This window comes from Streptomyces sp. NPDC006332, assembly GCF_040612855.1.
In the GTDB taxonomy this organism is placed as follows: domain Bacteria; phylum Actinomycetota; class Actinomycetes; order Streptomycetales; family Streptomycetaceae; genus Streptomyces.
The window spans coordinates 1-113094 of record NZ_JBEXRA010000012.1; the positions used below are offsets into that span (position 1 = coordinate 1).

The 113094-nt window shown below is 70.4% G+C and carries 107 protein-coding genes, 1 tRNA gene, 4 pseudogenes and 1 riboswitch (1 of these 113 only partly in view); of the genes and pseudogenes, 57 read left to right on the forward strand and 55 right to left on the reverse strand.

Going from position 1 to position 113094, the window contains the following annotated elements; all coding sequences use genetic code 11:
• Positions 1–182: 182 nt before the first annotated feature.
• The 7 genes and pseudogenes from ABZ027_RS13380 to ABZ027_RS13410 all read right to left on the reverse strand — a co-directional run.
• Entirely contained in the window at positions 183–1025 is an 843-nt protein-coding gene (locus tag ABZ027_RS13380; protein WP_356767560.1) for a hypothetical protein, read from the reverse strand.
• A 193-nt stretch (positions 1026–1218) separates the two neighbouring features.
• Positions 1219–2118 (reverse strand): hypothetical protein, encoded by a 900-nt coding sequence (locus tag ABZ027_RS13385; RefSeq protein ID WP_356767562.1) that lies wholly within the window; start codon positions 2116–2118, stop codon positions 1219–1221.
• 183 nt (positions 2119–2301) lie between these two features.
• Positions 2302–3180, reverse strand: a complete 879-nt coding sequence (locus ABZ027_RS13390) for a calcium-binding protein (RefSeq protein ID WP_356767564.1) — start codon at positions 3178–3180, stop codon at positions 2302–2304.
• Between the two features lie 46 nt (positions 3181–3226).
• Positions 3227–4006, reverse strand: a complete 780-nt coding sequence (locus tag ABZ027_RS13395) for a DUF5707 domain-containing protein (protein WP_356767566.1) — start codon at positions 4004–4006, stop codon at positions 3227–3229.
• Between the two features lie 248 nt (positions 4007–4254).
• A pseudogene (locus ABZ027_RS13400) lies at positions 4255–4725 on the reverse strand (molecular chaperone Hsp90); the annotation flags it as partial.
• Positions 4722–4865: pseudogene (locus tag ABZ027_RS13405) on the reverse strand (IS256 family transposase); the annotation flags it as partial. The pseudogenes ABZ027_RS13400 and ABZ027_RS13405, both read right to left, overlap by 4 nt.
• A gap of 31 nt (positions 4866–4896) precedes the next feature.
• Positions 4897–5359 (reverse strand): annotated as a pseudogene (locus ABZ027_RS13410) (transposase); the annotation flags it as partial.
• Between the two features lie 172 nt (positions 5360–5531).
• Here ABZ027_RS13410 and ABZ027_RS13415 point away from each other — a divergent pair.
• Positions 5532–6665: an amidohydrolase family protein gene (locus ABZ027_RS13415; protein WP_356767568.1), complete on the forward strand. Its 1134-nt coding sequence runs from the start codon at positions 5532–5534 to the stop codon at positions 6663–6665.
• A gap of 632 nt (positions 6666–7297) precedes the next feature.
• Entirely contained in the window at positions 7298–8560 is a 1263-nt protein-coding gene (locus ABZ027_RS13420) for a GAF domain-containing sensor histidine kinase (protein WP_356767570.1), read from the forward strand.
• 11 nt (positions 8561–8571) lie between these two features.
• Here the strand turns inward: ABZ027_RS13420 and ABZ027_RS13425 are convergent, their stop codons facing one another.
• From ABZ027_RS13425 to ABZ027_RS13435, 3 genes are all read right to left on the reverse strand, one after another.
• Complete coding sequence (locus ABZ027_RS13425; protein WP_356767572.1) at positions 8572–11703, reverse strand: molecular chaperone Hsp90; 3132 nt, start codon at positions 11701–11703, stop codon at positions 8572–8574.
• 76 nt (positions 11704–11779) lie between these two features.
• Positions 11780–12052, reverse strand: a complete 273-nt coding sequence (locus ABZ027_RS13430; RefSeq protein WP_356767574.1) for a DUF397 domain-containing protein — start codon at positions 12050–12052, stop codon at positions 11780–11782.
• Positions 12049–12924 carry a helix-turn-helix transcriptional regulator gene (locus tag ABZ027_RS13435; protein ID WP_356767576.1) on the reverse strand — a complete coding sequence of 292 codons (876 nt, stop codon included), beginning with the start codon at positions 12922–12924 and terminating at the stop codon, positions 12049–12051. Before ABZ027_RS13435 ends, ABZ027_RS13430 begins: the two co-directional genes overlap by 4 nt.
• Positions 12925–13077: 153 nt before the next feature.
• On the opposite strand from ABZ027_RS13435, the gene ABZ027_RS13440 reads away from it, so the two are divergent.
• The 3 genes from ABZ027_RS13440 to ABZ027_RS13450 all read left to right on the forward strand — a co-directional run bounded on the left by ABZ027_RS13440 (position 13078) and on the right by ABZ027_RS13450 (position 15598).
• Positions 13078–13548: an ATP-binding protein gene (locus tag ABZ027_RS13440; RefSeq protein ID WP_356767578.1), complete on the forward strand. Its 471-nt coding sequence runs from the start codon at positions 13078–13080 to the stop codon at positions 13546–13548.
• Positions 13549–13782: 234 nt separating this feature from the next.
• A complete protein-coding gene (locus tag ABZ027_RS13445; RefSeq protein ID WP_356767580.1) occupies positions 13783–14655 on the forward strand; it encodes a helix-turn-helix domain-containing protein in 873 nt (290 codons plus the stop codon).
• A gap of 25 nt (positions 14656–14680) precedes the next feature.
• Entirely contained in the window at positions 14681–15598 is a 918-nt protein-coding gene (locus ABZ027_RS13450) for a hypothetical protein (RefSeq protein ID WP_356767581.1), read from the forward strand.
• A gap of 60 nt (positions 15599–15658) precedes the next feature.
• Here the strand turns inward: ABZ027_RS13450 and ABZ027_RS13455 are convergent, their stop codons facing one another.
• A complete protein-coding gene (locus ABZ027_RS13455) occupies positions 15659–16585 on the reverse strand; it encodes a DUF3027 domain-containing protein (RefSeq protein WP_356767583.1) in 927 nt (308 codons plus the stop codon).
• 269 nt (positions 16586–16854) lie between these two features.
• Here ABZ027_RS13455 and ABZ027_RS13460 point away from each other — a divergent pair, with 269 nt between their 5' ends.
• From ABZ027_RS13460 to ABZ027_RS13475, 4 genes are all read left to right on the forward strand, one after another.
• Positions 16855–18288: an MFS transporter gene (locus ABZ027_RS13460; protein WP_356767585.1), complete on the forward strand. Its 1434-nt coding sequence runs from the start codon at positions 16855–16857 to the stop codon at positions 18286–18288.
• Between the two features lie 107 nt (positions 18289–18395).
• On the forward strand, positions 18396–18890 hold the full coding sequence (locus ABZ027_RS13465) for a hypothetical protein (RefSeq protein WP_356767587.1): 495 nt from the start codon (positions 18396–18398) through the stop codon (positions 18888–18890).
• 19 nt (positions 18891–18909) lie between these two features.
• Positions 18910–19623 (forward strand): futalosine hydrolase, encoded by a 714-nt coding sequence (locus ABZ027_RS13470; protein WP_356767589.1) that lies wholly within the window; start codon positions 18910–18912, stop codon positions 19621–19623.
• Positions 19607–20461 (forward strand): 1,4-dihydroxy-6-naphthoate synthase, encoded by an 855-nt coding sequence (locus tag ABZ027_RS13475; RefSeq protein ID WP_356767591.1) that lies wholly within the window; start codon positions 19607–19609, stop codon positions 20459–20461. Before ABZ027_RS13470 ends, ABZ027_RS13475 begins: the two co-directional genes overlap by 17 nt.
• A gap of 75 nt (positions 20462–20536) precedes the next feature.
• Here ABZ027_RS13475 and ABZ027_RS13480 read toward each other — a convergent pair whose 3' ends face one another.
• Positions 20537–20920, reverse strand: coding sequence for a cold-shock protein (locus ABZ027_RS13480; RefSeq protein WP_356767593.1), 384 nt, complete (start codon positions 20918–20920; stop codon positions 20537–20539).
• 161 nt (positions 20921–21081) lie between these two features.
• On the opposite strand from ABZ027_RS13480, the gene ABZ027_RS13485 reads away from it, so the two are divergent.
• Entirely contained in the window at positions 21082–21330 is a 249-nt protein-coding gene (locus tag ABZ027_RS13485) for a hypothetical protein (protein ID WP_356767595.1), read from the forward strand.
• Here ABZ027_RS13485 and ABZ027_RS13490 read toward each other — a convergent pair.
• Together ABZ027_RS13490 and ABZ027_RS13495 are read right to left on the reverse strand one after the other, a co-directional pair.
• Positions 21309–21995, reverse strand: a complete 687-nt coding sequence (locus tag ABZ027_RS13490) for an HAD family hydrolase (RefSeq protein ID WP_356767597.1) — start codon at positions 21993–21995, stop codon at positions 21309–21311. The genes ABZ027_RS13485 and ABZ027_RS13490 overlap by 22 nt on opposite strands.
• Positions 21996–22090: 95 nt before the next feature.
• A complete protein-coding gene (locus ABZ027_RS13495; RefSeq protein ID WP_356767599.1) occupies positions 22091–23236 on the reverse strand; it encodes a hypothetical protein in 1146 nt (381 codons plus the stop codon).
• A gap of 177 nt (positions 23237–23413) precedes the next feature.
• Here ABZ027_RS13495 and ABZ027_RS13500 point away from each other — a divergent pair, with 177 nt between their 5' ends.
• On the forward strand, positions 23414–26119 hold the full coding sequence (locus tag ABZ027_RS13500) for a helicase C-terminal domain-containing protein (RefSeq protein ID WP_356767601.1): 2706 nt from the start codon (positions 23414–23416) through the stop codon (positions 26117–26119).
• An 84-nt stretch (positions 26120–26203) separates the two neighbouring features.
• Positions 26204–27847, forward strand: a complete 1644-nt coding sequence (locus ABZ027_RS13505; protein ID WP_356767603.1) for a DNA repair helicase XPB — start codon at positions 26204–26206, stop codon at positions 27845–27847.
• Positions 27848–27881: 34 nt separating this feature from the next.
• On the opposite strand, the gene ABZ027_RS13510 is transcribed toward ABZ027_RS13505, so the two are convergent.
• Positions 27882–28067, reverse strand: a complete 186-nt coding sequence (locus ABZ027_RS13510; RefSeq protein ID WP_356767605.1) for a hypothetical protein — start codon at positions 28065–28067, stop codon at positions 27882–27884.
• A gap of 323 nt (positions 28068–28390) precedes the next feature.
• Between ABZ027_RS13510 and ABZ027_RS13515 the strand changes: the two genes are divergently transcribed.
• Complete coding sequence (locus ABZ027_RS13515) at positions 28391–30436, forward strand: UvrD-helicase domain-containing protein (protein WP_356767607.1); 2046 nt, start codon at positions 28391–28393, stop codon at positions 30434–30436.
• Positions 30437–30520: 84 nt separating this feature from the next.
• Here the strand turns inward: ABZ027_RS13515 and ABZ027_RS13520 are convergent, their stop codons facing one another.
• The 5 genes from ABZ027_RS13520 to ABZ027_RS13540 all read right to left on the reverse strand — a co-directional run bounded on the left by ABZ027_RS13520 (position 30521) and on the right by ABZ027_RS13540 (position 34839).
• Entirely contained in the window at positions 30521–31333 is an 813-nt protein-coding gene (locus tag ABZ027_RS13520; RefSeq protein WP_356767609.1) for an ABC transporter permease, read from the reverse strand.
• The gene (locus tag ABZ027_RS13525) at positions 31330–32376 is read right to left on the reverse strand and encodes an ATP-binding cassette domain-containing protein (RefSeq protein WP_356767611.1); all 1047 of its coding nucleotides are present in this window, start codon (positions 32374–32376) and stop codon (positions 31330–31332) included. Before ABZ027_RS13525 ends, ABZ027_RS13520 begins: the two co-directional genes overlap by 4 nt.
• Before the next feature lie 73 nt (positions 32377–32449).
• Positions 32450–33292, reverse strand: a complete 843-nt coding sequence (locus tag ABZ027_RS13530; protein ID WP_356767613.1) for a DUF4097 family beta strand repeat-containing protein — start codon at positions 33290–33292, stop codon at positions 32450–32452.
• A gap of 85 nt (positions 33293–33377) precedes the next feature.
• Complete coding sequence (locus ABZ027_RS13535) at positions 33378–33896, reverse strand: hypothetical protein (RefSeq protein ID WP_356767614.1); 519 nt, start codon at positions 33894–33896, stop codon at positions 33378–33380.
• Positions 33897–34137: 241 nt separating this feature from the next.
• Entirely contained in the window at positions 34138–34839 is a 702-nt protein-coding gene (locus tag ABZ027_RS13540; RefSeq protein WP_356767616.1) for a copper homeostasis protein CutC, read from the reverse strand.
• Between the two features lie 237 nt (positions 34840–35076).
• Here ABZ027_RS13540 and ABZ027_RS13545 point away from each other — a divergent pair, with 237 nt between their 5' ends.
• Positions 35077–35745, forward strand: coding sequence for a hypothetical protein (locus ABZ027_RS13545; RefSeq protein ID WP_356767618.1), 669 nt, complete (start codon positions 35077–35079; stop codon positions 35743–35745).
• A gap of 27 nt (positions 35746–35772) precedes the next feature.
• On the forward strand, positions 35773–36849 hold the full coding sequence (locus tag ABZ027_RS13550) for a GNAT family N-acetyltransferase (protein WP_356767620.1): 1077 nt from the start codon (positions 35773–35775) through the stop codon (positions 36847–36849).
• Between the two features lie 39 nt (positions 36850–36888).
• Here ABZ027_RS13550 and ABZ027_RS13555 read toward each other — a convergent pair whose 3' ends face one another.
• Both ABZ027_RS13555 and ABZ027_RS13560 read right to left on the reverse strand, forming a co-directional pair.
• Positions 36889–37167 carry a DUF4031 domain-containing protein gene (locus ABZ027_RS13555; RefSeq protein ID WP_356767621.1) on the reverse strand — a complete coding sequence of 93 codons (279 nt, stop codon included), beginning with the start codon at positions 37165–37167 and terminating at the stop codon, positions 36889–36891.
• Positions 37164–37619, reverse strand: coding sequence for a hypothetical protein (locus tag ABZ027_RS13560; protein WP_356767623.1), 456 nt, complete (start codon positions 37617–37619; stop codon positions 37164–37166). The genes ABZ027_RS13555 and ABZ027_RS13560 overlap by 4 nt, the downstream gene beginning before the upstream one ends.
• A 55-nt stretch (positions 37620–37674) precedes the next feature.
• Here ABZ027_RS13560 and ABZ027_RS13565 point away from each other — a divergent pair, with 55 nt between their 5' ends.
• Both ABZ027_RS13565 and murQ read left to right on the forward strand, forming a co-directional pair.
• Complete coding sequence (locus tag ABZ027_RS13565; protein ID WP_356767625.1) at positions 37675–38598, forward strand: MurR/RpiR family transcriptional regulator; 924 nt, start codon at positions 37675–37677, stop codon at positions 38596–38598.
• Positions 38599–38685: 87 nt separating this feature from the next.
• Positions 38686–39621 carry an N-acetylmuramic acid 6-phosphate etherase gene (murQ, locus tag ABZ027_RS13570; RefSeq protein WP_356767627.1) on the forward strand — a complete coding sequence of 312 codons (936 nt, stop codon included), beginning with the start codon at positions 38686–38688 and terminating at the stop codon, positions 39619–39621.
• Positions 39622–39623: 2 nt separating this feature from the next.
• Here murQ and ABZ027_RS13575 read toward each other — a convergent pair whose 3' ends face one another.
• Positions 39624–40055 (reverse strand): DUF3592 domain-containing protein, encoded by a 432-nt coding sequence (locus ABZ027_RS13575; protein ID WP_356767628.1) that lies wholly within the window; start codon positions 40053–40055, stop codon positions 39624–39626.
• A 49-nt stretch (positions 40056–40104) separates the two neighbouring features.
• Positions 40105–40497 carry a hypothetical protein gene (locus ABZ027_RS13580; RefSeq protein WP_356767882.1) on the reverse strand — a complete coding sequence of 131 codons (393 nt, stop codon included), beginning with the start codon at positions 40495–40497 and terminating at the stop codon, positions 40105–40107.
• A gap of 119 nt (positions 40498–40616) precedes the next feature.
• Here ABZ027_RS13580 and ABZ027_RS13585 point away from each other — a divergent pair, with 119 nt between their 5' ends.
• From ABZ027_RS13585 to ABZ027_RS13615, 7 genes and pseudogenes are all read left to right on the forward strand, one after another.
• Positions 40617–41456 carry a helix-turn-helix transcriptional regulator gene (locus ABZ027_RS13585; RefSeq protein ID WP_356767630.1) on the forward strand — a complete coding sequence of 280 codons (840 nt, stop codon included), beginning with the start codon at positions 40617–40619 and terminating at the stop codon, positions 41454–41456.
• Positions 41440–41646: a DUF397 domain-containing protein gene (locus ABZ027_RS13590; protein ID WP_356767632.1), complete on the forward strand. Its 207-nt coding sequence runs from the start codon at positions 41440–41442 to the stop codon at positions 41644–41646. The genes ABZ027_RS13585 and ABZ027_RS13590 overlap by 17 nt, the downstream gene beginning before the upstream one ends.
• An 85-nt stretch (positions 41647–41731) precedes the next feature.
• Positions 41732–42268, forward strand: a complete 537-nt coding sequence (locus tag ABZ027_RS13595) for a DinB family protein (protein WP_356767634.1) — start codon at positions 41732–41734, stop codon at positions 42266–42268.
• A gap of 235 nt (positions 42269–42503) precedes the next feature.
• Positions 42504–43277 (forward strand): annotated as a pseudogene (locus ABZ027_RS13600) (hypothetical protein); the annotation flags it as partial.
• Between the two features lie 154 nt (positions 43278–43431).
• A complete protein-coding gene (locus tag ABZ027_RS13605; protein ID WP_356767636.1) occupies positions 43432–44103 on the forward strand; it encodes a Uma2 family endonuclease in 672 nt (223 codons plus the stop codon).
• A gap of 30 nt (positions 44104–44133) precedes the next feature.
• Positions 44134–44298 (forward strand): hypothetical protein, encoded by a 165-nt coding sequence (locus ABZ027_RS13610; protein ID WP_356767638.1) that lies wholly within the window; start codon positions 44134–44136, stop codon positions 44296–44298.
• A 43-nt stretch (positions 44299–44341) separates the two neighbouring features.
• Entirely contained in the window at positions 44342–44908 is a 567-nt protein-coding gene (locus tag ABZ027_RS13615) for a hypothetical protein (RefSeq protein ID WP_356767640.1), read from the forward strand.
• A 7-nt stretch (positions 44909–44915) separates the two neighbouring features.
• Here ABZ027_RS13615 and ABZ027_RS13620 read toward each other — a convergent pair whose 3' ends face one another.
• The 6 genes from ABZ027_RS13620 to thrC all read right to left on the reverse strand — a co-directional run bounded on the left by ABZ027_RS13620 (position 44916) and on the right by thrC (position 52309).
• Positions 44916–46469 (reverse strand): carboxylesterase family protein, encoded by a 1554-nt coding sequence (locus ABZ027_RS13620; RefSeq protein WP_356767642.1) that lies wholly within the window; start codon positions 46467–46469, stop codon positions 44916–44918.
• A gap of 131 nt (positions 46470–46600) precedes the next feature.
• Complete coding sequence (locus ABZ027_RS13625) at positions 46601–47725, reverse strand: NADH:flavin oxidoreductase (RefSeq protein WP_356767644.1); 1125 nt, start codon at positions 47723–47725, stop codon at positions 46601–46603.
• A 195-nt stretch (positions 47726–47920) separates the two neighbouring features.
• The gene (groL, locus tag ABZ027_RS13630) at positions 47921–49546 is read right to left on the reverse strand and encodes a chaperonin GroEL (RefSeq protein ID WP_356767646.1); all 1626 of its coding nucleotides are present in this window, start codon (positions 49544–49546) and stop codon (positions 47921–47923) included.
• 450 nt (positions 49547–49996) lie between these two features.
• Entirely contained in the window at positions 49997–50203 is a 207-nt protein-coding gene (locus ABZ027_RS13635; protein ID WP_007493268.1) for a cold-shock protein, read from the reverse strand.
• 430 nt (positions 50204–50633) lie between these two features.
• On the reverse strand, positions 50634–50909 hold the full coding sequence (locus ABZ027_RS13640; protein WP_356767648.1) for a MoaD/ThiS family protein: 276 nt from the start codon (positions 50907–50909) through the stop codon (positions 50634–50636).
• A gap of 113 nt (positions 50910–51022) precedes the next feature.
• The gene (thrC, locus tag ABZ027_RS13645; RefSeq protein ID WP_356767650.1) at positions 51023–52309 is read right to left on the reverse strand and encodes a threonine synthase; all 1287 of its coding nucleotides are present in this window, start codon (positions 52307–52309) and stop codon (positions 51023–51025) included.
• A 17-nt stretch (positions 52310–52326) separates the two neighbouring features.
• A riboswitch (SAM riboswitch) is annotated at positions 52327–52467 on the reverse strand.
• 176 nt (positions 52468–52643) lie between these two features.
• On the opposite strand from thrC, the gene ABZ027_RS13650 reads away from it, so the two are divergent.
• Together ABZ027_RS13650 and ABZ027_RS13655 are read left to right on the forward strand one after the other, a co-directional pair.
• Positions 52644–53588: a glucosyl-3-phosphoglycerate synthase gene (locus ABZ027_RS13650; RefSeq protein ID WP_356767652.1), complete on the forward strand. Its 945-nt coding sequence runs from the start codon at positions 52644–52646 to the stop codon at positions 53586–53588.
• 119 nt (positions 53589–53707) lie between these two features.
• Entirely contained in the window at positions 53708–55096 is a 1389-nt protein-coding gene (locus ABZ027_RS13655) for a trehalose-6-phosphate synthase (RefSeq protein ID WP_356767654.1), read from the forward strand.
• 238 nt (positions 55097–55334) lie between these two features.
• Here ABZ027_RS13655 and otsB read toward each other — a convergent pair whose 3' ends face one another.
• The 3 genes from otsB to ABZ027_RS13670 all read right to left on the reverse strand — a co-directional run bounded on the left by otsB (position 55335) and on the right by ABZ027_RS13670 (position 57982).
• On the reverse strand, positions 55335–56219 hold the full coding sequence (gene otsB / locus ABZ027_RS13660) for a trehalose-phosphatase (RefSeq protein WP_356767656.1): 885 nt from the start codon (positions 56217–56219) through the stop codon (positions 55335–55337).
• Between the two features lie 206 nt (positions 56220–56425).
• Positions 56426–56665, reverse strand: a complete 240-nt coding sequence (locus ABZ027_RS13665; protein ID WP_356767658.1) for a DUF3263 domain-containing protein — start codon at positions 56663–56665, stop codon at positions 56426–56428.
• Positions 56666–56764: 99 nt separating this feature from the next.
• Positions 56765–57982 (reverse strand): extracellular solute-binding protein, encoded by a 1218-nt coding sequence (locus tag ABZ027_RS13670; protein ID WP_356767884.1) that lies wholly within the window; start codon positions 57980–57982, stop codon positions 56765–56767.
• Between the two features lie 146 nt (positions 57983–58128).
• Here ABZ027_RS13670 and ABZ027_RS13675 point away from each other — a divergent pair, with 146 nt between their 5' ends.
• From ABZ027_RS13675 to ABZ027_RS13690, 4 genes are all read left to right on the forward strand, one after another.
• Positions 58129–59100, forward strand: coding sequence for an ROK family protein (locus ABZ027_RS13675; RefSeq protein WP_356767660.1), 972 nt, complete (start codon positions 58129–58131; stop codon positions 59098–59100).
• Between the two features lie 104 nt (positions 59101–59204).
• The gene (nagA, locus tag ABZ027_RS13680; RefSeq protein ID WP_356767886.1) at positions 59205–60335 is read left to right on the forward strand and encodes an N-acetylglucosamine-6-phosphate deacetylase; all 1131 of its coding nucleotides are present in this window, start codon (positions 59205–59207) and stop codon (positions 60333–60335) included.
• A 113-nt stretch (positions 60336–60448) separates the two neighbouring features.
• Positions 60449–61378 (forward strand): 1-phosphofructokinase family hexose kinase, encoded by a 930-nt coding sequence (locus ABZ027_RS13685; protein WP_356767662.1) that lies wholly within the window; start codon positions 60449–60451, stop codon positions 61376–61378.
• Positions 61379–61490: 112 nt separating this feature from the next.
• Positions 61491–61874 carry a hypothetical protein gene (locus ABZ027_RS13690; RefSeq protein ID WP_356767664.1) on the forward strand — a complete coding sequence of 128 codons (384 nt, stop codon included), beginning with the start codon at positions 61491–61493 and terminating at the stop codon, positions 61872–61874.
• A 77-nt stretch (positions 61875–61951) separates the two neighbouring features.
• On the opposite strand, the gene ABZ027_RS13695 is transcribed toward ABZ027_RS13690, so the two are convergent.
• Both ABZ027_RS13695 and cdgB read right to left on the reverse strand, forming a co-directional pair.
• Positions 61952–62911: a CBM35 domain-containing protein gene (locus ABZ027_RS13695; RefSeq protein ID WP_356767665.1), complete on the reverse strand. Its 960-nt coding sequence runs from the start codon at positions 62909–62911 to the stop codon at positions 61952–61954.
• Positions 62912–63032: 121 nt separating this feature from the next.
• Positions 63033–64691 carry a diguanylate cyclase CdgB gene (cdgB, locus tag ABZ027_RS13700; RefSeq protein ID WP_356767667.1) on the reverse strand — a complete coding sequence of 553 codons (1659 nt, stop codon included), beginning with the start codon at positions 64689–64691 and terminating at the stop codon, positions 63033–63035.
• Positions 64692–65027: 336 nt separating this feature from the next.
• Here cdgB and ABZ027_RS13705 point away from each other — a divergent pair, with 336 nt between their 5' ends.
• Positions 65028–65612, forward strand: a complete 585-nt coding sequence (locus ABZ027_RS13705) for a flavin reductase family protein (protein ID WP_356767669.1) — start codon at positions 65028–65030, stop codon at positions 65610–65612.
• A 48-nt stretch (positions 65613–65660) separates the two neighbouring features.
• Positions 65661–66134: a GNAT family N-acetyltransferase gene (locus tag ABZ027_RS13710; RefSeq protein ID WP_356767671.1), complete on the forward strand. Its 474-nt coding sequence runs from the start codon at positions 65661–65663 to the stop codon at positions 66132–66134.
• Between the two features lie 25 nt (positions 66135–66159).
• On the opposite strand, the gene arfB is transcribed toward ABZ027_RS13710, so the two are convergent.
• On the reverse strand, positions 66160–66597 hold the full coding sequence (gene arfB, locus ABZ027_RS13715) for an alternative ribosome rescue aminoacyl-tRNA hydrolase ArfB (protein ID WP_356767672.1): 438 nt from the start codon (positions 66595–66597) through the stop codon (positions 66160–66162).
• Between the two features lie 147 nt (positions 66598–66744).
• On the opposite strand from arfB, the gene ABZ027_RS13720 reads away from it, so the two are divergent.
• Positions 66745–67320, forward strand: coding sequence for a TerD family protein (locus ABZ027_RS13720; protein WP_356767674.1), 576 nt, complete (start codon positions 66745–66747; stop codon positions 67318–67320).
• Positions 67321–67391: 71 nt separating this feature from the next.
• A complete protein-coding gene (locus ABZ027_RS13725) occupies positions 67392–67907 on the forward strand; it encodes a GNAT family N-acetyltransferase (protein ID WP_356767676.1) in 516 nt (171 codons plus the stop codon).
• Positions 67908–67938: 31 nt separating this feature from the next.
• Here ABZ027_RS13725 and ABZ027_RS13730 read toward each other — a convergent pair whose 3' ends face one another.
• Positions 67939–69369, reverse strand: coding sequence for a M1 family metallopeptidase (locus tag ABZ027_RS13730; protein ID WP_356767888.1), 1431 nt, complete (start codon positions 69367–69369; stop codon positions 67939–67941).
• Between the two features lie 7 nt (positions 69370–69376).
• Between ABZ027_RS13730 and ABZ027_RS13735 the strand changes: the two genes are divergently transcribed.
• Positions 69377–69877: a hypothetical protein gene (locus ABZ027_RS13735; protein ID WP_356767678.1), complete on the forward strand. Its 501-nt coding sequence runs from the start codon at positions 69377–69379 to the stop codon at positions 69875–69877.
• A 125-nt stretch (positions 69878–70002) separates the two neighbouring features.
• Here ABZ027_RS13735 and ABZ027_RS13740 read toward each other — a convergent pair whose 3' ends face one another.
• Positions 70003–70737, reverse strand: coding sequence for a pentapeptide repeat-containing protein (locus ABZ027_RS13740; RefSeq protein WP_356767680.1), 735 nt, complete (start codon positions 70735–70737; stop codon positions 70003–70005).
• A 140-nt stretch (positions 70738–70877) separates the two neighbouring features.
• Here ABZ027_RS13740 and ABZ027_RS13745 point away from each other — a divergent pair, with 140 nt between their 5' ends.
• The 3 genes from ABZ027_RS13745 to ABZ027_RS13755 all read left to right on the forward strand — a co-directional run bounded on the left by ABZ027_RS13745 (position 70878) and on the right by ABZ027_RS13755 (position 74668).
• Positions 70878–72038 carry an NAD(P)-binding protein gene (locus ABZ027_RS13745; protein ID WP_356767682.1) on the forward strand — a complete coding sequence of 387 codons (1161 nt, stop codon included), beginning with the start codon at positions 70878–70880 and terminating at the stop codon, positions 72036–72038.
• 84 nt (positions 72039–72122) lie between these two features.
• On the forward strand, positions 72123–73133 hold the full coding sequence (locus ABZ027_RS13750) for a zinc-binding dehydrogenase (protein WP_356767684.1): 1011 nt from the start codon (positions 72123–72125) through the stop codon (positions 73131–73133).
• A gap of 44 nt (positions 73134–73177) precedes the next feature.
• Positions 73178–74668 carry an MFS transporter gene (locus ABZ027_RS13755; protein ID WP_356767686.1) on the forward strand — a complete coding sequence of 497 codons (1491 nt, stop codon included), beginning with the start codon at positions 73178–73180 and terminating at the stop codon, positions 74666–74668.
• A 112-nt stretch (positions 74669–74780) separates the two neighbouring features.
• On the opposite strand, the gene ABZ027_RS13760 is transcribed toward ABZ027_RS13755, so the two are convergent.
• Together ABZ027_RS13760 and ABZ027_RS13765 are read right to left on the reverse strand one after the other, a co-directional pair.
• Positions 74781–78041 carry an IPT/TIG domain-containing protein gene (locus tag ABZ027_RS13760; RefSeq protein WP_356767687.1) on the reverse strand — a complete coding sequence of 1087 codons (3261 nt, stop codon included), beginning with the start codon at positions 78039–78041 and terminating at the stop codon, positions 74781–74783.
• A gap of 163 nt (positions 78042–78204) precedes the next feature.
• Positions 78205–78867 carry a rhomboid-like protein gene (locus tag ABZ027_RS13765; protein WP_356767689.1) on the reverse strand — a complete coding sequence of 221 codons (663 nt, stop codon included), beginning with the start codon at positions 78865–78867 and terminating at the stop codon, positions 78205–78207.
• Positions 78868–78901: 34 nt separating this feature from the next.
• Here ABZ027_RS13765 and ABZ027_RS13770 point away from each other — a divergent pair, with 34 nt between their 5' ends.
• Positions 78902–79789, forward strand: a complete 888-nt coding sequence (locus ABZ027_RS13770) for an aminoglycoside phosphotransferase family protein (protein WP_356767692.1) — start codon at positions 78902–78904, stop codon at positions 79787–79789.
• A 9-nt stretch (positions 79790–79798) separates the two neighbouring features.
• Complete coding sequence (locus tag ABZ027_RS13775) at positions 79799–80299, forward strand: GNAT family N-acetyltransferase (protein WP_356767694.1); 501 nt, start codon at positions 79799–79801, stop codon at positions 80297–80299.
• Positions 80300–80317: 18 nt separating this feature from the next.
• On the opposite strand, the gene ABZ027_RS13780 is transcribed toward ABZ027_RS13775, so the two are convergent.
• Positions 80318–80393: transfer RNA gene (locus tag ABZ027_RS13780), tRNA-Thr, on the reverse strand.
• 171 nt (positions 80394–80564) lie between these two features.
• Between ABZ027_RS13780 and ABZ027_RS13785 the strand changes: the two genes are divergently transcribed.
• The 4 genes from ABZ027_RS13785 to ABZ027_RS13800 all read left to right on the forward strand — a co-directional run bounded on the left by ABZ027_RS13785 (position 80565) and on the right by ABZ027_RS13800 (position 84882).
• On the forward strand, positions 80565–81890 hold the full coding sequence (locus ABZ027_RS13785) for an RNA-guided endonuclease TnpB family protein (RefSeq protein ID WP_356767696.1): 1326 nt from the start codon (positions 80565–80567) through the stop codon (positions 81888–81890).
• 343 nt (positions 81891–82233) lie between these two features.
• A complete protein-coding gene (ugpC, locus tag ABZ027_RS13790) occupies positions 82234–83370 on the forward strand; it encodes a sn-glycerol-3-phosphate ABC transporter ATP-binding protein UgpC (protein WP_356767698.1) in 1137 nt (378 codons plus the stop codon).
• A 215-nt stretch (positions 83371–83585) separates the two neighbouring features.
• Positions 83586–84038, forward strand: coding sequence for a hypothetical protein (locus ABZ027_RS13795; RefSeq protein WP_356767700.1), 453 nt, complete (start codon positions 83586–83588; stop codon positions 84036–84038).
• Between the two features lie 112 nt (positions 84039–84150).
• Positions 84151–84882: a nucleotidyltransferase family protein gene (locus ABZ027_RS13800; RefSeq protein WP_356767702.1), complete on the forward strand. Its 732-nt coding sequence runs from the start codon at positions 84151–84153 to the stop codon at positions 84880–84882.
• Positions 84883–85098: 216 nt separating this feature from the next.
• Here ABZ027_RS13800 and ABZ027_RS13805 read toward each other — a convergent pair whose 3' ends face one another.
• From ABZ027_RS13805 to ABZ027_RS13830, 6 genes are all read right to left on the reverse strand, one after another.
• The gene (locus tag ABZ027_RS13805; RefSeq protein ID WP_356767704.1) at positions 85099–86883 is read right to left on the reverse strand and encodes a DoxX family protein; all 1785 of its coding nucleotides are present in this window, start codon (positions 86881–86883) and stop codon (positions 85099–85101) included.
• Between the two features lie 119 nt (positions 86884–87002).
• Positions 87003–87944 carry a 23S rRNA (guanosine(2251)-2'-O)-methyltransferase RlmB gene (gene rlmB, locus ABZ027_RS13810; protein ID WP_356767705.1) on the reverse strand — a complete coding sequence of 314 codons (942 nt, stop codon included), beginning with the start codon at positions 87942–87944 and terminating at the stop codon, positions 87003–87005.
• A 111-nt stretch (positions 87945–88055) separates the two neighbouring features.
• Complete coding sequence (gene cysS, locus ABZ027_RS13815; protein ID WP_356767707.1) at positions 88056–89456, reverse strand: cysteine--tRNA ligase; 1401 nt, start codon at positions 89454–89456, stop codon at positions 88056–88058.
• 216 nt (positions 89457–89672) lie between these two features.
• Positions 89673–90176 carry a 2-C-methyl-D-erythritol 2,4-cyclodiphosphate synthase gene (ispF, locus tag ABZ027_RS13820; protein ID WP_356767709.1) on the reverse strand — a complete coding sequence of 168 codons (504 nt, stop codon included), beginning with the start codon at positions 90174–90176 and terminating at the stop codon, positions 89673–89675.
• Entirely contained in the window at positions 90166–90942 is a 777-nt protein-coding gene (ispD, locus tag ABZ027_RS13825) for a 2-C-methyl-D-erythritol 4-phosphate cytidylyltransferase (RefSeq protein WP_356767711.1), read from the reverse strand. The genes ispF and ispD overlap by 11 nt, the downstream gene beginning before the upstream one ends.
• Before the next feature lie 274 nt (positions 90943–91216).
• Positions 91217–91699, reverse strand: a complete 483-nt coding sequence (locus tag ABZ027_RS13830; RefSeq protein WP_003953493.1) for a CarD family transcriptional regulator — start codon at positions 91697–91699, stop codon at positions 91217–91219.
• A gap of 635 nt (positions 91700–92334) precedes the next feature.
• On the opposite strand from ABZ027_RS13830, the gene ABZ027_RS13835 reads away from it, so the two are divergent.
• Complete coding sequence (locus ABZ027_RS13835) at positions 92335–93027, forward strand: DUF461 domain-containing protein (protein ID WP_356767713.1); 693 nt, start codon at positions 92335–92337, stop codon at positions 93025–93027.
• 108 nt (positions 93028–93135) lie between these two features.
• On the opposite strand, the gene ABZ027_RS13840 is transcribed toward ABZ027_RS13835, so the two are convergent.
• Positions 93136–93816 (reverse strand): response regulator transcription factor, encoded by a 681-nt coding sequence (locus tag ABZ027_RS13840; protein ID WP_015659563.1) that lies wholly within the window; start codon positions 93814–93816, stop codon positions 93136–93138.
• Positions 93813–95123 (reverse strand): ATP-binding protein, encoded by a 1311-nt coding sequence (locus tag ABZ027_RS13845; protein ID WP_356767715.1) that lies wholly within the window; start codon positions 95121–95123, stop codon positions 93813–93815. The genes ABZ027_RS13840 and ABZ027_RS13845 overlap by 4 nt, the downstream gene beginning before the upstream one ends.
• A gap of 234 nt (positions 95124–95357) precedes the next feature.
• Here ABZ027_RS13845 and phoU point away from each other — a divergent pair, with 234 nt between their 5' ends.
• From phoU to ABZ027_RS13875, 6 genes are all read left to right on the forward strand, one after another.
• Entirely contained in the window at positions 95358–96059 is a 702-nt protein-coding gene (gene phoU / locus ABZ027_RS13850; RefSeq protein WP_356767890.1) for a phosphate signaling complex protein PhoU, read from the forward strand.
• Between the two features lie 449 nt (positions 96060–96508).
• Positions 96509–97516 (forward strand): hypothetical protein, encoded by a 1008-nt coding sequence (locus ABZ027_RS13855; RefSeq protein ID WP_356767717.1) that lies wholly within the window; start codon positions 96509–96511, stop codon positions 97514–97516.
• Positions 97517–97632: 116 nt separating this feature from the next.
• The gene (locus ABZ027_RS13860; RefSeq protein ID WP_356767719.1) at positions 97633–98964 is read left to right on the forward strand and encodes a serine hydrolase domain-containing protein; all 1332 of its coding nucleotides are present in this window, start codon (positions 97633–97635) and stop codon (positions 98962–98964) included.
• Positions 98965–99140: 176 nt separating this feature from the next.
• Positions 99141–101615, forward strand: coding sequence for a glycoside hydrolase domain-containing protein (locus ABZ027_RS13865; protein ID WP_356767720.1), 2475 nt, complete (start codon positions 99141–99143; stop codon positions 101613–101615).
• Positions 101616–101633: 18 nt separating this feature from the next.
• Positions 101634–102065, forward strand: a complete 432-nt coding sequence (locus ABZ027_RS13870) for a hypothetical protein (protein ID WP_356767722.1) — start codon at positions 101634–101636, stop codon at positions 102063–102065.
• Positions 102062–102751 carry a hypothetical protein gene (locus ABZ027_RS13875; RefSeq protein ID WP_356767724.1) on the forward strand — a complete coding sequence of 230 codons (690 nt, stop codon included), beginning with the start codon at positions 102062–102064 and terminating at the stop codon, positions 102749–102751. Before ABZ027_RS13870 ends, ABZ027_RS13875 begins: the two co-directional genes overlap by 4 nt.
• Positions 102752–102803: 52 nt before the next feature.
• Here the strand turns inward: ABZ027_RS13875 and ABZ027_RS13880 are convergent, their stop codons facing one another.
• Both ABZ027_RS13880 and ABZ027_RS13885 read right to left on the reverse strand, forming a co-directional pair.
• Complete coding sequence (locus ABZ027_RS13880) at positions 102804–103655, reverse strand: hypothetical protein (RefSeq protein ID WP_356767726.1); 852 nt, start codon at positions 103653–103655, stop codon at positions 102804–102806.
• Positions 103656–104040: 385 nt separating this feature from the next.
• Positions 104041–105264 carry an RNA-guided endonuclease TnpB family protein gene (locus tag ABZ027_RS13885; RefSeq protein WP_356767728.1) on the reverse strand — a complete coding sequence of 408 codons (1224 nt, stop codon included), beginning with the start codon at positions 105262–105264 and terminating at the stop codon, positions 104041–104043.
• Between the two features lie 69 nt (positions 105265–105333).
• On the opposite strand from ABZ027_RS13885, the gene tnpA reads away from it, so the two are divergent.
• Together tnpA and ABZ027_RS13895 are read left to right on the forward strand one after the other, a co-directional pair.
• Positions 105334–105705: an IS200/IS605 family transposase gene (gene tnpA, locus ABZ027_RS13890; RefSeq protein ID WP_356767730.1), complete on the forward strand. Its 372-nt coding sequence runs from the start codon at positions 105334–105336 to the stop codon at positions 105703–105705.
• 152 nt (positions 105706–105857) lie between these two features.
• Positions 105858–106439, forward strand: coding sequence for a PASTA domain-containing protein (locus tag ABZ027_RS13895; protein WP_356767732.1), 582 nt, complete (start codon positions 105858–105860; stop codon positions 106437–106439).
• Positions 106440–106521: 82 nt separating this feature from the next.
• On the opposite strand, the gene ABZ027_RS13900 is transcribed toward ABZ027_RS13895, so the two are convergent.
• On the reverse strand, positions 106522–107283 hold the full coding sequence (locus tag ABZ027_RS13900; protein ID WP_356767734.1) for a phosphoglyceromutase: 762 nt from the start codon (positions 107281–107283) through the stop codon (positions 106522–106524).
• Between the two features lie 163 nt (positions 107284–107446).
• Here ABZ027_RS13900 and ABZ027_RS13905 point away from each other — a divergent pair, with 163 nt between their 5' ends.
• A complete protein-coding gene (locus tag ABZ027_RS13905) occupies positions 107447–108841 on the forward strand; it encodes an MFS transporter (RefSeq protein ID WP_356767736.1) in 1395 nt (464 codons plus the stop codon).
• A gap of 13 nt (positions 108842–108854) precedes the next feature.
• Here ABZ027_RS13905 and ABZ027_RS13910 read toward each other — a convergent pair whose 3' ends face one another.
• The gene (locus ABZ027_RS13910) at positions 108855–109310 is read right to left on the reverse strand and encodes a DUF2000 domain-containing protein (protein WP_356767738.1); all 456 of its coding nucleotides are present in this window, start codon (positions 109308–109310) and stop codon (positions 108855–108857) included.
• Positions 109311–109359: 49 nt separating this feature from the next.
• Between ABZ027_RS13910 and ABZ027_RS13915 the strand changes: the two genes are divergently transcribed.
• Together ABZ027_RS13915 and ABZ027_RS13920 are read left to right on the forward strand one after the other, a co-directional pair.
• Positions 109360–110193, forward strand: coding sequence for an AraC family transcriptional regulator (locus tag ABZ027_RS13915; RefSeq protein ID WP_356767740.1), 834 nt, complete (start codon positions 109360–109362; stop codon positions 110191–110193).
• An 87-nt stretch (positions 110194–110280) separates the two neighbouring features.
• Positions 110281–110865, forward strand: coding sequence for a hypothetical protein (locus ABZ027_RS13920; RefSeq protein WP_356767742.1), 585 nt, complete (start codon positions 110281–110283; stop codon positions 110863–110865).
• Between the two features lie 15 nt (positions 110866–110880).
• Here the strand turns inward: ABZ027_RS13920 and ABZ027_RS13925 are convergent, their stop codons facing one another.
• Together ABZ027_RS13925 and mshA are read right to left on the reverse strand one after the other, a co-directional pair.
• Complete coding sequence (locus ABZ027_RS13925; protein WP_356767744.1) at positions 110881–111381, reverse strand: YbjN domain-containing protein; 501 nt, start codon at positions 111379–111381, stop codon at positions 110881–110883.
• Positions 111374–112714 (reverse strand): D-inositol-3-phosphate glycosyltransferase, encoded by a 1341-nt coding sequence (gene mshA, locus ABZ027_RS13930; RefSeq protein WP_356767746.1) that lies wholly within the window; start codon positions 112712–112714, stop codon positions 111374–111376. Before mshA ends, ABZ027_RS13925 begins: the two co-directional genes overlap by 8 nt.
• 284 nt (positions 112715–112998) lie before the next feature.
• Here mshA and ABZ027_RS13935 point away from each other — a divergent pair, with 284 nt between their 5' ends.
• Positions 112999–113094, forward strand: the beginning of a protein-coding gene (locus ABZ027_RS13935; protein WP_356767748.1) for a class I SAM-dependent methyltransferase. It continues 717 nt past the right edge of the window; the window shows 96 of its 813 coding nt (coding positions 1–96); its start codon is at positions 112999–113001; its stop codon lies beyond the right edge, outside the window.

Consider the following 113094-nt stretch of genomic DNA (forward strand, 5'->3'; position numbering starts at 1 on the left):
GAGGCCCTGCCTTCATGCGCGTACCGCCGAAAGATCACCCGACCAGGAACTCTGTTCGATCCACACGCTCCAAGATCGGTTGAGATACGGCTTCTAAGGCCGACGATGCTCCCGTTGTGTGTCGTCTGCGGGAGCATCGTGGCTTGTCGCGCAGTTCCCCGCGCCCCTATAAGGGGCGAGTTCTACTTGACGTCGACGTAGTCGCCCGTGGCGCTGACCGCCGGGGTGGTCGAGGTGCCCGCGAAGCTGAAGCGCCAGTAGCCGTCGTAGGCGGCGGTGGCGGTGGCCTTCACGTTGCCGGTCGAGTCCGAGGTCACCGTCTTGATCGTGGTGTACGTGGTGGTGCCGGCCTTGCGGAACTGGAGCTTGACGGGCTGGCCGGTGTAGCCGTGGTACTGGCCGTCATCCCAGTTGGCGCGGGACAGCTTGCCGGTGGAGGTGATGGTCTTGCCCTTGTAGACCGGCTCGGGACCGGCGTTCACGGTGAGCTTGGAGTAGCGCTGCACCAGGGTGGTGGCGAGGCCGCCCTGGTCCTTGTAGCCGACCTTGCTGTAGTCGATGCTGCTGGAGGACGGGTCCTGGCCGTTGAAGGCGGTCGCCTCCGCGGCGGCGTGCCAGGTACCGGCGTCCGTGCTGGCGAGGTCGCCCTCGGCGGGGTCGATGTCGACGGAGCCGGTGCAGGTGGCCGTGGTCGACGAGGTAGCCGTGCAGGTGGAGAAGTCGTGGTCGTAGATCTCGTTGGTCGAGTCGTCGTACGAACCGCGGTAGATGAAGGCGTCGGTGAAGAAGTCGTCCGCCGTGATGTCGACGTCCGAGCCGTGGGTCAGCGTGTAGGTGACCTTGGCGGAGACTTCGTTGGTGGTCCCGACCTTGATCGCCGAGGCGATCTTGAAGTTCGAGAAGCTGACGTCCAGCGTGTACGGCGTGCCGGAGTCGACCGCCTGTGCCGCCGGAGCGGCGAGGGCGGTGAGGGCCAGGGCGCCGGTCAGGGCGGAGACGGCGGCCAGCTTGGCTCTTGTGCGCATTGCGTTCCCCTGGGGGAGAAGTGATCGAGGAGTCTGTTGACTCACGCGATGAGATCCACGAGGGGCGGCGCGGGTTGTAGCCGCGCGATGTGATTTGGCCGTTGCATGGGCAACGTTTGGGTTCCCCATGACGAAAGCGGAACGCCGGCCTCAGAAGGTCATGGGGCCGGCGTCCTGTCGCTGTCGTCGCTGGTTACGACGTCACATCGACGTAGTCGCCCGCGGCGTTGACCGCCGGGGTCGTCGAGGTGCCCGCGAAGGCGTAACGGAAGTAACCGTCGACCGACGCCTTCACGGTCGTGCTCAGGTTGCCCGTGGAGTTCGTCTTGATGGTCTTGACGGTGCTGTAGGTGTTCTCGCCCGCCTTGCGGAACTGCAGCTTGACCGGCTGGCCGGTGTAGCCGTGGTACTTGCCGTCATCCCAGTTGGCCCGGGACAGCTTGCCCGTGACGGTGATGGTCTTGCCCTTCTTCACCGGCTCGGGCGAGGCGTTGACCGTCTGCTGGGAGGTCCGCTGGACGAGGATCTTGCCCAGGCCGCCCTGCATCTTGTCGAGGCGGGTGCTGTAGTTCATGGCCAGCCCGCCGCCCGACCAGGTGCCGGCGTCGGCGTTGGTCAGCCAGTCCTCGTCGCGGTCGATCTCGATCGTGCCCTTGCAGTCGGCGGTGGTCGCCGAGGTCGCGGTGCAGGTGGCCGGGTACTCGCCGAACAGCATGTTGGTGGCGTTCTCGATCGACGAACCCTTGTACATCGTGGGGCCGTTGGCGAAGTCGTCCGCGTTGATGTCGACGTCGGCGCCGTGGGTCAGCGTGTAGGTGGCCGTGACGGAGACACTGCCGGTCGTCCCGACCTTGACCGCCTTGGCGATCTTGAAGTTCGAGAAGCTGACATCGAGGGCGGGCGGAGCGGGGGCGCGAAGCGCGGTTCTGCCCGAGCCGGATTCAGTGGACGAGGTGAGGTGCGACAACGCCCGTTCGGCGTGCGCACGGTAGGTAGAGGCGGAAGAACCGTCGTCGGCCTGCGCGGCCGGGACGGCGAACGCGGACAGAGCGAGGGCGCCGGAGACGGCTGCCACGGTGGCGCGTATACGCATGCTGATCCCCCACGTGGAAAAGGGCCCCGGGGTGGTCGTCCCCATGAGCCTGTTGAGTCACGTAGTCAGATGCGCGACGGATGAAAAAGGTTCACCGCCGCGCCCACAGCCGCGAACGAGAAGGGCGCCGGCGGAAACCCCGCCGGCGCCCTCTCCTACGTCACGTCAGGTGTCGCAGATCGCCTATCGCACGTCGACGAAGTCACCCGTGGCGTTGACCGCCGGGGTCGTCGAGGTGCCAGCGAAGGCGTAACGGAAGTAACCGTCGACCGACGCCTTCACGGTGGTGCTCAGGTTGCCCGTGGAGTTCGTCTTGATGGTCTTGACGGTGCTGTAGGTGTTGGAGTTCTTCTTACGGAACTGCAGCTTCACCGGCTGGCCGGTGTAGCCGTGGTACTTGCCGTCCTCCCAGTTGGCCCGGGACAGCTTGCCCACGACGGTGATGGTCTTGCCCTTCTTCACCGGCTCGGGCGAGGCGTTGACCGTGAGCTTCGACAGCCTCTGGACCTTGTGGGTCTTGTAGAAGTCGTTCGAGTAGACCTCGCCGTCCTTGGACAGGGCGGCAGCGGTGACGTGCCAGGTACCGGCCAGCAGGTTGGCGTACAGATCGCCGATCCCGTCATCGCTGTGCAGTCCGGGCCTCACCGTGATGGTGAGCTTGCACTTCGACGTCGTGGCGCTGGTCGCCGTGCAGGAGGCGGTCTCCTCGTTCGGCGGGAGCCAGCCGTTGAGGTCGTCCTGGACGTCCGTGCCGTGCCAGAGGTCGATGTAGGCGTCCTCGATGCCGCTGGGGTGGCTGGCGGTCAAGGACACGTTGATGGTCTTGGCGACGGTGGTGCCGAGAACGATGTTCTTGCCGGCGTTCACCGTCACGTTGGAGACGGTGGGCGCGGCGGAGGCCACTCCGAACGCCGACCTGGCGGACGAGGTGCCGAAACGCTCCGCGACGCTCGGCCGGTCCAGGCTCGGCGCACCCTGCCCGGCGGCCTGCGCGGCCGGGACGACGAGGGCGGAGAGGGCCAGGGCGCCGGTGACGGCGGCCACGGTGGCACGTATACGCATGCGTTCCCCGATGGTTGGAGACGGATGAGAAGGACTGAGGGAGTGCTTAGTTCACGTCGACGTAGTCACCCGCGGCGTTGACCGCCGGGGTCGTCGAGGTGCCCGCGAAGCTGTAGCGGAAGTAGCCGTCGACCGACGCCTTCACGGTGGTGCTCAGGTTGCCCGTGGAGTTCGTCTTGATGGTCTTGACGGTGGTGTACGTGTTGGAGCCCGCCTTGCGGAACTGCAGCTTCACCGGCTGCGCGGTGTAACCGGAGTACTTGTTGGCGTCCCAGTTGGCCCGGGTCAGCTTGCCCGTGACGGTGATGGTCTTGCCCTTCTTCACCGGCTCGGGGGAGGCGTTGACCGTCAGCTTCGACAGGCGCTGCAGCTTGAAGGTCTTGGCGTTGTCCTTCTGGACGAAGTCGCCGTCCTTGCCGGAGGCGATGACCCAGACCTTCCAGGTGCCGGCGACCGCGTTGATGGCGTTGTAGCCCGGCTTGAGGTCGTAGGTCGCCTTGCAGGTCGAGGTGGTGGCGTTGACCTTGGTGCACTTGGCGTACGCGTCGCTGGAGTTGGCGGTGGCGGCGCTGTCGGCGTTGTCGAAGTCCGAGCCGTGCCAGAGCAGGGCCATGGCGTTCTTGACACCCGAGTCGTCCTTGACGGTGAACGAGACCGTGACGGTCTTCGTCGCCGTCGAGCCGACCACGACGGCCTTGCCCGCGTTCACCGAGATGCCCGAGACAGTCGTGTCGCCGTACGCGTCGTCGGCCTGAGCGGCCGGGACGGCGATCGCGGAGAGCGCGAGGGCGCCGGTGACGACGCCGAGGGTGGCACGCATGCGCATGTGTCTTCCCCGTGGAGAAAGGGGGCCCCGACGACCGTCGTTCCACACGGCTCGTGGTTTCGGACGGGGCCCAAGTGATCGTGGAGCCTGTTGGCTCACGGGATCAGATACGCGACACGAGGGAATGGTTGTACGAACGGTGAGAGTTTTGTGTGCGAGGTTTCAAGGCCGACCGCACGCGCCCGGTTGCTGTGCCGCCCCACCTGGTCCCCTCCGGCGAAGCGGCCGTCTGGCTCATTCGGCCAGGCTCAGCCGAACCAGCGGCCCCGAGCCAACTCCTCTGTCCGTGACGGGCCTTCCAGCAACGCCGCCACCTCGAACCGCCGGGGCCATTGACCCGCCGCCCAGGCGAGACCGACGGCCACGCCCTCCAGGGTCGCCGCGTGCAGGGTGCCGTCCGTCGTCAGGCGCCAGTCCAAGTCGACCCCGACCACGACGAGTTCCTCGTGCTCGGTGCCCTTGGAGTCGACCCCGCCCGTGACGGACTCGCTCAGGCGTCGCACCTGGAACAGCTCCGCCAACTCGGCGGCCCGTGCCGGGCGCACGGGAAGCAGGGGGACGCCGTCCGTGAAGGGCAGCAGGTCGGGTGAGTCGACGATCACGGCGTCGGCGGCGTCCACGACCTCGACCCGTCCGTCGATCACGGCCCGCAACTCGTCCGGGAGGGTCACCTGTTCGGGGTCGAGGTCGGCCAGGGCGCTGTAGAGGGCGTGCAGTTGCGGGAGTTGCCGCCGTCCTTGCCTGCCGGATCGTGCTTGTCATAGCCGAGATGGTCGGTGATCTCGCCCTTCAGGGCGGACTCCAGAAACCGCTTGGTCAACTGCTGCAGCAGCCCGCCTTGGCCGGTCAGCCGCAGGCCCTCGGCCTGGGCCCGGCTCTCCAGCTCGTCACCTCTCAACGACCCAGCGGTAGGTGCCCAGTCCGGTGCCGTGCAGGGTTCCGCGTCGGGCGATCGCGGGGACGATGCCGCGGGCGCGAACCTGATCGCGGTAGACGTCGTGGTCGTAGCCACGGTCGGCGAACAGCGAGTCCGGCTTGCGGCGGGGCCGGCCGGGACCAGTGCAGCCGTGAGGCCGCGTTCAGCTCGGCCAGCAGGACCTCGTGCAGCCGCTGCCAGACACCGGCCTCGTTCCAGTCCCGCAGCCGCCGCCAGCACGTCATGCCCGAGCCGAAACCGAGTCCCTGCGGCAGGTACTCCCGCTGGATCCCGGTGTGCAGCACATACAAGTTCCCGCACAGCACTTCCCGGTCCGGCAACGGCTTGCGGCCTGGGTACCGGAACCTGCGCTCACGCTGCGGCAGCAGCGGTTCAAGGCGGTTCCACAGTTCATCAGACACGATCCACGGCGGCATTCCCACACCAGACGGAACGCTCAACTCCTGCCCTGGACAAGGTCGTCAGCGCCGATCCACCTCTTTGTGTCAGCCGTTGTTAAGGACGGGTTCTAACGTTCGTCTCAGGTTCGCTCGGTAGGAAGTAGGCATCCAGATACCGCACCACACAAACACCTGAGGAGAGACTGACATGAAGCCCATGGGACGCCGCGGTTTTCTGACCGCCGCCACGGCACTTGGCATTGGTGCCGGCTTGTCCACGCATGCCATTGTCTCGGCAGCGGACGAGAACGAGACTTCGGGCAAGACTCCGGACAAGACTTCGGACATTTCGCTGCGGGACCAGGACCTGCCCTTCATCGGCACGGAAGAGACCTTTTCCACCCATGAGTTGATGGTGCTGAACGACAGGTTATTCCTCGAGGATACTGGTCTTGCCGAGCTCGGCCCGCGCCGCATCGGTGCAATGGATGAGGCGGGGATCAACGTTCAAATCCTCTCCGCACATACGCCAGGTGTGCAGAATGTCAAAGGTCAGAAGGGTATCGATTTTGCGTATCGTCTCAACAAGACGCTCGTCGATGGACCGATGGCCACCTATCCGGGGCGGTTCAAAGCATTTGCAACCTTGCCTCTGCAGAATCCGGAGGCCTCGGCAGACGAACTGGAACGCACAGTTCGAGAAGATGGCTTCCTGGGATGCTTGACCAATGGAATCATCGGGAAGAAATTCCTCGACCATCCCGACTTTGAGCCCCTGCTGGCGCGCGCCGAAGCCCTTGACGTGCCGATATACATCCATCCGGGCCTGCCGCCTGACGAGGTTTTCGAAATCTACTACAGCAACATGAGGCCGGAATATCAGAAGGAGTTCCAGGACCAGGTTCTCAGCATCTCTGCATATGGATGGCACCAGGAAGTCGTCACTCAGTGCCTCCGAATGATCACCTCAGGAGTATTCGACAGACATCCCAAACTCCAGATTATCATCGGCCACATGGGAGAGGGCCTTCCGTTCTTCTACAAACGCATCGTGGAGAAGATGAGCGAAGTGACCGAGAAAAGTCTGGACAAGCCGTTCGAGCAGTATTTCCATGACAATTTCTGGTTCACCACCAGCGCATTCCCCCAGACTGAACTGCTCGATCTCCTGCTGAAATACATAAGCGTGGATCGAGTGATGTTCGCAACCGACTACCCGTTTGCAAATATGAAAACTCAAACCGACTGGTTCCGGGGAGTCGATCTGCCGCGCGAAGCCAAGGAAAAAATTGCGTTCCGAAATGCGGAAAAAATTTTCGGAATGAAAGTGCCCGTGAATTGACGCGCCAGCGTCGGCAGAAGTGAAAAATGCTTTGGCTGCAACAACGGCTAACACAATGAGTCGAGTTGTCGGTGAGAGATAAGGCAGCAGGCGAGTTTGACGCAAAACTCCGCTCGATCACCCGGCATACAGGATCCCGCACAGCACCTCCCGGTCCGGCAAGGCCTTGCGGCCCGTATCTGGAGTAGTCGCCCGCAGTCGTAGGCGACAGGTAGCGCCCCGTCACTGCACGGCGTCGGGGCGCTACCCGGCGGAAGTCATTCTCGGAGAGGCCGTTGCACCGTGATTTTGAATGCAGTGATCCATGGCCGCTATCACTATGCAGAAAGCTGGCCGGAAAAGGCCAGGTTAGTCAATGAAATCATGGAGAATATGCGTTCAGAGCGCCGTGACGCGGCCAGGGCCAGCCGATGGTCCCCGCCGGCGAGGCATTGGGAGCCCGTGGGGCCCCGTAAGACGTCGAGCCGTCTTCCACATCTTCGGGCTCAGCAGCGGCCCGCCACAGCGACCGTCACCCACGCCAGGGCCGAATTTCTAGTCGGCCCGGGTGATCCGCAGGGTGACACCGTTGCTGCGGGCGTCGGATGGGGAACGATCTTTCGACACCGACCGGGCAGGAAGGGATGACCACCGTGGCCGCAGCATCGTTCCCGGTGACAGCTGATGAGCCCGAGCGGCTGCGTGTCCTTGAGCGGTACGGCATCCTGGCGGCGTCGGCTCCACCGGACCTGGCGTCACTCGTCGAACTCGCCGCCTATACCTGCCAGGTCCCCCACGCGGTGATCAACATCATCTCCGCCGAGCACGCCAACTTGGTCGCCTCCCTCGGTTTCGAACCGACGCAGTGCGCCCGAAGCGACTCCATGTGCGCGGTCACCATCGTGGAGCCGGAGCCGGTGTTCGTCCCGGACGCCAGAGTGGACCCTCGTTTCGCGGACAACCCCTACGTCAGCGGCGCCCTCGGCGACATCCGCTTCTACGCCGCCTCCCAGCTTCGGGCCCCCGAGGGACCAGTCCTGGGCACCCTCTGTGTCTTCGACACCCAGGTCCGTCGCCTGACCGTCTCGCAACGGGACGCGCTGGACAAGCTGGCCGCAATGGTCGTCGACGTCCTCGACCTGCACCGTCACCAGAGGCTGCTGCATCAAGCTCTGGAAGCCGCCGACGAAGCACGCGCGGAACTCGAACGCTCCAACTCCGCCCTGCAGCAGTTCGCCGGACAGGTCAGCCACGACCTGAGGAACCCGCTGACCGGCATCCTCGGTCACGCCGACAACCTCATCGACATCCCGGCGATCGCCGGCGACCCCGACGCCTCGTTCTGCGCCCAACGGGTCATCAGGTCCGCGAACCGCATGCGCACCATGATCGAGGACGTGCTCGCCCTGGCCAGCGCGGGCGGACAACTCCACCTCGAAACCGTCGACCTGAACGCCCTCGCCCACGCCGTCATCGAGGACCTCGACAGCCCCATCCGCACCCACAGCGCGTGCGTGACAGTCGAGAGACTGCCCACCCTGAGCGCCGACCCGACCCAACTGCGCGTGCTGTTGCAGAACCTCGTCAGCAACGCCCTCAAATTCCGCAGACCCGAACGACCATGCCAGATCGTCCTCGCCGCCGAACCTCACCCGCGCGGTTGGGACATCGCCGTCATCGACAACGGCCGCGGCATCCCGCCGCAGGACCGGCAGCGTGTGATGGACATGTTCACCCGCCTGGACAAAGACGTCGAAGGCTCCGGCATCGGGCTGGCCACCTGCCATCGGATCGCCACAGCCCACGGCGGCAGCCTCCGCCTCGAAGAGACACCCGGCGGCGGCACCACCGCCGTGCTCACCCTGCCCAGCGAGACCGCATCGAACCGACTTCGCCCGACGCGGCCGTCCCACTGAATCGGCCAAGCTCAGTCGAACCAGCGATCCCGCGCCAACTCCCCCGTCCGTGACGGGTCCTCCAGCAGTGCCGCCACCTCGAACCGCCGGGGCCACTGGCCCGCCGCCCAGGCGAGACCGGCGGCCACGCCCTCCAGGGTCGCCGCGTGCAGGGTGCCGTCCGTCGTCAGACGCCAGTCCAAGTCGACCCCGGCCACGACGAGTTCCTCGTGTTCGACGTACGTCGAGGGGGTGCGGGCGCCCAGCAGGACCCGTACCGGCTCCGGGACCTCGTGCTCAGTTCCCTTGGAGTCGACCTCACCCGTGACGGACTCGCTCAGCCGCCGTACCTGGAACAGCTCCGCCAACTCGGCGGCCCGCGCCGGGCGCACGGGCAGGAGCGGGACGCCGTCCGTGAAGGGCAGCAGGTCGGGTGAGTCGACGACCACGGCCTCGGCGGCGTCCACGACCTCGACCCGTCCGTCGATCACGGCCCGCAACTCGTCCGGGAGGGTCACCTGTTCGGGGTCCAGGTCGGCCAGGGCGCTGTAGAGGGCGTGCAGTTGGGCGCCGGTGACCTCCCGGCCCGGGTCGGCGAGGCGGTGCAGCAGTTCGGCGGCGCCGCCGGGCTCCTCAAGGAGGGCGGCGACCGACGTACGCACGCCCAGCGCCCGCAGTACCTGTTCGTCGTCAAAGCCGGTCGCGTCGGCTTCGTCGTAGAGCCCGCGCAGGAGGGCGTCACCCCCGGCGGCCAGCAGACCGGCGGGACGGCGGCCGTCGAGGACGGGGTTCCCGCGCAACCACCAGGCCGTGTACGGCCGTACGACCTCGTGGGTGCCGTCGGGAAGCAGGATCCGCACGGGCTGGACGAGGGCGTCACGCAGCGGGGGCTGCGACAGCAGAGCCAGCGCCTGGGGCCATTTGTCCTCGTCCACCAGATCCAGGTCCCGTACGGCGACCAGCTCCGTGGCGACCGGCGGTACGGGTGTGTCCGGGAACCGGTCGAGGATGTCCTCGCACCACACGTCCACGGCGTCCAGCAGACCGGGGTCGTCGGGTTCGGCGAAGTCCCCATCGCGGGGCTCCAGTTCGTCGGGATCCAGGACGACGTCGGTGGCGCGGACGAGGGCGAAGGTGGCGAGCACCCCGCACGCGGCCAAGGGCTGCTCCCCCCACTTGTCGGCCAACTCCGCTTCCACGGTGGCGAGTTCGTCCTCGCGCATGACCTGGTGGAAGGGGCTGCCGGGCAGTACGAGCTCGCCCGCGGGCGCGAGTTCGCCGTCCTCGTCCGGCAGCGCGAGGGCGCCGAGCCAGGGTTCGTCGCCGGGCTCCAGGCCCGCGTCCCGTACGAGCGCGAGGACCGTGTCGGCCAGTTCCTCGGCGTCGGGCGCGTCCTGCTCCCAGTCCAGCCCGCCGTCGTCGTCGAGGGAGGCGGCGACGGCCGCCCGGACCTGCGGGGTGGTGAGCACCGCGCGCGGGGTCGCGGGCAGCGCGCCGAGCTTCTCCAGGAGGGGGTGGGCGGCGTCCGGGTGGGCCACCTTGAGGCCGAGGCGGGCCAGGATCTCCGGGTCGACGGGGGCGCCGTCGGAGGTGGGCAGCAGGACCTGCCGGGGCCCGATGGTGGTCCGCCGGTCGGCGAGCGGCACGGGCAGCCCGGACAGCCGGTCCGGGTCCACGCCCGCCAGGCTGTCGTAGAGCCGCCGCCACCACTCCGGGGCCTTCTCCAGCCCGGCCAGCCGGTCCACGGCGTCCGTCAGCGGGACTCGGGCGACACCCAACGTCCGCAGTTCGACGCGTCGTTCGAGTCCGGCGGGGAGGATGGTGGGAAGCACCTCGGCGAGGACTCGCACGGTCTCGGCGCCCGCGCCCTCCACCACCTCGGCGTCGCGGGGCCGGAGCGCCTCGGGCAGGGCGTCGTCCTCGGACTGTTCCGAAGGCTCCGCGGCGGGCGGCAGGAAGGCCGTACGGGGAAGCCGCTCCAGGATCGCCTGCCGCAGCGCGCCGTCCAACTCGCCCTTGCCCAGCGGGCCGGGCACCAGGTCGATGACGCCGGCGGTCACCGGCCGCCAGCCGGCGAGGAGTCCGGCGTACGCGTCCGCCGCGCGCTGCACCAGGAAGTCGGTCAGCGGGCCGGGGGCCGCGTGCCGACGGGTGGTGTCCAGCGGGAAGGACGCGATGAGCAGGGCGGGCACCCCGAGGGGCTCGTCGCTGGGGGTGGGGGCGTGCACGACGGGGCTGGTGCGGGGGCAGCCCGGGGCGCCGTCCTCGTCGACGGGCACGGCCCAGGTGACCGACCAGTGCGGCCGCAGTCGCTCCTCCACGGGGCGGTCGGCGAGCAGGTCGGGGGTGAGCGGGCCGTGCGCGGCGGCCGTGTGCCACCGGGTCGTACCGTCCCGCGAGTCCGCTACGACGGTGAAGGCGCCGTCGGTGTGGCGGCTGAGGGTGCGTGGGGCGTGGTCGCCGCTCTCGATCACGACCTCCGCCAGCCCGGGCAGGGCCAGCAGCAGGGCGTCGTCCACGCTGTTCAGCAGGCGTTCGGCGAGGTCGGCTGCGGCCGGGTCGCGCAGCGGCAGGATGACGGCGGTGTCGTACGGGTCGGGGGCGGTGCCCTCTGCGGGGAACGGGAGCCGCAGCAGGGGCACGTGTCCGTCCCGCCGTCGGACCTCGTCCCCCAGCCCAGGGCTGTGCCGGGCGACGTCGGCGGCCAGCTCCCGGGCCTCGGCGAGGGACCAGCGCACACCGCCGTGCCGGCCCACCACCGCGGGCTCGTCGGTGACGGACAGAACGGCGGCGAAGCCGACGCCGAAGCGGCCGATGGTGTTCTCGTCGGTGCCGCGTTTGGCGGAGGCCCGGAGCGTGGCCAGCGACTCGACACCGGCCGCGTCCAGGGCGGCGCCGGTGTTCGCGGCGACCAGGACACCCTCGCGGAGGGTGAGCCGGAGCCGTCCCGGGACACCTGCCCGGGCCGCGGCGTCGGCGGCGTTCTGAGCGAGCTCCACGACGAGCCGGTCCCGGTAGCCACCGAGGGCGAGATCCTCCTCGGCGTTGGCGTCCTCACGGAACCGGGCGGGGCTGGTGGCCCAGGCGTCGAGTACTCCGCGCCGAAGACGGGCCGTCCCGAACGGATCGGCACCCTCGGCTGCGGGCCGCACGAACTTGCTCACGGTCACACTCTCCTCATCGGCGTGATGATGAAGGTACCGCCCATCGACCGAGGAGCAGGAAGCGGACCGTCCGGTGTCAGCCCCTGGCGGCGTACGCCACGAAGCCCGACCATGCCTGTGGCGCGAGCGCGAGCCGGGGGCCGTCGGTGTGCTTGGAGTCGCGGACGTGGATGGTGTGGGGGGTGGCGGCGATCTCGACGCAGGAGTCACCTTCGCTGCTGCTGCTGTGGCTGCTCTTGGACCAGTCCAGGGCCACCTCTACGCAGGAGTCGCCCTCGCTGCCGCTGCTGTAGCTGCTCTTGAACCACGCCAGGTCGGAGGCGCCCCCGGCCGAGGTATTGCCAATCATGTTTCCCCCAGCAGATGCTCGATGAAGGCCGTTGACTCACGTGGCGTGAGCGCCTGAGCCCGGATGATGCCATAGCGCAGTTCCAGGATACGGAGCTGCCTGGGATCAGAGACCGGACGGCCGTTGGCCACCACTGGCGAGCGCCCTACCGCCGAACCGTCGGCGAACTTCAGCACTTCGATGGAGCCGTCCACTCCAGCGTGCTCCTCGCGGTCCATCGGCATCACCTGAAGTTCCACGTTCCGCAACCGCGCCGCCTCCAGCAGGTGCTCCAGCTGTCGGCGCACCACCGCCCTCCCGCCCAGGGGGCGACGAAGCGTCCACTCCTCCAGAACGAAACTGATCTCCGGCGCCGGGTCCCGTTCGAAGACGGCCTTGCGGGCCACCCGCGCGGCGATGAAACGCTCCACCTCTTCCCCGGCGTACGCGGGGCGCCGCATCAGAAGCAGTGCGCGTGCGTACTCCGGCGTCTGCAACAGTCCGTGGATGTTCAGCGGGTCGTAGAGCTGAAGCTCGACCGCCTTGGCCTCTGACTGAGCGAGATCCCGCACCTTCTTCGGATACCGAACCCGCGCCACGTCCTCCTTCATCGCCGCGAGCAGCCCACCCGCGCTCAACACCTCGTCCGCCCTGTCCAGATACTCGGGGCGGGGAATCCGCTTGCCGCCCTCGATCTTGTAGACCATGTCCTCGCCGTACCCGACCGCCTCCCCGAAGTCGGCGGCCCGCATCCCCACGGCCTCCCTGCGCAGCCGCAACTGCCGTCCCACCGTGGCCACGACCGCCACACCCCAGTCGTCGTCCGGATCCACCTCCCACCCCGGCTCGTCCGCCTCGCTCCTGAGCCGTCCCGCCTCGGCGTCCACCGACATCCCGCACCCCTCCGTCGTACGACCATGCAGCGACGCCCTACCCGTACGCGCTGTCCCGACAGCCCGGACGCGACCGGACAAGCTCCGGACAGTCACCCTACGTACTCGCGTCGTCACTGTTCACGGTAGGCATGCTTCGCCACGCTGAGTGACGTGAATCAAGAAACCGCCGCCCCAGGGGCCCGATTCGTCACCCCCATCCGCAACTTCAGCTTGCTGCTGTCACCCACACCACGCGGTGCTCGCCTCGCCCGTCTCCTCGCCACCGAGCAACTCCGCGCCTGGGAACTCCCCTTGGATCCGGCGGTGCACATCGTGGCCGAGCTGGCGGCCAACGCGGCGACCCACGGCCGCGTCCCGGGACGCGACTTCAGGCTCACGCTCCACGTCGTCGCCGACATCCTCCGAATCGAGGTCAGCGACACGTACGGCGACCGCCTCCCGCACGTCCAACGCCACGCGCCCGACGCGGAGTCGGGCCGGGGGCTCGTGCTCGTCGACGCCCTTGCCGACCGCTGGGGCGTCACCCCCGGGCCGCGCCCACGCAAGACGGTCTGGGCCGAAATCGCCCTCCCCCACCGTGCTACAGGAATCCATGCTCCGGTGCGAGGGGCGCCCTTTTGAAAGGACCACGACGGTGAAAGAAACGGACCAAACCCCACCCCTCCCGCCGGCTGCCGTGCCGACTCACTCGCGCGAGTGAACATCGCCAACTCAGCTGGATTTGGGACGGGTTGTCGGCCTTACGCTCAGCGCGGCACCACCCAGACAACCGCACCGCAGACATGCGACGGCCCCCGGCCGGGACTAGCGATCCCGATCGAGGGCCTGACCACCGAGGAAGTTAGGCCCTTCCTGATGGACACCCAAGACCTTAGCGCGCCCTCGCACGCCCAGTCCCGTATCTCGGGCAAGAACCACCACTCCGGTGTGGTTCACGACAACACCCGCCACACCACCCGCTTCACGGTGATCGGCAACCACCTCGCCCAGCACCGGGAGCTGTCGGGCCTCGCCATCGGACTGGCCGTGTACATCCAGTCCCTGCCCACCGGCGCCCGCGCCGACATCAAGACCCTCACCGACCGCTTCCCCGAGGGTGCGACCCGGATCGCCGCCGCCCTGCGCGAACTGGAAACCCACGGCTATCTACGCCGCGAACGCCGCCGCATCCCCGGTGGCCGCATCGTCACCCGCACGGTCTCCTGCAACCAGCCCGGAGGGCGTGCACGCCACGCGGACGAGCCGGACCGCCCAGCCCCCGCACTTCCCGCACCCCCTGCACGCCCGGCGGCGGCCAAGAAGCGCACACCTCGCAAGCCCCTCCCCGCCGTACCCCGCCCGGCCTACCCCGCCCCCACCCTCCTCCAGACAGCCACCGACCTCCTCGCCGGCCTCCAACGCGACGACCCCCGCCTCCTCCTCGCCGCCTGCGACACCGCCCATCTGGCCCCCGGCGTCGCCGCCTGGCTGGAGCGTGACGTCACCCCCACCGCCGTACGCCACGCCTTGACCACGGACCTGCCACCCGAGGGCCTGCGCCGCCCGGCCGCCCTCCTGGCCCACCGTCTCAGCGCCCAGCTGCCGCCCCCACCGCCGTTCCGCGCCCCCACGTCCCCGCCTGCCGTCCGGCATCCCCTCCAGACCTGCGAGGGCTGCGACCGCGCCTTCCGCTCCCCCGAACCCGGCCGCTGCCGTGACTGCCGGCTTCTCTCCCCCTCACACCTCTGACCGCTCTCCCAGAACAAGGAACCGCATGGTCAACTCGCCACACGAGGCGATGCACCGCATCTTCCAGGAGTACCCGGGGCTGTTCACCGGGGTTTCCCGGGCCCTCGGACTCACCTTCGCCCCGCCCACCGCGGTCACGGTCCTGCCGACCGACCTCACCGAGACCCGACCTGTTGAACGCCGCGTGGATACGCTGCTGCGTTTCGACTCCGACGGCACGGACTCGTTCCTGCTGGCCATCGAGTCCCAGGGAAAGAAAGATCCCGACAAGCCGGCCAGCTGGGCCTACTACCTCTCGTACCTGCACACCAAGTACAAGCTCCCGCCCCTGTTGCTGGTCGTGTGCCAGGACCGGCCCACGGCCGAGTGGGCCGCCCGTCCCGTGCCCATCGGGCCCGCCCAGTGGCCCGCGCTCGTCCTCCGTCCGCTCGTGGCGGGCCCGCACAACCTGCCCGTCATCACGGATCCGGACGAGGCCCGTTCCGACCTGGCGCTGACCGCGCTGTCCGCCATCGCTCACGCGAAAGAACCGGTCGTCGGTGGGATACTCAAAGCGCTGTCCGCCGCTCTGAGTGACGCACCCGACGCCGTAACCGACCCCATCGTCGAATTCATTGCACAAGGCATCGGCAACAACCGCCGAGCCGCAGAACTCTGGAGGAATCTGGTGGCCGTGGACCTCTCCTTCTACAAGTCGTGGCTGTCCGAGGAAATCCGGGACGAAGGCCGCGCTCAAGGCATCGCCCAGGGCATCGCCCAAAGCCGCGCCGAGGACATCCTGCGGATCCTGGACCGCCGTGGCCTGGAGGTCTCAGACGCCGACCGCGAGCGCATCACGTCCTGCGACGATCTGGACACCCTGGGACGCTGGTTCGACCGAGCCATCACCGCACCGTCCACGGACGAGATCTTCGACGAGATCTCCACACACGAGCAGCCGTGAGCGAGAAGCCGGGGCGACACCACCGCCCCGGTGCATCCGGTATACGGAACCCGCAGCACCCTACGAGTGCCCCAACTCCGCCGCATCCTCGTCGTAGACCCCCGGTACGGAACCCGAGTCCGCCGCCGGGCGCAGCGGGAACGGGTCCACCGTCGTCTCGTCGATCACCGGCGGGGCGGGCCGCGGCGGGGTCGGCATGACCGCTGCCTCCGAGTGTCCGCCGCAGCCGTAGGCCAGGGACACCAGGCGGCCGTCGGCCGGGGAGAACTCGTTGGCGCAGACTCCGAAGGCCTGGCCCAGGGACCCTCCGACCGGGACGAGGAACCCGCAGCTGACGCAGGACGCGGGCGCCGCCTGCGCCATCGGCGTCTGGGCGCCGTGCGCCTCCTCCCAGCGGTCGGCGGCGATGTGCAGGCCGTACCGGGACAGGACCCGGGCCCGCCGCATGCCGAGTTCCTCGGCGACCGCGGCGATGGAACCGCGGGCGGGGACGGCGGGAAGACCGGCGGGGGCGGCGCCGGTGACCTCCGCGTCCTCCGCCTCCGCCAGCTCGGCCAGCTCCTCCGTGACGGGCGCGTTGGGCAGCGGCTCGTCGTCGCCGGAGTAGCCGGGCTCCAGGCGCAGGTCCTCAGCGTCCGTCGGGAGCAGGTCGCCGGGGCCCATGTCGCCCGGCCGCAGACGCTCGCTCCACGGCACCCACTCCGGCGCCAGCAGGGCGTCCGGCCCCGGGAGCAGGACCACCTCGTCCAGGGTGACGATCTTCGCGCGGGAGGCGCGGGCGACCGTGACGGCCCAGCGCCAGCCCCGGTAGCCGAGTTCCTTGCACTCGAAGAAGTGCGTGACCACCCGGTCACCCTCGGACACCAGGCCCGAGTGCTCGCCGACCACGCCTGGCGCGGCGGCCTCCTCGGCGGCGGTGCGGGCGAGGTCGACGGCCTCGGCGCACAGGCGGTCGGGGGTGCGGCTTCGCGTGGTCGCTGCGCTCACAGGTATCGCTTCTCTCCTACGCCGTCTCTCGGGTGCGTCTGCCTGTCGGCGACGGGGCGGACGGAGCGGACCCGGGGACCGCGTCAACGTCCACGCCCGCTCACGCTCGGGCGCACCTGTACCACCCATTCTGCGGGATGGCTGAGATACGCACGCTACCTGTTCGTCGCCGGTTGGCCTACACCGACGGGACTGTTCACCGTCAGAAGTGCGCGTCCATACGCGCGGTAACTGCACTACGCGAGGCTTTCTCGGGGCACTATGACGGGGTGGCAGCCGCGAAGTCGCCCCAAGGTGCCACCGGGGTCGGTGGGTCCAAAGGGATCAGGGGAAGCAGTCGAGGCAGCGGATCGGGCCGCGCGGGCGGCACTCTCCGCTCGATCGGCCATGCCCTGCACCTCCCGGTGACCGGACCCGCCCGCGGCATCCGCAAGGCGACCCACGCGCACGGGGCCGGCGAGTCCGGGCTCGGCAAACTCATCGAACTTCACGGTGTGAACGGCGCCGGGGACGTGATGATCACGGTCGCGCTCGCCTCCACCGTGTTCTTCTCCGTCCCCACCGACGAGGCGCGGGGCCGGGTCGCGCTGTACCTCGCGATCACCATGGCGCCCTTCACGATCCTCGCCCCGGTGATCGGCCCGCTCCTCGACCGGCTCCCGCACGGCCGCCGCGCGGCGATGGCGGGCGCGATGCTCGCCCGGGCGCTGCTCGCGCTGGTCCTGTCCGGCGCGGTGGTCACCGGCAGCATCGAGCTGTATCCGGCGGCGCTCGGCGTGCTGGTCGCGTCGAAGGGGTACGGCGTGGTGCGAAGTGCCGTGGTGCCCAGGCTGCTGCCACCCAAGTTCTCCCTGGTGAAGGCGAACTCCCGGGTCACGCTGGGCGGGCTCCTGGCGACCGGGATCGCCGCGCCGATCGGGGCGGGACTCCAGGCGATCGGGCCCCGCTGGCCGCTCTACGGCGCCTTCGTGATCTTCGTCGCGGGGACGTTCCTGTCCTTCTCCCTGCCGCCGAAGGTGGACTCGGCCAAGGGCGAGGACCGGGCGCTGCTCGCCGCCGACGAGGAGCATCTGCACGGACCGCACCTGAAGCCGGTGAAGCGGCCCGGGCTGCGCACGGTCGGTATCGCGGTCACCCACGCCCTCGGCGCCAACGCCGCCCTGCGCTGTCTCTCCGGCTTCCTGATCTTCTTCCTGGCGTTCCTGCTGCGGGAGCATCCGCTGACCGGTGAGAGCGCCGCGGTGTCGCTGGGCATCGTGGGGGTCGCGGCGGGGACGGGCAACGCGATCGGTACGGCGGTCGGGGCGTGGCTGCGGTCGAGGGCGCCGGAGATCATCATCCTGACGGTGGTGGCGTTCGTGCTCGGCGTGGCGATCACGGCGGCGATCTTCTTCGGGGCGTTCCTGGTGGCGTGCCTGGCCGCGGTCGCCGGGTTCGCGCAGGCGCTGGCCAAGCTGTCACTGGACGCGCTCATCCAGCGGGACGTGCCCGAGCAGGTGCGTACGTCGGCGTTCGCGCGCTCCGAGACGCTGCTTCAGGTGTCCTGGGTGTTCGGCGGCGCGGTCGGGATCGTGATGCCTCTCAACGGCACGCTGGGGCTCTTCGTGGGCGCCGGTTTCGTCGCCGTCGGCTGGCTGAGCACGGTCCGTGGCCTGCTGAGCTCGGCCCGCCACGGAGGACCGGCGAGGCCGAGGGTGGCGTAGGGCCCTTCTGACCGGCCTGACCCACGGCACGGTCGTACCCCCGCATGCGGGAGTGTGTCGTACCCCCGCGTACGGGAGTGTGGGGACCTGCCCGATAGCCTTCGCCCATGACCACGATGCAATCCGCTGTGCGACGCCGCCGCGCCGTCGCCGCCGCCGGCGCCGTATCCGCCGGACTGCTCGTCCTGTCGGCCTGTGACAAGCCGACGCCGCGCACCACCGTCACGGTCGGCGGGAACTCGGTGAGCGCCGAGGCCAAGTGCTACGACGACGGCAAGAACCTCGGGCGCCAAGAGGCCACCAAGTGCGCGCTGAAGAAGTCGTCGGACTCGATCGAGGTGCCGCAGAGCGAGACCCTGCGCATCGGCGTCGACCCGGAGATCGCGGACACCGGCTGGGCCCTGTGGATCAACGGCCAGCAGGTCACCAGCGTGTACAAGAAGACGTACTACGCCTTCGAGGGCGTCGACCTGTTCGCCGACCAGCAGGGGCAGACCGCGCCGAAGACGCTGTACATCAGCGTCGTCCAGCAGAACAAGGCCGCCGACAGCACCGACTTCAAGGGTGTGTGGAACTTCAAGCTGGAGAACGCGGACGCCTGACCGGCGCCCGCACCACGTCATGCGTGTCCTCGTAGCCACCGCCGTCCCGGTCGAACGGGACGCGGTGGCACACGCGTTCTCGGGGACCGCCCGGGAGGTGCGGCTGCCCGGGGCGGTCGCGCACCGGCTGCCCGGCGGGTACGACCTCCTCGCCGCCGGTGTCGGTCCTGCCCTCGCCGCCGCCCGCACAGCGGCCGCGCTCACCGCGGCCGCCCTTGAGGGCGCCCCCTACGACCTGGTCGTCTCCGCCGGGATCGCCGGTGGTTTCGCGCCGGACGCGCCCGTCGGCTCGCTCGTCGTCGCCGACGAGATCACCGCGGCCGACCTGGGCGCCGAGACGGCCGACGGGTTCGTGCCGGTGACCGAGCTGGGCTTCGGCACCGTCACCCACCGTCCACCGGAATCACTCGTACGGGAGGCCGCGTCGGCGACCGGGGCGCGCGCCGGCACCGTCCTGACCGTTTCGACGGTGACTGGGACCGCCGCCGGGGCGGCCGCGCTGCGGGACCGCCATCCCCGTGCCCTGGCCGAGGCCATGGAGGGCTTCGGGGTCGCCGAGGCCGCCGCCGCACACGGGGTGCCGGTGCTGGAGCTGCGCGCGGTGTCCAACCCGGTCGGTCCGCGCGACCGGGCCGCGTGGCGTATCGGCGACGCGCTGACGGCCCTCACGGCGGGCTTCGGGAAGCTCGCGCCCGTACTGGAGAGTTGGAACCCACATGAGCCCCCTCACTGAGCCCCTGAAGATCGCCTACTCCCCCTGCCCCAACGACACCTTCGTCTTCGACGCGCTCGCCCACGGCCGGGTGCCGGGTGCGCCCGCGTTCGACGTGACCTTCGCGGACATCGACATCACCAACGGCATGGCCGAGCGCGGCGAGTTCGACGTGCTGAAGGTGTCGTACGCGGTGCTGCCGTACGTCCTCGACGAGTACGCCCTGCTGCCCTGCGGGGGCGCGCTGGGCCGGGGCTGCGGCCCGCTGGTGCTGACCCGGGAGGCGGGCGTCGACCTGACCGGCCGGACGGTCGCGGTGCCCAGCGAGAGGTCGACGGCGTATCTGCTGTTCCGGCTGTGGGCCGCCGACACCATCCGTGGCGGGGTCGGCGAGATCGTGGTCATGCCGTTCCACGAGATCATGCCCGCCGTGCGGGACGGGAAGGTCGACGCGGGACTCGTCATCCACGAGGCGCGCTTCACGTACCAGAACTACGGGCTGCACAAGCTCGCGGACATGGGCGCGCACTGGGAGGAGACGACTGGGCTGCCGATCCCGCTGGGCGCGATCATCGCGAAGCGGTCACTGGGGGCGGAGCAGCTGACGCTGTTGGCCGATTCCATTCGTACGTCGGTCCGCGCGGCCTGGGACGATCCCGAGGCCTCCCGCCCGTATGTGATGGAGCACGCGCAGGAAATGGATCCGGCCGTCGCCGACCAGCACATCGGGCTGTACGTCAACGAGTTCACGGCCGACCTCGGTGAGGACGGCTATGCGGCGATCCGGGGGTTGCTCACCCGCGCGGCGGCCGAGGGGCTGGTACCGCCCCTCGGCCCGAACGCGCTCGCTTTTCCGTAAGTCGCGGACTCACCCGTCCAGTCGCGACCTCACACGTCCGGCAGACGCGGTCTCACACGTCCGGCGGACGCGGTCTCATACGTCCAACTGGTCGGCGACCGCGCGCAGCAGGCCCGCGATCTTCGCGCCGGAGACCTTGTCGGGGTAACGGCCCTTCTCCAGCATCGGCGTGATGTTCTCGAGGAGGGTCGTCAGATCCTGGACGATGGACGCGAGTTCGTCCGGCTTCCTGCGCGTGGCGGCCGCGACGGATGGCGTCGGGTCGAGAATCACGACCGAAAGCGCCTGGTCACCGCGCTGTCCGGCGACCACTCCGAACTCCACCCGCTGGCCGGGCTTGAGAATCTCGACTCCGGCGGGGAGGACCGAGGAATGGACGAAGACGTCACCGCCGTCGTCGCGGGAGAGAAAGCCGAAGCCCTTCTCGCCGTTGAACCACTTGACCTTGCCGGTAGGCATGCCTGTCCTCGTCCTCGTACTCGTCGGAAAACTGCTCTGAAACGGCTCTGGATAGCACTCGGGCGGGTCGTCGGGACCCGCCGGTACCAAGGCTAATGGTCTTCAAGCCGGTGACAAGACGTCACCGGGTTGTTCCTTCGCGCAGGAACTACCCTGGTCCGGTGCGCGACAAAACCCAAACCAATTCCGCCGAGCCCGGTGACCGACTGATCCGCGCCGGTGCGCTCCTGTTCTTCATCGGTGCAGTGGCCACACTCGTCACCGTGGCCCCGTTCCTCCTCGGTACGACGCCTTTCCCGACGTACATGTTCGGCCTGAGCATGCTCATGGGCGTCGGCTTCGTGCTCGCCGGCGCGGGAATGCTGCGGTCGATCGCGGCGGGGCGCCGTCAGGCGCGGGTCTCACGGTAGGCGGAGAGCCAGGCCGGGAACTCGGTGAGGTCGGCGAGGACCACGTCCGCGCCGGCCTCGGTCAGCTCGGCGGTGTCGCACGGACCGGTGGCGACGGCCACGGAGAGGGCGTCGGCCGCCCGGGCGCCCCGGATGTCCCCGACATGGTCGCCGACGTAGACGCCGGCACCGTGCTCACGCAGCGCCACCGCCTTCTGCTCGGCCCACAGGTCGCCGACGACCGCGTCCGGTTCGATGCCCAGGTACTCCAGGTGCAGCTTGGCGTTGGGTTCGTGCTTGGCGGTGACGACGACCGCCCGCCCACCTGCCGTGCGCACCGCCGCGATCGCCTCGCGGGCGCCGGGCAGCGCGAGCGTCGGCTCGATGGCTATCGCCGGGTACATCGACCGGTAGAGGTCACCCATGGCCGCCACCTGGTCCGCCGGGAACCAGTGGGCCAGCTCCTGGGCGAGCGGCGGGCCCAGCCTCGTGACCGTCAGGTCGGCGTCGATGTACGTCCCGGTGCGCTCGGCCAGCGCCAGGAAGCAGGCGCGGATGCCGGGCCGGGAGTCGATGAGGGTCATGTCGAGGTCGAAGCCGACGGTCGGAGCGGAGGACGCGGGAGCGGCGGAGGAGGCTGAGAACGCGGGGGCGGCGGCGGATGCGGGTTCGGTCGTCGAGGCCATAGGGGCCATTGTGCCCAGGGCCGGTGACAGACAGGCGTCCGCCTGGTGGCGCGCCGCCCCGCGCTGCCCGGGGCCGATGGCCCTCCGCCGTCCGCCTACCGCCGTCGCTGTGACCGCCACACCAGGAACAGGGCCGACGCGACGGCCGCCCCCCGGACCACCCACGGCCAGGTCTCGGAGATCGCGTCGTTCATGTGGCCCTCGGCGATGGGGGTGCCCCAGCGGCCCTCGGTGCGGCCCCACAGCCAGACCAGACCGGCCGTGACGGACAGGCCGGGCAGGACCATGACCGCCCACTTCGTCTCGGCGTCGCTCAGCCGCCGGGAGGCGTACGCGATGGCCCATCCCAGCACCAGGGCGATCCAGTTGCCGAGGAAGGCACCGGCGACGAGGAGTCCGGCGGCGATCAGCAGGAAGGGGTTGCTCCAGCCACCCGCGCCGCCGGGCAGGAAGCGGCGCCGGGCGGGCAGCGGGGCGTCCACGACGGCCTCCCCGGCCTGCGCGACCCCCGCGGCCCCCGCCTTGGGCCGCCACCAGGTCCTCCCGAACTTCCCGGGCTTCCCGGGCTTCCCCGTTGCCTCGCCGACCACGGCGGCCTTCTCCACCGCCGGGGCGGTCTGCCCGGCGGTCTCCTTCTCCGCCCCGGGGGCCTCCTTCGGCGGTGGGGGCCTGAGCAGTTCCGGGATCTCCACCCCGCCGACGAACCCCGGCACGCTGTCCCCGACCCCGAAGGGGCTGCTGTCCACCCGCCACCAGTCGGGCTGCGTCGCGCTGTCACCGAGCTCGTCCACGCCCGCGCGGTGCGGCGAGGAGGGCACGTGGTCGTCGGGCGCGGACTCGGCCGACGTCTGGGCGGGGCGCGGGCGCGGCACGATCCGCCGCAGCCGCTTCGACCGCCCGGTGTCCTCGCTGTCCTGCCTGGCCTCGCTGTCCTGCCTGGCCTCGTCGTCCGCGACTCGCTGTACGGGAACGGCGGCGGCCGGGGCCTGCGGAGCGCTCCCGGTGCCGGTGCCGTCGCCGCCCGCCGCGTCGACGACTTCGTCGGGGCTGCCGAGCCTGGCGATGATGCGGCGGACGGCGGCGGGGCTGTCGACCGGGGCCTTGGCGCGTCGCCGGTCGATCTCGTTGCGCAGTTCCGAGACCAGACGCATGCGGGTGGACGACGGCAGCTGACGTTGCTGTGCCACGTCGCCGACGCGGCTCAGATACTCGTAGACGACCTGATCGCTCTCGATACCCACGAAGTTCCTCCGGGGGGCAGCGCATTGAGACCCCGTTGGATGACCGTACCGCGTCCGTGCGGCTGTCCGGAGCCGGTGCGGGGGTCGCCGGGCGTGCCCTCGCGGACCCCCGCCTCGGCGCGCACGGCCTCGTCCTCGAACACCGGGCGGACAGGGGCACCCGCTACCGTGGGTTCGATGAGCACCCCGGCCACCTCGCCCCGTTCCCTCGCAGAGGCACTCCGCGTGCGGGACGACGCGTCCCTGGCCGCCCTGCTGCGGGCCCGTCCCGATCTCATCGCCCCCGTGCCGACCGACCTCACGCAGCTCGCGACCCGTGCCGGCACCCGCGCGTCGGTCGTCCGTGCTCTGGAGCGGCTGGACCGGTTCGCGTCGCAGACCGCCCAGGCGCTGGCGGTGGCGGCGGACCCGGCGTCGTACACCGAACTGCTGGGTCTGATGGCCGGCGACCAGGAGGACGCGGCGGTCTCCGCCGCGCTGCCCCGGGCCCTGGACACCCTGCGCGAACAGGCCCTGGTGTGGGGCGGTGACGACCGGCTGCGGCTGGTCCGCACGGCCCGTGAGCTGCTCGCGCCCTCACCGCAGCACCCGTCGCCGACCGGCCTGGGACCGACCGTGCGGGAGGCGACGGCGGGCATGTCGCCGGGCCGTATCCAGGAGATCGTGACGGCGGCCGGGCTCCGCTCGACGCACGACTCGGTGTCCGCGGTCACCGCGCTCACCAGGCTGTTCACCAACCGCAAACGGATGGCGAAGCTGCTCGCCGGTGCCCCCGAGGACGCCACGGAGGTGCTCGCCCGGCTCGTCTGGGGACCGCCGTACGGGCAGGTCACCGCCGACCCCGCGACCCATCTGCGGTGGCTCCTGGACCGGGGGCTGCTGCTGCCGACGGCGCCCGGGACGGTCGTACTGCCCCGGGAAGTGGCCCTGCACCTGCGGGGCGGGCGCGCGCACCGCGCCACGGAGCCGCTGCCGCCGGTGGTCGAAGTGGTCGTCACGCACCGTCCACAGGTTGTGGACGCGACCGCGGCGGGGCAGGCGTACACGGCGCTGGCGACCGTCGAGGAACTGCTGAAGGACTGGGACGAGGGCGGCCCGGCGGTGCTGCGGGCTGGTGGTCTCAGCGTCCGCGACCTGAAGCGCACCGCTGTCGCCCTGGACCTCCCCGAGCCGGTCGCCGCGTTCTGGGTGGAACTCGCCTACGCGGCCGGGCTGATCGCCTCCGACGGCGAGAGTGCCGAGCGGTACGCGGCGACCCCGGCCTACGACGAGTGGCTGGAGCAGCCCCCGGCCCTGCGCTGGGCCCGGCTCGCGGAGGTCTGGCTCACGGCCACCCGCACGTCCGGTCTGGTGGGCGGGCGGGACGCGAAGGAACGTGCGTTGTCGGCGCTCGGGCCGGGACTCGACCGTTCCGCCGCGCCCGAGGTACGGCACCGGGTGCTGGCCCTGCTGGCCGAGCTCCCGGAGGGCGCCGCCCCGTCCGCCGAGTCGGTGCTCGCCCGGCTGCGCTGGGAGCGCCCGCCGCGCGGCCCGGTGGGGGTTGCCCCGCGCGAGCCCGGCGGCAACGACGACCTGCGCGGCCGGCTCGCCCGGTGGGCCCTGTCCGAGGCGGAGCTGCTGGGTGTGACGGGCCGGGGCGCGCTGTCGGCGCACGGGCGGGCCCTGCTGGGCGCGCCCGCACCGGGGGCCGCGGGCGCGCCGAACACCTCGACCGCCTCGGCCACTTCGACCCCATCGGGCCCGTCGGCCGCCTCATTCGACTCATTGGGCTCATCCGACTCGTCGGCCACGTCGGCCACGGCAGTCACCTCAGCCACTTCGGCCACCGACCCGACCACCCCCGGCGACAAGCTGCCCGTCCACCATCGCCCGGACCTCGTGCAGCCCCTCGCGCAGCCCCGTCCTCCCCTGGCGCCCCTCTCGCCCTCCGAGCAGGCCACCGCCTCCGCGACCGCCGCCCGGATCCTCGCCCCGCTCCTCCCCGAGCCCCTGGACCACGTCCTGCTCCAGGCGGACCTGACGGCGGTGGCGCCCGGTCCGCTCAAGCGCCCGCTGGCGGAGATGCTGGACGTGCTCGCGGACGTGGAGTCGAAGGGCGGGGCCACCGTCTACCGGTTCACGCCCGGCTCGGTGCGGCGCGCCCTGGACTCCGGCCGGGCAGCCTCCGACCTGCACGCCTTCCTCGCCGCCCACTCGCGTACGCCGGTTCCGCAGCCTCTCGCGTACCTGATCGACGACGTGGCCCGCAAGCACGGCCACCTGCGGGTGGGCGCCGCCTCCGCGTACGTCCGCTGCGACGACGACGCGATACTCAACGAGATCATGGCCGACAAGCGTGCCGCGGTCCTGCGGCTGCGCCGCCTCGCGCCGACCGTGCTGGCCACCCAGGCCGACCCGGCCACGCTCCTCGACGGTCTGCGTGAGATGGGCTTCGCCCCGGCCGCCGAGTCCGCCGAGGGCGACGTGGTGATCACCCGCGCCCTCGCCCACCGCACCCCGCCGCGCACGGCGCCCGAGCCGGTCCCGGACGGTCCCCCGGCCCCGGACGCGACCCTGCTCGCCGCCGCGGTCCGTGCCATCCGCGCCGGTGACCTCGCCTCCACCGCCCCCCGCAAGGACACCGCCGCCCCGGTCGGCTCGGGCGAACTCCCCCGCACCAGTGCCGCCGAGACCCTCGCGACCGTGCAGGCGGCCGTCCTCACCGGCGAGGCCCTGTGGATCGGCTACGTCAACGCCGAGGGCTCCGCCACGCAGCGCGTCATCGCCCCGATCCGGGTCGAGGGCGGCTTCGTCACGGCGTTCGACCACACCGCGGACGAGGTCAGGACGTATCCGCTGCACCGGGTCACCGGTGTCGCGGAGCTCGCCGACGACCGACCTTGATCGTCGCCGGTTGAGGCACACTGGACGTTTGGCCGTGCACAGCCGTTGCAGAGCCACGCAGGTACCGCAGAAAGGCAGCCGCGCGTGAATGGTCCCCTCATCGTCCAGTCCGACAAGACCCTGCTCCTGGAAGTCGACCACGAGCAGGCCGACGACTGCCGTCGGGTCATCGCGCCGTTCGCGGAGCTGGAGCGGGCCCCGGAGCACATCCACACCTACCGGGTGACGCCGCTCGGCCTGTGGAACGCGCGGGCGGCCGGGCACGACGCCGAGCAGGTCGTGGACGCGCTGGTGCAGTACAGCCGGTATCCGGTGCCGCACGCGCTGCTCGTGGACATCGCCGAGACGATGGACCGGTACGGGCGGCTGACCCTCAGCAAGGACCCCGCGCACGGGCTGGTGCTCACCTCCACCGACCGGCCGGTGCTGGAGGAGGTGCTGCGTTCCAAGCGGATCGCCCCGCTGGTCGGCAACCGCATCGACCCCGACACCGTCGCCGTGCATCCCTCCGAGCGCGGGCAGATCAAGCAGACGCTGCTGAAGCTGGGCTGGCCCGCCGAGGACCTCGCGGGGTACGTCGACGGTGAGGCGCACGCGATCGAGCTGGCCGAGGAGGGGTGGGCCCTCAGGCCGTACCAGAAGCAGGCGGTGGAGAACTTCTGGCACGGCGGGAGTGGCGTCGTCGTCCTGCCGTGCGGCGCGGGCAAGACGCTCGTCGGTGCCGGGGCGATGGCGCAGGCGAAGTCCACCACCCTCATCCTCGTCACGAACACCGTGTCGGCCCGGCAGTGGAAGCACGAGCTGGTGAAGCGGACGTCGCTGACCGAGGAGGAGATCGGCGAGTACAGCGGGACCAGGAAGGAGATCCGGCCCGTCACCATCGCCACGTACCAGGTGCTGACGACCCGGCGGAAGGGCGTCTACCCGCACCTGGAGCTGTTCGACTCCCGGGACTGGGGGCTGATCCTCTACGACGAGGTGCACCTGCTGCCCGCGCCGGTCTTCAAGTTCACCGCGGATCTGCAGGCCCGGCGGCGGCTCGGCCTGACCGCGACGCTCGTCCGGGAGGACGGGCGCGAGTCGGACGTGTTCTCCCTCATCGGGCCGAAGCGTTTCGACGCGCCCTGGAAGGAGATCGAGGCGCAGGGCTACATCGCGCCCGCCGACTGTGTCGAGGTGCGGGTGAACCTGACCGACTCCGAGCGGATCGCGTACGCCACCGCCGAGACCGAGGAGAAGTACCGCTTCTGCGCGACGACCGCGACCAAGCGGAAGGTGACCGAGGCGATCGTGCGGCGGTTCGCCGGTCAGCAGATCCTCGTCATCGGGCAGTACATCGACCAGCTGGACGAGCTGGGCGAGCATCTGGACGCGCCCGTGATCAAGGGGGAGACCAGCAACGCCCAGCGCGAGAAGCTCTTCGACGCGTTCCGGGAGGGCGAGATCAGCGTGCTGGTGGTGTCGAAGGTCGCGAACTTCTCGATCGACCTGCCGGAGGCGACGGTCGCCATCCAGGTGTCGGGGACCTTCGGGTCACGGCAGGAGGAGGCACAGCGCCTGGGTCGGGTGCTGCGGCCCAAGGCGGACGGGCACCAGGCCCACTTCTACTCGGTCGTCGCCCGCGACACCATCGACCAGGACTTCGCCGCGCACCGGCAGCGGTTCCTGGCGGAGCAGGGCTACGCCTACCGGATCGTCGACGCGGACGAGCTGCTCACGGAGAGCTGATCCGCGGCTGACTCCGAGCCGGCGGGGGCGGCGGTCACCTGCGACGGACGCCCGCCTCCTCGCCGTACTCGCCGAGCACGACGACGTCGAACGCGGCGCCCGCGAACACCTTGACGGCACGCAGGGCCTCACCGAGGACGTGCCGGTGGCTGCCCAGGACGGGGGTGGCGCCGGCCGGCCGGGGCGGGCGCGGAGCTGGGGTTATGGTTGCTGCGCTCATGCCTCCATGGTGGCTCTCCCGGCATAAGGACAGCATCGGTCTGAGGGACCGACCCGCGTGGTCACCGCGTAGTACTTGGGGGCGAGGTGCCGCCCTCAGGATGGAGGGGGCCCCTGACGTTTCCCCCTAGGGGGAGGCGGAAAATCCGTTGGCCCCCGCCTCCCCCACTCCCTTAGAATCTCCGCTCTTGCCCGCCTCCCGTACGGAGTGCGGCCGCCCGGACGGAAACCGGTCGGCGTTCGCAGTCACGCATTCCGCAGCTACGTACCTCGCAGCCGCGCTTCTCGCAGCCCTGTATCCGCTGGTCCACCGGAGGCACCACCTTGTCCACGCCCGTAGGCGACGACCCGCTCGCCCGAGAACGCTCCCACCTCGCCGGCTCCCGTGCCGCCCTGCGGGCCATGCGGGAGGACGTCGAGTCCCTCGACATCAGTGATGTCACCGCGAACTGGGTCAACGCCGAGGTCCTCTCCCGCCAGATCGACGACCGCATCAAGGCGCTGGCCGACCTGAGCGGGACCCCGCTGTTCTTCGGCCGCCTCGACTACCTGCACGCTCCCGGCGCCGAGCAGGCCGAGGGCGCGGAGGGTGAGCGGTTCTACGTCGGGCGGCGGCACGTGCACGACCAGGACGGCGACCCGATGGTCATCGACTGGCGCGCACCGGTGTCGCAGCCGTTCTACCGGGCCTCCAAGAAGGACCCGATGGACATCGCGCTGCGCCGCCGCTTCGGCTACACCGGCGGTGACCTCACGGCGTACGAGGACGAGCATCTCTCCGACCCCGCCGAGGTGGCGAAGACCAGCAAGCTGCTCCAGCGGGAGATCGAACGGCCGCGTGTCGGCCCGATGCGGGACATCGTGGCAACCATCCAGCCCGAGCAGGACGAGATCGTACGCAGCGGACTGGGCGGGACGGTCTGTGTGCAGGGAGGACCCGGCACCGGGAAGACCGCCGTCGGTCTGCACCGGGTCGCCTACCTCCTGTACGCCCACCGCGAGCGGCTCGCCCGCACCGGCACCCTCGTCATCGGGCCGAACAGATCCTTCCTGCACTACATCGAGCAAGTGCTGCCCGCGCTGGGCGAGTTGTCGGTGAGCCAGGCCACCGTCGACGACCTGGTCGGGCATGTCGAGGTGCGCGGCACGGACGACGCGGCGGCGGCGGTCGTCAAGGGCGACGCGAGAATGGCGGACGTACTGAGGAGAGCCGCCTACTCGCATGTCACCATGCCCACCGAGTCGGTCGTGGTGGTGCGGGGCTCCCGTCGCTGGCGGGTCGCCGCGTACGAGGTCGAGGACATCGTCCGCGAGTTGCTGGACCGGGGCATCCGGTACGGCGCCGCCCGGGAGGCCCTCCCGCAGCGCATCGCGCACGCCGTGCTGGTGCAGATGGAGCGGTCGGGGGAGGCCCCGGACGACCGGGTGCAGGACGCGGTGGCCCGCAACCCGGCGGTGAAGGCGGTCGTCAAGCAGGTCTGGCCGCCCCTCGACCCGGCGAAACTCGTGCTGCGCCTGCTCACGGACGCAGACTTCCTCGCCGAGCACGCTCGGGAGATCCTCACCGAGGAGGAGCAGAAGACGATCCTGTGGGCGAAGCCCGTCCGCAGCGTCAAGGCGGCCAAGTGGTCGCCCGCCGACGCGGTCCTGGTCGACGAGGCGCAGGACCTGATCCAGCGCACCCACTCCCTGGGCCATGTGGTGCTGGACGAGGCGCAGGACCTCTCCCCCATGCAGTACCGGGCCGTCGGCCGCCGCTGCACCACCGGTTCGGCCACCGTCCTCGGTGACCTCGCGCAGGGCACCACCCCCTGGGCGACCCGGAGTTGGGACGAGGCGCTGGCCCACCTCGGCAAGTCGGACGGCGTCATCGAGGAACTGACGGCCGGTTTCCGCGTCCCCACCGACGTCATCACGTACGCCTCCCGGCTCCTCCCCCACATCGCGCCGGGGCTGACCCCGGTCGCGTCGGTCCGGGAGAACCCGGGCTTCTTCGACGTCCGCCCGGTCACCGGTGCCGCCGAAGTCGTCGCCGCCTGCGAGGAGTTGCTGCGCAACGAGGGCTCGACGGGCCTGATCGCCGCCGACGCCCGGGTCCCGGCCCTGGCCGAGGCGCTCATGGCGGCGGGCATCGGTTACCTGGCCCCGGGTGAGGAGACCACACGGGAGACCCGCCTGACCCTGGTCCCGGCTTCCCTGGCCAAGGGTCTGGAGTACGACTATGTGGTGCTCGACGAGCCCCGGGCCGTGGTCGACGGCGAACCCGACGAACGGACCGGCCTGCGCCGCCTCTACGTGGCCCTGACCCGGGCGGTCTCGGGCCTGATCGTGACCCACACGGCGGCGCTGCCGCCGCAGCTGACGGACTGACGGCACGCCGTGCGGGCCGCCCCCTTCGCCGGAGGCGGCCGCGCGGTCGTACCGGCTGCTTCGGGTCGCGGTCGTAGCGGCGACTTACTTCGGGTCGCGGTTGAACTGCGCCATCGACCACCGGTAGCCGAGCGCGGTCAGGCCCACGCACCAGGCGATCGCGATCCACCCGTTGTTGCCGATCTCGGTCCCGAGCAGCAGGCCGCGCAGGGTCTCGATGGCGGGGGTGAACGGCTGGTACTCGGCGATCGGCTGGAACCAGCCCGGCATCGTGTCGGCCGGGATGAAGGCGCTGGAGATGAGCGGCAGCAGGATCAGCGGCATGGCCATGTTGCTGGCCGCCTCGGCGTTCGGGCTGGCCATGCCCATCCCGACCGCGATCCAGGTGAGCGCCAGGGCGAACAGCGCGACCAGCCCGAACGCCGCCAGCCACTCCACGACGGTGGCGTCCGTGGACCGGAACCCGATGGCCACCCCGACGGCGCCGACCAGGACCACGCTGGCCATGCACTGCAGCACGCTGCCGACGACGTGCCCGACGATCACCGAGCCGCGGTAGACCGCCATCGTGCGGAAGCGGGCGATGAGGCCCTCGGACATGTCCATGGAGACGTACACCGCGGCCCCGATCACGGTGCTCCCGACGGTCATCAGCAGGATGCCCGGGACGATGTAGGCGATGTAGTCGGAGCGGTCCGCGCCGCCGATGCCCGCGCTCATCACGTCGCCGAAGATGTAGACGAAGAGCAGCAGCATCATGATGGGCGTGAGCAGCAGGTTCAGGGTCGCGGACGGGTAGCGCCAGGCGTGCAGCAGGTTGCGGCGCAGCATCGTGTGCGAGTCGCGGACGGCGAGGGAGATCCGGGCCGGGCGGGCGGGGGCCAGGGGGGTGCTCATCGGAGGTTCTCCTTCAGTGGGTCGGGCTGGTTGGGGATGTCCGCCGGGCCGGTCAGGGCGAAGAAGACGTCGTCGAGGTCGGGGGTGTGCACGGTCAGCTCGTCGGCCTCGATGCCGGCCGAGTCCAGCAGGTCGAGGATGGAGCGCAGTTCGCGTTGGCTGCCGTCGCTGGGGACGTGCAGCGCGAGCGCCTCGTCGCCGGAGGTCCTCCCGGTCGAGGCCGGCCGGGAGTGCGGGAGGGTGACCTCGCTCAGCGCGGAGGCGGCGGACCGGTAGGCGGCGGGGTCGGTGAAGCGGAGCCGGACGTGCCCGCCGGGGATGAGCCGCTTGAGTTCCTCGGCGGTGCCCTCGGCCGCGAGCCTGCCGTCGTGGAGTACGGCGATACGGTCGGCGAGCTGGTCGGCTTCCTCCAGGTACTGGGTGGTGAGGAAGACGGTGACGCCGTCGGCGACGAGCTCGCGGATGATGCCCCACATGTTGTGGCGGGAGCGCGGGTCGAGGCCGGTGGTGGGCTCGTCGAGGAAGATGATCCTCGGGTCGCCGACCAGCGTCATGGCGAGGTCGAGGCGGCGCTTCATGCCGCCGGAGTAGGTGGAGGCGGGCTTCTTCGCGGCGTCGGTGAGGTCGAAGCGTCCGAGGAGGTCGGCGGCGACCTGGCGTCCCTCGCGCTTGGACAGGTGGTGCAGGTCCGCCATCAGGAGCATGTTCTCCTCGCCGGTGATCAGCCCGTCGACGGCGGAGAACTGCCCGGTGACACCGATAGCGGCGCGCACTCCGTCCGGCGAGGTGGCGATGTCGTGGCCCGCGACCTGGGCCTGCCCGCCGTCGGCGGTGATGAGGGTGGACAGGATCTTCACCGCGGTGGTCTTGCCGGCGCCGTTCGGGCCGAGCAGCGCGAAGACCGAGCCGGCCGGGATGCGCAGGTCGATGCCGTCGAGCACCACCTTGTCGCCGTACGACTTGCGCAGACCGACGGAGGTGATGGCGGCCGGGGCCGGGTGACCGTCCCCCGTCTTGGACGTGGGCATGACAGATGAAGGCATGGGGCCCTCCCTTTCGAAGGCTGGGCGGGTGGCTGAAGTGGGCGGGGGGCGAGGCCGGTTGGGGATGTGGTGCTCAGGCCTTGGCGCGGCGGACGTCGATGTTGCCCCAGTTGGTCCGCGCGTGGACCTTGACCGTGTCCTCGGTCTGCGCCGGGGCCTCGGACGCGGTGAGGGTGTTGCGTACCTGGCCACGGTTGGAGCTGACGTCGAGCCAGGCGGCGGTGCCCTCACGGATGCCGATCTCGATGGGCCCGTTGGAGGTCTCCAACCGGACGTCCCCACGGGCGACTTCGGCGACGCGGAGGGAGCCGTTGGTGGCGGTGCCGGTGACCGACGCCTCGGCGCGCGCGATGTCGATGCCGCCGTTGGCGCCGTTCACCCGCAGCTCGCCCGTCACGGCGCCGACGGTGGTGGTGCCGTTCGAGTTCTTCAGGACGGCGGGGCCGTCGACGACGCCGACGCGCAGACTGCCGGAGCTGGTGGTGATCTCGGCCTTGCCCTCGACCCGGTCCACGGTGATCGAGCCGTGCGACAGGGACAGTTGCAGCGGGCCGGTGGTGTCGAGGCGGACGTCGCCGGTGGAGCTCTTCACCCGGACCTCGCCGAGCCGTCCCTCACCGAAGACCTGGACCCAGGCGCCGGTCAGGTCGACGCGCGAGTCCGTGGGCAGCTCGACGGTCACGTCGACGGCACCGGTGGGCCCGATCACGCGCCGTTCCTTCGTCCAGATGGTCAGGACACCGCTCGCGTAGCTGACCTCGGTCTGCTCGGCCGCCCGCACGTCCTTGTTGCCCTTCGGGTCGCGGGGCCGTACCTCGACGACGGTGTCGAGGCGGTCGCCCGCGGTGAACTGGATGGAACCCGCCCCTACGTGCGCGGTGACCGAGATCGGTGCGGAGGTGTCGAAAGAAGGCATGACTGTCCCGTCCTCTTGGCTCTTCGGGCCGTCCCCGCTGGTGGGACGTGGTGTAGGTGTGAAGGGGTGCGGGCAGGGGGCGCGGCTAGCGCACCCAGCCCGTGAAGCTCTGTCCGAGGGTCTGGACCTTCTCCGGCGTACGCGGCCGGGTGCCGCCGTCGACCGCGGCCGACACGGCCCGCACCAGCCACGCGTTGACCGACAGGCCCTCGCGGCTCGCGGCCTCCTCGGCGCGCGTCTTGAGGTGGGCCGGCAGACGCAGGTTGACGCGGGCGGTGCCGCCCTCGTCACTGTCGGCCGGGGCCGGGGCCCTGGACGGTTCGACGGGCGCGGTCGGCTCGGCGGGGGCGTCGCCGTAGGTGGGCGGCGGTGTCACCACGAAGTCGGGGTCGAGCCCGCGCAGCCGTACGTCGACCGAGCCGGGGGCGAGTTCACGGGTGATCTCGTCCATCGCGGCGGAGAGCACGTTGAGCATGGTCAGCCGGGTCGCCGACTCCAGGGGAGCGGTCAGCCTCTCCGCCAGCTCGCGGGCTTCGTCGCCGCCGGCCTCGGCGGCCACCGCGAGTTCACGGCGGAGGGTGTCGACATACGGGGTGAGGTCCATGACGCCATCATGGCACCGTTATGGCACCACACGCAAGGCCGGTTGGCGCCTCATGGCGAGTGGATCTCGACAGAGAGCCTTTGAGCTGGGAAAACATGAAGAAATCGACCTGAGTCATCGTGATGCCGTGCGGGCACATCCGCCTCTTGGGGGTGCGGAAGGGAGCCAAGTGGCACCGTCTGGCGCCACGTGACACCGGATGGCGCCAGGCGGTGCCATCCGAAACGCCATGTGGCGCCACTCACCCCTCGTCCAGCACCCGCCGCCACCGCGCCACCGCGTCCGCCGACACCGGCCGCCCCCAGCCGTCCGGCCGCGCCGCCCCGCCGATGTGGAAGCCGTCGATACCGGCCGCCAGCAGCCGCGGTACGTGATCGAGCCGCAGGCCGCCCCCGACCAGCAGTCGCTGCTCGTACCCCGGCTCGCCGCGCCGCGCCGCCTCCGCGAGCAGCGTGGGGAGGCCGTCGTCGACCCCCGAGGCGGAACCGGCCGTCAGGTACGTGTCGAGGCCGGGCAGGCCGTCCAACTGCTTGCGCAGCGCGTCCCGGTCTGCGGCGCGGTCGATGGCCCGGTGAAACGTCCACGGGCAGCCGTCCAGCACGCCCACCACCCGCTCCACGGCCGGCAGGTCCACCCCGCCGTCCGCGTCGAGGAACCCCAGCACGAACTCCTCGGCCCCGGCCTCCCGCAGCTCCCCGGCGGCCCGGACCACCCGGTCCACCCCGGCGGCACCCCCGGCCGCGAACCCGTCCGTCAGCCGCAGCATCACCCGCAGCGAGATGTCGACGGCCGCCCGGATCCCGGTGACGGTGCCGGGCGACGGGGTCAGCCCGTCGGCCGCCATGTCGGTGACCAGTTCGAGGCGGTTCGCGCCTCCGGCCTGGGCGGCGACCGCGTCCTCGACGTCGAGGGCGATCACCTCCAGGACTGCACGGTTACTCATGGGGCCCCAATCGACAGCGGCGTTCAACGACGACTACAGGTCTAGTCCAATTTAAGACTACGCCCCTGCGGTCCACACCGTGTCGGGTGCGGGCAGTGGGGGGCTGGTCGCGCAGTTCCCCGCGCCCCTGGGTCAGGCACCTGAGCCCGCGCCACGGAAGACCCGCGTCACGGACCAGACCCACACCCCGGGGAGGCCCGCACCCCGGGGAGGCCCGCACCACGGGACAATGGCCCCATGGCCGACCCCGACGCCCTGCGCACCCGCTTCGCCCGCGCCCTGGAAGGAGCCCGCACCCCCGAGGCCACCGGCCCCGAGGCTCCCGGCCCCGCCCTCGACCCCGCGCCATACGCCGACAACCTCCTCGCCCGCTGGCAGGAACCCCAGCGCCGCTACCACACGCTCACTCACCTGACCGCGGTCCTCGACCACATCGACGTCCTCGAACAGCACGCCGCCGACCCGGACGTCGTACGCCTGGCCGCCTGGTTCCACGACGCGGTCTACCACCCCGACCGCTCCGAGAACGAGGAACGCTCGGCCCGTCTCGCCGAGCGCGCCCTGCCCGAGGCCGGGGTCCCGGCCGCGAAGACGGCCGAGGTGGCCCGTCTGGTCCGCCTCACCGTCACCCACGACCCGGCCGACGACGACCGCGACGGCCAGGTCCTGTGCGACGCCGACCTGGCGATCCTCGCCGCGCCGCCCGCCGCGTACGCCGCCTACACGGCCGCCGTCCGCGAGGAGTACGGCTTCGTCCCCCCGGACGCCTTCCGCGACGGCCGCGCCGCGATCCTGCGCCAACTCCTCGACCTGCCCGCGCTGTTCAGGACCCCGCACGGCCGGGCGGAGTGGGAGGCGACGGCCCGCTACAACCTGACCGCCGAGCTGGAAATGCTGTCGACCTGAGGCACCGGCCCTCATACCCTGCCCCTCATGAGGGACTTGGGTGGGGAACGGGTGGAGGAGGCCGTCGCGGGCGCGCTTGCGCTGCTGCGGACGGCGACGGACCGGGACTGGGACGGAGTGCGGGCCGACCGGCTGGAGTGGAACTGCCAACGCACCGCCGAGCACCTCGCGGGCGCGCTGTTCGCCTACGCGGGCCAGCTGGCGAGCCGACCGCGGGACGCGTACGTCCCCTTCGAGATCACCCTGGAGGAGGGCACCGACCAGGACGGCCTGCTGGACGTCGTCGGGACGGCCGCCGCGCTGCTGGTCGCCGCGTTCCGCGCCACACCCCGCCGGGCGCGAGCCTTCCACCCGTTCCCCTTCCGCAGCGCGAACCGGGAGGGCTTCGCCGCGATGGGCGTCGCGGAGACGCTGCTGCACACCCGGGACATCGCCGACGGCCTCGGACTGACGTACACACCGGCCCCCGAGCTCGCCGAGTACGTCCTGACCCGGATCTTCCCGACCGTCCGGCCCGGCCCCGACCCCTGGCAGACCCTGCTGTGGGCCACCGGCCGCGGTGAGCTGCCCGGCCGTGAGCCGGTCACCGAGTGGCGCTGGTCCAACAACCTGGTTCTCCCCGCCGACCGCCTCACCTTGGAGGGCGTCACCCCCGCGGCCGCCGCCGACCTGTGCGCGGGCGGCGACGGCGGCTTCGACTGGCTGGACGGCGGCCCCTTCGAGGGCACGCTGGAGGCCGCCGGGATGATGCTGAAGGCGTACGAGGCGGGCGTGCACCGCCCGGAGTTCGGCCTGTTCGCCCTGGTACGGCGGAGCGACGGCCACGCGGTCGGCGGCATGGGCTTCCACGGGGCACCGGACGAGGAGGTCCAGGCGGAGGTCGGCTACGACCTGGTGGAGGGCGCCCGCGGCCACGGCTACGCCACCGAGGCACTGCGCGCCCTGTCGGAGTGGGCGCTGGCCCGGGACGACGTACGGTCCCTGTTCGCGACCGTCGAGGCGGACAACACCCCGTCCCAGGCGGTGCTCTCCCGCGCCGGGTTCAGGCAGGTCAGCGAGGACCTCGACGACGAGGGGCTGCTGGCGTACCAACTACGGCGCTGACTCAACCCGCTTGGGAGCCGCGCGGCCGACTCCGCCCGCTCACGAACCGCGCGGCAGCGTCCGCCCCTTCGGTCTGCGCAGTCCCGCCCCGTGCAGCAGCCGCACCACCTCGCGGCTGCTGACCTCCACCGCGCCCGCCGCCACCACGTCCCCGTACCGATCCGAGGGAATGTCGTAGTGGTCCCGCTCGAAGGCCCGGGGCGGGACGCCCAACTTCTCGGCGAACGCGTGCAGTTCGTCGTACGAGACATCGCTGACGAGGTGGGACCACATGCGTCCGTGGCCCGGCCAGGTCGGCGGGTCGATGTAGACCGTCACGAGGGGCTCGGTCCCCCGATGGCGGACCCCAGCGAGCCGACCGCCGCGACCTTCACCCCGGCTTTGTGGCACACCCAGCGCGGATCCGGGCCGAGCTCCGGCTCCACCTCCAGCGCGTGCGGGTCGCCAGCCCCGCACACCGGGCACAGCGGCCAGCGGCCGTAGGCCTCCAGCAGGGCGTCCTGCACGTCCTGCGCGACCAGCCCGGCCACGAACTCGACGCCTTCCGGCCACTGCTCGACCCACCAGCGGCGCTGGACGACGGAGTCCTCGACCATGGACACCACGTCGGCGGCGGCGACCTCGTTCGAGGCCAGGTCGGCGAGCACGAGAGCGCGTGCCGCGTGCAGCGCCTGCTCCAGGGGGCTGATGGGGTCGCTGATGGGGTCGCCGCCGGTGGCACTAATGGGGTCGTGGCTGGGGTCGTCGCTGGGGTCGTCGCTGGGGTCCATGCCCCCATTGTGCGCACTCTTGACCGCGACACCGAGCCGAAAATATCTTTCACTCGTGACGCGCGAAGTGAAGGAAGTTTTCAGCGGGGGCCGGGGCAGCCAAGGCCCGCCGCCCGTGCCCGCCGCCCTGGCCGCCAAGGTGCGCACGCTGGCTCCGTCCATGACCCGTTCCATGCAGCGGGTCGCCGAGGCCGTCGCGAGCGACCCGGCCGGCTGCGCGGCCCTGACCGTCACCGGCCTCGCCGAACTCACCGGCACCAGCGAGGCGACCGTCGTCCGCACGGCCCGTCTGCTCGGCTACCCCGGCTACCGCGACCTGCGCCTCGCGCTGGCCGGCCTCGCCGCCCAGCAGCAGTCCGGCCGGGCGCCCGCGATCACGACGGACATCGCGGTCGACGACCCGATCGGCGACGTCGTCGCGAAACTCGCCTACGACGAGCAGCAGACCCTCGCGGACACGGCGGCCGGCCTGGACACCGTGCAGCTCGGGGCGGCCGTGACCGCGCTGGCCGGCGCCCGCCGGACCGACGTCTACGGCGTCGGGGCCAGCGGGCTGGTCGCCCAGGACCTCACCCAGAAGCTGCTGCGGATAGGCCTGATCGCCCACGCGCACAGCGATCCCCACCTGGCGGTGACCACCGCGGTGCAGCTGCGCCCGGGGGACGTCGCCATCGCGATCACGCACTCCGGCTCGACCGGCGACGTCATCGAACCGCTCCGGGTCGCCTTCGAACACGGGGCGACGACGGTGGCGATCACCGGACGGCCGGACGCCGCGGTGACGCAGTACGCCGATCACATACTGACGACCTCCACCGCGCGCGAGAGTGAACTTCGACCGGCGGCGATGTCGTCGCGGACCAGTCAGCTGCTGGTGGTGGACTGTCTCCTGGTAGGGGTGGCGCAGCGGACCTACGAGACGGCGGCACCCGCGCTGTCCGCCTCGTACGAGGCACTCGCCCACCGGCACCGCCGATAGCCCCGGCCACGTCGGCCACCCCGGCCAGCTCGGCCGCTCCCGCAAGCAGGACATCACACCGTTGATGGGAAAGAGCCACCTCTCACCATGACCTCCACCTCCAACCCCCGTGATCTCCAAGCCCAGTTGGGGTCCCTCACCACCGAGGCGTTCCGTCCCGAGCTCGCCGACATCGACCGGCTGCCCACCCTCGACATCGCCCGCCTCATGAACGGCGAGGACGCCTCCGTACCGAGCGCCGTCGCCGAGCGGCTGCCGGAGATCGCCGCCGCGGTCGACGCCGTCGCCGAACGGATGGCGCGCGGCGGACGGCTGATCTACGCGGGCGCCGGTACCGCCGGGCGGCTGGGTGTCCTGGACGCCTCCGAGTGCCCGCCCACCTTCAACACGGACCCCTCGCAGGTGGTCGGCCTGATCGCGGGCGGCCCGGCAGCCATGGCCACCTCGGTCGAGGGCGCCGAGGACTCGGCGGAGCTGGCCCGGACCGACCTCGACGCGCTCACGCTGACCCCGGACGACACGGTGGTCGGCATCTCCGCGTCCGGCCGTACCCCGTACGCCATCAGCGCGGTGGAACACGCCCGCGCTCAGGGCGCGTTGACCATCGGGCTGGCCTGCAACGCGGACAGCGCGCTCGCGGCGGCGGCCGAGCACGGCATCGAGATCGTCGTCGGCGCCGAACTGCTCACCGGCTCCACCCGCCTCAAGGCCGGCACGGCACAGAAGCTGGTCCTCAACATGCTGTCGACGATCACGATGATCCGGCTGGGCAAGACGTACGGGAACCTGATGGTCGACGTCCGCGCCACCAACGACAAGCTCCGCGCCCGCTCCCGCCGCATCGTCGCCCTCGCCACGGGCGCGGACGACGCCGAGATCGACCGTGCCCTCGCCGCCAGCGACGGCGGGGTGAAGCCCGCCATCCTGACCATCCTCGCCGACGTCGACGGCCCGACGGCGATCCGGCTCCTCGCGGACTCCGGCGGGCATCTGCGCGCGGCGCTGGCGGCGGCGGATCGCTGACATCATCCGACGGCGAACAGCAGCACGACCCCGCCGACGAACATCACCAGACCGCCGCCGCCCATCACCTGCACCAAGCGTCGCTCGAGGCGGAAGTCGATCTCCTGCCGGGTTCCGATCTTCGCCCGGCTCGGCTTCCTTCCGTCGTACACGACAGGCATCACCGTGCCCTCCGGCCCCGGCGAGGTCAGAAACAGCTCGTAGAACTCAGGCCTCTGCACACCTTCCGGCAGCCGGACCTCGAAGTAGACGCGTGCCTGTCCGGCCATGCGGTCCTGGCGTTTGACTATCGCCTCGCCCTCGACCCCGTGCCGCTCCAGACTCGACAGGAGACGGTGGGTCAGAAAGCTCTGCAGCTGGATGAGCAGACTGGTGGTGCCCAGGAACACGAGAGCAAAGCCCACAAGGCTGAGTACGTCGGCAGAGGTTTCCATCAAGGAAAATTAACAGTCACCGCAGCGAGAGAGCCCATGGCCTGCGCACTCAACAGGGCAGCCGCCCCTCCGTGTTCACCCTTCGCACCCGCGCCCGCAAAAGCTCCTCCTGCGGGGCGGGCCGCGTCGACTCCGGCGGACAGTCCCACTCCCGGCCACCCGCCACGGGCCGCAACTGCACCCGCCCACCGACGTGCCCCATCACCTCCCCCAGCCGCCCGTCGCGTACGTCCACGACATGCGTACCGATCGCGGGCCGCTCCCCGCGTAGTACGGAGGCCAGCCGCTCGGCGGTACGGACGTTGCACCGCCCCAGCTCGACCAGGGCGAACGGCTCGTCGCTGGCGCCGGTCACGGGATCGACGCACAGGGACGGCAGGACGACGCCGACACCGCCGAGTGCCTCCCGCAGGGTCTGCACGACTTCTTCGGTCGGCCGCACGGTCATCTCTCGCTACCTCCACGCTGAGTTGATGGTTCACCACACAGCGTGTCCGGTACGCCTCTAACCTGGCCAGACAGGACGACCCAACAACCTCATCTGTCGGACAGGGAGTTGCCATGGCTGGACCGAAGGACCTCGACCCGTCGTCTTCGCCTCGCGCACTGCTGGGGGCGGAGTTACGTCACGCCAGGGAGAAGGCCGGACTGAGCCAGGAGGACCTGGGGGCACGGTTATTCGTGAGCGGGTCGTTCATCGGCCAGCTGGAGGCGGCGACACGACGGATGCTGCCGGAGTACGCGCGGCTGCTGGACGAGGCGCTGGATACGGGTGACTTCTTCCAACGGAACTGCGGGGCGGCGAACAAATCCCGCTACCCCGAGCACTTCGCCGAGGCGGCTGAGGCGGAGGCGATCGCCACGGCTATCCGCCAGTACGCGCCGATGCTGATCCCCGGCCTGGTCCAGACGCCCGCGTACGCACGGGCTGTGAACCGCGCCTACGATCCCACGGCGACGGAAGAGACCATCGAGGAGTGGGTGGACGGCCGGATGAAGCGGACCCGTCTACTCAACGATCCAACAAAGCCATTGTTGTGGACGGTGCTTGACGAGGCGGCGTTGCGCCGCGAAACCGGTGGCCGAGCGGTGATGGCGGAGGCCCTGCGACACATCGCCGGCCTGGTACGCCGAAGCCGCGTCATCATGCAGGTACTGCCGTTCAGCGCGGGAGCGCACACGTCGATGCAGGGCGCCCTCAAGCTGATGGACTTCGATGACGCCCCTACGTTGGTCTACTTCGAGGGGGTGCGCATCGGACGACTGGAGGATGACCCGGCCACCGTCGCCGAATTGAGGCTCACCTTCGAACTCCTCGCGGCCTCCGCGCTCTCGCCGGAGAAGTCCCTGGCCCTGATCGAGGCGTTGGCGCAGGATTACACCCATGAGGAACATCCCTGACCACGACCTGAGCACGGCCACCTGGCGCAAGTCCAGCTACAGCGGCGGTGGCGGTGGCGACTGCCTGGAAGTCGCCGACGGCAACCCCACCCTCGTCCCCGTCCGCGACTCAAAAACCCCCTCCGGCCCGAAGCTCGCGTTCCGGCCTGAGGCATGGTCCGCGTTCATCGAGAACCTCAAGAACCCCTGACGCGACCAAGAGGTCAGGATCTGACCTACATGGCTCCTAACGTGTGGTCCTACCGACGGAACAGCAATCCACGGAGGGCCACACCATGACCACCACCACGAAGACCACCCTGACCACCACCGAGCGCACCGACCTGCTGGAGGCGCTCGCCAAGCAGCGGCACTTCCTGCGCTTCACCACCCGCGACCTCACCGACGAGCAGGCCGGGCAGCGAACCACCGACAGCGAACTGTGCCTCGGCGGCCTGATCAAGCACGTCACGTCGATGGAACGCGGCTGGGTGGACTTCATCCAGCAGGGCCCGTCCGCGATGGGCGACTTCACCGCCATGACCGAGGCCGACTGGGCCAAGCGGGCCGACGAGTTCCGGATGCTGCCCGGCGAGACCCTGGCCGGCGTACTGGCCGACTACGCGGAGACGGCCGACCGGACGGACGAACTGGTCGCCGCCCTGCCCGACCTGGACGCCGCCCATCCGCTGCCCAAGGCCCCGTGGTTCGAGGGCGATGCTCAGTGGTCGGCCCGCAGGGTGCTGCTGCACATCATCGCCGAGACCGCCCAGCACGCCGGCCACGCCGACATCATCCGGGAGTCCCTGGACGGCGCGAAGAGCATGGGCTGACCCCCCGACCGGACCGGCCCGAGGCTCAAGTCTCCAGCCCCGAGCCCTCTTTGCAAGGAATGGGTGGAGGGCCTCACCCCACCCACCCACCCGGCGTGTTGACTTGACGCGTTCGGCTTGCCACGCACAGTCACGATCGTCTAGCGTTCCCGGAACAGACAGAACAGCCCCCGCCAAGTGCTGACAACACTTGCGGGGGCTTGACCAACAAGATCGAAGGACAAGTTCGATCCCCATGGCTGACGCCAAGCTTAGTGCTACCTTCCTGCCCGCGCACGCCTCTTCCCACCCGTCGGCCAACCCGGGCTACGGCAAGCGATCCGCCCCCGACCAACGCCCCCGCACCGCGCACGACTTCGCCCACCTCCCGCCCCGCGAAGCAGCCATCGCCGCGTACATCGACGGCCTCTCCGACGGCGCCGACATCTCCGTAAAGACGCTGGCCAAGCACCTCCCGTACGGACAGTGCGCGCTCCGCACGGCCCTCAACCGCCTACAAGCCGCAGGGCACTTACGTCGAGGACGGGAACACCTGGCCGTGCCCGAGGGCGGCTCCCGTTGGATCACTCGATCGTGGTGGTCCCGTACCGCACGCGATGACGAATGGTGGGCGAGCTTCACCCGCGGTGACGTACCGAAGGAGCAGCCACACGACTCACCCCGCCGGACCACCCGCTCCCGCGCCCACATCCTCCTCGCCGCCCTCGGCCGTACGACCCCCGCGCTCTCCCTCTCCGAGGCCGACTGCGCGAACCTCGCCCCACTGCTGACGGAGTGGTTCGCGCGCGGCGTCACCGACGAGGCCGTCGTACACGCCCTGACCTCCGGCCTGCCCACCCCGGTCCACCACCCGGCCGCCCTCGTCCGCAGGCGCCTGACCACCAAACTCCCACCCGAACCCGCACCGCCACCACGCCCGCCCCTGCGCATCCTGGAGTGCGCCAAGTGCGGCGTCCCGGGCCGACCGGAGGCGCTGCCGGGCGGCGTCTGCGGTGCGTGCCGGGGCGAGCCCGCGCCGACCTGGCCCACGCCGACGCCCACCGTGCACGCCCACGCCGCCGCAGTCCGCGCGGCGATGGTTCCCCGATGGAAAGGCCACGCGCATGACGGCTCCTACGGTCCGACGGCCCCCCGGGGCACGATGGGGGAAAGGAGGCAAAGCCATGCCCCCCAGCACCGAAGAGCGCCCGCAGATGTCGATCGAGGACTTCGAGGACCTGGCCAATGCGGCCCCAGAGCACGTACGGCTCGAATTCGTCGGCGGACGGCTCCGTACCAAGGACCCACTCAGCGTGGAGGACTTCGAGGAGCTGGAGCGGCGGGCCCCGGAGACCGTCCGGCTTGAGTACATCAACGGAAAACTAGAGGTCAAGGCGATGCCGGACGGCAAGCACCCGTCGCTCTTCATGTGGCTGTTGCGTCAGTGCTTGCTGCAGCGCCCGGACCTGAATCTCGTACCGGAGTCGGGTGTCAAGGCGGAGGCTTACCGCGAGGGCCGCGCCCGTACGGACGGGTCGCTCGCGCCGGTGGACCACTACAAGGGAGACGGCGAGTGGTCGAACCCTGACGGCACACTCATGACCGTCGAGATCACCTCCCGTGACCGCGACACCAACCAACGCGACCGCATCGACAAGCCCATCGGCTACGCGGAAGCCGACATCCCCGTCTATCTCCTCATCGACCGCGACGACAACACGATCACGGTCTTCAGCGAGCCCAAGGACGGCCGCTACCTGCAAGCTCCGTCCTACCCTTGGGGTGCCACCATCGAGCTCCCCGACCCCGTGAACATCACCCTCGACACCGAGAAGCTCAAGGACTACGCGGACTGACGTCCACACAAGAACAGGCGAGGAAACCCAGTGAACCCAGTGCACCCCCGGGAGGAAGAGCTGCGGCGGCTGCGCGACGAAGCGGACATCGCCGAAGCACGGGCCCGCGAGGCCGCGCCATCCGGTCCCCCGGTGCCCCACGACGAGTTCATGGCTCAGCTGAACGCCCGGAGCGAGCAAGAGGCCGATTCATGACTCGAAGCGTCCGAGGTCCCCGCCACAGCAGGAGCCGCACCTCATGAACCACGCCCAGCTCACCGCCCTAGGCCGCGCCCTGAGGGTTCTCGGAGAACACGGCGACGCCCTGACCGCCGACACCCCCGACGCCAAGCTTCACGAGGTCAAGGCCGACCTCAAGCGTGCCCTGGACCTGCTGGACGACAGCGTCAGCTCGGCAAAGCCCACCACCCGGTGCCACGAGCACCCGAACGGGCCGGTCGACGAGAACGCCCCCGACCTGTGTCTGCTGTGCGAGACCCGGCGGAGGGCGGCCCGGCGTTCCGAGATCAACGGGCCCGCACCCGCGCACGCCCCCGATCCCACGCCCTCCCGGTACGGCGTACGGGAGGACCGGCCGCAGCCCCAGCAGCGGTGGCTGCCGGAGCTGTGGAACGGACAGGTGTGGCAACTGTGCGGAACCCCGCGCCGGGACCGGCACGAGGCCGAGCTGTATCTCAACGCCCAGCGGCGTGGGCCCCGCGCCGCCATGGCGTACCGGTTGGTGCACGAGTTCACCGACTACGAGGTGGTGCGGGTCTGGGGCACTCCGATACGCGTGGACATCGAACCGCTCGGCAACCTCTGAGCACCGCTCACCCCAGCAACGGCAGCGCCGCGAACTCGTAGTCCTCCCACAGTCGCCTCGACGTCTCCTCCGGGTACGCCCGGACCTGCGGCTGCGCGTCCAGCACCTGCACCAGCCGCGCCTCGGAGTCATACGCGGGCCAGCCCGGGTCTCCGGTCCGCGCGAACGCGGTCCAGGACTGCCGGAAACGGGCCGACAGCGCCTCCGCCTCCTCCGAGACCTCCCCGGCGAACAGCAGCAGACCGAGGTCGGCGCCGAACGTGCCGAAGAGCAACGGGATGTCGAGGCCGTGGCAGGCACCCATGGCGCCTCCGATGGCCGGCGCCGACCAGGTGAGTTCGTAGACGTGGGCCCGGCCGCCGCCCGCGCACTGCGCCTCGGCCAGATGGAGACTCGGCATCCCGAACAGCCAGTCGGTCTGGACGCGTTCGAACAGCTCATTCGGTGAGGCGTCGGGGAACGCGGCACGGTACCGGCCCTCACCCGAGCCACCCGAGCCGCCAGAGCCACCCGGCGCGCCCGGCGCGTACATCCGCAGCGCCCCCCGCGCCTGCTCCTCCGTGATCCTGCCCAGCTGCCTGCTCATCGCCAGGAACAGCCGGAACTCGTCCCGGTTGTGGCCGACGACCAGTTCCACGTCCCGGGCCGCCCCGGCCTTCAACGCCTCCCAGGGCGTGACCGGCAGGACCTCGCCGTCGACCACCGGGGAGAACGGGGTCACCGTGGGGGCGGCCTGGCCCCACCGGTCCACGTACTGGAGCATCTTCTCGCCCAGTGCCGCGCCCGCCGAGGTCAGCCGGCGCGGGTCGATCGCGGACAGGTCGGCGGCGGTCGGACGCAGGCCCGCCTCCGCGGCGATCGCCGTCCCGATGTCACGGGCCAGCGCCTCGGAGAAGTACGTGCCCGGCACGCTCTGCGCGATGGCCCGCCGGAACAGTCCGGACGCGCTCGGCATGGCGAGGAGGGCCGCCACCGATCCGGCGCCCGCCGACTCGCCGAAGACGGTCACCTGGCCGGGGTCGCCGCCGAACGCCGTGATGTTGTCCCGTACCCACTCCAGCGCGGCGACCTGGTCGAGCAGACCCCGGTTTGCGGGCGCCCCCTCGATGCGGGTGAAACCCTCGATGCCGACGCGGTAGTTGAGGGTGACGACCACGACGTCGCCGTCCCGCGCGATGCGGTGGGCGTCGTAGCCGGGGCTGCCGGTGTGGCCGATCTTGTAGGCACCGCCGTAGATCCACACCATGACCGGGCGGCGGGCGGCCGGATCCGGGTCCGGCGTCCAGACGTTGACCGTCAGCCAGTCGTCACCCAGGGGCGTCGCAGGTGGGGCGCCGTCGCCCAGCCCGGCCGCGTCCTGCGGGGGCGGCGGGCCGAAGGCGTACGCGTCCCGGACGCCGTCCCACGCCTCGGGCGGGCGGGGCGCCTGGAAGCGGGCGTCGCCGACCGGTGGGGCGGCGAACGGGATGCCGCGGAAGACGGTCAGCCCGTCCTCCAGGCGCCCGCGCACCGCACCCGACGCGGTGCGGACCTCTGGGTTTCGGGCCTCGGTTGTCGTCACGGTGGGCGCTCCTCGCCGTCAGGTCGATGGTTGCTCACCCGAATCATTGCCGTCGACCACGACGTTGTCATCCATGACGTCGCCCCCGAGGCCCTCGCCCGCGCCGGAGGCTTGCGCGGGGTTCGGCCGACTCAGCTGAGCGTCGCCAGCGCCGCCGCGTCGTACGGCTTCAGCTCGGCGTGGCGGCCGGCGAGGACCTTCGCCGCCCACTCCGGGTCCTGGAGCAGGGCGCGGCCCACAGCGATCAGGTCGAACTCCTCGGACTCCAGCCGGTCGAGCAGGTCGTCGATGCCCCGCAGCGGGGCGCCCTCGCCCTGGAAGCCCTTGATGAAGTCGCCGTCGAGGCCGACCGAGCCGACGGTGATGACGGGCTTGCCGGTGAGCTTCTTGGTCCAGCCGGCCAGGTTGAGGTCCGAGCCGTCGAACTCGGGGAGCCAGTAGCGGCGGGTGGAGGCGTGGAAGGCGTCGACGCCGGCCGCGGCGAGCGGGGCGAGGATGGACTCCAGCTCCTCGGGGGTCTCGGCGAGGCGAGCGCGGTAGGCCTCCTGCTTCCACTGGGAGTAGCGGAAGATGATCGGGAACTCGGACGACACGCTCTCGCGGACCGCCGCCACGATCTCCTCGGCGAACTTCGCCCGGGCCACCGGGTCGCCGCCGTAGGCGTCCGTGCGGCGGTTGGTGCCCGCCCACAGGAACTGGTCGATGAGGTAGCCGTGGGCGCCGTGCAGCTCCACACCGTCGAAGCCGATCCGCTCGGCGGCGGCCGCGGCCTCGGCGAACGCGCCGATGACGTCGTCGAGGTCCCGCTGGGTCATCGCCTTGCCGGTGGCCTCGTCGTCGCCGATACGCAGTCCGGAGGGGCCGACGGCGGGGGCGTCCGCGTAGGGCGGCTGGCCCTGCTCGCGCACCATGCCGATGTGCCACAGCTGCGGGACGATCGTGCCGCCCGCCGCGTGCACCTCCTCGGCGACCTTCGCCCAGCCCGCGAGCTGCTCCTCGCCGTGGAAGCGCGGGATGCTGTCGCTCTGCCCGGCCGAGTCGTGGCCGACGTACGTGCCCTCGGTGACGATCAGACCGACGCCCGCGGCGGCCCGGCGCGCGTAGTACGAGGCCACGTCCGCGCCCGGGATGCCGCCGGGGGAGAACGCGCGGGTCATCGGCGCCATCGCGATGCGATTGGGGACGGTCAGGCCGTTGAGGGAAACAGGCCGGGAGAGGACTTCGGCCGCGCGGGAGGCGGAGGCGGCGACGGTCACGTGGGGACTCCTCAGGACAGAACGGGTGGGACCGGTTGGTATGTGCATGCGCATATACGTTGCGTAGGCGTCAACCGGCGCGTCCGCCCCGGCATTCCGCTGATGTTGTGACCCCGGACACGCCCGAGGGCGGCACCCCCTGTGTCCAGGGAGTGCCGCCCTCGGTCAAGGACGGTTGATCAACCCTCAGGTCGATCAGAAGTCCATGTCACCGCCCGGCATGCCGCCGCCGGCCGGGGCAGCGCCCGCCTTCTCCGGCTTGTCGGCGATGACGGCCTCGGTGGTGAGGAACAGCGCGGCGATGGAGGCGGCGTTCTGCAGCGCGGAACGGGTCACCTTCGCCGGGTCGATGATGCCCTCGGCGATCATGTCGACGTACTCACCGGTCGCGGCGTTCAGGCCGTGGCCGACGGGCAGGTTGCGCACCTTCTCGACGATGACGCCACCCTCGAGACCACCGTTGACGGCGATCTGCTTGAGCGGGGCCTCCAGGGCCAGCTTCACGGCGTTGGCGCCGGTCAGCTCGTCACCTTCGAGGTCCAGCTTCTCGAAGACCGAGGAGGCCTGCAGCAGGGCCACGCCACCACCGGCGACGATGCCCTCCTCGACGGCCGCCTTCGCGTTGCGAACGGCGTCCTCGATGCGGTGCTTGCGCTCCTTGAGCTCCACCTCGGTGGCGGCACCGGCCTTGATGACCGCGACACCGCCGGCGAGCTTCGCCAGGCGCTCCTGCAGCTTCTCGCGGTCGTAGTCCGAGTCGCTGTTCTCGATCTCGGCGCGGATCTGGTTGACCCGGCCCTGGACCTGGTCGGAGGAGCCGGCACCGTCGACGATGGTGGTCTCGTCCTTGGTGATGACGACCTTGCGGGCACGGCCCAGGAGGTCGATGGAGGTGTTCTCGAGCTTGAGACCGACCTCCTCGGAGATGACCTCGCCGCCGGTGAGGATGGCGATGTCGTTCAGCATCGCCTTGCGGCGGTCACCGAAGCCCGGGGCCTTGACGGCGACGGACTTGAAGGTGCCGCGGATCTTGTTGACGACCAGGGTCGACAGGGCCTCGCCCTCGACGTCCTCGGCGATGATCAGCAGCGGCTTGCCCGACTGCATGACCTTCTCCAGGAGCGGGAGCAGGTCCTTGACGGAGCCGATCTTGGAGTTGGCGATCAGGATGTACGGGTCGTCGAGCGACGCCTCCATACGCTCCATGTCGGTGGCGAAGTACGCCGAGATGTAGCCCTTGTCGAAGCGCATACCCTCGGTGAGCTCCAGCTCCAGACCGAAGGTCTGGGACTCCTCGACGGTGATGACGCCTTCCTTGCCGACCTTGTCCATGGCCTCGGCGATGAGCTCGCCGATCTGGGTGTCGGCGGCGGAGATGGAGGCCGTGGAAGCGATCTGCTCCTTGGTCTCGACATCCTTGGCCTGCTCGAGGAGGGCACCGGAGACGGCCTCGACGGCCTTCTCGATACCGCGCTTGAGGGCCATCGGGTTGGCGCCGGCGGCTACGTTGCGCAGGCCTTCCTTGACCAGGGCCTGGGCGAGGACGGTCGCGGTGGTCGTACCGTCACCGGCGACGTCGTCCGTCTTCTTGGCGACTTCCTTGACCAGCTCGGCGCCGATCTTCTCGTACGGGTCCTCGAGCTCGATCTCCTTGGCGATGGAGACACCATCGTTGGTGATCGTGGGGGCGCCCCACTTCTTCTCGAGGACGACGTTGCGGCCCTTGGGGCCGAGCGTCACCTTGACGGCGTCCGCGAGCTGGTTCATGCCGCGCTCGAGGCCGCGCCGTGCCTCCTCGTCGAACGCGATGATCTTGGCCATGTGAAGTGGTCCCTCCAGGACTGGGGGTGATTCCTTCGGACCGCGCCCGCGCCCGCGACGGACGGCTCGCACGCCTCGTGGTTCCTTGCCCCACCTGGCCTGCGGGCCTCACCGACTCGGTCCTTCTTTGTCACTCTCACCTTCAGAGTGCTAACGCCAATGATTAGCACTCGCCCCCCGAGAGTGCAAGGCGCACTCGCGAAGCGAGTGCTCGTTGAGGGGTGGTGGTCGGGCGACGGGCGGGCGCAAGCGCCTAGGGGGGATCCGCAGGTGAACAGTGCACCCGGACGTACCCCGGGGCGTGTCCGGTGCGCCACCCACCGGGCAAGTCGCGCCCCCGCGTGGACGGACGGCTCGCGCCCCGGGCACACCGAAGGGCTCACACCCCCTGAGAGGTGCGAGCCCTTCGAAGAAGAACAGAAGAACGTCGCTGCAGTTACCCGGCGCGATTCAGCCGGTCGCCAGACGGACCATGTCCGCCTGCGGCCCCTTCTGACCCTGTGAGATCTCGAAATCGACCCGCTGCCCCTCTTCCAGGGTGCGGTACCCGTCCATCTGGATGGCGCTGTAGTGGACGAAAACATCCGCACCACCGTCGACCGCGATGAAGCCGTACCCCTTCTCCGCGTTGAACCACTTGACGGTGCCCTGAGCCATGCCTAACTCCCCTATTACTGGCCCTTGCACAGACCCACACTTCGTGGATCCGGGTCAGACCTCACCCCCCACATGATTGGGGGCGTGCGCCGGAACGCGTCGACCGCGGCCGAATGTATATGTCCAACTGCCGTCTGCAACAGGTCAATCGGACGAGAATTCTGGACGCACGCGATCCGGAATGTGGCGAGAATTCGCCTGAATCCAGGGCAAGTCGGGCCCCGCAAAGCTCACAAAAGCCACGAACGAGGCACACACTTTGGCTACATCTCGTCGGGCGCACGGCAGAAACAAGGTCTGCCGACCTGTGAAGCGGCAACGCGTTCCCCAACTGTACCGCGCTCAACCACATTGAATTGCCCCCTCCGCTTCTCTCACGGAGGGGGCAATTCTATGAACGCTCGGTAACTGATGTTACCGAAGGTAATGATCAGCCGCCGGCGACGGCCGGAATGATGGAGACACCGGCGCCGTCCGGAGTCGCGGTCTCCAGACCCTGCTCGAAGCGAACGTCGTCGTCGTTGACGTACACGTTGACGAACCGGCGCAGCTTGCCCTGGTCGTCGAGAACGCGCGCGGCGATGCCGGTGTGGTTCTTCTCCAGGTCGGCGATGACCTCGCCGAGGGTGCTCCCCTCGGCGGCGACCTCGGCCTGACCACCGGTGTAGGTGCGCAGGATGGTGGGGATGCGGACGTTGACGCTCATGCTCATGACCTCCGGTCAGGTGTGGCGCCCCATAGGGGCGCGGGGCTGTGTTGAATGTGCGGCTACCGCCGCGTGGGCGCGACCAGCCCCCACCGGCCCGCAGACGAAACGAGTTACTGGACGAGCCCAGCCTCACGGAAGGACTCAAGGTTCGGGCGAATGGTCGCAGTCAGCCCCGTGTCGGCCACCGCATCCAACGTCTTGAGACCATCACCCGTGTTCAGCACCACCGTGGTCTTCGTCGGGTCGAGCAGACCGTTCTCGATCAGCTTCCGCGTCACACCGACCGTCACACCACCGGCGGTCTCCGCGAAGATGCCCTCGGTCCGCGCCAGCAGCCGGATCGCGTCGACGACCTGCTCGTCGTTCACGTCCTCCACCGCGCCGCCGGTGCGACGGGCGATGTCGAGCACATAGGGACCGTCGGCCGGGTTGCCGATCGCCAGCGACTTGGCGATGGTGTTCGGCTTCTGCGGCCGGACCACGTCGTGCCCGGCCTTGTAGGCGACGGACACCGGCGAGCAGCCCTCGGCCTGCGCGCCGAAGATCTTGTACGGCTTGTCCTCGACGAGCCCGAGCTTGATCAGCTCCTGCAGACCCTTGTCGATCTTCGTGAGCTGCGAGCCGGAGGCGATCGGGACGACCAGCTGGTCCGGGAGCCGCCAGCCGAGCTGCTCACAGATCTCGTACGCCAGCGTCTTGGAGCCCTCGGCGTAGTACGGCCGCAGGTTCACGTTGACGAAGCCCCAGCCCTCGCCGGCCGGGTCGCCGATCAGCTCGGAGCAGAAACGGTTCACATCGTCGTAGTTGCCGTCGATGCCGACGAGCTCTCCGCCGTAGACCGCGGCCATGACGACCTTGCCCTGCTCCAGGTCGTGCGGGATGAACACGCAGGAACGGAAGCCGGCCCGGGCGGCGGCGGCGCCCACCGCGCCGGCGAGGTTGCCGGTGGAGGAGCAGGACAGGGTGGTGAAACCGAAGACGCGGGCGGCCTCGATGGCCTGGGCGACGACCCGGTCCTTGAAGGAGTGCGTCGGGTTGCCGGAGTCGTCCTTGACGAACAGCTTTCCGGCGTCGACGCCCAGCTCACGGGCCAGGTTGTCGGCCTTGACGAGCTTGGTCCAGCCGGGGTTGATGTTGGGCTTGTCCGCCACGTCAGCCGGGACGGGCAGCAGCGGCGCGTAGCGCCAGATGTTCGCGGGGCCCGCCTCGATCCGCTTGCGGAGTTCCTCGGCGTCGTAGGCGGAGAAGTCGTAGGCGATCTCGAGCGGGCCGAAACACTCCTCGCACGCGAAGACCGGGCCGAGGGGCACCCGGTGACCGCACTCGCGACAGCTCAGCGCGGCGGCGGGGCCGAGGTCTACGGTGTTCGTGGTGCTTGCATCAGTCTGCACAGCCATGGAGGCGAGGCCCTTTCTCCTCATCTTCCTCACGACGCACTTCGCCGTGAGACGGATTTGGCACCTTCCCTAGTCGGGAGCCTCGCTGGTGACGAGAACCGACTGGAGGGTTGCCGGGGCTTCATCGGGCCGTATCCCTCTGCCCCTCTGGATGAGCGGTATGTGGTTGTTGATCGGTGTAACAAGGCGGCGACCCCGACCTGCGATGGTCACCCGCGTTGTTCAAGACTGTAACCGAAGGCCAGGACAGTTGAGATAGTCGTCCGAACCGCGAGATGGATCACCTGGCACGTGGATCACGGTCTCGCCGAGAAACGCAGAGGAGCCGCGCACTGTGCTGAACGAAGTCGAGCGCTGGCTGAACACCCGCTCCTGGTCGAAGAACGATCGCCCGCTCCACAGGATCCTGGCAGCGAAACGCGCCACCGGCCAGTCGGTCAGCGTGGTGCTGCCGGCGCTCAACGAGGAGGAGACGGTCGGTGACATCGTCGCCGTGATCCGTCACGACCTGATGTGTCAGGTCCCGCTCGTCGACGAGATCGTGGTGGTGGACTCGGGATCGACCGACCGCACGTCCGAGGTGGCCGCCGCGTCCGGGGCGAGGGTCGTCCACCGCGACGACATACTGCCCCGCATCCCGGCCGTCCCCGGCAAGGGCGAGGTGCTGTGGCGCTCGCTGCTGGTCACCGGCGGCGACATCGTCTGCTTCATCGACGCCGACCTGAAGGAGTTCTCCTCCGACTTCGTCTCCGGGATCGTGGGCCCGCTGCTCACCGAACCCGGCGTCGACCTGGTCAAGGGCATGTACGACCGCCCGCTCGGCGGGAAGGCCGGCCAGGGCGGCCGGGTCACCGAACTGATGGCCCGCCCGCTGCTGAACATGCATTGGCCGCAGCTGGCCGGTTTCGTACAGCCGCTGGGCGGCGAGTACGCGGCCCGCCGCTCCCTGCTCGAACAGCTGCCGTTCCCCGTCGGATACGGCGTCGAGCTGGGCATGCTGGTCGACGCCCTGCACCTGGTGGGCCTCGACTCCCTCGCCCAGGTCGACCTGGGCGTGCGCGTCCACCGTCACCAGGACGGGCAGGCACTGGGCCGCATGTCCGCCGCGATCTACCGCACCGCCCAGCTCCGGCTGGCCCGCGGCCACCTCGTCCGGCCCGCCCTCACCCAGTTCGAACGAACGGGGGACGGCTTCGAGCCACGCACCTACTCGGTCGACACGGAGGAGCGCCCGCCGATGGCGCAGATCGCGGAGTACGCGGCCCGGAAGGTCGCCTGATGCGGGTTGGGCGCCCTCTCCGGCCGTGCGACGCGGACCACGCAGTCCGTGTCTCCACCATCCGTGGCGAATGTCATCCGTACGTTTGAGCGTTTCCGGGCCGGGCTAGGTTGAGGCGTATGTCCTCCACCAACGGTGCTGCTCAGGTACTGGTCGCGTCGAACCGCGGCCCGGTTTCGTACGAGGTGCGCGAGGACGGCTCGCTGCACGCCAAACGGGGTGGCGGCGGGCTGGTCTCGGGGCTGTCCGCGATCGGGTCGGACGCGGGGTCCCTGTGGGTGTGCTCGGCGCTGGGTGACGGCGACCGGGAGGCGGTGCGGCGCGGGGTCGGCGAGGACGGCGTGCGGATGCTGGACATCCCGGCCGACGTGCACGCCGACGCGTACAACGGCATCGCCAACTCGGTGCTGTGGTTCGTCCACCACATGCTGTACCAGACCCCGCTGGAGCCGGTCTTCGACGCGGAGTTCCGGCGGCAGTGGGCGTCGTACGAGACGTACAACCGGGCGTTCGCCGAGGCGCTGGCCGAGGAGGCGGCACCGGGGGCGTCGGTCGTGGTCCAGGACTACCACCTGACGCTGGTCCCGGGCCTGCTGCGGGAACTGCGCCCGGATCTGCGGATCGGTCACTTCACGCACACGCCGTGGGCGCCGCCGGAGTACTTCCGGATGCTGCCGGACGACATCGGCCGGCAGGTCCTGCGGGGCATGCTGGGCGCCGACCGGCTGGGTTTCCTGACCCACCGCTGGGCGGACGCGTTCACCGCGTGCGCCGAGGAGTTCGCCGGGGGGCTCGGGAGCACCCGGATCGGGGTGCACGGGCTGGGCGCCGACGCGGACTTCCTGCGCGGGCGGGCGCACGAGGCGGACGTCGACGAGCGGATGGCGGCGCTGCGGGCCGAGGTCGGCGAGGGCCGCAGGACCATCGTCCGGGTGGACCGCACCGAGCTGTCGAAGAACATCGTGCGGGGCCTGCTGGCGTACCGGCAGCTGCTGGAGGACCACCCGGAGTGGCGCGAGCGGGTGGCGCACGTGGCGTTCGCGTACCCCTCGCGGCAGGACCTCGCGGTGTACCGGGACTACACGGCCGAGGTGCAGCGGCTGGCCGATGAGATCAACTCCCAGTACGGGACGCCGGGTTGGACCCCCGTCGTGCTGCACGTCAAGGACGACTTCGCGCGCTCACTGGCGGCCTACCGACTGGCCGACGTGGCCCTGGTGAACCCGATCCGGGACGGCATGAACCTGGTCGCGAAGGAGATTCCGGTGGTCTCCGACGAGGGCTGCGTGCTGGTGCTGTCGCGGGAGGCGGGGGCGTACGAGGAGTTGGGGGACGACGCGATCGCGGTGAACCCGTACGACGTGGTGGCGACCGCGCGGGCCCTGCACGAGGCGCTCACCCTGCCGGCCGGCGAACGGGCCGAGCGCACGAAGCGGCTCGCCGCGGCGGCCACGGCGTTGCCGCCGGCGCAGTGGTTCCTGGATCAGCTGGGGGCGCTGAAGGCCTGATTTCCGCGGGGGCGCTGAAGGCCTGATTTCCGCCCCCGCCGCCCCTACCCGTCCCGTCCCCGGGGGCTGCGCCCCCGGACCCCGCTGTCGGCCCTGAAGGGGCCTCGTCCTCAAACGCCGGACGGGCTGGGTGGTGGCCCGGACGGGCTGGGTGATGCCCCCGGACCAGCCGGGTGATGCCCCGGACCGGCTGGGTGATGGCCCCGACCGGCTGGGTGATGCCCCGGACCGGCGCCTGTCAGCTCACGTGCGCCGCCAGGTACCGCAGCAGCGCCACCACCCCCGCCGGGCCGTCCACCACCAGGTCGGCCCGCTTGCTCAGCTCCGTCACCTCGTCACTGCCGCTGCACACCAGCAGGCCGGGGGTGCCGTCGGAGCGGAGTGTGTCGACGGCGGCGAAGGCGGGGAGGTCACCCAGGTCGTCGCCGCCGTAGAGGACCGACCCGGCGGAGATCTCGCGGGCGTACTCGAGCAGGGCGACGCCCTTGTCCATGCCGGGCGGCCGCAGTTCCAGGACCATCCGCCCGGGTTCGACGATCAGTCCGTTCCGAGCGGCCAGCTCGGTGAGCGGCGCACGCAGGGCCTCGAAGGCGGCCTGCGGGTCGGAGGCCCTGCGGGTGTGGACGGCGAGCGCGCGGCCCTTCTCCTCGATCCAGGTGCCCTGCCAGGAGCCGATCCGGTCGAGGAAGCCGGGCAGTTCGGCGCGGGCGGCGACGACGCCGGGGTGCTCGGCGGGGGCGTTGACGGTGCCGGTGACGGCGTCCCAGCGTTCGGCGCCGTAGTGACCGAGGACGACGAGACGTTCCAGCCCCGGAACACCCGCGAAGCCACCGTGCCGGACCGCGACACCGGCCGGCCGACCGGTGACCACGGCGACGGCGGCGACCTTCGGCGCGAGGGCGGCCAGCGCGGGCACCGCGTCCGGATGCGCCCGCGCCTGCTCGGGGTCCGCCACGATCGGGGCGAGCGTCCCGTCGAAGTCGAGCGCGATCACCGCCCGGTCGGGCCGCGCGAGGATGGCACCCAGCCCGTCCCGCCCGGCAGCAGTAGCGGGCTTCGGCAGGGGGTCAGTGACGTGCGGATCAGTGGAGTGCGGGTCCGTGGAGTCCGTGTGGCTGCCCATGAACCGACCATATCCACGAACGACACGAGCATTCTCGACACACCTCGGGCATTTTCGTCCACGCCGCGACCTACCGACCCCCAAGACGCTCACCTCGCGCCCCACCGAGTCGGGTGGTGGGTGGGCAAAGGCCCGGGGGCCTGGGGGCGGAGCCCCCAGCAAGGGCCCGCACCAGCACCGGTGCCGAAATCCCACCGTTCACCGGACTACCGCTCGCCCCGCCGACCCTCCCGCACCCTTCGGAGCCGATTCACCGTCACCGGATCGAACGCCAGCGCCCTCTCGTCGTCCAGCAGGGCATTGAGCAACTGGAAGTACCGCACGGGCGCCAGCCCCAGCTCCTCCCGTATCGCCCGCTCCTTCGCGCCGGGCCCGCTGAAGCCCCGTCGTTCCAGCGCGAGGATGTCCCGCTCCCGGCGGTCGAGCCGCCCCTGCTCCTCGTCCATGCCCGGCACGCTAGCCGCCACCACCGACAGCGACCACCGCGCACGTGCACCGCCACCGCACCGCACCGCAGCGCAGCGCACCGCCCAGCCAGCCGCCGGCTACTCCGCGCTCTGCGCGGTCGTCGCCGCCGCCTGGAGCTGGTCCAGGACCGCCGAGGGGCTGCCGTTCGGGGCGACGGCCCGGCCGATCCGCTGCTTGATGTCCGCGCTGACCTCCGCCCAGGAGGTCTGCCCGGCGGGGTACAGCTCGGAGACCGGCAGCTCGTCGAGGAACGGCTTGAGGTCAGCGTCCCGCTTCGCCCCGCTCATGGTCTGGGACGCGGACGTGGTCACCGGCAGCAGGTCGTACTGGCGCGAGAAGGCGAGGACGTTCTTCTCGTCGTACACGAAGTCGAGGAAGTCGCCGATCTGCTCGGCGTGGCCGTTCTTCTTGAACGCGGTCATCCAGTCGGCGACGCCCATCGACTCCCGGCTGGGCCCGTCCTGGCCGGGCATCGGCACCATGCCGTACTTCACGCCCTTCTCGTCGGCCATCTTCATCAGCGAGGGGTGCCCGTTCAGCATGCCGACGTCCCCGTCGGTGAACGCGTTGAACGCGTCGGCACGGTTGAGGTCGGCGGGGGCGACCGGCCCGGTCAGGCCCTTGTCGACGAGCTCGCTCTTGAGCCAGGTGAAGGTGTTGACGTTCTCCGTGGAGTCGAGGGCGTAGCCGCCGCTCTCCGCGGTGTAGCCGCCCCCGCCGCTGAGCAGCCACTGCATGGTCTCGGCCTGCGCCTCCTCGGGTCCGAGGGGCAGCGCGTACGGGTACTTCACCCCGCGCGCCTTCAACGTCTCGGCGTCGGCGGCGAGCTCCTCCCAGGTGGCGGGCGCGTCCAGGCCCGCCTTGGCGAAGAGGGACTTGTTGTAGAAGAGCACGCGGGTGGAGGCGGCGAACGGAATGCCGTACTGCACCCCGTTGACCTGTCCCGCCCGGCCCAGCTGGGAGACGAAGTCGGCCTGCGTGGTGATGGAGAGCAGGTCGTCGGCCGAGTAGAGGAGATTCTTGGCCGCGTAGTCGGCGTACGAGCCGATCTGCGCCATGTCGGGCGGGTCACCCGCGGCGACCATCTTCTTGACGTTCTTGTCGACGTCGTTCCAGGAGTACACGGTGACGTCGACCTTCACGCCCTCGTGCTTCGACTCGTACGCCGCGGCGAGCCTGTCCCAGTACTTCTGGGAGCTGTTCGCGCGGGCGTCGCCGTAGTCGGCGGCCACCAGCTTCAGGGTCACCTCGTCCCCACCCCCGGTGAGGCCGCAGCCGCCCAGGACCGCCGTCATGCCCAGTACGGACACTCCCGCGATCGTTCCCGTCCTACCCCGCCGCCGTGCCACTGCCAACCGCCCCAAGATCACTGATCGAAACTCTCGAAAGGTCATACATATTCCACGAAAGGTCTACACCACGCAAGTGGACTAGACCTCTCATGGGTCCGCGGGCCACACTAGTGCCCGTGAGACATGTCATCGCCCTCGACGTGGGCGGCACCGGGATGAAGGCCGCCCTGGTAGGGCCGGCGGGCGAACTGCTGCACCGCGCCCGCCGGGCCACGGGGCGCGAGCGCGGACCCGACGCGGTCGTCGAGGAGATCCTCGACTTCGCCGCCGAGCTGCGCGCGCACGGATCCCGGCAGCTCGGCGAGCCCGCGGCCGCGGCCGGCGTCGCCGTCCCCGGCATCGTCGACGAGGAGCGGGGCGTCGCCGCCTACGCGGCCAACCTGGGCTGGCGTGACGTACCGCTGCGGGAGCTGCTCGCCCACCGGTTGGGCGCCCCGGTCGCGCTCGGCCACGACGTGCGCACCGGCGGCCTGGCGGAGGGCCGGATCGGCGCGGGCCGGGGCGCCGACCGCTTCCTGTTCGTGCCCCTGGGCACCGGAATCGCGGGCGCCATCGGCATCGGCGGCCGGGTCGAGGCGGGCGCGCACGGCTTCGCGGGTGAGGTCGGCCACATCGTCGTACGGCCCGGCGGGACGGCCTGTCCGTGCGGGCAGCGCGGCTGCCTGGAGCGGTACGCGTCCGCGGCGGCCGTCAGCGAGGCGTGGGCCGCGGCCTCGGGGGACCCCGAGGTGGACGCGGCCGACTGCGCGAAGGCCGTCGAGTCCGGTGACCCGAACGCCGTACGGGTCTGGCAGCACGCGGTGGACGCGCTCGCCGACGGCCTGGTCACCGCCCTCACTCTGCTGGACCCGCGCACCCTGATCATCGGTGGCGGCCTCGCGGAGGCGGGGGAAACCTTGTTCACACCACTGCGGGACGCCGTCCGGCACCGGGTCACCTTCCAGAAGCTGCCGACGATCGTCCCGGCGGCCCTGGGGGACAACGCCGGCTGTCTGGGGGCGGGCCTGCTGGCCTGGGACCTGCTCGACACCACACCTACGACGCCGGAGGAGCCCACGTGACGGCCACCCCCCTCGGGGCGCGGGACGCGACACCAAGCGGCTCCGCCGCGTCCGCGCGACCAGCCACACCGCCCCGGCAGCCCGCGAGAGCCGACGCACCCACGATCCTCGCCGGGGCCAACGTGGTCCTGCCGACCGGGACCGTCGTGGGCGGCCAGGTGATCGTCGACGGCACCCGCATCACCGGCACCGCCCCGGAGACCGCCCGAGTCATCGACGTGAGCACCCACTGGCTGGTGCCCGGCTTCGTCGACATCCACAACCACGGCGGCGGCGGCGCCTCGTTCACCTCCGGGACGGTCGACGAGGTCCTCACGGGCATCCGCACCCACCGGCTGCACGGCACCACCACCCTCGTCGCCTCGACCGTCACCGGTGACATGGACTTCCTGGCCCAGCGGGCCGGCCTGCTGTCCGAGCTGGCCGAGCAGGGCGAGATCGCCGGGATCCACTTCGAGGGACCGTTCATCTCCCCGTGCCGCAAGGGCGCGCACTCCGAGGCACTGCTGCGGGACCCGGACCCGGCGGCGGTGCGCAAGCTGATCGACGCTGCGCGGGGCCGGGCGAAAATGGTCACCCTCGCCACCGAACTGCCCGGCGGCATCGACTCCGTACGGCTGCTCGTGGAGCACGGCGTGATCGCGGCGATCGGGCACACCGACGCCACGTACGAGCAGACGAAGACCGCGATCGACGCGGGCGCGACGGTGGCCACCCACCTCTTCAACGCGATGCCGACGCTCGGCCACCGCCACCCCGGCCCCGTCGCGGCCCTGCTGGAGGACGAGCGCATCACCGTCGAGCTGATCAACGACGGCACCCATCTGCACCCCGCCGCCCTGGAACTGGCGTTCCATCACGCGGGCGCGGACCGGGTCGCGCTCATCACGGACGCGATGGACGCGGCCGGTTTCGGCGACGGCCGTTACTGGCTCGGCCCGCTGGAGGTCGAGGTCGCCGACGGCGTGGCCCGCCTGGTGGAGGGCGGCTCCATCGCGGGCTCCACCCTCACCCTGGACCGGGCCTTCCAACGGGCGGTGACGGTCGACCGGTTGCCGGTGGAGTCGGTGGTCGCGGCCCTCTCCGCCAACCCGGCCCGGCTGCTCGGCATGGACGACCGCATCGGCTCCCTGGAACCGGGCAAGGACGCCGACCTGGTCCTGCTCGACGCCGACTTCGCCCTCAAGGGCGTCATGCGCCGGGGAGAATGGGTGGTCGATCCCCAACTGGGCTGATGTGCCCTGCCGTTGAGGACGAGGGTCGTGCTGCGAAACTGGGACGGCCGTCGTCCTTTTGGCATGATCACTCTCCGGACAGCAGACGGCAGACGGCAGGGGAGGTCGCTCCGGTGATCCTGACAGTCACGCTGAACACCGCTCTCGACATCACCTATCGCGTACGTTCGCTGCGCCCGCACACCTCCCACCGGGTCACCGAGGCGACCGAACGGCCCGGCGGCAAGGGGGTCAACGTGGCCAGGGTGCTCGCCGCCCTCGGACACCGGGTGACGGTCACCGGCTTCGTCGGCGGCGCCACCGGGCGTTCCGTACGGGAGCAACTCACCGGCGTGCCGGGGCTGGTGGACGCCCTGGTCCCGGTCGACGGCCCGACCCGGCGCACGATCGCCGTCGTGGACGAGCTGAGCGGCGACACCACCCAGCTCAACGAGCCCGGCCCGACGGTCACCCCCACCGAGTGGCAGGCCTTCCAGAAGGCGTACGAGGACCTCGTCCCGTCGGTGCACGCGGTGGCCCTGTGCGGCAGTCTGCCGCCGGGCGTGCCGGTGGGCGCGTACGCGGCCCTCGTACGGACAGCGAAGGCGGCCGGCGTTCCCGTCCTCCTCGACACCAGCGGCGAGGCGCTGCGCCGGGGCGTGGCCGCCCGCCCGGACCTGGTGAAACCCAACGCCGACGAACTGGCCGAACTCACCGGCTCCCACGAGCCCTCGCGCGCCGTCCAGGACGCCCGGCGACGCGGCGCCCGCACCGTGATCGCCTCCCTCGGCGCCCGGGGCCTGCTCGCGGTGACCCCGGAGGGCCGCTGGCGCGCCACCCCGCCCGCCCACATCCACGGCAACCCCACGGGCGCCGGCGACTCGGCGGTCGCGGGCCTGCTGTCGGGGCTCGTGGAGAACCTGCCCTGGCCGGACCGGCTGGCCCGCGCGGTCGCCCTGTCGGCGGCGACGGTCCTGGCACCGGTCGCGGGCGAGTTCGACCGGGCGGCGTACGAGGAGCTGGTGGGGCGGGTCGCGGTGACGGGGGAGGCCAGCGCGGCCTGAGCCGGACTTGCTCTCGAACAATATTCCGGGTCGTGAGTGCGATCACCCCGATATGATCACCGGCGACCAAGGATCCCAGGACCAGGGATCTGCATGCCCTTTGGGGGAAGACATGTACAAGGCAAGGAAGTTCGCGCGGCTCGCTGCCGTCGGTGTGGCCTCGGTGGGCCTCGCCTTCACCATGAACGGAGCGGCGACGGCTGACACGGCAACCGTCAAGGCCGCGCCGGCGACCGCCCAGGATTGGGGCGGCGGCTGGAACAACGACCGGGACGTCAGCATCCGGGAGAAGCCCAGCACCACCGCCCGCAAGGTCGGCACCCTGAAGAAGGGGAAGATCGTCAAGTGCTGGGTCGCCGGCTGCAGCGCGGTCGACAGCGGCAGCTACAAGTGCACCAGCAGCTCACCCACCGAGAAGCGCTGGCACGAGGTTCGCTGGAACGGCAAGAAGGCTTACGCCGCGACGAGCTGCCTCGAATGGGGCCGCGTCGAGTGACCTGACCTCACGGGTCTGCGCAACGGCGGCCGTTCCCGCACTGCGCGGGAGCGGTCGCCGTCGTTCAAGGGCAGGCGCTAGCTCTTCGTGCCCTTGGTGAGCGAGACCTGGTCGAGGACCGCGTCACACTGATTGCCGTCGTTGCAGGCGATCTCGATGGTGTTGGTGCCCTTGGCCAGGGTGACCGGAGCCCAGGTGGTCTGCCAGCCCTTCTCCCAATCGCCCTTCGGGGCCTGCGCACCGATGAAGTTCTTCATGCTCAGCGGCGAGTTGTTCGCCTTGCCGTTGACCACGAGGGTGGCGTTGGCGTCCACGCCCGGGATCCCATAGCGCACGTTCAGGGTGTAGGCGCCGGGGTCCTTGATGCCGTTGACGGTCCAGACGACTTTGGCGCCGACATGGTTGAAGTTCGTGACGTAGGTACCGCCACCCGCCTTGGCGCCCTTGAAGTCGGACGCCGTGGTGGTACCACCCTCCAGGCGCAGCGCCTTCGCGTCGCTCGCCGGCAGGTCGGCCTCGCTCGCCGCCGCGCTCTTGCTGCTCGACGGGCTCGGCTCGGAGCTCTGCGACGTGGTCGGCGTCGTGGCCGCCTGGTTGCCGGTCTTGTTGTCGTCGTCGCCGCCGCCGTTCATCATGGCCACGCCGATGCCGATGACGACCGCGGCGACCACCGCGATCGCGCCGATCAGCAGCCCCTTGGTGTTGGGGCCGCGACGGCCGCCGCCGTCGCCGTACGACGGCTGCGGGGTGGCCGGGGCGCCGCCCGGGAGGGTCTCGGGGGCCGCGTAGTGGCTGTTCGGCTGGGCGTGGGGGGCCTGGCCCTGCTGCGGGACCTGGCCGTAGGGCGCCGTCGCGGCGGCCTGGCCCTGCTGACCGTACTGGCGCTGACCCACCGCCCGCGTCCGGTTGACGGAGTTCGGGTAGCCGTAGCCGACACTGGACGGCGGCTGGGCCCCGTTGGCCTGGCCGTCGGCGTAGAGGTAACCGAACGGGTCTTCGTCCTCGGGCGTGCTCGCCCCGTTGTCGCCGGACGTCATCCCTTGTACTCCTCAAACAGGTGCGGATCGGATGCGATGCGTAGGGTCAGAATGGCGAGCCTACCCGCTCCTGATGACCCAAACGGGTGACTCAGATCGCATCAGCTCGTCGGCCTGCGGGTCAGCCCGCGCGTCTGTGTTGTTTGGGACGAGATCGTTTCTCGACGTACATCCGCTCGTCAGCGGATTTCAACACTTCGTCCGCGGTCATTCCGCAGTGGGCCCAGCCGATGCCGAAACTGCCGCCGACCCGCATGACCCGTCCGTCCACCCGGATGGGCTGGATGATCTCGTTGCGCAGACGTACGGCCAGGTCCTGGGCGTCGGCCCGGCCCAGCCCGTCGGCCAGCACGACGAACTCGTCGCCGCCGAGCCGGGCCACCGTGTCGCCGTCACGGACCGCCCTGGACAGCCGTCGGGCGACCTCGATGAGGACCGCGTCGCCCGCGTTGTGCCCGAACCGGTCGTTGATCGACTTGAAGCCGTCGAGGTCGCAGAAGAGCACCGCGAGCCCCTTGGTGCCGTCGTCCCGCTCACTCTCAGGAGTGACGGCGTGCACATGATGGTCGTAGCCGCCGTCGAAGGTCTGGGTGACCGGCCGGAAGTCGAAACCGTCGCCCCCCGCGTCGAAGGCGGGGTGGCCGAAGGCCGCGTCGACGGACTCCAGCTCGCCCGTGTGGGTGGCGCGCCGGCACAGCCGCGAGGAGAGCCGGGCGCGCAGCTCGGCGGAGTTCGGCAGGCCGGTGAGGGAGTCGTGGGAGGCGCGGTGGGCGAGCTGCAGCTCGCGGCGCTTGCGGTCCTCTATGTCCTCGACGTGGGTGAGGAGGAAGCGGGGCCCGTCGGCGGCGTCGGCGACGACGGAGTTGCGCAGCGACACCCACAGGTAGGTGCCGTCGCGGCGGCCGAGCCGGAGTTCCGCGCGACCGCCCTCGGCGGAGGTCCGCAGCAGGGTGCTCACGTCCTCGGGGTGGACGAGGTCGGAGAAGGAGTAGCGGCGCATCGCGGACGCGGGGCGGCCAAGGAGCCGGCACAGGGCGTCGTTGGTGCGCAGGATCCGGCCGTGCTGGTCGCCGCCCATCTCGGCGATGGCCATGCCGGAGGGGGCGTACTCGAAGGCCTGCCGGAAGCTTTCCTCACTGGCGCGCAGGGCCTGCTGCTCCCTTTCGAGCCTGACCAGTGCACGCTGCATGTTGGCGCGCAGTCGCGCGTTGCTGATCGCTATGGCGGCCTGGAACGCGTACATCTGGAGCGCTTCGCGTCCCCATGCGCCCGGATGGCGGCCGTTGCGCGGCCGGTCCACGGACAGCACACCGATCAGCTCGCCGCACGAGCCGCCACCCGGCGCGGCGGGCGTGTACATCGGGGCGAAGAGCCGGTCGGAGGGGTGCCACTCGTTCTCGAAGCGGGGCGCGGGGCCGTCGGTGTACCACTGCGGTACGTCGTCGTCGTCGAGCACCCAGCCCTCGGTGTGCGGGATGAACACCAGGTCGCCCCAGTGCTCGCCCATGGCGAGGCGGCGCTCCCAGGACTCGCGGGAGCCGACTCGGCCGGTGATCAGCGCCTCGGCGGCGGGGTTGCCCGCGAAGGCGGCGACGACGAGGTCGCCGTCGGGGCGTACGAGGTTGACGCACGCCAGCTCGTACCCGAGGGCCTGGACCACGCCGTCGGCCACGGTCTGCAGAGTGTCCGCGAGGCTGCGGGCCGTGTTCATGTCGGCCATGACCTGGTGCAGCTGTCGCAGGGACGCAAGACGGACGTAGGGTTCCGACTCGGTCTCCATGCTCGCCCTCCCCCCGAGACCTCGCAGTGAATCAAGGGTTCTCTTCGGCGCTTCTGGTCAGTGGTGCTCCTGCATCTTCTCCGCCACTGAATCACAGCGCGCTGCCCACTCGGTACACAGGGTCAACAATAAGTCCGTCCTGTGACTCAAGTCACAGCTAAAGATGAACAATTGAGTGGGGTTTCTGCGATTTCCCTGTGCGTCTACTGAACGCAAACTTTGGGCGGATGTGGGCAACGCCCTGGCGCCGCACGGCCTCTCGGCCCTGAGTCCTAGGACCGGGCTCCGTCCCGGGCCCGATGCGGACCGCGCGGGTCGAAGATTAGCGTTTCCAGGGTGCCGAACACTTCTCTCGTCCCATCCGCCCCCGTTCCCTCCCCCGCCTCCGGGCATGCTGTGGGGGTGAGCAACGACGAGTTCCGCGCCGCCATGTCCCGGCTGGCCGCCGGAGTGGTCCTGGTGACCGCCAGGGAGGCGGCACTCGACCCGGACGATCCCGGCGCACCGGCCGGCGAGGACGTCGGCATGACGGCGACGGCGTTCATGTCCGTCTCCCTCGACCCCCCGCTGGTGCTGGTCAGCGTGCGCGAGGGCTCCCGCATGGACGATCTGCTCGATGAGCAGCCCCTGTGGGCGGTGTCGGTGCTGTCCGAGAGCCAGCGGCACATCGCCGGCCGCTTCGCCATGAAGGGCCGCATCAGCGACCGCCTGCTCTTCGAGGACATCCCCTACGTCCGCGGCGAGGCCACCGGCGCCCCCCTGGTGGGCGGCGCCCTCGCCACCCTGGAGTGCCGGACGGAACAGCGCATGACGGCCGGCGACCACACCCTGGTCGTCGGACGGGTCCTGACGGCCACCGTGCCGAGCGCGGACGGCGGCCCACTGACGTATTTCCGGGGCCGGTACCGGCAGTTGGGCTGAGGGGGAATTCACTCGCCGTAGGGCGAACCTTCTTCCTAGGGTGCCCGCATGACGACGATTTCCGCGCCCCGCCTCGTCGAGGTCACACCCCGTAACTTCGAGGCCGCGACCGGCATAAAGGTCCGCCCGGAGCAGGAATTCGCGGTCTCCCCCGTGATGAAGTCCCTCGCCGAGGCGTACGTCCACCCCGCCGGCGTCGCCTGGCCCCGCCTGATCGTCGACGGCGAGCGTCCCGTCGGCTTCCTGATGGCCTTCTTCGAGATCGACTGGAAGGAGGACGGCACCCTCTTCCGCTCCGGCCTGTGGCGCCTGAACATCGCGGCCGGGGAACAGGGCCGGGGCTACGGCCGCTTCGCCGTGGAGTCCGTCGCGGCCGAGATCCGCCGCCGGGGCGGCAAGGAGCTGTACGTCACCTGGCATCCCGGACCGGACGGCCCCGAGAACTTCTACCTGCGGCTGGGCTTCCGCCCCAACGGCGAGACCAGCGGGGGTGAGACCGTCGGGGTGCTGAAGCTGTCCTGAGACGGCCCGGTCCGGGTGAGGCAGCTCACCCCCAGTCGCGGCCGGTGCGCCCCCGTTTGGTGTCCGAGCGCTGCTTCTTCTCTCGCAGGCGGCGTTCGTTGATCCCCCGGGGGATCCGGGTGGCCCGGCGCGGCTTGGGCGGCGGGGCCGTCGCCTCGGCGAGCAGGGCGGCCAGACGTACGGCGGCGGTCTCGCGGTTGCGCCACTGGGAGCGGTGCTCGGAGGAGCGGACGGTCACCACGCCGTCCACCAGCCGTCCGGCCAGCTTGGCCAGGGCCCGCTGCTTCCACACCTCGGGCAGCGCCTCGGTGCGCGCCAGGTCGAAACGGAGCTCGACCTGCGTGTCGCTGGTGTTGACGTGCTGTCCGCCCGGCCCTGACGACCGCGAGAAACGCCAGATCAGCTCGGCCTCGGGCAGGGAGACGGAGCCGCGGATGAGATAGGGACCGGACATGCGGTACATGTTCCCGCGTCTGACCGGTCCACGTCACCGCAATATCCCTTGGTAAAGAAAGTAAAGACATGGGGAACCATGGCCACCCCTCGCCGCGTTCAAGGGGGTAGCTGTAGCTTCGTGCCCGTTAGATAACGAGGGAAGGGACTCCCAACAATGGCTGTAAGCCTGTCCAAGGGTGGCAACGTCTCGCTCACCAAGGAGGCTCCGGGCCTGACCGCCGTCACCGTGGGCCTCGGCTGGGACGTCCGCACCACCACCGGCACGGACTTCGACCTCGACGCCTCCGCGATCGCGGTCAACCCGCAGGGCAAGGTCTACTCGGACGGCCACTTCGTCTTCTTCAACAACAAGCAGACGCCGGACCAGACCATCGTCCACACCGGTGACAACCGCACCGGCGAGGGCGCCGGCGACGACGAGGCGATCAACGTCAACCTCGCCGGTCTCCCGGCCGACGTCGACAAGATCGTCTTCCCGGTCTCGATCTACGACGCGGAGAACCGCTCGCAGAACTTCGGCCAGGTCCGCAACGCCTACATCCGCATCGTCAACCAGGCCGGCGGCACCGAGATCGCCCGCTACGACCTCTCGGAGGACGCGGCCACCGAGACGGCCATGGTCTTCGGCGAGCTCTACCGCAACGGCGCCGAGTGGAAGTTCCGCGCGGTCGGCCAGGGTTACGCCTCGGGCCTGGTCGGCATCGCCCAGGACTTCGGCGTCAGCGTCTGACGAGCGCCTCACCGTGCGGGACCCCCGGCTTGGGCCGGGGGTCCCCGCGTTTTCCCCGGTAGGTTGCCCCCGTGATCCTGACCCCGCTCACGCTCTCCCCCGGCCACGACATCCCCGGCCCGCTCCTGACCGAACTCACCGCGCTCTACGCCGCCAACCGCGAGTTCCAGGCACTCAGCGGTGACTTCCCGGACCCGGACGACATCCGCCCGGAACAGATCGCGGCGGCCCTCGCGGAGGAACTGGCCCACCCCGACGCGGAGGTACTGCTCGCCCGCGGCGCGGGCCGGCTGGTCGGCATCGCGATCACCCTCGCCCACCACCCCGACCCGGCCGACCCGGATCCTTGGATCGGCCTGCTGATGGTGGCCGCGGACGTGCACCGCCAGGGCCACGGCCGCCGACTGGCGACCCTCGTCGAGGACCGCTTCCGCGGCGCGGGCCGCACCGCCGTCCGCCTGGCCGTCCTGGACAACAACCCCAAGGGCCTCGCCTTCTGGACCTCCCTCGGCTACGAGCCGATCGCCCACCGCGCGGACCGGCTGAAGGCCCGCCCCTGCACGGTCCTGCGCAAGCCGCTGCACTGAACGCCCGACTCGCCCGACTCCCCCGGCCCGCTCAGTCCTTCGCCGGCTTCCCGTCCCCGTACAGCCACTCCTCCCAGATCCCGCTGAAGTCCTCGCCGGGTGCCTTCTTCTCGACGTACGCGGTGAAGTCGTCGGTGTCCGCGTTCCCGTGACGGTGGGCCGCCGCCCAGCCCTGGACGATGTCGTAGAAGGTGTCGTCGCCGACGGTCTGCCGGATCCGGTGCAGGACCATCGCGCCCCGCTGGTAGACCGCACTGTCGGAGATGTGCGCGGCGCTCGTCGGCCGGGCGGGCGGGAAGTCCCAGAGGTCCTCGTAGGTGTCGTCGCCGTGGTCGTAGAGCGCGTCGAAGGTCTTCTGCGCGCTGTCGCCGCCGTGGTCCTCGTCCCACAGCCATTCCGCGTACGTCGCGAAACCCTCGTTGAGCCACATGTCCCGCCAGGTCTTCGGGGTGACGGAGTTCCCGAACCACTGGTGGGCCAGTTCGTGGACGAGGGTCTCGGTGTCGGGCACGCCGGGGAAGACCGGCCGGTTCTGGGTCTCCAGGGCGTACTCGGCGTCGGCGTCGCGGTCGACGATCGCTCCCGTCGAGGAGAACGGGTAGGGGCCGAAGTTGTACTCGGCCCACTCCATGACCTTGGGGATCTGGGCGAGCGCCTCCTTGCTCGCCGCCGCCTTCGCCGGGTCCACGGCGACGTACACGGGCAGGCCGGCGGGGGTGGCGGTCCGGGTGATGTCGTAGCGGCCGACGGCGAGCGTGGCGACGTAACTCGCCATCGGCTCCGCGGTGTGCCAGGTGTACGTCGTACGGCCCGCCTTGGTCCGCTCACCCGTCAACTCCCCGTTGGAGACGGCCCGCAGCCCTTGCGGCACGGTCACGGCGAGGTCGTACGACGCCTTGTCGGAGGGGTGGTGGTTGCCGGGGAACCACGCCATGGAGCCGGTGGGCTCACCGAGGGCCAGCGCCCCGTCGGCCGTCCGCAGCCAGCCCTCCCGGGAGCCGTCCGGGTCGGTGATCGGTTCCGGAACGCCGGAGTAGCGGACGGTCACCCGGAACGTCTCGCCGTCGTCGAGCCCGCCACGCGGGCGGACGGTCAGCTCCTGCCCGGCGCGCTCCCAGCGGGCGCTGTGATCCCCGACGGTGACGCTCTGCACGTCCAGGCCCCTGAGGTCCAGGTCGAACGCGGAGAGGTCCTGGGTGGCGCGTGCGGTGACCGCCGCCGTACCGGACAGGCGGGAGGTGCGCGGGTCGTAGGCGAGGGTCAGGCCGTAGTGCGTGACGTCGTAGCCGCCGTTGCCCGCCTTCGGGAAGAACGGGTCACCCACACCGAAGCCGCCGAGCGTGCCGTGGGCACCCGACCCGCACGCGGTCAGCGCCACGGCGAGGAGGGCGGCGGCGCAGGCCGGGGCAACCGGGACGGATCGGGGCACGCCAGTGATCCTATGAGGACCGCGTGGCACCATCACGTACGTGCTCGACATCGGCTACGCCCTCTCCAACCGTTTCCCCGACCCCCCGCAGACCGACTACCGCCGCGCGGACGTCCGCGCCCTGCGCCACGACCTGTTCTGCGGTGACGTGTACCTCGCCGACACCAAGGCGGACCGGGAACTGTCCACAGCCTGGGGATGGGTGCCGGTGCTCGACTTCGCGTGGGCGCTGTGCGACATCGTGGAACGGATCGACCGCGACCCGGCCGGCTCCCGCGCCGCCCGCCCCCAGCGCGCGGAACTGGACTTCACCGAGTCGACCGACCGGATGCTCTTCGAGCGCCGCTTCGGCTGGGTCGACATCGAGGCGGACTGGATGCCGGCGGAGGAGCCCCCGCTGAGCTTCTCCCACACCGCGCTCCGCCGCGAGGCCCGCGACTTCCTGCACGACCTGATCGCCGACCTGGTGGACCTCCACGACGACCTGGGCGAGAACCCGGCGATCTGGACACTGCAGGCCCGGTTTCCCAGAGTGCGGTGAGTCCGGGGATGGACGGGCCGGGCCGCGCGGAAAGCCCCCTGGACGGACCGGGCCGCGCGGAAAACCCCTGCCGCCCCGCACGCCCATCCCCGTCCCTCCGCCGGCACCGCCCCCCGCCACCCCCGTCACCCCTCCACGCGGATCCCCAGCGCCCCCGCCAACACCGGCGCCAGATCCAGCAGTTGAGCCGGACTGATGACCGCCCCCGCCAGTCGCTCCACCCCTCGCGTGATCTCCAGTGACGCGGCCCCGCGCAGGTCGACGTCCCGGAGGGTCGCCCCGGAGAGGCCCGCTCCCTTCAACGCGCAGTCCACGAACTCCACCCGCTCCAGCCGGGCACTCCCGAAGTCCGGCTCGACCAGGACGCAGCTCTCGAAGACGACGTCGGTGAGCCGGGCCGTCCGCAGGTTCAGATAGTCGATCTTGCCGCCGCGGATCAGGACCCGCTCCAGGACCGCCCCGTGCAACTGGACCCCGCCCATCCGGGCGTCGACCACCTCCACGTCCCGCAGGGTCGCCTCCGCGAGATCGGTGCCCACCCCCCGCGGGCCGGTGAGGACCGAGTCCAGGACCCGGGCGCGCGTCAGACGGGTCTCGTCCAGCACGCACCCCGTCAACGCGCAGTCCATGAAGCGGGCGCCCCCGCCGTCCTGCCCGGCGAAATCCCCCTCCCGGAACTCCAGCCCGTCGTAGTCCCCGTCCGGCTCCAGCCCCTCACCGTCGAACTGATCCAGCGACGGCAGCCGCACCTCCGGCCGCCGCGCCGCCTTCACCCCGGAACCGCCCGCACCACCCCCGCCCGACCCAGCGGCTCGACCACTCCCGCTCCCGCCAGTCCCGCCGACCGCTCTCCTCGCCATGCCCCCATGCTGCACCCCCGCACTGACAATCGCCCCGACCTGCGAAAACACCGCCCATGTCACATTCCGGGCCGCAGATGAGTCGTATCCACAGAACAGAAGACAGAGAGGCGACACCCGACCCGAGGGAGACCACAGACATGCACCGCATCACCGTCGTCGGCGGCGGCTTCGCCGGACTGACCGCGGCCATCACCGCGGCCGAGGCGGGCGCCAAGGTCACCGTCCACGAGGCCCACCACACCCTCGGCGGGCGGGCCCGGACCGCCGAGGGGCCCTACCGCACCAACGAAGGGCCGCACGCCCTCTACAACGGCGGCCCGCACTGGACCTGGCTCAGGCAGCGCGACCTGATCGGCCCGCTCGCCCCCATCCCCCCGCTGGAAGCGGCCCGGCTGCGGCTGCGCCACAAGGGCGCACTGCGCCGCACCCCGCCCTTCGCCATGCTCAAACTGCTGCGCCCCGGAGCCCGGCAGGCACCCGTCGACGTCGACTTCCTGACCTGGGCCACCGAACAGGCCGGCGTGGAGGGCGCTCGGGCCGCCGCCAACTACTCCGCCGTCGCCCTCTTCCACCACGACCCGGGCGCCCTGTCCGCCGCGTTCGTCCAGGAACGCCTGCGCCGCGCCACCAAGCTCCCGCCGGAGGCGCACTATCCGCGCGGAGGCTGGGGCGGCCTCATCGACCGGATGGCAGCGCGAGCCTGGAACCTGGGGGTCCGCATGGAGACGCTCTCCCGCGTCGACACCCTCCCCACCGACACGCCCGTCATCGTCGCCACCTCCCTGGACGCCGCCCGTCGCCTGATCGGCGACGACTCGCTGACCTGGGCGAGCGGCCGCACGACACTCCTCGACCTGGCCGTGCGCACCCGCCGCCAGGACGCGTTCGCCGTGTCCGACCTCGACTCCCCCGGCTGGATCGAGCGGTTCACGGCCCAGGACCGGACACTCGCCCCCGCCGGCGAGCAGCTCCTCCAAGGGCAGATCCCCCTCGCCCCGCACGAGACCAGGGCCGACGGCGTCGCGCGTGCGGAACAGCTGCTCGACCTCGCCTTCGAGGGCTGGCGCGAACGCGTCACCTGGCGACGCGAGGCCGTCGCGAACGGCCGCACCGGTGCCGTCGACCTGCCCGGCACCAGCTGGCGCGACCGGCCGGCGATCGACCGCGGCGACGGTGTCTTCCTCGCGGGCGACCAGGTCGCCGCCCCCGGCGTGCTGTCCGAGGTGTCGTTCAACAGCGCCCTCACCGCGGTCTCGCTCGCCCTCGGCCACCACACCCTTGACCTCAAGCAAGCTTGAGGTCGAAGAGTGGGCCATCACAAGCGAGCGAGCGAACACGAGACCACCGCTCACCGATGGACACCACCACCGACGGGGGACCCCATGCACGCCATCCGCCTGCACGCCTTCGGCCCGGCCGACAACCTCACACCCGAACAGGTCGCCGACCCCGTACCCGGCCCCGGCCAGGTCCGTATCGCCGTGGCCGCGGCCGGTGTCCACCTCCTGGACACCGCCCTGCGTGAGGGCCTCCAGGGCCCGCTGCCCGAGCCGCCGACCCTGCCCACCATCCCCGGCCGGGAGGTCGCCGGCACCGTCGAGTCCCTCGGCGAGGGCGTCGCCGACCTGTGGCTCGGCCGACGCGTGGTCGCCCACCTCGGCTTCGCCCCGGGAGGCTACGCCGAACTCGCCGTCACCGACGTCGACCGCGTCCACGAGATCCCGCCCACTCTCGACGCCGCCCAGGCCGTCGCCATGATCGGAACGGGCCGTACGACGATGGGAATCCTGCAGTTCGCCGAACTCGGCCCCGACTCGGTGGCCGTGATCCCGGCCGCCGCCGGCGGAATCGGCACCCTCCTCGTGCAGTACGCCAAGAACGCGGGCGCCACCGTCATCGGCCTCGCCGGCGGCCCCGAGAAGACGGCCCGCGTCCACGCCAACGGCGCCGACCTCGCCGTCGACTACAACGACCCCGGCTGGCCCGACAAGGTCCGCGCCCACCTGCACGGCCTCCCGCCCCGGCCCGGATCCGGCACCCCCCGCGCCGCCACCGTCGTCTTCGACGGCGTGGGCGGCGACATCGCCCGCGCGGCCGTCGACCTGCTCGGCCCCGGCGGCACACACCTCGTCTTCGGCTGGTCCGGAGCCGGCCTGCACGACGGCGAACCGTATCTCGTCGACGGCGTCTCCCAGCAGGTCCTCGGGCCCGTGATGATGCGCGAGGCGGGCGGCCCCAACCCTGTCCGCACCCTGGAACTCCGCGCCCTCACCGAGGCCGCCGCGGGCCGCCTCACCCCAGCCGTGCAGCGCTTCCCACTCGCCGCGGCGGCCGCCGCGCACCACGCCCTGGAAACCCGCGGCACAACCGGAAAGGTGGTACTGGAGCCATGACCTCCAAGGATGCGACACACCCCGATCCGTGGTCTTCTGACCAGGTGAGTGACACCCGCCCAGGTGACTCCGCCGCCGATCCCCGCCGCTGGTGGGGCCTGGTGATCATCGCGCTCGCGCAGCTCATGGTCGTCCTGGACGCGACGATCGTGAACATCGCACTCCCCTCCGCACAACACGACCTGGGCATGTCCGACGCCAACCGGCAATGGGTGATCACCGCCTACACCCTGGCCTTCGGGGGCCTCCTCCTGCTCGGCGGGCGCATCGCCGACCTGGTGGGCCGCAAACGCACCTTCGTCATCGGCCTCGTCGGCTTCGCCGCGGCCTCCGCACTCGGCGGCGCGGCCACCTCCCAGGGCATGCTCTTCGGCGCCCGCGCCCTCCAGGGCGCCTTCGCCGCCGTCCTCGCCCCCTCCGCGCTGTCCCTCCTGACCACGACGTTCACCGACCCCAAGGAACGCTCGAAGGCCTTCGGCATCTACGGCGCCCTCGCCGGCAGCGGCTCCGCGATCGGCTTCATCGTCGGCGGCCTGCTCACCGAGTACCTGAACTGGCGCTGGTGCCTCTACGTCAACGTCCCGATCGCCGTCATCGCCGTCTTCGGCGCGCTCGCCCTGCTGCACGACCGCCCCGGCCACGCCGGCGCCCGCCTCGACGTACCCGGCGTACTGCTGGGCTGCGGCGGCCTCGTCGCGATCGTCTACGGCTTCAGCGAGGCCCAGCCCCGCGGCTGGACCGACCCGCTGGTGCTGACCCTGTTCGCGGTCGGCGTCGCACTCCTCGGAACGTTCGTGTGGTGGCAGGCCAGGGCACCCATGCCGCTGCTCCCCCTGCACGTCATCAAGGACCGCAACCGCGCCGGCTGCTTCCTCACCATGGGCCTCGCCGTCATCGGCATGTTCGGCCTGTTCCTCTTCATGACCTACTACCTCCAGGTCGTCCTCGGCTACTCACCGGTGAAGACGGGCCTGGCCTTCCTGCCCCTGACCGTCGCGATCATCATCGGCTCCACGCAGATCTCCGCCCGCCTCCTCGACCACGTCGCCCCACGCATGCTGATGGTCCCCGGCATGGTCCTCGCCGCCGGCGGCATGGTGATCCTCACGCAGATGACGATCCACTCGTCGTACACCACCGAGATCCTGCCCGCCCTGCTCCTGATGGGCCTCGGCATGGGCCTCACCTTCATGCCGGTGTTCTCCACCGCCACCGCGGGCGTCGCCCCCCAGGACTCCGGCGTCACCTCGGCGACCGTCAACACCTCACAACAGGTCGGCGGCTCCATCGGCACGGCCCTGCTCAACACCATCGCCACCACCAGCAGCGCCACCTACATCACCGCCCACCTCACCGACCCCGCCAAGCGGGCCCTGGTGGTGAACGAAGGCGTCGTCCACGGCTACACCGTCGCCATCTGGTGGGCCGCCGGCATCATGCTCCTGGCCGGCCTGGTCGCGGGCCTCATGGTCACGGTGAAACCCCCGAAGCACGGCGCCCCGGCGAACGCGCCGGTGCAGGAGCCGGTGGCTTGAAAGGCCCGAAGGGACGGAAGGCGGGCAGACGGCGAAGCGGGATGCGAAAACGGAAAGGGGGCGGCCGTCGGCCGCCCCCTTCCGCTCGTCCCACCGACGGGCACCCCGCCGGTCAGCTCACAACCGCGCGCGTGGCCCCGCTCACCGCCGACCCGTCCACATGACCGGTCCGCCGCGCGATCACCTTCACGGTGATCTTCTTGGCCTTCTGCGCCGGTTTCAGCACCAGCGAGGTCTTCGTCGCCCCGCTGATCACCCGGCCGTTCGCGTACCACTGGTACGCATAAGAGGTCGGCGCAGGACTCCACGTCCCCTTGGACACCTTGAGCGTCTTGCCGACCTTCGCCGTCCCGCTGATCACCGGCGGCTTGGTCGCCTTGGGCGCGACGCCCTTGGCCACGGTCACAGCCGCCGAGGTCGCCGACCCGCTCTGCCAGCCGCCCTTGACCGCGGTGACGGTCACGGTGAGCTTCTTGCCCGCCATCGCCGCCGGGAGGGTGTACGTCGACGTGGTCGCCCCGCCGATCGCCGTCCCGTTCGCCTTCCACTGGTACGTGTAGGAGGACGGGGGCGCCGACCAACCGCCCGGCGCCGCCGTCACCTTGGCGCCCACCTTGGCCGTGCCGGTCACCTTGGGGGCGGCCGTGTTCTCCAGCTTGGGCTGGGGAGTCACGGTGAACGTGCCGCGCTGGTACTCCCAGCCGCGGGTGATCACGCTGACGTTCCAGGTGCCGGTGGCCGCGCCCGTGAGGTCGAGGGTCGCGGTCACCGTCCGGTTGTCCGCGGAGACCGAGTCCGCCTGAGCCGTGATCGTCTTCCCGGCCTGGCTGAGCCGGACGGTGACGTCCGGGCCGAGCGCGGTGCCGGTGACCGTGAGCCGCACCTTGCCGCCGGCTGCCCCGGTGTCCGGGCTGACGGCGGTGACGGCCGTCTTCTCCGTGCCGCACGGCGCGGACGAGCAGGTCAGCTTGGCGCTGTAGGCCGTCTTGGACGCCTTCTCGGGCAGGCCCAGCAGGAACACCGTCGGGGTGCTCTGCGAGGACGAGCCGAGGGCGGCGCAGTTGTAGCCCTCCGGGATGTAGTGCGTACAGCCGTTGGTCCAGGTGGACGTGTTGTACAGCACCGGAACCGCCGTGCCGGCGGCGCCGGACGTGTCCTTGATGTCCGTCTCGAACCGGTCGAACCCGGCGGTCGGCAGCGCCGCGCACACCGCGGTGTGCGACTCGTCCAGCGTGCCGGTGAGCGGCCCGTACCCGTACGCGACGGACGGCACCTTCACGCACTCCGGCGCCGGACCGTCGGCCGTCGCGACACGCAGGGCGTCCAGGCGGTACTCGGGCGCCGCCTTAAGCGTGGCCGGGGTCTGCACGAGGACCTGGTGGGTCGTGGACCCGGTGACCGCGCAGGGGCTGTTGCGGAAGGAGCACTCCACGCGACCGCCCCCACCGACGACCGCGCTGTTGGCGGTGCCGAGGGCATCCCGCACGTTGACGTGCACGACGTCGTCGGCCGCACCGGTGGTCACCTGATGACAGTCGAGCGTGCCGGGGACGCCGTACCCGCTCTTCACGGACGGCCCGCCGACCTTCGCCGCCGCGGTCTTCCTGCAGCCCGCCGAGGAGGCGCTCGCGGTGACGTCCCGCCGGGTCAGGGTGTACGTGGCGGCCTCGTCCCGTCCGGTCACCAGTACCGTGTGCGCCTTGCCCGGGGTCAGCGAGCACAGGCTCCAGCCGTTGGTGGTGGCGTAGCGGTCACAGACCCGCTTGCCGTCGGAGTCCAGCACCGAGAACCCCGCGGCGGCGGTCCCTGACGTGGCGATCAGCTGGAAGACCTCGGTGGCCGTGTGCGCGTCGGCCGGAATGCCCAGGCAGTGCGAGAAGACGCCGTCGCCCGTGGTCAGGCCGGACCTCGCGCCGCCCGCGGTGAAACTGCCGGCGGGCAGAACAGGGCAGCCCTCCGCGACATCGGTGCGGTGAAGAGCCACCGCGTACGGGCCCGTCGCCGAGTCGCCGCTGTCCTCCGTGTGCACCAGCGCCCGGTAGGGGGCCGTGCCGGTGAGCGCGCAGTCACCGCCCCGGAGCGCCTCCGCGTCGCACTGCTGCTTGCCGTCGCGGTCCAGGACCTCCACCTCCGGGGTCAGCCCGGCCGAGGAGTTCGAGGTGATCGCGGCGATCCGGGCACCCTGCGGGGCGGACAGCGCCAGGCAGTCATACTGCCCGACCGTGCTCAGCTGCCCCTTGTGCAGGCCCGTCCCGGTCGCCACGCACCCGGCGTCCGAGGCGCGGTCGAACACGACCAGCCGGTCACGCGACGGAGCGAAGAACGAGGAATCGAGAACGGCGGTGTAGGTGCCCGCCTCGGGAATCCGGCACGGGTCGGTGCCGGACCGGCACACGGTCAGGCCGTCGGCGTCGTACACGGTGACCGCACCGGCGGACCGGTCCTCGTCCACGGAGTGCACGGTGTACGGGCCCACCTCCGCAGCGGTGAACGTGTAGCAGCGGTCGGTGCTGAAGTCCTGTGGCTCCAGGGGGCCGTAGGGCCGCACGGTGGCGGTGGCGCAGCCCTGCGGGTCGTTGAGCCGACGCACCTGCAGCGCGTACTGGGCTGGGAAGCCGCTCTCCGCGTAGGAGACGGTGGACAGCACCCGGTAGGGGCCGTCGCCGGGCAGGACGCAGCTGTCCTCGCCGTCCTCAGGGAAGTGCTCGCAGACGCGGGCGCCGGTCGCGTCGGTGATCCAGGCGCCCGAGCTGCCGTACCCCTTGGTGCTCTGTGTGAGCCGGATCCGCTCGCCGGACCGGCCATCGAATGCCTGGCAGTCCACCGCGAGGGGGCTCGCCGAGCTCCGGATGACCGCCGGCTGGCCCCAACCGGTGCCCACCGGGTCAGCGCAGCCGCGGGTCGCCGAGCCGAGCGGAACGACGGTGAGCTCCGTGTTCTCGTCGTCAACCCAGCCGCTGTTGACGACCTTGACCGTGTACTTGCCGGCCGCGGGCACCTCGCACCAGCCCTCGGAGCGGTACTCGTCGTCGAAGCAGTCGATCTCGGTCCCGTCGGCGGCGAACATCTGCGCGTACGCGTTGTTCTGGCTGTCGTCCAGCGTCATCAGATGCAGACCCGCCCCAGTGGCCGTCACCAGGAAGCAGGCGTTGCTCTGGGCCGCGACGGTCGCCTTGCCGACGGCGTCCCCCGGGTCGCCGAACGGCGCGAGCGCTAGCGGCGCGCACTCGGGATCGTCGGCGGCCCGGGCGGGGACCGCCCCCGGCACGAAGGTCAGCAGTGAGGCCAGCAGTGCCACGAGGCCGGCGAGCGCGGCGAGCGGGACGGCCCGCCGCTCCGGTCTCGGATGCGGGCAAGAATCGTCGTCAGACATGGAATCCCCCCTGGATCATTGGTCGTTGGGGCGATATTCGCACACAGGTGTGACACAGCACTCGCGAGTATCGGGGCTGTGGTGACCGGAGCGGCGAGGTAGCGCTCGCCCGCCCCGACAGTTGCCGGTACCCGTCCCGGCTGCTGCCGCTCGCCCCTTCCCGCTAGTGACCCCCGCCCTTCAGCGCGGCCCCGTTCTCCCCCCGATTCCGCCCGTCGGCCCGCCCTCCGACGAGCGGCCGGCACCCGAACCCGATCAACACGGAGGCGAAATGGCCGAGATCGGTGAAGGTGCGCCCGGTCACCAACGGCACCCCATAGACGAGGAGTACGGCAGCCGCGTACGGATACCGCCACGGCACCGGAATCCGGTAGGTGAGCACGGCGACCACCCCGGCCAACGCGTAACTCACCCCGATGTCCAGGGTGTCGACCGCCGACGCGGGCGCCATCCCGTGCCGGATCCCCCACAGCAGCGCCCCCTCACTGATCAGCGAGGCACCCACATGGGCCGCCACACACACCACCAGCCAGCGCGCGGTCCCCAGCCACCGCTCGGCAGGCGCGTGGAAGACGGAGTACAGGACGGCGTACGGCAGCCAGAGCCCACCGTCGATCCACATCGCGCTGGCGACCAGCACCCGTACCGGATTGTTCGACAGCTCATGAAGGTTGGTCGACCGCTGCCGCAGAAACTCCAGCTCGAACTCCGGCGACATGGAATGCATCGCCACCGTCGTCCCGAAGAGGACCAGCAGCCAGACATAGGTGCCGGGGGCGCTACGGACGTACGTCCACACCCTGTGGAAACCCCGCTTGATGCGCATGAGCCGATTCACCCACACGGGTAGGGTCCGCGCTGTGATTGACATTCCGGAGGAACTCGCGGCATCTCAGGCGAAGTACAACGGAGACGCCGGACGGGCCTTCATCGCGCGCCTGCCGGAACTGGCGGCCGATTTCCTGGACCGCTGGGAACTACGGCTCGACGGCCGACCCATGCACGGAGTCACCGCCCTCATCCTGCCGGTCGTCCGCGCGGACGGCACCGAGGCCGTACTGAAGCTGCAACTCCTGGACGAGGAGAGCGCCGGCGAACCAGTCGCCCTGCGCGTCTGGAACGGCGACGGAGCGGTACGCCTCCTCGACCACGACGAGACCACCCACACCATGCTCCTGGAACGCCTGGACCCGGCCCGCATGCTGTCGCACCTGCCCGACTCCCGTGCGGCCGCCCTGGTCATCGCCCAACTGCTGGCCCACCTCACCGCGACCCCGGCACCCCCCGGCCTGCGCCACCTCGCCGACATCGCGCAGCCCATGCTCGACGAGACCCCGCGCGCCCTGACCCAGGTCCCCGACCCCGAGGCCCGCCACCTGCTCGCCGACTGCGCGGCCGCCGTACGCGAAGTGATCGACGCCCCCGGCGACCGCCTCCTCCACTGGGACCTCCACTACGACAACGTCCTCGCCGCCGACCGCGCCCCCTGGCTCGCCATCGACCCCAAACCCCTCGCCGGCGACCCCGGCTTCGAACTGCTCCCCGCCCTCTGGAACCGCTACGACCCCGACGACACCCTCTGGCGCTTCGATGCCATGACCGACACCCTCGGCCTGGACCGCCCCCACGCCCGCGCATGGACCCTCGGACGCGTCCTGCAGAACTGCCTGTGGGACATCGAGGACGGCCGCCCACTCCAGCCGCAACAACTGGAGATCGCCAGGCACCTCAGAGGCCCCGCCCACTAGCCTGCGGCCATGATCCGACCCGCCACCCCCGCCGACGTCCCCACCCTCCACGCCCTCATCCGCGAACTCGCCGACTACGAGAAGGCCCTGCCCGAAGCCAAGGCCACCGAGCAACAACTCCAGGACGCCCTCTTCGGCGACCACCCGACCACCCACGCCCTCATCGCCACCGACGACACCACCGGCGAACCGGTCGGCTACGCGATCTGGTTCCTCAACTTCTCCACCTGGCGCGGCGTCCACGGCATCTACCTCGAAGACCTCTACGTCCGCCCCACCGCCCGAGGCACCGGCCACGGCAAGGCCCTCCTCACCGAACTGGCCCGCATCTGCGTCGACCGCGGCTACGCCCGCCTGGAATGGGCCGTCCTCAACTGGAACGCCCCGTCCATCTCCTTCTACGAGTCCCTGGGCGCCCGCCCCCAGGACGAGTGGACCGTGTACCGCCTCACGGACGAGGCCCTGGTGAACGTCTCAAACATGCGAAAGCCCAGGCCGGAAGGGTTCTGACCTGGGCTTTCTTTGATGAGCCCCCTGTCGGATTCGAACCGACGACCTGATCATTACAAGTGATCCGCTCTGGGCCGGACTGAGCTAAGGAGGCAGCGCGTACAACGCCGTACGCGAAGGCGGCACCACTTTACACAGAGCCCGTTCCCCCAAGCCACGAAGTTCTCAGTCACTCAGCCGCAAAACTGTGCGTAACCATCCGCGCACCCGTTCGTTGATCGGTCTGACGTGCTGTTCCGAAGATCGGATCGTCGGGGAGGGGTCCATGGGGAAGGCGGCGGAGAAGCCGAAGCCGACTGTGGTGACGGGTGGGGAGGCCCAGCGCATCAAGCGTGAGGTCCTCGGCATCGGCGACCGCCGCAAGCACCGCACGCGTGAGGCGACTCGCCTGAGGTCCCACACCAAGGATCCGGACACGCATCACCGCCTGTACCGGTTCCGCTTCTATCCGACCGAGGAACAGGCCGAGCAGTTGGAGCGGACGTTCGGCGCGTGTCGGTGGGTCTACAACGAGGGGCTGGCGCTGCGATCCGGGGCTTGGGAGGAGCACCGGGTGAAGGTGGGGTTCGCGGAGACGTGTCGGGCCTTGACGGGCTGGAAGCGGGCCGAGGAGACGGCGTGGTTGAAGGATGTGTCGTCGACTGTGCTTCAGCAGTCGCTGCGGCATCTGGATCAGGCGTACAGCCGGTTCTTCAAGGACGAGGCGAGGTATCCGAAGCGGAAGAAGAAGGGTCGGTCGCCGGATGCGGCGACCTATGTGCGTACGGGCTTCAAGTGGGTCGAGGATTCGGAGCGCCCCGGTACGGGGTCGATCACATTGGCCAAGCAGTCGCGGCCGCTGGACATCCGGTGGTCGAGGGCGCTGCCCGCCGGGGTAGTCCCGGTGCGGTTGTCGGTGACGCGGGACCGGGCGGGCCGGTATTTCGTGTCGACGCTGGTGGAGGAGCGAATAGCTCCGTTGCCGCCGGTGTTCGTGCCGGGTACGCGGGAGCCGAAGGCGGTCGGGGTGGATGTGGGGCTGGCGTCTCTCGTCACGCTGGACGACGGGTCGAAGCTCGATCATCCGCAGTTGTTGAAGCGGTACGCGGCGAGGCTGGCGCGGTTGCAGCGGGAGCTGCACCGGAAGGTGAAGGGGTCGAGAAACCGGGAGAAGGCCAGGCAGAAGATCGCGCGCCTTTACGCGCTCATCGGTGACGTACGCAGGGACATGCTGGACCAGCTCACCACCCGCCTCGTGCGCGAGAACCAAGTGCTCGTGGTGGAGGACCTGTCTGTCGCGACCTTGATGCGTGCGGCGCGTGGCAAGGGGAGGCGGCGGAAGGCGAAGCTGAATCAGGCGATCACGGATGCCAGTTGGGGAGAGCTGCTTCGGCAGCTGCGGTACAAGTGCGAGTGGTACGGCCGCAAGCTCGTGGTCGTCGACCGCTTCTTCCCTTCCACCCGGCGCTGCTCGGCCTGTCATGTCGTGGGGCCGAAGCTGGACGTTTCGGTTCGGCGGTGGACCTGCGCCGAGTGCGGTGTGCTCCATGACCGTGATGTGAACGCGGCCGTGAATCTCCGGGACGAGGGGATGCCGTTGCTGGCCGCATAGGTGCGGCTGGTGCGGTACGGACCGACGGGCCGTCGGCCGGAATGCCTGTGGAGTTCGTGTGAGACCCGTCGGGTGCGGTTCGTCAGGGCTGTGTTCGGCCGGCGGCGGGCGATGAAGCAGGAAGCCAGAGGCAAGGTCAAAAGTGCGTCGCTCTGCCCCGCTCGAAAATTTCCGCGAAGTTCACAGTCCTCCAGGTACTGACAGCCGGGCGAACGCCAGGTACCGTCCTGACCCAGTTCACGCGTGTGGACTACACCACCCTGGGCTTGCCCGGGGCGGCTCACCACCTTCCTACAACGGATCGTCCGGCACGTTCCTGCCGGTAGAAGGGGGCCCTGTAACCATGGCCACTGTCTCGTTCGACAAGGCGACCCGCGTATACCCGGGTTCCACGAAGCCCGCCGTCGACGCCCTTGAGATCGACATCGAGGACGGGGAGTTCCTCGTCCTGGTCGGTCCGTCCGGCTGCGGCAAGTCCACCTCGCTCCGCATGCTCGCGGGGCTCGAGGACGTGAACGCCGGCGCCATCCGCATCGGTGACCGTGACGTCACGCACCTGCCGCCGAAGGACCGGGACATCGCCATGGTGTTCCAGAACTACGCGCTCTACCCGCACATGAGCGTCGCCGACAACATGGGCTTCGCGCTCAAGATCGCCGGCGTGAACAAGGCGGAGATCCGCCAGAAGGTCGAGGAGGCCGCGAAGATCCTCGACCTCACGGACTACCTGGACCGCAAGCCGAAGGCCCTCTCCGGTGGTCAGCGTCAGCGTGTCGCCATGGGTCGTGCCATCGTGCGTGAGCCGCAGGTGTTCCTCATGGACGAGCCGCTGTCCAACCTGGACGCCAAGCTCCGTGTGTCGACGCGTACGCAGATCGCGTCGCTGCAGCGCCGTCTCGGCATCACCACCGTGTACGTGACCCACGACCAGGTCGAGGCCATGACGATGGGCGACCGGGTCGCCGTCCTCAAGGACGGTCTGCTCCAGCAGGTCGACTCGCCGCGCAACATGTACGACCGTCCGGCGAACCTCTTCGTCGCCGGCTTCATCGGCTCCCCGGCGATGAACCTCGTCGAGGTCCCCATCACCGACGGCGGTGTGAAGTTCGGCAACAGTGTCGTCCCGGTCAACCGTGACGCGCTGAAGGCCGCCTCCGACAAGGGCGACCGCACGGTCACGGTCGGCGTCCGTCCCGAGCACTTCGACATCGTCGAGCACAACGGTGCCGCCGCCACCGCCCTGTCGAAGGACACCGAGGACGCCCCGGCCGGTCTCGCGGTCTCCGTGAACGTGGTCGAGGAGCTCGGCGCCGACGGTTACGTCTACGGCAGCGCCAAGGTCGGCGACGACCTCAAGGACCTGGTCGTCCGCGTCAGCGGCCGTGCGGTCCCGGACAAGGGCGCCACGCTGCACGTCGTGCCGCGTCCGGGCGAGACCCACGTGTTTTCGACCTCCACGGGCGAGCGCCTCACCGACTGAGGCGAACAGAGCGACCGACCGGGGTGATTCACCCTGGTCGACGAAGAGGGCCCCGCGGTCTGCTGCGGGGCCCTCTTCGTTGTCGACAAATACCCCGGCAGACCGGTCATTTCGAGCGGTGTGCGTCAACCCGTTACCCAGAAAAGGCACCAATTCATCCCCCGAACCGGTGACTAAATGTCGCCAAATAATTACCCCACGCTACCCTCACACGCGTGAAGTACTCCACTAACCAACAGACGCGACGCGGCCGGGGCCCCGCCCGCCGGATCGGCCGCTCCCTCGCCCTCGTCCTGCCCGTCGTCCTGGTGCTCTCCGGGACCCTCGCGGTCACCCGAGTCAACTGGTCGGGGAACCCCTCGAACTCCGTCCTCATGGCATCGGACGCCTCTCTGTCGGACGCCAAGCCGCGCGCCGCCCGGGCCCCTCAGGAGGTGCTGCGGGACCGGCTCCTGACCGAACTCCAGGAGAAGGACCCCGGCATCGCCCTCACACACCTCCAGGAGGCCGTCAACGACCGCCCGTCGCTGGCAAAGCACTGCGTGTCCATCGCCCGGTCCCTGGGCCGCGCCGCGGTCCGTGTGTACGGGCCCACGCGCGCGCAGTCGTACACCCGCCCGGTCTGCGACACGTCCTTCGCCACCGGCGTCGCGGCGGCGCGCAACTGAGCGCCCGAAGTCCGTTACCGCCCGCCCGGCCGGGGAGGGCGGGCGATAACGACTGATCAAGGAATCGTTGCCGGACCCGGCCGGGGGCGGGGCGCCACGTACAGTTCGAATCATGACCGATCCGAACGCCGCGTCCCGCCCCGTTCAAGCCGTGGTCCTGGCCGGTGGCCAGGGTTCCCGGTTGCGCCCCTACACGGACGACCGGCCCAAGCCGATGGTTGAGATTCCCGGTACGGGGACTCCGATCATCGGCCATCAGCTCGTGTGGCTCGCCGAAGAGGGCGTGACGGACGTGGTGGTCAGCTGCGGCCACCTCGCGGACGTTCTCCAGCAGTGGCTGGACTCCGCGGATCTGCCGGTGAACGTGCGGACGGTCGTCGAGTCGGAGCCGCTGGGCCGTGGCGGCGGCCTCAAGTACGCCGCCGCGCATCTCCCCCACCCGGATCGCCCCTGGTACGCCACGAACGGCGACATCTGGACCCGTTTCTCGCTGCGCGACATGGCGGACTTCCACACCGAGCGGGACGCGGTCGCGACCCTCGCGCTGGCCCGTCCGCGGATCCCCTGGGGGGCGGTGCAGACGGACGGCTTCGGGCACATCACCGACTTCATCGAGGCGCCGCCGTCGACGTTCGAGATCAACGCGGGTGTCTATGTGTTCTCGCCGGAGTTCGTCGATCTGCTGCCCGAGCGTGGGGACCATGAGCGGACGACGTTCCCGCACCTGGCGCGGGAGCTGAGGCTGGCCGGGTTCCCGATTCCGCAGGGGGCGTACTGGCGGGCCATCGACACCGCGAAGGATCTGACGGAGGCGGCGAAGGAGCTGGCTGCGATGGGGCGTTGAGGCCCTACGGCCGGACGGACACCCTTACCGGCCGACTGCGGGCCGTTCCGCCCGCATGACGTGAATACCGCACGACGTGAATACCGCATGCTGTGAAAACTGCATGCCGTAGACGCCGAAGGGGTCCCGCACATCGACTGTGCGGGACCCCTTCGGCGTATGGGCGAGGTGGTGTTCAGCCGGCGGGCCTGCCCAGGATTCCGCCCACCGGCTGGGTTACCCCAACAGGCCGCCCACCAGGCCGGATTGGCCGGAGTTAGAGCCGGATCCACCGGTGCCGCCGGTGCTGCCCGTGCTGCCGGAGCCGCCCGCCCCGCCGGTCGCGCCGGTCGAACCGGCGCCGCCGGTGGCGCTGCCGCCGGAGGTGGGGCCGGAGGTGGTGCTGGGTGCCTGTTGGACCGGGGGGGCCTGCTGGGGCGGGGCCTGGCCGGTGGTGCCCTGGGTCTGGCTGGGCGTGCCGCCGGTCGTGGTGCCGGTGTCCCGGGTGGCGCCCGGGGTGGTGGCGTCGGCGGTCGGGGTGCCGGCCGTTCCGGCGGTGGCGCCCTGGGTGGGCGAGCCGGAGGCGGACGGGGTCGCCTTGTGGCGCTTGGCGGGGTCCCGCGGGAGCGGGGAGCCGGGGAGTTCGTTGCGCGGGGCCTCGCCGGGCCCGGGGACGATCACGCGGTCGGCGTCGCGGACGGCGCCGCCGAGCAGTGAGCCGATGAGGAGGGTGACCCCGGTGGTGACGGCGGTGATGAGGGCGCCGCGTCGCAGGACGTACTGGCGCAGCTCCCAGATGTCGGCGCGGGGTCCGAGGCGGCGCCAGGCGCTGCCGGCGAGGCGGCCGTCGATGGAGTAGACGGGGGCGCCGGCGATGATCAGTGGGGACCAGGCGGCGAGGTAGATGATGTCGGGGGTGTCGTAGGCGGGGACACTCTTCCAGCTGACGGTGACGAGGAGCGCGGCGGACAGGCCGGCGCCGACCACCGCGGCGACCCGCTGCCAGCAGCCCAGGATCGTGAGGACGCCCACGATGACCTGGAAGAAGGCGATGACGAGCCCGGCGCCGACGGGGTGCTGGAGGGCGAACTGCCTCAGCGGCTCGGCGACTTCCCAGGGGTGCAGGGTGTTGAGCCACTTGACCATGGAGCCGCGTTCGCCGCCGTCGAAGTAGACGGGGTCGCAGAGTTTGCCCATGCCGGCGTAGATGGAGATGAAGCCGAGGAAGACCCGCAGCGGGAGGAGAACCACGCCGAGGTTCATCCGGCGGCCCGGGTAGTAGGTGTGCCGGGAGGGGTCGTCGCCGTGGCGCCTGGCCCGGTGGTCGCGGTCGGCGCCCGCGCCGGTGTCCTCGTACTCGTCGAACTCCTCGCCCGGGTGGGCCGGTTCGTCGTAGCCGGGTTCGTGGTGCGCGGGGTCGTCGTAGCCGGGGTCCTGGTAGGCGGGTTCGTCGTAGGCGCTGCCCACGGTCCGCATGTTCGGCAGGAGCCGGGTGCCTTCGGATACGGGGGTGCGCTGGGCGCCCACGACCGGGGTCTCCATGGTCTGGTCGAGGTCGCCGTAACCGCCGTCGGCGTAACCCTGGCCTCCGTAGCCGCCGTTGACGTCGACGCGGGGGATGACCTGGGTGGCTCCGGTGTCGGCGGACGGGGCCGGTTCCTCGCCGTGGCGGATGCTGCCTCGCACGGCCTGGAGCAGGCGGTGGGCCCCGGTGTCGTCGGGGGCGGACTTGCCGCTCCACACGACGGGGCGGCGACGGGCGCCCGCGCTTGCGCCCGGTCTGCCGGCCGCGCCGACGGCGGGCATGCGCGCGGTGTCCTCGGCGGCGCTCAGGTGCCGTGCGACCCGCGGTGATCGGGTGCGCCGGGACGACGCGCCCAACTGCACGCGGAAGCTCGCATGGTTGACGATGATCTGCGCCGGATCGCTCGGCACCTTCACCATGCTCAGCGCGGGAGCGTCGTCGTATCCCGACGGGCCGTCCCCCGAGGGTGTGCGGGGTGTTCTGGTGTCCACACTCATCTAACCGAGTGACGTGTGTTTAGGACACTGCCTTGACCGGGGCGGATGTGTCCGGACCCCGTCAAGCTTGACCTGGACGCCAGGAACGCCCCGTGTGGGTGACTGCTTCGAACAACCGCTCAGGCGCGGCGGCGTGCGGCCTCGTAGAGCACGATGCCCGCCGCGACACCGGCGTTGAGCGACTCGGCCCCACCCGGCATCGGGATCCGCACCCGGTAGTCACAGGTCTCTCCGACGAGCCGGGACAGGCCCTTGCCCTCGCTGCCGACGACGATGACGACCGGGCCGTCCAGGGCTGGCAGGTCGCCGATTTCGGACTCACCGTCGGCGGCCAGGCCGACGACCACGATGCCGGCCTTCTGGTACGACTCCAGGGCTCGCGTCAGGTTGGTGGCGCGGGCGACGGGCGTACGGGCGGCGGTACCGGCGGACGTCTTCCAGGCGCCGGCGGTCATGCCGGCCGCGCGCCGCTCGGGTACGACGACACCGTGACCGCCGAAGGCGGAGACGGACCGGACGACGGCACCGAGGTTGCGCGGGTCGGTCACGCCGTCGAGGGCGACGATGAGCGGGTCCACGCCGTTGTCGTAGGCGGCGCCTGCGAGGTCCTCGGGGTGCGCGTACTCGTACGGCGGGACCTGGAGGACGAGGCCCTGGTGGTTGAGCCCGTTGGTCATGCGGTCGAGCTCGGGGCGGGGGGCCTCCATGAGGTTGATCCCGCCGCGCTCGGCGGCGAGCTGGAGCGCCTCGCGCACCCGCTCGTCGTTGTCGATGAACTGCTGGACGTACAGCGTGGAGGCGGGCACGCCCTCGCGCAGCGCCTCGACGACGGGGTTGCGGCCGACGACCAGCTCGGAGGTCGACCTGCCGCCGCGACCGCGCGGCGTGGGACGGCGTACCGCCTGCTTCGCCTTCGCGCCCGCGATGCGGTTCTTCTTGTGTCCCTTGCGCGCCTCCGCGGGCGGGGTCGGGCCCTTGCCCTCCAGGCCCTTGCGTCGCTGGCCGCCACTGCCGACCTGCGCGCCCTTCTTGCCGGACATGCGGCGGTTGTTGGCTGCCATGACCTACCTGTCTGTTCGCGGAGAAGCCCCGGGGGATCCGAGGCATGCGTTCGTACGTATATGCAGTGTGCCGCCCGGACTGCCGGGCGGCACAATCGATCAAGAAAGAGCTCAGCGCGGGCCGAGGCTCCAACGGGGTCCCTGCGGTCCGTCCTCGATGACGAGTCCGGACTGGTTGAGCTGGTCGCGGATGGCGTCCGCGGTGGTCCAGTCCTTGCGTGCGCGGGCCGCCTCGCGCTGGTCGAGGACCAGGCGTACGAGGCTGTCGACGACGCCATGAAGATCGTCGCCGCGGTCCATCTCGCCGGCCCAGTGCGGGTCGAGCGGGTCCAGGCCGAGGACTCCGAGCATGGCGCGGACCTCGGCGAGGCGGGCCACCGCGGCTTCCTTGTCGTCGGCGGCCAGTGCTGAGTTGCCCTGCCGGACGGTGGTGTGGATGACGGCGAGGGCCTGCGGGACGCCCAGGTCGTCGTCCATCGCCTCGGCGAAGGCGGGCGGTACGTCGGCGGCGGGTTCGACGGCTCCCCCGGCCTTCTCCACCACGCGCTGCACGAAGCCCTCGATCCGCGCGAACGCGGACTCGGCCTCGCGCAGGGCCTCCTCGCTGTACTCGATCATCGAGCGGTAGTGCGGGGTGCCGAGGTAGTAGCGCAGCACGATCGGGCGCCAGGCCTTGACCATCTCGGAGACGAGCACCGAGTTGCCGAGCGACTTCGACATCTTCTCGCCGCTCATGGTGACCCAGGCGTTGTGCACCCAGTACCGGGCGAACTCGTCGCCGTAGGCCTTGGCCTGGGCGATCTCGTTCTCGTGGTGCGGGAAGATCAGGTCCAGGCCGCCGCCGTGGATGTCGAAGACGGTGCCCAGGTACTTGTGCGCCATCGCCGAGCACTCCAGGTGCCAGCCGGGGCGGCCGCGACCCCAGGGGGTCTCCCAGCTGGGCTCGCCGGGCTTGGCCGCCTTCCACATGGCGAAGTCGCGGGGGTCCCGCTTGCCGGTCTCGCCCTCGCCGGAGGGCTGGAGCAGGTTGTCCAGCTCCTGGTTGGACAGGCGCAGGTACTCCGGGAACGACCTCACGTCGAAGTAGACGTTGCCGTCGGCCGCGTAGGCGTGGCCGCGCTCGATGAGGCCGCGCATCATCTCGACCATCTCGGTGACATGGCCGGTGGCGCGCGGTTCGTACGTCGGCGGCAGGCAACCGAGGGCGGTGTAGCCGTCGTTGAAGGCGCGCTCGTTCTCGTACCCGATCGACCACCAGGGGCGGCCCTGGTCGGCCGACTTGGTGATGATCTTGTCGTCGATGTCGGTGACGTTGCGGACGAAGGTGACCTCGTAGCCGCGGTGGGCGAACCAGCGGCGCATGATGTCGAAGTTCAGGCCCGACCGGATGTGCCCGATGTGCGGTGCGGCCTGCACGGTGGCACCACACAGGTAGATCGAGACACAACCCGGCTGGAGCGGGGCGAAGTCACGAATCTGCCGGGCACTGGTGTCGTACAGGCGAATAGTCACGAGTCCAGGGTAGTAGGCCTTGGGGAGTGCCTTGCGACTATCGGCTCAAGCAGGGCTTATTCGTGACGTCCGGCCGCGGTCGAAGCCGGGCTCGAGCCCTGGGCAGGGGGTCGTCGCCTCGGTCTCGGGCCGCGTTTCCGGTCCGTGCTTCCGGTCCGTGCTTCCGGTCCGTGCTTCCGGCCCGCGCCGCTGGTCGACGCCGCCGATGCCGTCGTCTCAGGCCGCGGTGCGCACCACCAGTGCCGTCGCCACCGCCATCAGTCCCTCGCCGCGCCCGGGGAAGCCGAGGCCGTCCGTGGTCGCGCCGGAGACGGAGACCGGGGCCCCGGCCGCCTCCGACAGGATCTTCTGGGCCTCGTCCCGCCGCTTGCCGATCTTCGGGCGCGGTCCGACGACCTGTACGGCGATGTTGCCGACGGTGAAGCCCGCCTCGCGGACGATCCGGGCGGCCTCCGTCAGCAGCGTGACGCCGGAGGCGCCCGACCATTCGGGGCGCCCGGTGCCGAAGTGCCGGCCGAGGTCGCCGAGGCCGGCCGCCGAGAACAGCGCGTTGCAGGCGGCGTGCGCGACGACGTCCGCGTCGGAGTGCCCGGCCAGGCCGGTGCCCTCGCCCTCCCACCTCAGGCCGGCGCACCACAGCTCGCGGCCTTCCTCGAAGGCGTGGATGTCGGTGCCGATGCCGACCTGGGGCAGCACGTACGGGGGAGTCTCAGAAGCCATCGTTGAGCCTCCTGCGGGCCAGGACCGCCTCGGCGAGGACCAGGTCGAGGGGGCGCGTCACCTTGAAGGCCTCCTCGTGGCCGGGCACGGTCACGACCGTCTCGTCGAGTTGCTCGACCATGCTCGCGTCGTCGGTGACGTCCTCGGTGACCGTCTCGTGGGCGCGGATCAGGGTCACGCGGTCGAAGCCCTGCGGGGTCTGGACGGCACGCAGGCGGGCCCGGTCCAAGGTGGCGACGACGGGCTCCGGTTCGCCCGGGGTCGCGGTGGGCTCGACCTCCTTGACGGTGTCCGCGAGCGGCAGTGCCGGGACGACGGCCGTGGCTCCCTCGCGTACGGCCTCGATGACGGCGTCCACCGTGTCGACCGGGACGAGGGGCCGGGCGGCGTCGTGGACGAGGACGATGTCGTACTCGGGCGGCAGCGCGTCCAGGCCGAACTTCACGGACTCCTGACGGCTCTCGCCGCCCGGGACGACCAGGAAGTCGGTCCGCTCGGGCAGCGCGTACGCGTCGAGCAGTGACTTGACCTCCGGCGCGCCGTCGGGTGGCGCCACGACGACGACCAGGGACACCGCTCGGGACGCGGCGAGCGCGCGTACCGCGTGGATGAGCATGGGCGTGCCGTTCAGCGCGCGAAGCGCCTTGGGGGCGCCCGGGCCGAGGCGCACGCCGCGGCCGGCGGCCGGGATCACGGCGGCGGTCCGGGCGGCCGGCCGGGCCGCCGGGCGTGCTTCGGCGGGCGAGGGGCGCGAATCGTCAGACATCGGTTCCTGTCAGGTTTGTGTGCTCGGCATACGTGGGTATGGCCTTCAGCGTGCCGGGTACGACACCGTGACCAGACCCTTCCGTGACCCTGGTCGAGTCGGCTGCCCGGGCCCGGCACGCAGAGTATCGGGGGTGTGACTCCCGAGGTGAACACGCGTACGGCGCCGAAACGCGAACATGCCGCAGCGCCCGGCGACATCAGAACGTCATCGGGCACCGCGGCATTTCACTGTGCTGAGCTGGGCGGGCTGCGTGGTGCGGCCTGCGCCGGCGTCAGGACGCCAGGACCTCGTCGAGCAGGGCCTCCGCCTTGTCCTCGTTCGTGTTCTCCGCGAGCGCGAGCTCGCTCACCAGAATCTGGCGGGCCTTGGCGAGCATGCGCTTCTCACCGGCGGAGAGTCCGCGCTCGCGCTCACGACGCCACAGGTCACGTACGACTTCCGCGACCTTGATGACATCGCCGGAGGCGAGCTTCTCCAGGTTTGCCTTGTAACGACGCGACCAGTTCGTGGGCTCCTCGGCGTACGGCGCGCGCAGCACCTCGAAGACCCGGTCCAGTCCATCCTGACCAACCACATCACGCACGCCGACGAACTCCGCATTGTCCGCTGGCACACGTACCGTCAGATCACCCTGGGCGACCTTCAGCACCAAGTAGGTCTTGTCCACGCCTTTGATCTGGCGAGTTTCGATAGCCTCGATCAGCGCGGCCCCGTGATGGGGATAGACCACGGTGTCGCCAACCTTGAACGTCATGTGACAGGTACCCCTTCCGTGGCTATCCAGGGTAACACGGAAACTGCGGGTTCTGAATGGCGTTTTCGCAGGTCAGGGCATATCTCGGGGCTTGACAACAGCAACAGGAACGTGCTGCGCGAGCCGAGCGGAAGAAAGTATTCGCAGGTGGGAGCGGCTCTCCGGGGGAGGTGAAACGCGTACGTTACACGCATCCGAAGACCCTCTCGAGTGGCCGAACATCCCCATATGTCCGGTTGCAAGTGTGCGACTTCCGCTACTCCGTTCGGTGGCGGGAGTGAGCTACGAGACGAATCCGGAATTGATCACCGAGCCGTACGACCACCCGACGGGTGATCAATTGTGGGGTCCATGGATTCCTCCACGGAAAATTCCCGGGGCCGAGCGGGGGAACTTATGTGAATGGCAGACGAGCGTCACCACAATGTGATCTGAGAGGCAGTTGTGCCTCGTGTGACTACACGCATGACCAGACCTGCGACTACCCGTGTTCCTGCGCCTTGCCGTGGGGAGCGGACGTTCGGGGAGGGTCGGGTGCAGTGTGATCGGACCGGCTCGGTAACCTGAGGCCGCTGACAGACACTTAGCGCGGCTTCATGGGCCGCCTCGCTCGAGCTCAAGGAGTTGCCGCCGCCGTGAGCAGCAGCCTTCGACGCGGTGCCCTCGCCACCGCCGCCATCGCGTTCTCGATCGCCTCGCTCGCCGCGTGCGGCGCCGGCAACAACGCCCAGACCCTGGAGGTCAAGCCGGACAACGCGGCCACCAGTCTGGGGGACATCAAGCTTCAGAACGTCATGGTCATCACCCAGCCCAACGACGAGTCCACGGGCCCTGCGGTGATCTCCGCGACGGTGTTCAACAGCGGCAGCACCGCGCAGACCCTGGACTCGGTGAACGTCGACGGCGGCGGCTCCGCGGACCTCACGCCCGCCAAGGGCAAGGGCGCGCTGACCGTCCCGGCCGGCGGCTCCGTCATCCTCGGCGGCCAGGGCAACGCCTCCGCCGCGCTGAACGAGATCGGCGCGTCGGTCAAGAACGGCAACGCGCAGAAGGTCACCTTCACCTTCAGCAAGACCGGCGACATCAGCCTGCGTGCCTTCGTCGTCCCGGCCGACTACTACTTCACCAAGTGGGGCCCGACCGAGATGCCGTCCGCCCCGGCCGGCGCGGGCAAGCCGGGTGGCGCGGCCGAGCCGGGCATCAGCACGGAACCGGGCGCCGGCGCGAGCGGCTCGCCCGACGCGTCCCACAACACCCCGGCCGACACGACGACCCCGTCCGACGGGGCCTCCGCGAGCAGCACGGAGTCGTCGGCCGCGGGCCACTGAGCCGGCGTACGGGCACTGAGCGACCGTACGGAAGGCCGCACGAAAGAAGGGCGGGACCTCGTGGAGAGGTCCCGCCCTTCTTCGTGGGTGTCGGCGTCAGCGGGCGGTTTACGGCTCGAACTTGTATCCGAGTCCGCGGACCGTCACCAGGTACCGCGGCGCGCCCGGGTCGGGCTCGATCTTGGCGCGCAGGCGCTTGACGTGGACGTCGAGGGTCTTGGTGTCGCCGACGTAGTCGGCGCCCCAGACCCGGTCGATGAGCTGCATGCGGGTCAGGACACGGCCGGCGTTGCGCAGCAGCATCTCCAGGAGGTCGAACTCCTTGAGCGGGAGGTCGACCTTGGAGCCGGAGACCGTCACCACGTGCCGGTCCACGTCCATGCGGACCGGGCCCGCCTCCAGCGCGGCCGGGGTGACCTCCTCCGGCTCGCCGCGGCGGCGCAGGACAGCGCGGATGCGGGCGACCAGCTCGCGGGAGGAGAACGGCTTGGTCACGTAGTCGTCGGCTCCTATTTCCAGCCCGACGACCTTGTCGATCTCGCTGTCCTTGGCGGTCACCATGATGACGGGGACGTTGGAGCGGCCGCGCAGCTGGCGGCACACCTCGGTGCCCGGCAGGCCGGGCAGCATCAGGTCGAGGAGGACGAGGTCGGCGCCGTTGCGCTCGAACTCGTCGAGTCCGTCGGGCCCGGTGGTCGCGACGGCGACCTCGAAGCCCTCTTTGCGGAGCATGTACGACAGGGCGTCGGAGAAGGACTCCTCGTCCTCGACGACGAGCACACGGGTCACGGAAGGACCTCCGGGGCGGGATGCGGTTCGTAAGAAGATGATGGGCGTGATGGGGGGGTTGAGGCAGTGTGCCGACCGGGCTCCTCGCCGAGACCGTCGAGGTCGTCGGACCCGTCGGGGTCGTCGAGGTCGGGGTGCTGGAGCGCGCGGTCGCGGGCCACGCCCGCCTCCGGCAGCCGCAGGGTGAAGGTGGAGCCCTGCCCCTCGGCGCTCCACACCGTGACCTCCCCGCCGTGCGAGGCGACCACGTGTTTGACGATGGCGAGGCCGAGGCCGGTGCCGCCGGTGGCCCGGGAGCGGGCCGGGTCGACCCGGTAGAAGCGCTCGAAGACGCGCTCCTTGTCTCTTTCGGAGATTCCGATGCCCTGGTCGGTGACGGCGACCTCGATCATGTCCCCGCCGGGCGCGTTGAGCCTGCGGGCGGCGATGCCCACGCGGGTGCGGGCGGGCGAGTAGTTGACGGCGTTCTCGACCAGGTTGCCGAGGGCGGCGGCGAGCTGGCCGCGGTTGCCCCAGACGTGCAGGTCGGCGGTTCCGCCGGCGGCCATGGTGATGTTCTTGGCGCCGGCCTGGTGGCGGCAGCGGTCGATCGCCTCGGCGACCAGTTCGTCGACGCGTACCGGTTCGGCGTCCTCCAGGGGATCGTCGTTCTGCACCCGCGACAGGTCTATGAGCTCCTGCACCAGGTTGGTGAGCCGGGTCGCCTCGATCTGCATACGGCCGGCGAAGCGTTCCACCGCCTCCGGGTCGTCGGAAGCGCCCATCACCGCCTCGGACAGGAGGGAGAGCGCGCCGACGGGGGTCTTCAACTCGTGGCTGACGTTCGCGACGAAGTCACGTCGTACCGCTTCGATCCGCCGGGCCTCGGTGAGGTCCTCGACCAGCAGCAGCACCAGCCGGGATCCGAGCGGGGCGACCCGCGCGGAAACGGCGAGAGCCTCGCCCCGCCCGGTCCCCCGCCTCGGCAGATCCAGCTCGACCTGGCGTATCTCCCCGTCCCTGCGGGTGTCCCTGGCCATCCGCAGCATGGGCTCCACGGAGAGCTTGCCGCCGCGGACCAGCCCGAGGGCGTACGCCGCGGAGCTGGCCTTGACCACGGCGTCGGCCTCGTCGAGGACGACCGCGGAGGAGCGCAGCACCGACAGGACGGTGTCCACGCCCGGCGGAAGCACCGGGTCGGTGTGCAGGGAGGTGCGGGTGGGGCGTTTTTGCTCCCGCTCGCTCCAGCGGAACGCCAGCACGGCGATGACACCGGTGAGTACACCGGCGATCGCTGCCGCTGCGGCGACCGCCGCGTTCACGTCCATGCACTCAGGTTAGGCACGGGATCCCGCCTGGCCACAGCCATCCGAGTGCGACCTCGAACACTCGTCGCCCAGAGTTCACCTTGGAGCCAGGATTGGTTCATTTGGGGTGCCGGAAACGGACGCGTACAGGCCGGAACGTGGGAGCGTGGGGTGCGAAGCACCGGTTTCAAGACACTCGCGCCGGGCCCCGGCCCCCGGCGAGCCCCCGATGACGACGTACGAGAGGGAACCCTGATGCGGGACGCGTACCACGAGGAACTGGATTCGATCGGCGACGGTCTGGTGGAGATGGCCCGGCTGGTCGGCTCGGCGATCGGGCGCGCCACGACGGCGATCCTCGACTCCGACCTGAAGCTCGCCGAGAGCGTGATCGAGGCCGACCAGAAGGTCGACGAGCTCCAGCACGACCTGGAGGCCCGTGCGATAGCTCTGCTGGCCCGCCAGCAGCCGGTCGCGACGGACCTTCGCATCGTCGTGACCTCGCTGCGGATGTCCGCGGACCTGGAGCGCTCGGGCGACCTGGCCCAGCACGTGGCGAAGCTGGCCCGGCTGCGCTTCCCGTCGCGCGCGGTCCCGCACGACCTGCACGCGACGATCCTGGAGATGGGGCAGCTCGCGCAGCGCCTGATGGCGAAGGCGGCCGAGGTGATCATCACCAAGGACGTCGACCTTGCGCTCCAGCTGGAGCAGGACGACGACGAGATGGACCTCCTGCACCGTCACCTCTTCCAGCATCTGATCGACGACCGCTGGAAGCACGGCATCGAGACGGCCGTGGACGTCACCCTGCTCGGCCGCTACTACGAGCGGTTCGCCGACCACGCGGTGTCGGTGGCGAAGCGGGTGGTGTTCCTGGTGACAGGTGAGCACGCGGACGAACTCCAGTCGGACGTGCAGCCCGAGATCCAGCCGGTCCAGGAGGCGGAGGGGGCCTGAGCCCGGTGGGGTTCAGCTCGGGAGGGGCCGCGCCTCGCGTGCCCGCGAGCCACAGTGCGCCGTTGATGCGCCCGGCCCGGCGGGCGTCCCATGGGCACAGGTACCAGTCTTGAGGAGGGTCCATGGCCGAATCCCCGAGCGCTCCCCCGCCCGACCCCACGCGGCAACACCCGACGCAGCAGCCCGCCGAGATCAGGAGCCTGACGCTCTTCGGTGCGTGCGGCTGCGGCTCGGGGTGCGGCTGCGGCTGCCAGTCGGGCAACCCGTGCCAGTGCGGCTGACGGTGCGGTGAATCTCGTACGACGGTGAGGGCCCCGGTGTGACGCCGGGGCCCTCACCGTCGTCGGACGGCGTAGGACGGCGTCGGAGGGCGGGATTTGTTGAGGGCCCCGCCACCGGCCGCGGCCACCGGTAGAGTCCGCCGCGGAGGACCGCCCATGACCCCGCTCATGACTCGAAAGCCCGGACCGGCCGTTGCGCTCATGGTCGCTGCCTCGGTGCTCGCGATGACGGCGCTCGCCGGGTGCGGTGGCCGGACGCCGGAGCCGTCGGCCAAAGGCCCCTCCGCGAGCGGGTCCGCATCCGCACCTCACCCGGTCATTCGTCTCAGCGCGGACGGTGACACCCTGGTCCCCGGTGGCCCGCCGCTCCCCTTCCACCTCTCCGTCGCGGGCCTGACCGCCGAACAGGCCAAGCGACGCCAGGTGGCGCTCTACATCGGCATCGTCGCCCAGAAGGTCCAGATCCGCGAGAACGGCTCCTGGCACGACCTGGCGCTCGACTGGACCAACGAGCAGGACGACAACGGGGAGTTCGTCGCCATGGTGCCGCTCTCGTATCGCGGCAACGCCCGCACCCAGCTCGACCTGCGGATGTTCACCGCTGATCAGCGGACCAACTCGGTGGACGCCACGACTTCTGCCGCGACCGTGACGGTGGCGGCGCAGATGGCCGAGGACCCCCGCTCCCCGGACATCCACCCGTCGGCCTCCGCGGCGCGCCTCCTGCTGCCCATCGACCCCACGCATCTCACCGTCGAGGTCCCGGAGATCCTCCGGGCGACCGCGGGCGGCCCACCGGTGGAGTGGTCCGTGAGGGTTCGTAACGCCGCGGGCAAGCTCACCCGTTCCGACCTCCGCATCGCGGTCTCCCTCGCCCCCGGGGAGATCGGCGGATCCGTACGGCGACTGCACTGGTCGATCAACCGCCAGGGCCACTGGAGCGACCTGACGGGCCGCAGTCACGTCGAGACGGACAAGTTCGACCTCGCGCCCGGCCAGTCGCGGACCGTCCGGATCCGCCTCGCGCTGCCGGCCGGCGCCGGCGGGGGCAGTTCCGACCACGTCGGCGCCGTACTCTTCGCGGCGGTCACGGCCCCCTGGTGGCCCTCCGACCCGGACCAGCCGACCGGCGTCACGCAGAACGCGCAGGGCACGAACATTCTCGTCGCGCGGTGACCTGAGTACGGCCCGAGCCGGCGGGACCGCTGATCATCCGCAGGAAGGATGTAAGGCGTGTCGATGATCCATGAGGATTACCTTGACATGGGCTCGACACCAGGAAGGGACCAGCCTTGCGCATCACCCGACTCGTCGGAACCGTCCTCGGCGCCACGCTGTTATTAGCCGCCGCGGTGCCGACGGCATCCGCCGACACCGGATCCGCCTCACCGACAGGATCAGCCGGCACCAAAACCCCCTTACCGACGGCCGAGTCCCTGGACCGTGCCGCCCTGCGCACCACGCTGGACGCCGTCCACGAAGCGGGCATGTACGGCCTCTACTCGTCCGTTCGTGACGGGGCTGAGCGGTGGACCGGCGCGTCCGGGCTCGCCGACGTGGACACCCGGCGTCCGGTCAGGCCCGGCATGCGGCACCGCGTGGGCAGCATCAGCAAGACGTTCACCTCCGTCGCGGTGCTCCAGCAGGTGGAACGCGGCCGGATCCGGCTCGACGCGCCCGTCGGCGACTACCTCCCGGACCTCGTCAAGGGGGAGCGGGGCCGGGACGTGACCGTACGGATGGTTCTCAACCACACCAGCGGCATCGGCGACTACATCCTGGGCGCCTTCCCGTCCCTCGCCGCCGACTCCACGTCCAGCCTCGACGAGGAACGCTTCCGCTCCATACGGCCCGAGGAACTGGTGCGGCTCGGTCTGGAGGCACCCGCCACGGGACGGCCCGGCGAGCAGCCGGGATCGTACTCCAACACCAACTATGTGATCGCCGGTCTGATCCTGGAGAAGGTGACCGGCCAGGACGCCGGGACGTACATCACCCGCAACGTCATAGACCGGGCCGGGCTGCACGCCACCTCCTACGCGCGCACCCCGTACATCAAGGGCCCGCACTCCCGGATGTACGAGTCGTTCTACGGCCTGATCGACCCGCCTCGTGACTACAGCGTCTACAACATGTCCTGGGCGTCCACCGCGGGCTCGATCATCTCGACCACCGATGACCTGAACCGCTTCTACCGCGCCCTGCTGACGGGCAAGTTGATCGGACCGGCCGCCCTGGACCAGATGCTGAGCACGGTCACCATCGGCGCCGGCCCCGCCAGCATCAACTACGGCCTCGGCATCTACGCGCTCGACCTGCCCGGCTGCGGCCGTTTCTGGGGCCACGACGGAGCGGTCTTCGGTGCCGGCACGATCGCGTTGTCCAGCCCCGACGGCAAGCGCCAACTCGCCACGGGCTGGAACCTCATGAAGTACCAGCGTCTGACCGAGGACGGCAAAGCCTTCGAGCCGAGCCCGATCGACGACGCCCTCAACGCACACATCGTGCGGGCACTCTGCCCGACCCCGCAGTCCCCCGGCTTGGCCGCGGCCACCCCGCGGCTGCCTTCCGAAGGGCTGCCCGGCACGGACCTGTCACCCGCCCAGTGGGTCAGCCGGCACTGAGACCGGCGCCGTCCGGACTCGCGCCGCCCGCCCCTGCGGAGAGAGCGCGGAGAGACCGTCCCCCTAGGGTCCTTCCGTAAGTCCGCCTGGCCTGCACCCGAGCAACGGTGCAGGTCAGGCTGCTTCTTCCCCCCTCAGTTGCGCCTCCTGCACGCTTACGAGAGGAAGGCCCGGGTATGGCCGACGACAAGGTTCTGGATGCCCAGAAGTGGGTCAACGCCACCTACGGCGGGGTCAGCGGCTACGTCCGCTGCCCGGAGGACGGCCGCACGGGCTGGTCCACCATGTACGCCCTGGTGATGGGGCTCCAGCACGAGCTCGGCATCTCGCCGCTCGTCGCGAGCTTCGGGCCGACCACGATGTCCCGGCTGGAGGCGCTCGGTGACATCGGGTTCGGCTGGAACAAGAACTCGAACATCGTCCGGATCCTCCAGCACGGCCTGTTCTGCAAGGGCTACTGGGGAGCCAACGGATACGGCGAGTACGGCGCCGTCACCACCGAGGCCGTCAAGGCGCTCCGCGTGGACATGGGCCTGCCCGACGGCGGCACCGGCACCACCGGCGGCGTCACCACCGCGAAGATCTTCAAGTGCATCCTCAACATGGACGCGTACGTCGTCGTGGCCGGCGGCACCGACAAGATCCGGGAGATCCAGCGGTGGCTCAACGGCCGCTACTGGCAGCGCAGCGCCTACAACATCGGGCCCGCAGACGGGATCTACTCCCGAGACGTGCAGAAGTCCCTGGTGATCGCCCTCCAGTACGAGCTGGGGATCTCGGCGCCCAACGGCAACTTCGGTCCCGCCACCCAGGACGGCCTGCGCGCGCACACCGTCCGGGAGGGCAGCTCCGGCATCTTCGTCGAACTCTTCACGGCCGCCTGCGTCTTCAACGAGCCGGTGATCCTGCGCGGTCTGGACGACAGCGAGGTGCGCACCACCTTCAAGAGCAGCTTCGACTCCAAGACCAGGGAGTTCGTCGAGATCTTCCAGAGTTTCTCCCAGCTGTACAAGCAGGGCGACGCCAACTACGGCGTGGGCGAGTACGACACCTGGGCGCAGCTGCTGGTGTCGATGGGCAACGCGGATCGCAGAGCCACCGGCTCGGACACCCGCTTCGAGATCACCGCGTCACGCGCCCGCTGGCTGCGGGACAACGGCTACCAACTCGTCGGCCGGTACCTGTACGACCCGCCGGGATCGACCCTCGACAAGGAGATCAAGCCGGGCGAGCTGCAGACCATCTTCGACGCGGGGCTGCGGGTCTTCCCCATCTACCAGGACAACGCCCGGCAGTTGGCCGACTTCACCTACAGCCACGGCTACCAGCACGCGCTCAACGCCCACGACCTGGCCAGCCAGTACGGCTTCAACCGGGGCACCACCATCTACTTCGCGGTCGACTACGACGCGCAGCAGGGGGAGATCGACAGCTCCCCCCAGGGGATCATCACGTACTTCAACGGGGTGGTGGCGGGCCTGGCCAGCCGGGGCAAGAAGTACTTCCACGGCGTCTACGGCTCCCGCAACGTCTGCATCAACGTCACCAAGAAGACCGGCGCCCGCTTCTCCTTCGTCTCCGGCATGTCCTGGGGCTTCTCCGGGAACCTCGGCTACTCCCTGCCGCCGAACTGGGCGATCAACCAGATCAAGGAGTTCAAGGTCACCAACGGCTCGGACACCTTCGACCTGGACCGGGACGTCTGGCGGCTGAACGGCGAGCCCGGCAGCAACTCCGTCAACCGGCCGGCCGGGCCCGCCGACACCTTCATCGCCTACGTGCAACGGCTCTACAACCACGCCCTCGCCTACAAGAGCGCGAACAACGTCGGCACCAACGCCAGTCGGCTGGTGATGGAGTACATCCGGCACGAGAAGTACCACGGTCTGACGTGGTGGTGGCTGGCCAACAGCTACGACGGGGACTTCGTGGAGTACTGCAACAGCCGGGGCGAGCAGGTGATCAACTCCTTCACCGACACCGTCACCGGTTACGAACTCGACGCGACCCACCTGATGGCCACCGCCAACGGCTTCCTGGAGAACTCCGACCCGGACGACAAGGGGGACGCGACCGGCGGTGACGTGGCCGGCTGGGGCGGCGACATCATGACCTTCTGGGCGGACTGGCGCAACTCCGTGGAGGAGTACGCCTCCCCGCTCACCTTCTGCCGGGCCAAGCTGGCGATCCCGGGCACCGTGTCCAGCTTCGGCTACACCGACATGATCGAGGACGTCGACGGATACCTGCTGGCGAAGCATGTCGCGGGGGGCGGGAACATCGCCGCCTGGATGACCTCCCACTACAACAACGGCGGAGCGCTCTCCCGCTTCCGCTCCCACTTCGACAGACGCTGGCAGACCGCGAGCAACGCCAAGTCGTCCTGCAGCAAACTCCTCTACGGCGCCATCGACTCCAAGATCAGCCCGGCCCGCTTCGCGCTCATCACGGGGGCCGGTGCCGCACTGCCCGGGGACTACATCCTGATACCGGGCAACGGGGCCAAGTTCGACGACTTCTGCCAGGGGTTCGCCGACCGGCAACTCGCCCTGATCGGGCTGGAGAACACCCTGGCCGCGAAGTACCGGCAGAACCTCAAGACCTACCGCGAGCAGGCGGCGAAGCGGGCCGCGCGCCGGTCCGACGGGTAGAACGTGCAGGGTTAGCCCATGGGTCTCCTTCTCCTCCTGCTCTTGCTGCTGTTCCTGGTGCTCGTCGGGCCGGGGCTGTGGTTCTGGTGCCGGTCCCTGGCGGGCGGCCGGTGGCGGCACAGCGCCGGCTGGTTCGCCCTGACGGCGGTACTGCTCGTGCTGGGGGCGGGTGTCGCCTACCTCGTCGGCTCCCTGGCCGGAGGGAACCTGGACCCGGAGGAGGCGTGCCACTCCCGCGGCGAGACCTACGACCGGGCCTATCGCAGGGCCAACTTCGACGAGTACACGCAGTGGTTCCCGCTCCACGACAAGTGCAACGCGGGCTACGACCTGGTGCCGGGCTGGGTGAACCCGACCCTGGTCGTCCTGCCCGTCCTGGCTGTCGCCTGCCTGGCCTACGCCGTACGGCTGGCCGTCCTCCATCGACGCACCAAGAAGGGCACACCGTGAACGAGTTGAGCAGACGCCGCGTGCTGGGTGCCACCACCGCCCTGGCCGGCGCGACCGTCCTCGGCGGACTGGGCTCCGCTCCCGCCACGGCCGCCGACCGGGCCGGCACGCCCGCCGGTTCGGCCAAGGCGACCACGTGGACCAGGAGCCGGTCCGCCAACGGCTGGAAGGTGCTGGGCGAGGCCACGTCGTACGGCATCGAGGGCAGCGGCCGGTCCGTCCGCCTCGCCGGCGGAGACGCCGCCACCATCCTGCTGCACGTCGCCCGCCGCTTCCACTACGAGATCGACCAGCTCCGGGTCGGCGACGTGCGCGGGCACCGCACCTCCCGCCAGGTCGAGCAGCCCTACGAGTCGAACTACCTCTCCGGCACGGCGATCGACATCAGGGAGGCTGCCTACCCGCTGGGCGCCCGGGCCGGCTTCTACCCCCAGGAACTCGTCGTGATCCGCGACGTCCTCGCCGAACTGGACGGCGTGGTGGCGTGGGGCGGCGACTTCACGGTCCCCAAGGAGTCCCACTTCGAAATCGCCCTCAAGCCCGGCCACCCCAAGGTGAGGAACGTCGCCCGCAAGATCACCACCTGGAACGCCGGCCCTGGCGGGGAGGGCGCCGGCGCGACCGACGCGTTCGACGCCGGACGCCAGAAACGAGCCCGCACCTTCGCGGGGCGCACGGCGGCCTGACCGACCACGGTAGGGGAGGGTCAGGTGCTCATACCCCCGCCCCCGGCGCCTCTCAGCTTCCCTGCGCGCCGTCCGCGAGAGCAGTGGTGTCCTCCGCCGGTGGGGTCTCGATGGACACGGGTTGATTGACATCGAGGAAGAGGACGGTCAGGTCGAGTGGTCCGCCACCGGTGCCGGCCTGCTTGCCGTCGGGCTCGGCTCGCATGCGGAACTGCTTGGCCTGGTCGTCACCGTCGATCCACAGATCCATGGTGAGGGCGTCGGAGACCCCCAGCCCCACGAACTGATCGAGGCTCTCGACCAGGCGCTCCCGGGCCGACTCGTCCACGGCGCCCTTGCGGGCCGCAAGCAGGCCTCTGGTGGTGACCGTCCCTTTGTAGTGCCTGGTCCTGGTGCCGTCGACCGTCTCAGTCCCGATCATCCGCAGGTCCTTGGCCCCGGTCAGGAGTGTGGACTGCACCACGGGGCTTCCCTCGATCTCACGAGGCAGTACGCCATAGGACTGGTTGTCCACCGCACCGCGTCCCCAACCGGCAGGGTCGGCTCGGAACCAGCCCTTCCCGTCCAGCTTCTCGGAGTCGACCGCGCTCCCTCCGACGTACATCACCTCGTCGACGAACCGGACCTCCAGTTGACCGCCCCCGTCCTGGGCGGCAGCGGTCATCTCCATACCCATGGTCAGAGGTTCCGTGTTCATGGATGCCTCGGCCTCCAGACGGCCCTTCTCCGGCACCATCCCGGTGATCCGATAGCGGAGCGATCTGATGTCCTCGGAGTTCGTCGCCGCCTTCGCCACGGCCGTCGCGGGTGCGACATCGACCGGGTCTTCATTCGCTACATCACTCCCGGCGCCCTCTCCACAGGCAACCGCTCCCCCAGCGAGCAGCACGACGGCGAACGCCACGCTCGTCACTCTGCGCGGTAAGGCACCACGCGCTGATCTCCTCACAATTCCCCCCGGAATCAGGTGCCTGGCCCATGACTGACCCACGCAAGGCTGCGAGCTTATCCCGGCATGGGTCCTGTGATCCGCTGGTGGCCGCGGACGAAACACCGTCCGCGAGGTCGTCGACCGCTTCAACGATCGGGCTGGACTGCCTGGACCCTCAGCGGGCTGGAGGCACCAGCCCCGGTAAACGTTCCCGGTCAGAGCCGCGCGCGGATCGGCTCGTCAGGGGCTGGCGTGGACACCGATGCCCCCGGAGACGGTGAGGTTGTCGCCGGTGATTTGACTTGCTCCTCGGACTGAAGCCCGAGGATTCTGGCCTTCTCGACTTGTTGCTGTGCCGCTACGCGGCACGGGGTTCGGTCGGGAATCCGTGGCTTCCTGTTTCTTCGCGCTGTGCCGGGATCGCTCCTGGTCTTACCGGCGCTCCGCAGGCCGATGCCGCCAGTCCGGCGGCCGTCTTCACGTTGATCGCGGCATTGTGGTCCCGGTCGTGGACCGCGCCGCAGGCGGCACAGGTCCATTCCCGGACGTTGAGGGGTTTGGGTCCGTCCTTGACGCCGCAGGTGGAACAGGTCTGAGAGGTCGGCTCGAACCGGCCGATCTTCACCAGGGTCCGGCCGTACCGTTCTGCTTTGTACTCCAGCATGTTCACGAATGAGGCCCAGCCGGCGTCGTGCACGGACTTGGCCAGGCGGGTCCGTGCCAGTCCCGCCACCGACAGGTCCTCCACGGCGATCCCTTGGTTCTCGGAGATCAGCCTGGTGGAGAGCTGGTGGTGGAACTCGTGGCGGGCGTCGGTGACCTTGGCGTGGGCGCGGGCAACCTTGCGGCGGGCCTTCTCGCGGTTCCTGGATCCCTTCTGTTTGCGGGACAGTTCCCGCTGAGCCTTCTTCAGCTTCTTCTCCGCGCGGCGCAGAAACCGCGGAGAGTCGATCTTCGTGCCGTCGGAGAGGACGGCGAAGTGGGTGAGACCGAGATCGATGCCGATGGTGCGGCCGGTGTCGGGCATCCGGGCCGCGTCGGCGGCGGGGTCGGTGTCGATGACGAAGGAGGCGAAGTACCTGCCGGCCGCATCCTTGACGACGGTGACGGAGGAGGGCGTGGTGGGCAGGGTGCGGGACCATGTCACCTTCACCGCACCGATCTTCGGCAGGTTCAGGCGCCCCTTCTCGGTGACTGACCAACGGGCGTTGGCCGTGAACCGGATCGACTGCCGCTTGTCCTTGCGAGACTTGAAGCGGGGCGGGCCGGTCCTGGGGCCCTTGCGGGTGCCCTTGAGGGAGGCGAAGAAGTTGCGGTACGCAGTCTCGACGTCGCGCAGGGACTGCTGGAGAACGACCGCGGAAACCTCGCCCAGCCAGGACCGCTCCACCGTCTGCTTCGCCTCGGTAATCAGCCGTGTCGACAGCTCGCCGATCTTCGGGAACGGCCGCTGGGCCTTGCGGGCGTCCTCGCGGGCACGCACCGCGTCGTTGAACACGACACGGGCGCACCCGAACGCCTTCGCCAACGCCCTCTGCTGGCCTGTGTCCGGGTACAGGCGAAAGCTGTACCGAAGCTGCATGACGGCCACGCTACATACTTGGGTTATGGGTGAGATGCAGAAGATCAGACTGGTAGGCACTGTGCTTTCGTGAGGCATGTTCACTTGGTCTTCGTGACCAAGTTCCGACACAGAGTGTTCACCGATGTTCATCTGACGCGTATGGAGGAGATCATGCGGTCCGTATGCGCGGACTTCGAGTGCACGCTGGTGGAGTTCAACGGCGAGGACAACCACGTACACCTCCTGGTGAACTTCCCGCCCAAGGTCACTGTCACCAAGCTCGTCAACTCCCTCAAGGGCGTCTCCTCCCGCCGCCTACGCCAAGAGTTCCCCGGCCTCGTACGCCACTACTGGCGGGCCAACAAGCTGTGGTCCGGCTCCTACTTCGCAGGAACCGTAGGCGGCGCCCCACTCACCGTGGTCAGGCAGTACATCGAACAGCAGAACCGGCCAGTATGAGCACAGCCCGGCTCCGCCGGGACCAGCGATCACGACGCTCCGCACCGCAGGCGAGGAACTGCGGTGTCCGGCTCCGCCGGACCAGACGCGGCGACGCTCCGCGTCGCCACCATCAGATTCGCTTCACCACCGGCCTGGCCGATGCACTGCGAATGAATTCCGGTAGCCGGCAGATGAGCAGCGGCTCCAGCAAAGCCGGCAGCAGTCAGGACGCCAACGACACAGCGTCCATCGGCAACGACAAGGCGAAGACCGAGACCGTCAACCTGCCCGACATGACCGGCAAGGGACTCCAGTCCGCGCAGGACCAGGCCCAAGAGGCGGGCTTCTACAGCCTCACCTCCCACGACGCGCTCGGCCGCGATCGCATGCAGGCCTTCGACCGCAACTGGAAGGTCTGCTCCCAGACTCCGAAGGCCGGCGAGCACCCCTCGGACACCAAGGTCGACTTCGCCACGGTCAAGCTGGAAGAGAGCTGTCCGGCCAAGGACGCGGGTGCAGTGCCCGAGTCAGCTGGAGCCACCATGCCCGACTTCAGGGGCAAGGCCGTCAAGGTCGCCCGCCAAGCCCTGGACAGCTCCACCAGCATCACCGTCAACGATGCCTCCGGCCAGGACCGCATGATCCTCATGGAGTCGAACTGGCAGGTGTGCGCACAGGAGCCGACCGCCGGAGCCAAGCTCGACGGCCAGCCCGTGACGCTCACCGTGGTGAAGTTCGAGGAGTCCTGCTGATCCACACCGCTGACCGGCCCAAGCGCATGAAAGAGCCCCCTCCTGACGGCAAACCACAGGTAGGGGGCTTCTTCAGTCGGGCTTACTTCTTCTTGCCCTGGTTCTTGACCGCCTCGATGGCCGCTGCTGCCGCCTCCGGGTCGAGGTACTTGCCACCCGGGGTCACCGGGTTGAAGTCGGCGTCGAGCTCGTAGTACAGCGGGATGCCCGTCGGGATGTTGAGGCCCGCGATGTCGGCGTCGGAGATGCCGTCGAGGTGCTTGACGAGGGCGCGGAGGCTGTTGCCGTGGGCGGCGACGAGGACCGTGCGGCCGGTGAGGAGGTCGGGGACGATGCCGTCGTACCAGTACGGCAGCATGCGGATGACGACGTCCTTGAGGCACTCCGTGCGGGGGCGGAGCTCCGGGGGGATGGTCGCGTAGCGCGGGTCGTCGGACTGGGAGAACTCCGTGCCGTCCTCGAGCGCCGGCGGCGGGGTGTCGTAGGAGCGGCGCCACAGCATGAACTGCTCCTCGCCGAACTCGGCGAGGGTCTGGGCCTTGTCCTTGCCCTGGAGGGCGCCGTAGTGGCGCTCGTTCAGGCGCCAGGAGCGGTGGACGGGGATCCAGTGGCGGTCCGCGGACTCGAGGGAGAGCTGGGCGGTGCGGATGGCGCGCTTCTGGAGGGACGTGTGGACCACGTCGGGGAGCAGGCCGGCGTCCTTGAGCAGCTCACCGCCGCGGACTGCCTCCTTCTCGCCCTTCTCGTTGAGGTTGACGTCCACCCAGCCGGTGAACAGGTTCTTCGCGTTCCATTCGCTCTCGCCGTGGCGGAGGAGGATCAGCTTGTACGGTGCGTCGGCCATGCGGATGAGCGTAATGGAAGGCTCTGATCCGTTGTACGTCCGCTCGCCAGGCGGACCGCGGAACGCACGGTTGACGGGATCTGTTAATTGAGTGGTCTCCGGCAGCTTCCCCCTCGTAAGTTGTGATCACCGCTTGAGGTACTTACATCGTGGGGGATCCGTCATGTCTGTCGCCGACCTGAGGCGTGCCGCCCGGGAGACCGTCTCAGGGCTCCCCCGTGAGTTCTGGTGGCTGTGGACCAGCACGCTCGTCAACCGGCTCGGCGCGTTCGTCGCCACGTTCATGGCCCTGTACCTCACGCTGGACCGCGGGTACTCCGCCTCGTACGCCGGACTGGTCGCCTCGCTGCACGGACTGGGCGGAGTCGTCTCCTCGCTGGGCGGGGGCGTGATGGCGGACCGGCTCGGGCGGCGGCCCACGCTGCTCATCGCCCAGACGTCGACCGCCGCGTCGGTCGCGCTGCTCGGCTTCGTGCACCACCCGGTCGCCATCGCCGGTGTCGCCTTCCTGGTCGGGATGGCGTCCAACGCCTCACGGCCGGCCGTGCAGGCGATGATGGCCGACATCGTGCGGCCCGAGGACCGGGTGCGTGCCTTCTCCCTCAACTACTGGGCCATCAACCTCGGTTTCGCCGTGTCCTCCGTGGCCGCCGGGTTCATCGCCGGGTTCAGCTACCGTGCCGGGTTCCTGATCGAGGCGGGCATGACGGCGGTCTGCGCGGTCGTGGTGTTCCTGAAGCTGCCCGAGTCCCGTCCCGTCGAGCACCGGAGCGAGCAGGCGGGCGACGACGTCGGCCTCGGTACCGTCGTGCGTGACGGGCGGTTCATGAGCGTCGTCGGGCTGTCCTTCCTGGTCGCGCTGATCTTCCAGCAAGGGGCGGTCGGTCTGCCGGTCGCCATGGGTGAGGCCGGGTTCACACCGGCCGACTACGGCGTCGCCATCGCCGTCAACGGCGTGCTGATCGTCGCGCTGCAGATCCCGGTCACCCGGTTCATCGAACACCGGGACACCAAGCGGCTGCTGGTCGTCTCGTCGCTCCTCGCGGGATACGGCTTCGGACTCACCGCCTTCGCCGGGTCGATCGGCCTGTTCGCCCTCACCGTCTGCGTGTGGACGCTCGGCGAGATGATCACCGCGCCGACCCAGACCGGTCTCGTCGTCCGGCTCTCCCCGGTCCGCGGCCGCGGGCGTTACCAGGGCATGTACACCCTGTCCTGGTCGGTCGCGGCCCTGGTGGCGCCCCTGATGTCCGGCGTCGTCATCGACCGCTTCGGCGCCGCGTGGCTGTGGGGGACGTGCGCGGTCATCGGGACGGGGGCCGCGATCGGGTACGGCGCCCTGATGCGGCGGATGCCGAACGAGGCACCGAAGGAAGCATCGGACGAGGCGCCGGACAAGGAATCGGACGAGGGATCGGACGTGGGATCGGACGAGGAACCGAGTCGCCAGCCGATTCAGGAGCCGGCCGAGAAGCCGACGGCCAGCGCACCGACGGTCACCGAGCCCCCCGCCACCGGCCCCCCGACCCCCGCCGAGCCCGAGGTCAGCGCGGCCTAGACCCCGTCGCCCGTCAGGGGTGCATCCGTGCCCCCTTCAGCACCTTGTCCACCCCGTTGCGCGGCCCGTACACCGCCAGCCCCACCAGATCCAGGTCGCTCGTAGGTACGGCCCGAACCGCCGCACGGTTGTCGCGGTCGTTGCCCGTGGTGAAGAGGTCGCTCGTGAAGAGCGCCCTGGGCAGGGCTCGGGACAGGGCCCGGGTGTGGGCCGCGCGCAGGGTCTCCTTGCTGGCCTCGAAGACCAGGACCGGCTGCCGGATCATCGGCAGATAGGCCACCGCGTCCGCGTCCTCGTACGGCTCGCCGATCACCTCCGGGACCTGGCTGCCGAGGCCGCTGACCAGGAACGCCGTCACGTTCAGACGCTGCCAGGTCTCCAGGTCCTCCCGCAGCAGTACGGCGATCTTGGTGTCGAAGCGCACGGGTTCGGTCGGCGCGGCCTCGGTCGGCGTGGGTTCAGTGCTCATGCCACGAGACTGCGGGGCGTCGTACGGCAGCGTCTTGTACGTTCTTTGCATGGCGGATGAAAAAGGTGTTCAGCGGGAGGTCTCCGCCTGGCGCCCGCGCATCCCCGGTGTCGTGGAGGTCTTCCACGCCCACTTCACCGAGTACGCCTACCCGATGCACGTCCACGACGCGTGGACGCTGCTCATCGTGGACGACGGGGCCGTACGGTACGACCTGGACCGGCACGAGCACGGAACACCGCACGACACGGTCTCGCTGTTGCCGCCGCACGTCCCGCACAACGGCTCCCCCGCCACCCCGGGCGGCTTCCGCAAGCGGGTGCTGTACCTCGACAGCAGTCGCCTCGGCGATGATCTGATCGGGCCCGCCGTCGACGCACCCGATCTGCGTGATCCGCTGCTGCGGCGGCGCGTCGGACAGGTGCACACCGCGCTCACCCGGCCCGGCGACGAGCTGGAGGCCGAGAGCAGACTGACGCTGGTGGGCGAGCGGCTGCGGACGCATCTGCGACCGGCGGACGGAAGTCGCACCCGCCGTCTCTCCCCGCGTCTGTCCGCACGTCCCGACCCCACGCTCGCCCGCCGACTGCGCGAACTCCTCGACGAACGCGTCGTCGAGGGCCTCTCGCTGGACGAGGGCGCGCGGTTGCTGCAAGCCCATCCCGCGCATCTGGTACGGGCGTTCAGCAGCGCGTACGGCATCGCCCCGCACCAGTACCTGAACGCCCGGCGGGTCGATCGTGCCCGTCGGCTGCTGCTCACGGACCACCGCCCGGCCGATGTCGCCGCGCAGACCGGTTTCCACGACCAGGCGCACCTCACCCGCCACTTCAAGAAGCTGGTGGGAGTAACTCCCGGGCGTTACCGGCGCGGCTCCATGTGACTCGGTCCAGCAACCCTTGCAAACGTTCGTTCGAGAGATTCGGCGGAAGCCGTCCGTCCACCGGTCAGGGCCGCTTAGCGTCACCCCATGGACGACTCACAGAACACCCAGAGCACCCAGAACGCCCAGAACATCCAGAACCGTGACACTCAACCGCGCGCTCTGAGACTCAGGCGGGTCTCCACCGCCGTCGCGGGCGCGGCTGCCCTGGTGGCCTTGAGTGTCGGAGCCGCTCTCGCGGCCGCGGACGACGGTCCTTCGCCGTCCCCGAGCCCCAGTTCGGTCTTCACCGAGCCGCCGACCACCGACCCCGGCGACGAAGGCGGCGACCCGGCCGACACGGCCGGCGCCAGCGGCGGCGACACCGGAACCGACCCCGCCCCCAGCCCGACCAGCCCCGACGATCCCGATCAGCCTTCCGAGCCCCCGGCCACCCCGCCCGCGGGCACCGACCTGGAGGAGCTCAACCGGCGTGTCGCGGAGCTCGACCGGAAGGTCGACGAGCTGCCCACCAAGAAGGAACTGGCCGACGCCCTGCGCGCGTTCGCCGACAAGCTCGACCAGCCCGACCAATCGTCCGGCGGATCGTCCGGCGGGTCCGCCGACGACCCCGACCCCACCGACGGGCCCGAGCCGGGCTCCTCCCTGCCGCCGGAGCCGGACCGGAACTGACGTGGCAGCCCGGGGTCAGTCGGCCGACCGCTGGGTGAGGTGCGCGAAGGCGTCCAGGTTGCGCGTCGACTCGCCCCGGGACACCCGCCACGCGTACTCCTTGCGGATGGCGGAGGCGAACCCCAGCTCCAGAAGGGTGTTGAAGCTGCCGTCCGCCGCCTCCAGGACCTGCCCGAACAGGCGGTCGATCTCGTCGGCGGTGACGGTGGCGAGGGGGAACTTGCCGGTGACGTAGACGTCGCCGAGCGGGTCGACGGCGTAACTCACGCCGTACAACTTGAGGTTGCGCTCCAACAGCCAGCGGTGGACGCCGGACTCGTTCTCGTCGGGGTGGCGGATGACGAAGGCGTTCAGGGACAGGGAATGGCGGCCCACGAGGAGGGAGACAGTCGTCGACAGCTTGCGGGTGCCGGGGAGTTTCACGACGTAGTTGCCGGGCTGCGGGCTCTCCCAGTCGAGTTCTGCGTCCTTCAGGAACCCCTCGATGACCTGCGCCGTCTTATCTGCATCAGCCATGGTGGGAGCGTACGCGACGGCGGTACGACTGGGTCGCGGCCGTGTAGACGTCCGCCGTGGCGGCGGCCGCGGTGTCCCAGCCGAAGGACTGCGCGTGCCGGGCGGCGGCCTCGCCCATCCGCGCCGGGCGCGAGGGGTCGTCGGCGAAGTCGCGCAGCACGCGCGCGTAGTCGGCGGGGTTGTGTCCTCGTACGAGCACGCCTGTCTGTTCGTCGCGTACGGCCACCGGAAGTCCGCCGACCGCGGCGGCGAGCACCGGCGTTCCGGCGGCCTGTGCCTCTATGGCGACCAGGCCGAAGGACTCGCTGTAGGACGGCATGACGAGCACCGACGCGGCCCGGAACCAGTCGGCGAGCTGCTCCTGGCCGACGGGCGGCTGGAACCGTACGACATCCGCGATGCCGAGCCGGGAGGCCAGCTTCTGCAGGCCCTCCGGCTTGGCGAGACCGCTGCCGCTGAGGCCGCCGACGACCGGGACGACGATCTGCGAGCGCAGGTCGGGACGCTCGTCGAGGAGGACCGCGACCGCGCTCAGCAGCACGTCCGGCGCCTTGAGCGGCTGGATGCGGCCGGCGAAGAGGGGGACCAGGGCGTCCTGCGGGAGGCCGAGACGGGCGCGGGCGGCGGCGCGGCCGTCGGCGGGGCGGAAGCGGTCGAGGTTCACGCCGGGGTGGACCACGGCGACGTCGGCGGCGTCGGCGGCGTAGTGCCGTACGAGTTCCTCGCGCTCCTCGGCCGTGTTCGCGATCAGACGGTCGGCGGCGGCGACGATCTGAGTCTCGCCGATGACGCGGGCGGCGGGCTCTGGGGTGTCGCCGTCGGCGAGGTTGGCGTTCTTGACCTTGGCCATGGTGTGCATGGCGTGCACCAGGGGGACGCCCCAGCGCTGGGCGGCGAGCCAGCCGACGTGGCCGGAGAGCCAGTAGTGGGAGTGCACCAGGTCGTAGTACCCGGGGCGGTGGCCGGCCCAGGCCTGCATCACGCCGTGCGTGAAGGCGCACAGCTGGGCGGGGAGCTCCTCCTTGGCGAGGCCCTCGTAGGGGCCCGCGTCGATGTGCCGGACGAGGACGCCGGGCGCGAGTTCGACGGTCGGCGGAAGAGCGGCCGTCGTCGCGCGGGTGAAGATCTCCACCTCGATGTTGATCGCGGCGAGGCGCTGCGCGAGCTCCACGATGTAGACGTTCATGCCGCCGGCGTCGCCGGTGCCGGGCTGGTGGAGCGGTGAGGTGTGCACGGAGAGCATGGCGACGCGGCGGGGGCGACGGTGCGGTAGCCGCAGTCGCGTGGGTGCCGCCACAGAGCGTCGCCCGAGCCTGCTGACGTACTGGCTCACGTGGCTCCTCCTAGCTGCGGGCAGGCCGAACGGAGGGTGCGGTGCACTCTCCAAGGACGGCAACACCGGAGTGAGGGGTTCCCATTCCGGGCGGGAGGGTTTTTGCCGAGGTATTACCGGATCTCGCTCAACCGTTCGAGGGTGGGGTGCGTGGGGGTTGCGGGTAGGGCCCTGCGCCCGAGCCAGTGGGCCGAGTGCCCTGCGCCCGAGCCAGCGGGCCGAGTGCCCTGCGCCCGAGCCAGCGGGCCGAGTGCCCGTACATGCGGCCGCATACCCTCTTAGCCATGACATCCCGCGCAGCGACCCGCCCCGTGGGCACGGTCACGCGTGGGACCACCAATCCCAATCGCCTCCGCCGCATGGACCGCTGGATCGCGGCC

Coding starts and splice junctions, on each gene's coding strand:
- ABZ027_RS13595 (WP_356767634.1), top strand. CDS start 41,732: ATGACCACCACCACGAAGACCACCCTGACCACCACCGAGCGCACCGAC.
- ABZ027_RS13865 (WP_356767720.1), top strand. CDS start 99,141: ATGGCCGACGACAAGGTTCTGGATGCCCAGAAGTGGGTCAACGCCACC.
- ABZ027_RS13520 (WP_356767609.1), bottom strand. CDS start 31,333: ATGAGCACCCCCCTGGCCCCCGCCCGCCCGGCCCGGATCTCCCTCGCC.
- ABZ027_RS13655 (WP_356767654.1), top strand. CDS start 53,708: ATGTCCTCCACCAACGGTGCTGCTCAGGTACTGGTCGCGTCGAACCGC.
- ispF (WP_356767709.1), bottom strand. CDS start 90,176: ATGGCTTCTGAGACTCCCCCGTACGTGCTGCCCCAGGTCGGCATCGGC.
- ABZ027_RS13475 (WP_356767591.1), top strand. CDS start 19,607: ATGAGCCCCCTCACTGAGCCCCTGAAGATCGCCTACTCCCCCTGCCCC.
- ABZ027_RS13635 (WP_007493268.1), bottom strand. CDS start 50,203: ATGGCTCAGGGCACCGTCAAGTGGTTCAACGCGGAGAAGGGGTACGGC.
- ABZ027_RS13435 (WP_356767576.1), bottom strand. CDS start 12,924: ATGTCGGTGGACGCCGAGGCGGGACGGCTCAGGAGCGAGGCGGACGAG.
- ABZ027_RS13380 (WP_356767560.1), bottom strand. CDS start 1,025: ATGCGCACAAGAGCCAAGCTGGCCGCCGTCTCCGCCCTGACCGGCGCC.
- arfB (WP_356767672.1), bottom strand. CDS start 66,597: ATGTACCGCATGTCCGGTCCCTATCTCATCCGCGGCTCCGTCTCCCTG.
- groL (WP_356767646.1), bottom strand. CDS start 49,546: ATGGCCAAGATCATCGCGTTCGACGAGGAGGCACGGCGCGGCCTCGAG.
- thrC (WP_356767650.1), bottom strand. CDS start 52,309: ATGGCTGTGCAGACTGATGCAAGCACCACGAACACCGTAGACCTCGGC.
- ugpC (WP_356767698.1), top strand. CDS start 82,234: ATGGCCACTGTCTCGTTCGACAAGGCGACCCGCGTATACCCGGGTTCC.
- ABZ027_RS13720 (WP_356767674.1), top strand. CDS start 66,745: ATGGCTGTAAGCCTGTCCAAGGGTGGCAACGTCTCGCTCACCAAGGAG.
- ABZ027_RS13925 (WP_356767744.1), bottom strand. CDS start 111,381: ATGGCTGATGCAGATAAGACGGCGCAGGTCATCGAGGGGTTCCTGAAG.
- ABZ027_RS13615 (WP_356767640.1), top strand. CDS start 44,342: ATGAACCACGCCCAGCTCACCGCCCTAGGCCGCGCCCTGAGGGTTCTC.
- ABZ027_RS13785 (WP_356767696.1), top strand. CDS start 80,565: ATGGGGAAGGCGGCGGAGAAGCCGAAGCCGACTGTGGTGACGGGTGGG.
- ABZ027_RS13490 (WP_356767597.1), bottom strand. CDS start 21,995: ATGGCCTCGACGACCGAACCCGCATCCGCCGCCGCCCCCGCGTTCTCA.
- ABZ027_RS13885 (WP_356767728.1), bottom strand. CDS start 105,264: ATGCAGCTTCGGTACAGCTTTCGCCTGTACCCGGACACAGGCCAGCAG.
- ABZ027_RS13470 (WP_356767589.1), top strand. CDS start 18,910: ATGCGTGTCCTCGTAGCCACCGCCGTCCCGGTCGAACGGGACGCGGTG.
- rlmB (WP_356767705.1), bottom strand. CDS start 87,944: ATGGCAGCCAACAACCGCCGCATGTCCGGCAAGAAGGGCGCGCAGGTC.
- ispD (WP_356767711.1), bottom strand. CDS start 90,942: ATGTCTGACGATTCGCGCCCCTCGCCCGCCGAAGCACGCCCGGCGGCC.
- ABZ027_RS13640 (WP_356767648.1), bottom strand. CDS start 50,909: ATGAGCGTCAACGTCCGCATCCCCACCATCCTGCGCACCTACACCGGT.
- ABZ027_RS13910 (WP_356767738.1), bottom strand. CDS start 109,310: ATGAGCACTGAACCCACGCCGACCGAGGCCGCGCCGACCGAACCCGTG.
- ABZ027_RS13540 (WP_356767616.1), bottom strand. CDS start 34,839: ATGAGTAACCGTGCAGTCCTGGAGGTGATCGCCCTCGACGTCGAGGAC.
- ABZ027_RS13500 (WP_356767601.1), top strand. CDS start 23,414: ATGAGCACCCCGGCCACCTCGCCCCGTTCCCTCGCAGAGGCACTCCGC.
- ABZ027_RS13920 (WP_356767742.1), top strand. CDS start 110,281: ATGGACGACTCACAGAACACCCAGAGCACCCAGAACGCCCAGAACATC.
- ABZ027_RS13805 (WP_356767704.1), bottom strand. CDS start 86,883: ATGAGTGTGGACACCAGAACACCCCGCACACCCTCGGGGGACGGCCCG.
- ABZ027_RS13590 (WP_356767632.1), top strand. CDS start 41,440: ATGAGGAACATCCCTGACCACGACCTGAGCACGGCCACCTGGCGCAAG.
- ABZ027_RS13550 (WP_356767620.1), top strand. CDS start 35,773: ATGAGGGACTTGGGTGGGGAACGGGTGGAGGAGGCCGTCGCGGGCGCG.
- ABZ027_RS13575 (WP_356767628.1), bottom strand. CDS start 40,055: ATGGAAACCTCTGCCGACGTACTCAGCCTTGTGGGCTTTGCTCTCGTG.
- ABZ027_RS13760 (WP_356767687.1), bottom strand. CDS start 78,041: ATGTCTGACGACGATTCTTGCCCGCATCCGAGACCGGAGCGGCGGGCC.
- cdgB (WP_356767667.1), bottom strand. CDS start 64,691: ATGGAGACCGAGTCGGAACCCTACGTCCGTCTTGCGTCCCTGCGACAG.
- ABZ027_RS13665 (WP_356767658.1), bottom strand. CDS start 56,665: ATGGACGAGGAGCAGGGGCGGCTCGACCGCCGGGAGCGGGACATCCTC.
- ABZ027_RS13510 (WP_356767605.1), bottom strand. CDS start 28,067: ATGAGCGCAGCAACCATAACCCCAGCTCCGCGCCCGCCCCGGCCGGCC.
- ABZ027_RS13765 (WP_356767689.1), bottom strand. CDS start 78,867: ATGCGCATCAAGCGGGGTTTCCACAGGGTGTGGACGTACGTCCGTAGC.
- murQ (WP_356767627.1), top strand. CDS start 38,686: ATGACCTCCACCTCCAACCCCCGTGATCTCCAAGCCCAGTTGGGGTCC.
- ABZ027_RS13445 (WP_356767580.1), top strand. CDS start 13,783: ATGGACACCCAAGACCTTAGCGCGCCCTCGCACGCCCAGTCCCGTATC.
- ABZ027_RS13395 (WP_356767566.1), bottom strand. CDS start 4,006: ATGCGCATGCGTGCCACCCTCGGCGTCGTCACCGGCGCCCTCGCGCTC.
- ABZ027_RS13390 (WP_356767564.1), bottom strand. CDS start 3,180: ATGCGTATACGTGCCACCGTGGCCGCCGTCACCGGCGCCCTGGCCCTC.
- ABZ027_RS13585 (WP_356767630.1), top strand. CDS start 40,617: ATGGCTGGACCGAAGGACCTCGACCCGTCGTCTTCGCCTCGCGCACTG.
- ABZ027_RS13560 (WP_356767623.1), bottom strand. CDS start 37,619: ATGGACCCCAGCGACGACCCCAGCGACGACCCCAGCCACGACCCCATT.
- phoU (WP_356767890.1), top strand. CDS start 95,358: ATGCGGGACGCGTACCACGAGGAACTGGATTCGATCGGCGACGGTCTG.
- ABZ027_RS13895 (WP_356767732.1), top strand. CDS start 105,858: ATGAATTCCGGTAGCCGGCAGATGAGCAGCGGCTCCAGCAAAGCCGGC.
- ABZ027_RS13905 (WP_356767736.1), top strand. CDS start 107,447: ATGTCTGTCGCCGACCTGAGGCGTGCCGCCCGGGAGACCGTCTCAGGG.
- ABZ027_RS13605 (WP_356767636.1), top strand. CDS start 43,432: ATGCCCCCCAGCACCGAAGAGCGCCCGCAGATGTCGATCGAGGACTTC.
- ABZ027_RS13670 (WP_356767884.1), bottom strand. CDS start 57,982: ATGACGGCGGTCCTGGGCGGCTGCGGCCTCACCGGGGGTGGGGACGAG.
- ABZ027_RS13675 (WP_356767660.1), top strand. CDS start 58,129: ATGGGTCCGCGGGCCACACTAGTGCCCGTGAGACATGTCATCGCCCTC.
- ABZ027_RS13730 (WP_356767888.1), bottom strand. CDS start 69,369: ATGGTGCCACGCGGTCCTCATAGGATCACTGGCGTGCCCCGATCCGTC.
- ABZ027_RS13830 (WP_003953493.1), bottom strand. CDS start 91,699: ATGACGTTCAAGGTTGGCGACACCGTGGTCTATCCCCATCACGGGGCC.
- ABZ027_RS13775 (WP_356767694.1), top strand. CDS start 79,799: ATGATCCGACCCGCCACCCCCGCCGACGTCCCCACCCTCCACGCCCTC.
- ABZ027_RS13385 (WP_356767562.1), bottom strand. CDS start 2,118: ATGCGTATACGCGCCACCGTGGCAGCCGTCTCCGGCGCCCTCGCTCTG.
- ABZ027_RS13745 (WP_356767682.1), top strand. CDS start 70,878: ATGCACCGCATCACCGTCGTCGGCGGCGGCTTCGCCGGACTGACCGCG.
- ABZ027_RS13525 (WP_356767611.1), bottom strand. CDS start 32,376: ATGCCTTCATCTGTCATGCCCACGTCCAAGACGGGGGACGGTCACCCG.
- ABZ027_RS13535 (WP_356767614.1), bottom strand. CDS start 33,896: ATGGACCTCACCCCGTATGTCGACACCCTCCGCCGTGAACTCGCGGTG.
- ABZ027_RS13480 (WP_356767593.1), bottom strand. CDS start 20,920: ATGCCTACCGGCAAGGTCAAGTGGTTCAACGGCGAGAAGGGCTTCGGC.
- otsB (WP_356767656.1), bottom strand. CDS start 56,219: ATGGGCAGCCACACGGACTCCACGGACCCGCACTCCACTGATCCGCAC.
- ABZ027_RS13690 (WP_356767664.1), top strand. CDS start 61,491: ATGTACAAGGCAAGGAAGTTCGCGCGGCTCGCTGCCGTCGGTGTGGCC.
- ABZ027_RS13750 (WP_356767684.1), top strand. CDS start 72,123: ATGCACGCCATCCGCCTGCACGCCTTCGGCCCGGCCGACAACCTCACA.
- ABZ027_RS13915 (WP_356767740.1), top strand. CDS start 109,360: ATGGCGGATGAAAAAGGTGTTCAGCGGGAGGTCTCCGCCTGGCGCCCG.
- ABZ027_RS13870 (WP_356767722.1), top strand. CDS start 101,634: ATGGGTCTCCTTCTCCTCCTGCTCTTGCTGCTGTTCCTGGTGCTCGTC.
- ABZ027_RS13855 (WP_356767717.1), top strand. CDS start 96,509: ATGACTCGAAAGCCCGGACCGGCCGTTGCGCTCATGGTCGCTGCCTCG.
- ABZ027_RS13430 (WP_356767574.1), bottom strand. CDS start 12,052: ATGATTGGCAATACCTCGGCCGGGGGCGCCTCCGACCTGGCGTGGTTC.
- ABZ027_RS13695 (WP_356767665.1), bottom strand. CDS start 62,911: ATGACGTCCGGCGACAACGGGGCGAGCACGCCCGAGGACGAAGACCCG.
- ABZ027_RS13710 (WP_356767671.1), top strand. CDS start 65,661: ATGACGACGATTTCCGCGCCCCGCCTCGTCGAGGTCACACCCCGTAAC.
- ABZ027_RS13465 (WP_356767587.1), top strand. CDS start 18,396: ATGACCACGATGCAATCCGCTGTGCGACGCCGCCGCGCCGTCGCCGCC.
- ABZ027_RS13740 (WP_356767680.1), bottom strand. CDS start 70,737: ATGGCGAGGAGAGCGGTCGGCGGGACTGGCGGGAGCGGGAGTGGTCGA.
- ABZ027_RS13415 (WP_356767568.1), top strand. CDS start 5,532: ATGAAGCCCATGGGACGCCGCGGTTTTCTGACCGCCGCCACGGCACTT.
- ABZ027_RS13845 (WP_356767715.1), bottom strand. CDS start 95,123: ATGGACGTGAACGCGGCGGTCGCCGCAGCGGCAGCGATCGCCGGTGTA.
- ABZ027_RS13530 (WP_356767613.1), bottom strand. CDS start 33,292: ATGCCTTCTTTCGACACCTCCGCACCGATCTCGGTCACCGCGCACGTA.
- ABZ027_RS13450 (WP_356767581.1), top strand. CDS start 14,681: ATGGTCAACTCGCCACACGAGGCGATGCACCGCATCTTCCAGGAGTAC.
- ABZ027_RS13900 (WP_356767734.1), bottom strand. CDS start 107,283: ATGGCCGACGCACCGTACAAGCTGATCCTCCTCCGCCACGGCGAGAGC.
- ABZ027_RS13800 (WP_356767702.1), top strand. CDS start 84,151: ATGACCGATCCGAACGCCGCGTCCCGCCCCGTTCAAGCCGTGGTCCTG.
- ABZ027_RS13545 (WP_356767618.1), top strand. CDS start 35,077: ATGGCCGACCCCGACGCCCTGCGCACCCGCTTCGCCCGCGCCCTGGAA.